The organism is Hansschlegelia sp., from assembly GCF_035538955.1.
GTDB lineage: Bacteria > Pseudomonadota > Alphaproteobacteria > Rhizobiales > Methylopilaceae > Methylopila.
The window spans coordinates 227,967-337,685 of sequence record NZ_DATLJK010000009.1; the positions used below are offsets into that span (position 1 = coordinate 227,967).

Below are 109,719 nucleotides of genomic sequence, written 5' to 3' on the forward strand. Positions count from 1 at the left end.
GAGCGGCCGCGCTCGCCGCGGCGGTCGGCGCGCCGCTCGTCGGCGCCGGGCCTCATCGGGCGTTCCGGCCGCTGCACGAGGGCGAGGCCAACCGGCTCGAAGCCGGAGTCGACGCCGCCTACCATCCCGACAAGGAGATGCGCGAGGGCGACGCCGTCACCGGGCCGGGCTGGTCGCTGGAGGCCGTCGCGACGCCCGGCCACACCGCGAACCATCTGGCCTTCGCCTTGCCGGAAGCCGGGCTGCTGCTCTCGGGCGATCACGTGATGGGCTGGTCGACCACCATCGTCGCGCCGCCCGACGGCGCGATGGCGGCCTATATGGCGTCGCTTGAGAAGCTGCTGGCGCGCGAGGAGGAGCTCTATTTGCCCGGCCACGGCCCCGTCGTGCGCAACGCGAGGGGGTTCGTGAGACAGCTCATCGGTCACCGCCGCATGCGCGAGGCGGCGATCCGCGCCCGGCTCGCGGAGGGCGCGCGAACCGTCCCGGAACTGGTCGCGGAACTCTACCGCGGGCTTGATCCGCAACTGAAGGGCGCGGCCGGTCTTTCGGTGTTCGCCCATCTCGAAGAGATGGTGGACAGGGGCGAGGCGCTCACCGACGGCCCGCCGCGGCTGACCGGGGTCTACCGCCCCGCCGGCTGACGCGTCAGGGCAGGGCGTTCGCGGCGGCGGCGAGGTCGGCCAAAAAGCCCTTGATGCGGGCGGCTTCGCCGCCGAAGTCGACGCCGCCGATCCGGGACGCGGAGCGCATGTCGACGCGAGCGCCGTCGCCCTCGGGCCGGACGCGGATAGCGACGTCGGACTGCAGCCCGAGAATTGGGGAGGCGGCCACCGCTTCGATGCGTCCCGTCGGCGGGCCGCCGCGCGGGAACGCGGTCGGCCCGAGGACGCGCCAGCCCCGGCTCTCCACGACGCCGATCGCCAGGCCCGTCACGTCATCCGGCGGCAGGGCGAGAAGCAGCGGCGCGAGATCCGGATAAGCGTCCCTCTGCCGCGCGGCCTGCTCGGCCGAGATCGCGGCGGGGGGCGCTGGGAGTTCGCCGGGCTTCCGCTCCCGCGCCGCGCGCTCGAAGCGCGGCGGGTCCGTGAGATCGGTTGAGACGTCGTCGAGCCGCGCCGGCCAGAGGCCGTGCCCGAAAGCCGCGTAGAGCGGACCGGCCAGAACCGCTCCCCCGAGCAGGACGGCGAAAAGCGCCCGGACGCCGCCGCGGCGGCCGCTCCGCCACACCGCGGCCATCGCGGCGAAGCCGACCAGGATGGCGAGCGCCGCGAGCGCGAGCCCGGAGACGAAGGCGGCGAATCCCGGCGCTGTCGCAACGGCGTGGGAGCGAAGCAGAAGCGTCGCATAGAGCGTGACGCAGATCGAGAAGCCGGCGAGCGTCAGGGCCGCGCCGGCAAGCCGCGACCGCCCCCGCGGCGCGAGCCGAAGATCGAGCGTCACGCCATGCTCCAGGCGCCGGACGCCCTTCGCCCGCAGGTTAGACGCCTAACGCTTCCGTACACTGAAACCACCCTTTCGGCGTGACGCCGATACGCGACTTCTTCCACATCGTCCGCGGCCGGGAAAGCGCGCCGCGACGCTCAGGCGGCCTGCCGCGCGCCTTCGGCCGCGGCCCAGACTTCGGCCCTGTCGAGCGCCCGTCCCAGCCGCTCGAACAGCTGGTCGATCTCCTCGCTGGTGATCACCAGCGGGGGACAGATCGACACCGCGTCGCCGATCGCACGCACGATAAGACCTTCCTCCTGCGCAAGCGCCACCACCTTCGCGGCCGCGAAGCGCTTCGGATCGAACGGCCGCTTGCTGGCCTTGTCGGCGACCACCTCCACCGCGCCCACGAGTCCCATGCCGCGGGCTTCGCCGACCATCGGGTGATCGGCGAAGGCGCGCAGCCGCTCCTGGAAATGCGGGATGATCCCGCGCACATGGCCGAGCACGTCGTCGCGCTCGAGGATCTCGAGCGTTTTGAGCGCGACCGCGGCGGCGACCGGGTGGCCCGAATAGGTGAAGCCGTGGCCGAACACGCCGATCTTCTCGCTTTGCCGGCTCAGAGCCTCGTCGATCCAGTCCGGAATGATGACGGCGGCGATCGGCAGATAGGATGACGACAGCTGCTTGGCGACGGACACCGTGTCCGGCTTCATGCCGAGCGCGGTCGAGCCGAACCATTCGCCGAGCCGGCCGAAGCCGCAGATCACCTCGTCGGCGATCAGCATGACGTCATGCTTCTCCAGCACCGGCTGGATCTTCTCGAAATAGGTTCTGGGCGGCACGATCACGCCGCCGGCGCCCATCACCGGCTCCGCGATGAAGGCTGCGACGGTCTCCGGACCCTCGGCCTCGATCATCGCGTCGAGTTCGGCGGCCAGTCGGCTGGCGAAATCCTCTTCGGTCTCGCCTGCGAGCGCGAAGCGGTAGTGATGAGGGCAGCCGGCATGCCGCACCTGCGGCAGCGGCAGATCGAAATCGATGTGGTTGTTCGGCAGCCCGGTCAGGCTCGCGCTTGCGATGGTGACGCCGTGATAGGCCTTGATCCGGGAGATGATCTTCTTCTTCTGCGGACGGCCAAGCGCATTGTTGACGTACCAGACGAGCTTCATCTGGGTGTCGTTGGCCTCCGAGCCCGAGTTGCAGAAGAACGCCTTAGCGGCGTTGCACGGCGCGAGCTCCTTCAGCTTCTCGGCGAGCGCGATCGCCGGGTCGTGGCTCTTGGCGGTGAAGAGGTGCGCGAAGGGCAGTTTGCGCATCTGCTCCGCCGCGGCCTCGACAAGCTCCTCCCGGCCGTGCCCCAGCGCGTTGCACCACAGCCCGGCCATGCCCTCGATGTAGGGCCGGCCCTCCACGTCATACACGAACACGCCGTCGCCCCGTTCGAGGATGAGCGAGCCTTGCTGCGGCAGCGTCGCGAGGTTCGTGTAGGGGTGGAGAACCGTGGCGGCGTCGCGGGCCTGAAGATTGCTGAGCATGAGGAGGTCCTTGCACCGTCGCCTTCGCCAGGCGCCCACTCAGGATAGCGCCCCGGCCGGACGTTCCGCGCGGCTTTTTTGCCGAAGCGCCGGGGTCGCAAAAGAATCTTCACGAGCGTCGACTTTAGTGGAACTATCTCTCCAGGTCGCCGTTTCCGCGGCGGCTGATCCTCTGACCACCGGTGGACACCCGATGCGCTTCGCCCTGTTCGGCGCAGCTGTGGCTGTGGCGGCGTTCGCCGCCTCCAGCCACGTCACCTATCTCAACACAGGCGGCTTTTCGGCCGAGTGGCCCGAGTATCGCCGGATCGACGTGGTGTCGGACGCGGAGTGCGCCGACATCCTCAGGCGCGCCGACCGCACGCTCGGCGCCGGCAACGGCATCCGTTGCGACGCGGTGCCGCTCTATCGGCACTGGCTGAACCTCGCCCGCGCCGGCTACGAGCAACGTGGCCTGATGACGATCGCTTCTTCGCTGCTCGGCGGCGAGGCGCTCGCGAGCGCCGCAAGCCCGGCTCCCTCCTCGCGCTGATCTCAGTCGGGCCGCCACTCGCACAGCCGCGAATGACTGCGGCGCGGCTGCAGGTCGATGTGAAGATGGTCCTCATGGTCCTCATCGGAGCCGGGCCCCAGCACCGTGTTGAACCGCGTGCAGGCCGCGCCCTTGACGACGACGCCGAGAAGCTCCGGCAGGTCCTTTGAGTAGACGCCGATCTCGCGCCCGTCCGAGAATCCGAAGCCGGAGATGTCGAGCGCATTGGCGCGGCCGTGTTCGCTGAGCTTCGCGCCCGAGACGTTGTTGCGGCCCCGGCAGGCGTAGGAGCCGGCGACTTGAACCGAGTCGAGCTTGGCGCCTGACGTCTCCGCCGCCAGCACGAGGTCGTCGCGCACATAGGCTGCGACCGCCCGCGCCATGGCGCAGCGCAACGTCGCCGCCGGCTTCATCTCGACCACGCCGCCATCCTTGCGGCGCACGCCCGACAGCTCGACCAGCGCGCCCGTATGGCAGATCTCCGGCTGATCACCGAGATCGGCAGGCTTGAAGATCGCGACGCCCTCTGAGGCGAGCTCGCGGCAATCCGGATCGTCCTCCCGCGAAGCTTCCGGAAGCGGCAGATCGGGCGGCGTCGGCCCGGCGGGCTTTTCCTCCGGCAGCGGCGCCTTCGGGATCAGCGCCGCAGTCTCGCGCTCGTCCTCTGGACGTTCCGGCGGCAGCGGAATCGCGGTCTCCGGGGCGGCGGAGGGCTTCGACGGAGCGTCGCCGCCGCCAGCTTCCGCGCGCGCCGTCTCGGCAGGCGGCGGCGCAGGCGGCTCTTCGCGCGGCCGCTCCGGCGGCAGCGGGACGGGGAGTGCCGCGGTCTCGGCGCGCGGTGGCGGGCTCGCCTCCTTGGCGACCGGCTTCGGCGTCGGCTTGCCGGGCGGCCGAGAGGCGGGCGCTCGCTTCCTCGCCGTCGCGGGCTTCTTGGCGCGGCGAGAGGAGGGGCGGGCGCTCTGCCAAGGCAGGCCGAGCTGCGACAGAAACGATCCGCCGCGCGCTTCGCGGGCGACGGCGGCGCTCTCCGGAAGCGCGGAGGCGGCGAAGGCGAGGCAAGCGAGCAGCACGGCGGCGCGACGGCCGGACACAGCAGACATAGCAGGCTAACTAGGTCACGCTCCCGCAAAGGCGCGGCTCAGCCGAATGGCGACGCCTCGCGCGCCCTGGCGGGGCATGTCGCGTTTGCGCGCCTCAGGCGGCTGGTGTAACGCTCCGAGGTTGCATTCTGAGGACGCCGTTCCGCCTGTGCCCCTGCCGACCACCCAGCCGGCGCTCGATTCGGTCCGCACGCCGGCCGACCTGCGGCGCCTCCCCGAAAGCCGCCTTCGCCAGCTCGCAGACGAGCTCCGCCAGGAGACCATCGAGGCCGTCTCGGTCACCGGCGGCCATCTCGGCGCGGGCCTCGGCGTGGTCGAGCTCACGGTCGCGCTGCATTACGTGTTCGACACGCCTGACGACCGGCTGATCTGGGACGTCGGCCACCAGTGCTATCCGCACAAGATTCTCACCGACCGGCGCGACCGCATCCGCACGCTGCGTCGCGGAGGCGGGCTTTCCGGCTTCACCAATCGCGCGGAGAGTGAATACGACCCGTTCGGCGCCGGCCACTCCTCGACCTCGATCTCCGCCGGTCTCGGCATGGCTGTCGCGCGCGACCTCAAGGGCGGCGACAATCACGTCGTCTGCGTGATCGGCGACGGCGCGATGTCGGCCGGCATGGCCTATGAGGCGATGAACAACGCCGGCGCGCTCGGCTCGCGCCTGATCGTCATCCTCAACGACAACGACATGTCGATTGCGCCGCCCACCGGCGCGATGTCGGCCTATCTCGCGCGCCTCGTTTCGAGCCGCACCTATCTTTCGCTGCGCGACATCGGCCGCGGGCTCGTCAAGAAGCTGCCGAAATTCGTCGAGCGCGGCGCGGCCAAGGCCGAGGAATACGCCCGCGGCCTCGCGATGGGCGGTACGCTGTTCGAGGAACTCGGCTTCTACTATGTCGGCCCGATCGACGGGCACAATCTCGATCACCTGCTGCCGGTGCTCAAGAACGTGCGGGACGCCGGCCACGGGCCGATCCTGGTCCATGTCGTCACCCAGAAGGGCAAGGGCTACGCGCCGGCGGAGGAATCCGCCGACAAGTATCACGGCGTCTCGGCCTTCGACGTGGTGTCGGGCGCGCAGGCGAAGCCCAAGGCCAACGCGCCGAGCTACACCAAGGTGTTCGCAGAGGCGCTGGTGCGGGAGGCGGAGGAGGACGACCGGGTGGTGGCGATCACCGCCGCGATGCCGGGCGGCACCGGCCTCGATCTCTTCGGCCGTGCGTTTCCGGCCAGGACCTTCGACGTCGGCATCGCCGAGCAGCATGCGGTGACGTTCGCGGCCGGGCTCGCGACGGAGGGCCTGAAGCCGTTCTGCGCGATATATTCGACCTTCCTGCAACGGGCCTACGACCAGGTGGTGCACGACGTCGCGATCCAGCGGCTGCCGGTGCGCTTCGCGCTCGACCGCGCCGGGCTGGTGGGCGCCGACGGCGCGACCCATGCGGGAGCCTACGACCTCGCTTATCTCGGCTGCCTGCCGGATTTCGTGCTGATGGCGCCGGCCGACGAGGCCGAACTCGTCCACATGGTGGCGACGGCGGCCGCGCATGACGACGGCCCCTCGGCGTTCCGCTATCCGCGCGGCGAAGGGGTGGGGGTCGAGTTGCCTGCGCGCGGCCAGATCCTGCCGATCGGCCGCGGCCGCCTGCTGCGTGAAGGCTCCACGGTCGCGCTGCTCTCGCTGGGCACGCGGCTCGCCGCCGTTCTGGACGCGGCGGAAGAGCTCGCGCTTCGCGGCGTCTCCGCGACGGTCGCCGACGCGCGCTTCGCCAAGCCGCTCGACCGCGACCTGATCCTGCGGCTCGCCCGCGAGCACGAGGTCCTTCTGACGGTCGAGGAAGGCTCGACTGGCGGCTTCGGCGCGGCCGTGCTGCAGTTGCTCGCCGCCGAAGGCGCGCTCGACCGTGGCCTGAAGATCCGCACGCTGGCGCTACCCGACCGCTTCATCGAGCACGACAAGCCGGAGAAGCAGGTGGCCGAGGCCGGGCTCGACGCCAAGGCGGTCGCAGCCGCCGCGCTGGCTGCGCTCGGGCGCGAGGCGCGGCCCGCGCTCAGGGCCTGAGCGGCGCCTCCGGCCGCATCGTCGCGCTGTCGAAGATGCGGAACGCGCCGCGGCCCGCGGCCTTTGCGGCGTAGAGCGCGACGTCGGCCTGCATGAACAGTTCCGACGGGGTGCGGCCGCCGGCGAACGCCGCGCCGACCGAGGCTCCGAAGCAGATCCGTCCGGCGCCGCGCTCGACCGGCGCGCCGAGCGCCTGGACGATGGCGCCCGCCAGCCGCTCCGTCTCAGCCCGCCCGACGCCGTCGCCGATCAGCGCCGCGAACTCGTCGCCGCCGATCCGGGCGACGAGCTCCGCGCCCCGGCACACCGCCCGCAGCCGCGCGGCCGCCTCGCGCAGACATTCGTCGCCGATCGCGTGGCCGAACGTGTCGTTGACGCCCTTGAAGCCGTCGAGATCGATCAGAAGCAGCGCGCCGGCGCGAGCTCCCGCGCACAGCGCGCCGAGCCGGGTCTCGAACAGCGCCCGGTTGGCGAGCCCGGTGACGGCGTCGATCTCAGCCAGACGCCGCGCGCGCTCCGCCGCGGTCTTCGCCTCGGTGATGTCCTGCTTCAGGCCGAACAGCTCGGCCGCCCCGCCGCTCCCCCGCACCACTGTTGCGGACAGCCTGATCCACCGGCTGCGGCCCTTCTGCGTGACGATCTCCGCATCCAGGGCAAAGCCTCCGCCGTTGCGGATCGCCCTGCTGCGCGCCTCTTCGAGCGCGGCGCGCGAGCGCGGCTCGTAGCACTCCAGAATGTGCTGCCGGCGCAGCGGCGCGCCGGGCCGAATTTCAAACAGGTCGTAGACCCCACCCGTCCAACTCAGGCGCTCGTCGCTCAGCCGGCAGCGCCACACGCCCGCCTGCGCCGCGGCGAGCGCGCCGCCGATGAGCCGGCGGGACTCGCGCAGGTAGGCCTCCTGCTCGCGCAGCTTCTTTCGGGCTGCGGCGAGCTCCGCCTTCAGCGCCGCGACGGTCTCGGCCTCCGCCGCGCCCGGATGCGCGGCCGGCGCTGTCCGGAGGTCCTCACCGCTATGGGCCGTCGCGATCATGAGCATGCAGGCGGCGGACTTTCTCGGGAACTCAGCGCCGATCCTGGCCCATAGGGATTTAAGCCTTCGTTCCTCGGCGCGCGCTCCGAGGTCACTCTCGATCGCCACGCAGGCTTGCGCGGGCGGCGATGGCGCTGCGGCGCAATCGGGAGTATGGAGGGGGCGATCCTTCAGCCGAACCGTGCGGTCACGCGGCGCGCCAGCGCGCCTCGGCTGTTATTCTCGCGCCACCGAAAGCAGCACGTGCTCCCCGATCCCAAAACGTCGCCCCTCATGCGCGCGCTGCTCCAGCGCGGCTACGCCGAACTGACCGCCGTCCAGAGCGAGGTTCTGGCGGCCGCCGGAGAGGGCCGCGACCTGCTGGTCTCGGCGCAAACCGGATCGGGCAAGACGGTCGCCTATGGCCTCGCCATCGGTGAGACGCTGCTCGGCGGCGCGGAAACCCTTGAGCGCCCGGGTCAGCCGCTCGCGCTCGTGGTGGCGCCGACGCGCGAACTCGCCATGCAGGTGGAACGCGAACTCGCCTGGCTGTTCGCTGGCGTCGGGGGCCGCATCGTGGCCTGCGTCGGCGGCATGGACCCACGCGCCGAGCGGCGAAGCCTCGAGCGCGGCGCCCATATCGTGGTCGGCACGCCCGGGCGGCTGCGCGACCATATCGACCGCGGCGCGCTCGACCTCTCGGCGCTGAAGGCGGTCGTGCTGGACGAGGCCGACGAGATGCTGGACCTCGGCTTCCGCGAGGACCTCGAGTTCATCCTGGAGGCGACGCCCGCGGAGCGCCGCACCCTGCTGTTTTCCGCCACGCTGCCGCCCGCCATCATCGCGATCGCGCGCCGCTTCCAGCGCGACGCGGCCCGCATCGAGACGCTCGGCGAGACCCGCGCGCACGCCGACATCGAGCACCGCGCAATCCGCGTGGCGCCGCGCGAGGTCGAGGCGGTCGTGGTCAATGTGCTGCGCCAGCAGGACGCTGCCGCCGCGATCGTGTTCTGCTCGACCCGCGAGGCGGTGCGGCGGCTGCACCAGCATCTGTCGACACGCGGCTTCTCGGCCGTGCTGCTGTCGGGCGAGCTCGGCCAGGCCGAGCGCAACCGCGCTCTCGAACAGGTGCGCGACGGCCGCGCCCGCGTCTGCGTCGCGACCGACGTCGCGGCGCGGGGCATCGACCTCGCCAATGTCGAGCTGGTGATCCACGCCGACCTGCCGCACGACGCCGAGGTTTTCCAGCACCGCAGCGGCCGCACGGGCCGCGCCGGCCGCAAGGGCGTCAGCGTTCTGCTCGCGCCCGCATCGCGCCGCCGCAAGGCTGAGCTGCTGATGACCGACGCCGGCCTGACGCCGGTCTGGAGCGGCCCGCCCTCCGCCGCCGAAATCCGCGCGCTCGACGAGCAGCGTCTGCAGGCCGACCTTGCGGCCGCGGCGCCTCCCGGCGAGGACGAACGCGCCCGCGCCGAGGCGTTGCTCGAGAGCGTCGGCGCCGAGCAGGTCGCGGTCGCGCTGCTGCGGCTCCACCGCCTGCAGCTGCCGGAGCCCGAATCCGTTGAGGATCCGGGCGAGTGGACGCGGCCGCGGGAGCGCGCCCGGGGCGGCGACGCGGGCCGGCCGGACGCTTCTCCGCCGCGCCGCCGTGAGGAGTTCGGCGACAGCGTGTGGTTCCGGCTGGGCGTCGGCCGCAAGCAGAACGCCGAGCCCAAATGGCTGCTGCCGCTCATCTGCCGCCGCGGCGGCGTCACCCGCAACGAGATCGGCGCGATCCGCATCTTCGAGACCGAGAGCAAGGTCGCGATCGCGGCCTCGGCCGCCGAGGCGTTCGCCGCGCAGGCTCTGGGCGCGGAGAAGGGCGACGTTCTGATCACCCGCGCCGACGCCCCCGAAGCGCGCGCCTATGATCCCGCGCCGCGGCGCGCCGAAAGCGGGCCGAGGCCCACTTACGCCAAGCCCGCTTACGCAAAGCCGGGACGCGCCAAGCCGGAACGCGAGACGCGAGCGCCCGCCGGCGCCTCGGAGCGAGGCGGCTGGACGGACGCGCCTGTCGTGAAGTCCTGGGGCGCCAAGCCGAAGCCGTCGAAGCCCAACGCCAAGCACGCCGCCGCCAAGCATGGAGCCGCCAAGCACGCCGCGGCGAAACCCGAGCGCGCCACGCCGCGCCGCAAGGCCGACGCCCGCCCGGCGGTCGCCGCGCGGGCCCGTCCGGCGCAGCGCGCCAAAGCCAAATAAAGCAGCGTCGGGGCGCCTGCTAAAACCCCAGCACGCGGGCGATCTCGTCCGCCGCCATGGTGGGAGCGGTTTCCCCTGAGGCGACGGCGCGTTCGAGTTCGGGGACGCGGGCCGCGAGACGCGGATCTTCGGCGAGGCGCTCGCGGAAGCGGGCCTCCACCATGGTCCACATCCAGCGCACCTGCTGGCGCTCTCGGCGCCTCTTGAGCTCGCCGGCCTTTTCGCGCGCGTCGCGGCAAGCCAGAACGCGCGACCAAAGCGTGTCGAGGTTTATGTCGTCCCGGCCCGAGATCGTCAGCACCTCCGGCTCCCAGGCGCCGGAACGGGCGTCGAGAATCCTCAGCGCGGCCTTGTATTCCGCCGCGGCCGCCCGGGCGCGCGCGGCGCCGTCGCCCTCGGCCTTGTTGACCGCGATGATGTCGGCGATCTCCAGCACGCCCTTCTTGATGCCCTGAAGCTCGTCGCCGGCGCCGGGCAGCATCAGCACGAGGAAGACGTCCGTCATGTCCGCGACCGCGACCTCGGACTGGCCGATGCCGACCGTCTCGACGAGGATCACGTCGAAACCGGCGGCCTCGGCCAACAGCATGGACTCGCGCGTCTTGGCCGCCACGCCGCCGAGCGTGCCGGCGGAGGGCGAGGGGCGCACATAGGCGTTGCGGTCGAGCGCGAGCCGGCTCATGCGCGTCTTGTCGCCGAGGATCGAGCCGCCGGTGCGGGTCGAGGACGGATCGACCGCAAGCACCGCGACGCGGTGGCCGGCCGCCGTGAGGCGCGAGCCGAGCGCGTCGATCGCGGTCGACTTGCCGACGCCGGGCACGCCCGTAATCCCGATCCGGACCGCCTTGCCGGTGTCGGGCAGCAGCCCCTGCACCAGTTCGCGCGCGGCCGCCTGATGGTCGGCCCGGCGGCTCTCGACCAGCGTGATCGCACGGGCGAGCGCGGCCCGGTCGCCGGCCCGGATGTGGGCGGCGTAATCGGCGACGTCGATGGCAGGCCTTTTGGGCGACACGCGGAAACCTTCGGGTGGAGGCGGGCGGCGAGGCTAACGCGGCCGGAGAGGCGCGATCACGCAAATTTCGTGAGCAGCTCTCCGAACCGTCATCAAGCGTTCAGCGTTCTCGAGGCATAAAGATGTTACAAAGTGTTTCAGCTCTCAGGGAGGGCGTCATGAACGCGGATCGCCTCGAAGGCCGGTATCGTCAGGTCAAGGGCCGGCTGCAGCAGATTTGGGGCCGGATGACCGGCGATCGCGCGCTGGTGCTGCGCGGACGGGCGACCGAGTTCGCCGGCGCGGCCCAGGCGAGCTTCGGGCGCGCAATGGGCGCACGGCCGTTCGGCCTGCGCCGCCGTCTTGGGGTGTGAAGCTGCACGGCTGAGCCGCCGCTATTGCGGCGCCTCGAGCAGCAGCTCATGCGCACGTTTGCGGTAGGCGTCGCGCGTCGCCTCGCTCGCGACCTCGAAACCATCGGTCGGGCGACCCGAGCTCTCGAACTGCTTCGTGTCCCACAGCAGCGAAGGCGGGTTTTCGGCGCGGAACAGCTGCTTCGCCAGCGCCTCGACCAGTTCGGGCGCCGGCTCTTCGGGCGTGTCGTCGAGATCGCTCATTCGGCCGCCTGCGCTTCCGTGTAGCCGAGCCGCTCGCTGAGCATCCGCATCAGATCCTTGGCGGCCTCGGCCACCACCGTGCCGGGCGGGAAGATCAGGCTCGCGCCGGCCTCCTTCAGCGCCGGGTAGTCGACCGGCGGAATGACGCCGCCGACCACGATCATGATGTCCTCGCGGCCCTCGGCGCGCAGCGCGTCCCGCAGCGCTGGCACCAGCGTCAGATGGCCGGCGGTCATGGTCGAGATGCCGACCACGTGCACGTCGTTCTCGATCGCCTGCCGCGCGGCTTCTTCGGGGGTGGCGAACAGCGGGCCGATGTCGACGTCGAAGCCGAGATCGGCGAAGGCGGAGGCGATGATCTTCTGGCCGCGGTCGTGGCCGTCCTGACCGACTTTCGCCACCAGGATGCGCGGCCGGCGGCCGTCGGCGCGCTCGAAGGCCGCGACCTGGGCCTGCACCTCGTCGATCGCCCCCATCGCGCGAGCCTCCCGCTTGTAGACGCCGGAGATCGAGCGGATTTCCGCCCGGTGCCGGCCGAAGACCTTCTCCATCGCCTCGGTGATCTCGCCGACCGTCGCCTTGGCCCGCGCCGCCTCGATCGAGAGCGCGAGCAGATTGCCGGTCCCGCGGGCGCCGTTTTCGAGCGCCGTCAGCGCCGCCTCGACCGCCTTCGGGTCGCGCTCCGCGCGCAGCCGCTCGAGCTTGGCCTGCTGGGCGGCGCGCACCTCGGCGTTCTTGATCTGCCGGACGTCGAGCGTCTCGTTCTTCAGCACCCGGTACTTGTTGACGCCGACCACGGTCTGCTCGCCGGAGTCGATCCGCGCCTGGGTCGTGGCGGCGGCCTCCTCGATGCGCAGCTTGGGCACGCCGGCCTCGATCGCCTTGGCCATGCCGCCGAGCCGGTCGATCTCGGCGATGTGCTGCAGCGCCTTGGTCGCCAAGTCGTGCGTCAGCCGCTCGACATAGGCCGAGCCGCCCCACGGGTCGATGAAGCGCGTCGTGCCGCTCTCCATCTGCAGCACCAACTGGGTGTTGCGGGCGATGCGCGCCGAGAAATCCGTCGGCAGCGCCAGCGCCTCGTCGAACGAATTGGTGTGCAGCGACTGGGTGCCGCCCTGGGTGGCGGCGATCGCCTCGAGCGTCGTGCGGATGACGTTGTTGTAGACGTCCTGCGCGGTCAGCGACCAGCCGCTGGTCTGACTGTGGGTCCGGAGCGGCAGCGACTTCGGGTTCTTGGCCCCGAGGTCCGTCATGAGCTTCGTCCAGATCAGGCGCGCGGCCCGCATCTTGGCGATCTCCATGAACACGTTCATGCCGATCGCCCAGAAGAACGACAGCCGCGGCGCGAACCGGTCGATGTCGAGGCCCGCCGCCATGCCGGCGCGGACATATTCGGCGCCGTCGGCGAGCGTGTAGGCGAGCTCGAGGTCGGCCGTCGCTCCCGCTTCCTGCATGTGGTAGCCGGAGATCGAGATCGAGTTGAATTTGGGCATGTGCTCGGACGTGTGCGCAAAGATGTCCGAGACGATCCGCATCGAGGGCTGCGGCGGATAGATGTAGGTGTTGCGGACCATGAACTCCTTCAGAATGTCGTTCTGAATGGTCCCGGCCAGCTTCTCCTGCGGCACGCCCTGTTCTTCGCCCGCCACGATGAACAGCGCGAGCACCGGCAACACGGCCCCGTTCATCGTCATCGACACGGTCATCTTCTCGAGCGGGATGCCGTCGAAAAGCGTGCGCATGTCGTAGATCGAGTCGATCGCGACGCCCGCCATGCCGACGTCGCCCGCGACGCGCGGATGGTCGCTGTCATAGCCGCGATGGGTCGCGAGATCAAAGGCGACCGAGACGCCGGTCTGCCCGGCCGCGAGGTTCGCGCGATAGAAGGCGTTGGAGTCCTCTGCGGTGGAGAAGCCGGCATATTGCCGGATCGTCCAGGGCTGCGAGGCGTACATGGTCGGGTACGGGCCGCGGATGAACGGCGCTAGGCCGGGCCACGTGTCGAGCCCTTCGAGGCCGGCAAGATCCGCCTCGCCATAGAGCGGCGCGACCGCGATGCCTTCGGGCGTCGTCCAGGGCTCGGCGCCCGTCGCGGGCGGGGCGAGATCCGGGCGCCGCCAGTCGATCGCGGCGAAATCGGGAAGCTTCGCGGTCATGATGCCTCTCCGGCGCGGGGTTCCACGACCGAGGCGAGCTTGGTCGCTTCGCGGAGCGCGTCAAGCGCATTGTCTCCGGCGGCCACGAAGCGGCCGACGCCGGCCTCTTCCAGCTCCGCGGCTCCAGCTTTCGGGCGGCCTGCGAGCCAGACCGTCCCGCCGGCCGCGCGCAACGCGGCGGCGAGAGCCGGTCCCTGCTCGGCGTAAAGGTCGTCGGCGCCGCAGATAATCGCAAGCCCGGCGCCGCTCTCGCGGAACGCCTGCGCGACCGCAGCGGCGTCGCCGCCGACCGGGCCGTCGATTGTGGCGATCCCGCCGGCGGTCAGCAGGTTGCGGATAAAGCCCGCGCGCGCCGCGTGGCGCGCAATCGGCCCGAGCAGCGCGAGGAAGGCGGTCGGGCGCTCGGGCGCGCTCTCATTCGCGGCGCGCAGCGCCTCGAAGGGCGACGCCAGCCGGTCGAGGTCGAGCGGCGTCGCCGAGGCCGTCGGGTTCGGGCGCGAGGCGAGCCGGATGTCAGCGACCGTCGCGCCGGCCGCGACGGCGGCCACGATGGCCCGGAAGCCCGCGGGGCTCTCCTCGAACTCCGCGTTGATCTTGCGGGTGGGGGAGGGCTCGCCCGACGCCGGGTGCGGAGCCAGCGACAGGAGAGCTTCGCCGCCTTGAGGGAATTCGGAAACGCCCACGACAGGCGCGCGTCGGGTCGCGACCGCCTCCGCGCGGGCCCCGCGGGTCTCGAGGATCCGCTCCTGCCAGAAGCCGGAGCACAGAGCCTCGAACAGGCCGCCCTGACGCTCGATGCCGCGGAACTGCTCCCACCCGGCTTCAGCAAGCTTGTCGGTCAGGCGCTCGATGGCGCCGGCCCCTGCCGCGGGGTCGGCCACCCGATAGGCGTTGCTCTCTTCGAGGATGATCGACTGCGCGTTGCGCGCCAGGCGGCGGCCGTCGGCGTCCGAAGCCGCGAAGGCGTGCGTATACGGGAGGACCGTGAGGGAATCCGCCCCGCCGACCCCCGCCGCGAAGGCCGCGATGGCGGTGCGGACCATGTTGGTGTGCGGGTCCCGCCGAGTCATCATGCGTCGCGAAGTCTCGGCGTGGATGTGGACGGGCCGCTGCGGCAGCCCGGCCTCCTCGCGCCAGCGCGCCCACATCAGCCGCGCGGCGCGAAGCTTGGCGATCGACGCGAACTGCTCGGCGTCGCACGCGAACGCAAAAGCGACCGCGTCGGCCGCGACCTCCAGGTCGACGCCGTTGTCTATCATCGTGCGGACATGCTCCGTGGCGGAGGCCAGCACGGTTGCGAGCTCCTGCGCGTCGCTTGCCCCGGCGCAGTGCGCCACGCGGGCGTCCGCCATCGCGATGGGGCTCGTGAAGCCTCGTTCGCGCAGCTCCGTGACCACGCCCGCGAAACGCCTGCGGATCTCCGGCCAAGCCTTCGGCAGGGCGCCGGTGCGGCTCAGGTCGCGCAGCAGGTCGATGCCGAACAGCACATTGACCGAACCCGGCGCAAAACCGCGCCGCTCGACGAGCGCAGCGAACATGGCTGCGAGGATTCGGCCCTCATAGGGCGCGACGTCGAGGTGGATCGGCGCGAGATCGAGCAGCACGCCGTCCAGCGTCGCCGCGAGGTCCGCCAGGCTCTCGACCCGAAGGCCGGGCCCGTCGCCCTGGCCCGCGAGAGCGAGCGACAGCCCGGTCGCGCCATTGTTGAGGTCCTCGAGCGCCTGAGCGTTCGCAGCCGCGGGATCGGCGAGGTCGATGCGGGTCATCGCGATCCAGGGCGTCCCGGCGGGCCGTCCGGCGATCGGACGAGGCGCCGCGCGCGGCGCAATGCCCTCAATCAAGAGGCCGTCGATCGTCCGATGCATAAGAACGGAGTCGAGCGGGCGCCCCTTCAGCGCCGTTTCGGCGGCGCGGCGCCACTCCGCCTCGCTGGCGGGGAATTCGGCGGCGAAGTTCGTCGCCGGCTTGATCGGTTCCATCGTCATTCGGTTCTCGGCCTGGAGCGCCGCGACCCTGCCACAGGGGCCTTGGTCCCGCCATTACCGACAATGGAACTAGAGCGGGCGCCGCGGCAGGCGCGCTGCGCATCCGCCCGCCCTTAGGCTAACCGCAGAAACGCTGTGCGCTGCAGCAAGATCACGGCTCCGCGAGCACGGCCCTCAGAAACTGACGCCGAGACGAGCGCGGCTGGAATGCGTCGCTATGTCGTCCCGCCGCCCATAGTCGTAGTTGACGCTCAGATTGACGCCCGGGGCCAGGTCCGCGCCAACCCCGAGGCCGCCGACGACGCCGCGCCCGTTCGGGCTGCCCACCGACGCCAGCCGCGCAGCGGCGCCGCTCGCGTCGGTGGAGGACAGCGCGTCGGCGTCGAACGCCACGGCTTCTTCGGCGCCGACGAAAGCCTGCAGGTCGAGCGCGGGGCCATGCGCCGGGCGGAGCTTGCGCGCGGCTGTCAGCCGAAAGGACCCGATCGCAGCGCGGGCGGTCCGAGCGTCGAAGGACTGCGGATTCTCGCCGCCGCATTCGCGGTAGCGGGTCAGCGTGTTGGAATAGGCCGCAAGCGCGAGCGTGGGCGTGATCTTGACGCGGTCGAATGTCAGGGTCGCGCCGATCTGGCTGCCGGCCCGAAAGCCATAGGCGAAGGCCGAGGCGCGGCTGCGTGCGTCTTCCGGGCCGCGGTCCACCGACCAGAAGTCGAACACCGATCCGCCAAACAACAGCTTGGCGAAAGACGTCCCGCGGTTGAGCCGGCCATAGATTTCGGCGTGCTGGGCGAAGGTCCTGGCGCTCAGGTCGCCGGAACTGACGTCGCCGAAGCCCGCGCTCGCGGAGGCGCCGACGATCGTTCCGGCGCCGATGTCGCGGTCGATCCCGAGCCGCATGACCGAGGTCGACCCGCCTGAGCCGAGCCGGCCCTCACGCTCCGCCTGCCCGAAGGAGGCGGAGCCGTTCTCCCAGTAGACCGCGGCCTTCGGGATCGGCCGCTTGTCTTCGGGCCGCGCCGCGTCGAGGCGCGCGAACGCCGCCTCGGTCTCGGCATGAGCAAGGAAGACGCCGCTTTCGGCCAGCGCCTGCGCGGAGCGGAGATCGTCTGCGCGCGCCGTCGCGACGCAGACAAGCGCCGCCATGCCGAGCGCAAGCCCGGCGCGGGATTTCAGCAAGTTCATTGTCGCCACTCAAAGGAGCGTGGCCGGCGGCCCGCACGGCGCCGGTCAGCGTTCTTCGCAGGCGCAGTATGAACGACTGTTCAGGATTCGCAGTTCACGCCGATTCACGATGGTGCGAGAGGTACATAGCCCTCACGCCGCGCGGTATTGGCAGGCGTCGGTCGAGTTTTTGTGGCGGCCTCGATCGCCGCGCGGGAGTCTCGCCACGATCAGCCGGCGAGCGCCGCGAGTATCCGGACCCAGGAACGCGTGCCTTTGCGGAAGCTCTCGAGATCGTATTTCTCGTTGGGCGAATGGATGCGGTCGTCATCCAGCGCGAAACCCACCAGCAGCGCGTCGAGCCCGAGCGTCCGCTTGAAGTCGCCGACCACCGGGATGGAGCCGCCGGAGCCGATCGTCACGGGCGGTGAGCCCCATTCGGCCTGCAATGCGTCGCGAGCCTTCGCGAGCGCCGGGCTGTCGAACGGCAGCTGGATCGCCCGCGAGCCCTTGTGGCCGGTGAACTCGACCTTGCAGTCGGCCGGCACGCGTTCGCGCACGAAGGCGCGGAACGCCTGCCGGATCGCCGCGGGATCCTGGTCGCCGACGAGACGGAACGAGATCTTGGCCTGCGCTTCGGCCGGGATCACGGTCTTGGCGCCGGCGCCGGTGTAGCCGCCCCACATGCCGTTGACGTCGCAGGTCGGGCGCGACTGGATTTGCTCGATCACCATGCGGTCCGTCTCGCCGGCCGGGACCGACAGGCCGATCGGGCCGAGGAAGGTCTCGGCGTCGAGGCCAAGGCCGCGCCACTGCTCGCGGACCTCCTCCGGGATAACCGGCACGCCGTCATAGAAGCCGGGGAGCGTGACGCGGCCCTGGTCGTCATGCAGGTCCGCCACCATGCGGGCCACCACGTGGAGCGGGTTACGGGCGGCGCCGCCATACATGCCGGAATGCAGGTCGCGGTCGGCCGCCCGGACGGTGATCTCCTCGTAGAGCAGGCCGCGCAGCGACGAGGTGATGGCGGGCGCGCCTTCGGCCCACATCGTGGTGTCGCAGACCAGCGCGACATCGGCGACAAGCTCCGCGCGCGCCTCCTCCAAGAAGCCCGGCAGATTCACGGAGCCGGACTCCTCCTCGCCCTCGATCACCATGGTGACGCCGCAGGGCAGCGAGCCGGTGGCCGCCTTCCAGGCGCGGCAGGCCTCGACGAAGGTCATCACCTGGCCTTTGTCGTCGCTCGCGCCGCGCGCCACGATGATCTGTTTGCCGGTCTTGGTCGTCGCGAGGCGCGGCTCGAAGGGCGGGGTCTCCCATTTCCCCAGCGGGTCGACCGGCTGGACGTCGTAATGCCCGTAAAACAGCACGTGGGGTCCGCCCGCCCTCGGCTGCCGGGCGAGCACGACCGGGTGGCCGGGCGTCTCGCGCAGCTCGGCCGAGAAGCCGAGCGTGGCGAGGTCGCGTCTCAGCCAGTCCGCGGCCTCGCGGCAGCCGTTGCGGTAGGCCGGATCGGTCGAGATCGACGGAATCCGCAGCAGCGCGAACAGCCGCTCCAGGCTCTTGTCGAGGCTGTCGTCCGCGGCGGCGAGTGCGCGGTCGAGGTCGGACATCGCTGTCGGCTCCTGTGCGAAAGGCGGACGTCGCGCGGTATGGACGAAACCGTCGCGGATGTGGAGCCTTTCGGCCCCCTAACGCCTGAGCAGGCCGCCGAGCACGCCGCGCACCACCGCGCGGCCGAGGGAACCGCCGATGCCGCCGGCGACAGACTTGCCGAGCGAGGCCGCAACGTCGCCGGCGGTGCGGTTCACGATCGTCCGCGTGACCTCGCGGGCGACCCGCTGGCCGGGTGTCAGCGTTCCCTTGCGGCCGGCTCCGGCGCCGAAGATCGTCTTGAACAACCCGCCAAGCACGTCGCCGCCGCCGGCGTCCGCCTGCGCGGCGGCCTGGTCGGCCGCGACCGTCGTCTGCGCCTTGCGGGCGAGCATCTCGTAGGCGGAGTCGCGGTCGATCGTAATGTCGTAGCGGCCGGCGACCGGCGAGGAGGCGACCAGCGCCTTGCGCTCGTCGGGCGTCACCGGTCCGATGCGGCCGGCCGGCGGCGCGATCAGCGTGCGCTGCACGACGGTGGGCGCGCCCTTGCCCTCGAGCGTCGAGACCAGCGCCTCGCCGACGCCGAGCTCGGTGATGACCTGGGCGGTGTTGAGCTCCGGGTTCGGCCGGAAGGTCTCAGCCGCGGCCCTGACCGCCTTCTGGTCGCGCGGCGTGTAGGCGCGCAGCGCGTGCTGCACGCGGCTGCCGAGCTGGCCCGCCACCGTCTCCGGCACGTCGATCGGGTTCTGCGTGACGAAATACACGCCGACCCCCTTGGAGCGGATCAGCCGGACCACCTGCTCGACCTTGTCGATCAGCGCTTTGGGGGCCTCGTCGAACAGCAGGTGAGCCTCGTCGAAGAAGAACACGAGCTTCGGCTTGTCCGGGTCGCCGACCTCGGGCAGCTCCTCGAACAGCTCCGACATCAGCCACAGCAGGAAGGTGGCGTAGAGCCGCGGGCTCGCCATCAGCTTGTCGGCGGCGAGGATGTTGATGACGCCGCGGCCGTCCGGCGCCGTGCGCATTAGGTCGGTCAGCGACAGCGCCGGCTCCCCGAAGAACTTTGCGCCGCCCTGTTGCTCCAGCACCAGCAGCTGGCGCTGGACCGCGCCGACGGTCGCCTTGGCGACGTTGCCGTAACGGGTGGTGAGGGTCGCGGCGTTCTCCGCCACGTAGCCGAGCAGCGCCTGCAGGTCCTTGAGGTCGAGCAGCAGCAGGCCCTGCTCGTCGGCCACGCGGAAGACGATGTTGAGCACGCCTTCCTGGGTGTCGTTGAGCCCCATCAGGCGCGACAGCAGCAGCGGCCCCATCTCGGACACCGTGGCGCGGATCGGATGGCCCTGCTCACCGAACAGGTCCCAGAGCACGACGGGGAAGGCGCTGTTCTGATAGGGCTCCAGCCCCACCTCATGCGCACGCTTGAGCAGGAAGTCCTTCGGCTCGCCGTTCTGCGAGACGCCCGAGAGGTCGCCCTTGATGTCGGCCGCGAAAACCGGCACGCCGGCTCGCGAAAAGCCCTCGGCCAGCACCTGCAGCGTGACCGTCTTGCCCGTGCCGGTCGCGCCGGTGACGAGGCCGTGGCGGTTCGCCAGCCGCAGCTCGAGCTGTTCGGCTTTCACTTTCTGGCCGCGCCGATCAAAGCTCGTCCCGATGAAGATCCTGCCGTCTTCGGCCATTCGGCTTGCCCCTCTGCGCTCCCGGGGCGCGAAAGTGGCACGGCGCACGGACCGAACCAAGCCGGCCTCGTTCCAAAGGGTCGCTTGTCAGCCGACGACCTGTCCCTAAACTGCGCCGCCGCCAACGGCTCGAGGGGGAGACAGGCATGGACGAATTGGTGACCCGGCTATCGACCGCCGCTCACATCGACCGCGCCAAGGCTGCGGCCGCGGTCAAGACCATCCTGGTGTTCCTCGACAGGGAGGCCCCGCCGGCGGCCGTGAAGGAGCTGGTGGACGCAATGCCCGGCGCCGCTCCGGTGCTCGACGAGGGCAGGGCGGAAGCCGCCGAATCCCCCGGCTATGCCGGCTTCGGCGCGATGGCCGCCTACCACGCGCTGACGGCTGCTGGCCTGTCAGGCGGCGAGGTCCAGGTCGTCACCCGCGAGTTGCTCGCCTATTCGCGGGAGAGGGTGGGGGAAGAGACCACGGGCCGGATCGTCGGCGCCGTGCCCGGGCTTGAAGCCTTCATCTGAGAAGCGCCGCCTCCGGCGGCGCTTGCGCGTGCGCGTTCGCATGGCCCGCGTAAGATTGGGCCGGGTCGGCCACGATGCTGCGCGGGGAGGCGACGCATGTCCTATCCAGTCTCCGGCGTCGGGAGCATCGGCCCGGAGGCTGTCGCAAAGCTGAAGGCGATCCGCGTCCGCACCACCGCGACCGTGCTGGAGCGGGCGAGCACCCCGAAGGGGCGCAAGACGCTGGCCGCCGAGGCGGGCCTGGACGAAACCGTCATTCTGAAGCTCGCCAACATCGCCGACCTGACGCGCGTGCCCGGCATAGCGCTGGACTACGCCGAGCTGCTCGAAGCCGCGGGCGTCGACACCGTCCCGGATTTGCGCAGCCGCAACCCCGCCAATCTCGCGCGCCTGGTCGCGCGGCTGAACCAGAACCACAAGATCGTGCAAGTGCCGCCGTCGGAGAAGATGCTGGCGAAGTGGATCGAGCGCGCCCGGGCGCTGCCGGTGAAGATGACCTACTGATCGCGCGCCGGGGTTTCTTCCCGAGGCGAAATCATGCTGATGGTCCGCTCGACCTCCACGCTTCCGGATCCACGCATGTCCGACGGCTCGTCCCAGCCCGCCTTCCGCTCCGCCCGCCTGTTTGAACGCACAGGCGGCCCGCGCATCATGGGCATCCTCAACGTGACGCCGGATTCGTTCTCCGACGGCGGTCGTTTCGCGGCCGTGGAGAACGCCGTGGCGCACGCCCGGGCCATGGCGGCGGAGGGCGCCGACGTCATCGATATCGGCGGCGAGTCGACCCGGCCGGGCTATCAGGCGGTCGACGCCGAGGAGGAGATCCGCCGCGTCGTGCCGGCCATCCGCGCCGTGAAGCAGGCGGTCGACGCGCCGATCTCGATCGACACCATGAAGGCCAAGGTGGCGGCCGCGGCGCTCGCGGCGGGCGCGCAAATCGTTAACGACGTCTGGGGGCTGCAGCGCGATCCGGACATCGCGCGCGTCGCCGCCGAACACGGCGCGCCGGTCGTGGTGATGCATCACCGCACCGAGGTCGATCCGGCGCTCGACATCGTCGAGGACATGAGGCGGTTTCTCGGTCGCTCGATCGAGATCGCTCAAAAAGCCGGAATTCCGGACGCCGCGATCGCGCTCGATCCCGGCGTCGGCTTCGGCAAGACGGTGCAGCAGAACCTGATCGCCATCCGTCGCGTCGACGCGCTCGCGGCCATGGGTTTTCCAGTGCTGCTCGGGACTTCGCGCAAGTCGCTGATCGGCCACATCATCGAGCGAAAGCCGGAGGAGCGCGTGTTCGGCACCGTCGCGACCTCGGTGCTCGGCTGGCGGCAGGGCGCGGTGATGTTCCGCGTCCACGACGTGCGCGCCAACCGCGACGCGCTGCTTGTCGCGCAGGCGATCCTCGACGCGTGAGCGGTATGGCCGCTTAGCGCGGGACCGCCTCAGGAACGAAAACGGGGCCCGAAGGCCCCGCCGTATCAATCGCTTGTGACGATCACCTCGCCTTGGAGTACAGCTCCTCGACATACTCCCAGTTCACCAGGTTCTCGATGAACGCCTTGAGGTAGTCGGGCCGGCGGTTGCGGTAGTCGATGTAGTAGGAGTGCTCCCACACGTCGACGCCGAGCAGCGGCGTCGCGCCGTGAACCAGCGGGTTCTCGCCGTTCGGGGTCTTCATCACCTCCAGCTTGCCGTTCTTGAGCGCGAGCCACGCCCAGCCGGAGCCGAACTGGCCCTTGCCGGCCTCGATGAAGTCCTCCTTGAACTTGTCGACGCCGCCGAGGTCCTCCTTGATCTTGGCTTCCAGCGAGCCCGGAACCGCGCCGCCGCCGTTCGGCTTCATCCATTTCCAGAAATGGATGTGGTTGAAGTGCTGCCCGGCATTGTTGAACAGCGCCTGATTCTTCCCGTAGGAGCCCGTCACCACCTCCTCGAGCGGCTTGCCCTCGAGGCCGGAGCCGGCGAGCAGCTTGTTGCCCGTCTCGACATAGGCGTTGTGGTGCTTGTCGTGATGGAACTCCAAGGTTTCCTTGGACATATAGGGCTGCAGAGCGTCATAGGCGTAAGGCAGGTCCGGAAGCTCGAAGGCCATCGAAAATCTCCACGGGAAAAGGATGGGGTATTCCGCTCGGCCGCGAGGCGTGACGAAGCTCCGCGTGCAGCGGCGGGTCGCCCGCGTTAGATAGGCCGGTCGGCTCCGCGGGACAACGCCGCCGCGAACCTCCAGGCTGCTTCATCGGTCGGTAACCATGGCCGGCCCAGAGACTTACGAGCCGACAACCCGCGAGGCGCCAGATCCATGTCCGTCGTCCTGTACCTGCTCGGAGCCGGCCTGTTGGCCTGGAGCGGCCTCATGCTGCTGCAGGGCGACGCCTTCGCGACGCTCGACATCGCGACGCGGCTCGCCGGGGCGGGCGTGCTGGCGATCGGGCTCGGCGCCATTACGGGCGCGATCCGGCGGCTCGGCCGAATCATCGCCGGAGCGGCGGGCGGCCTCCCGGCGGGTGACGCCGGCGAAGGCGGGCTGATGGGCGTGATGGCGCGCGGCCGGAAGGCAGGCGTCGCCAAGCCGGCGCCGCGGCCGCTGCCGAGAGCGCCCGCGCCGCCCCGCCCCGAATCCGCTCCTGCACCTGCACCTGCACCTGCTCCGGCGGCCGAGACGGAGCGGCCCGCCGCCCCGGTCGCGAAGCCGCCGCTGCGCGAGCCGGTTGCGCCCTCTGTCCCACGCCCTGCGGCCCCCGAGCCCCGCGTCGAGGCTCCGCGAGGCGCGAAGGATCGTCCGCCTGCCGCCACCCCGGTGTCCGCGGCGTTCGAGCCGCCGGTAGTGGTCGCGCCCATGCTGGGAGGCCTTGCCGCGCCCCAGCCGGCCCGGCCGGAGCCGCCGGCCGCGTCGGTCGTCCGCGAGCGCGACGACGCGCCGGAAGCGTCCGAGAAGATCGAGATCGAGGCAGCGTCCCCGCCTGCGCCGGAGCCACAGCCGGCTGCGGCGGTCGCAGAGACCGAGACTGAGACTGAGACTGAGACTGCGGCCAAGACCTCTCCGGCCGAGCCCAAGCTGGCGGAGACGTCGTCACCAGCGCCCGTCGAGGCTCCCGCGCAGGCGGAGCCTCCCGCGGGCGCAGTCGCCGGCGCAAAGCGCGCGTCCCCGCCCGAATGGCTGATCCGGGCCCGCGAACGGCGCGAAGCCAGGGCGCGTGCCGAACGGAAGGAGCCGAGGCTGGACGTTCCGCCGCCGCCGGAGCCGGAGGAGCCGGCGGCCGAACCCGAGACGGTCGCCCCGGCAGAGGAGGCCGCCGAAGCGGAGGCGGCCGCGGCTGGCCCGCGCCTCGTCCGGGAGGGCGAACTGAAGGGCGTCACCTACCGCTTCTTCGACGACGGGTCGGTGGAGGCGGAATCGCCGCATGGCCGCCGCCGCTTCGGCTCCGTCGAGGAGTTGCGCAAGACGGTGCTCGCCGCGCGTGGCGGCGTCTTCGATCCGGCCGACGAACCGGAAGGGATCGAGGAGACCGGCGAGTCGGTTGTGGCCCAGCCGGAGAACGACGACGACCGGCCGCGCTTCCGCAGCGCTCCCGAGGAGCCGCCGCCGCTCAGCGCCGGGCCGGCCGACCGCCTGTCGGAGGACCCGCTCGACGCCGCAATCGCGGAGCTCGAGCAGGGCGCGCCGCGGCTCAGGCGCTAGGCCCGGACTCAGTCTCGGCGCGGCCGACCGCCCAGAGCGCGAAGGCGTAGGACAGCGCGACCTCGTCGAGCCGGTCGAACCGACCCGCGGCCCCGCCATGGCCGGCGTCCATGTTGGTCTTGAGCAGGATCGGCCGCCCGGAGGTGGTCGCCTCGCGCAGCCGCGCCACCCATTTGGCGGGCTCCCAATAGGTCACCCGCGGGTCCGTGAGACCGGCGAGCGCGAAGATCGCCGGGTAGGGACGCGGCCCGACATTGTCGACCGGGCTGTAGCCGCGGATGCGCCGGAACGCCTCCGCGTCCTCGATCGGATTGCCCCATTCGGGCCATTCCGGCGGGGTCAGCGGCAGCGTGTCGTCGAGCATGGTGGTCAGCACGTCGACGAACGGCACGTCGGCGATGATCCCCGCGAACAGCTCCGGCCGCAGATTGGCGATCGCGCCCATCAGCATGCCGCCGGCAGAGCCGCCATGCGCCACGATGCGGCCGGCGGAGGTGAAGCCGGCTTCGGCGAGATGCTCGGCGACCGCGATGAAGTCCAAAAAGGTGTTCGGCTTGTTCTCGAGCTTGCCGTCGAGATACCAGCCCCATCCCTTCTCGGTCCCGCCGCGAACATGCGCGATGGCGTAGACGAAGCCGCGATCGACCAAGGACAGTCTGCCGCCGGAGAAGCTCGCCGGGATCGAGATGCCATAGGCGCCGTAGCCGTAGAGCAGGCAGGGCGCTGTCCCGTCGAGCGCGAGGCCGGCGCGATGCAGCACCGTGACCGGCACGTCGGCGCCGTCTGGCGCGGTCGCGGTCACGCGACGCACCACATAGGCCGCCGGATCATGGCCGGACGGGATCTCCTGGCGCTTGCGCAGCCGGCGTTCGCCGGTCGTCATGTCGTAGTCCCAGACCTCGGCGGGCGTCGCCAGCGAGGAATAGGTGAAGCGCGTGATTTCGGTGTCGAATTCCCGGCCGGCGTCGACCCCGAGCGAGTAGGCCTCTTCCGGGAAGGCGATCTGGTGCTCGCTCTCATCTGCAAGCGCGCGGATCACCAGCCGCGGCAGCGCGTCGACGCGTTCGAGCCGCACGAGGTGACGGGCCGTCGCCGCGTGGTCGAGGACGTAGATTCCAGGCCGGTGCGGCAGCAGTTCGCGGGCCTCGCCTGACGGATCGTCGGCCGGGACGGCGACCAGCTTGAAGTCGACCGCGCCGTCCGCGTTGGTACGCAGGATCAGGGTCGAGCGGCCGCCGAGCGACGGGTGGTGGTCGAGCTCGTAGCGCACGCCGGTCCGGCGCGGCCAGACCAGGCGCGGGGCGGTCTCGGGCGCGTCGCGCGGGATGAGATGCGCCTCGCTGGTGTCGTGGTCGGAGACGGTGATGACGCAGTAGGCGCCCGAGCGGGTCTCCTCGACGCCGACGAACCAGCCCGGATCCTGCTCCTTGAAGACGAGTTCGTCCTGATCGACAGGCGTCCCGAGCCGGTGGCGGTAGACCTCGAGCGCGCGGTGCCGCTCGTCGAGCCGGACATACCAGAAGCTCTTTCCGTCCGCGGCCCAGACCGTCGCGCCGGTGGCGCTGGAGACCTCATCGGCGAGATCCGCGCCGGTCGCGAGGTCGCGCACCCGGATGGTGTCGAACTCCGAGCCCTTGTCGTCGGCGCTCCAGGCCAGAAGCGCGTGGTCGGGCGAGACGCGCCAGTGACCGAGCTGGAAGAAGGCGCGCCCCTTCGCCAGCGCGTCGCCGTCGAGCAGGATCTGCTCAGCCTCCGCGTCAGCGCCGCGCGGCCGGCGCACGATCAGCGGGTGCTGGCCGCCCTCGCGGTAGCGAATGGCGTAGTCGTAAGGCCCCTCGGGCGTGGGCGGGGTCGAGTCGTCTTCCTTGATGCGGCCCCGCATCTCGGCGACGAGCTTCGTCTTGAGCGCGCCGAGCGGCCCGAGCAGAGCCGCCGCATAGGCGTTCTCGGCTTCCAGATGCGCGCGGATGTCGGCCGGCAGCACCTCCGGCCGGCGCATGGCCTCGGCCCAGTTCTCGGCCTTCAGCCAAGCGTAGGGATCCTCGAGCCGCACGCCATGAACCACGCGGGCGAAGGGCCGCCGCTCCGCCTCGGGCGGCGTGACGTCGCAGACCTCGGACGTCTGAACCGGAAGGGTCATGCCCGCCTTTCTTTCGCCGTTTGCTGGAGCGACTTGGCGTCGCAGAAGGCCGGGACCGTAGTTTTCGCAGGCCGCTTCCGCAAGAACAGGACCCCTCCGCCGGCCGGCGGCGAGCTGTGCGGCATTTCGCCGGCCGCGAAATCGGCCGATCGGCTGCTAGGAAGCGCCGGTAATCGCGACAGTCATCGTCGGCGGACATAAACAAAAGCGGTTGACGGCGACGCCGAGAACTTGCGCCCACCTGACTGATTGTCTATTGCACAATGAGCCTCGCGGGCCGAATCCATCAAGGCCGCGGTCGCCGCCATCCGCAAGGCCGCGCTGACATTTCCTCACGGGCTTGGCTGTTCGCTTCAGCCGACAGCTTTCAATGAAACTCACGGAACGGGATTTCCATGAGCGAAACCGCTACAACGTCCAACTATATCGAGCTCGCGGCAGACATCGTGTCGGCCTATGTCAGCAACAATTCGGTGTCGCCCACCGACTTGCCGGGGCTGATCAACGAGGTGCATTCGGCGCTCACCCGGGTTTCGACCGGGGCGGCGGAGCCGGCCGCCGAGGCGCTGAAGCCCGCGATCCCGGTCAAGAAGTCGGTGACGTCGGACTACATCGTCTGCCTTGAGGACGGTAAGAAGTTCAAGTCGCTCAAGCGGCACCTGCGGACGCAGTACAACATGTCTCCCGAGGAATACCGGGAGAAGTGGGGCCTGCCCTCCGACTACCCGATGGTCGCGCCGAACTATGCGGCCGCCCGCTCCGAACTCGCCAAGAAGATGGGCCTGGGCCAGCAGCGCGGCCGCCGCGGCCGCTGACACCAGCGCCATCGAGACTCAACGGCAAAGGCCGCTCCGGCTTTCGGGCGGCCTTTTCGCTGTCGACTCGAGGTTATGGGGCGGCGGATAAGCCAGCAGCGGCGGCGGCGAGCTCGGCGGTTGCGCGCGAGACCACGTCGTATTGCCCATCGAGCAGCGCCGGAAGTCCAAGAGGCGCTCACGGAGGATTTTCGCCTGTGACGCGACCGCGGCAGGGGCCAGTTCTCCATTGCGTTGCGGTCGATCGAATTCTGGCGAGTCCCACATGAAGAGGGTCTCCGCCAGCCGGGCGAGCCGCGCGGCGTGCAGAGCGAGAGCCGAGATCACGCCGAGCCGGGCTGCGGCGGAGTGGGGCCGCGACGGCGGCCGTCGGTCTCCGCCTGAAGCGCCTGGAGAAGGGCGATGTGGCGGTTGAGGTCGTAGGTCCAGTGGCCGGCGCGGCCGCGCCGCCGTTCGGCGCGCAGCGCCCGGGTGAGCCGCGCTACGATCCGGCGGCGAAGCTCGGGTCCGTCGCTCGAGAGTTCCCGAGGGTCGATAGCGATCAGGCGCGGCAAGGCAAGCGTGCGGTCGTAGCCCGCGGCGTCGCCGCAAATCGCCGCCGCCAGTCCGCGCTCCGCCGCCGCGTGGAGCGCCGTGGGCCGTTTCGCAGAGCTCCGCCGGCGCGGATCGTCTCCCACATTTCGCCCGCCATGTTCCGTCGCCGCCATCCGCTGTCCTCCCGGGCTGCATCGCAAGCATGCGGAACTTCATGCGGCTGGACAAGAAAAAAATCCTATGACAGTTTTCTGTCCTAGGCAGGGAGGCACAGGATGGCGGAGCGGATGGTGCGGTCGGGGGAAGGGGCGTCGATGGTCTCGGCCGCCGGAATGAGGCTGCTGGCGAGGGTCGCAGCGGCGGGGCGGGCGGGGCTGTCGCCGCCAGCATCGGCCGCCGCAGCGGAGCTCGAGAGCCGGGGCCTCGTCCGGCCCGATGCGAAGGGCGCGCTGGTCGCGACCGCGGAGGGCGCGGTGCGGCTCGCCCGCGCGCAGGGCGGCGAGGAGGGTTTTCTCGCGCAGCATCGCGCGCTGGGCCGGCGTCAGGTCCCGATGCAAGGCGGCAGGCTTGAGAGCGCGCTGGTCGATCTTGACGAGAGCCCGCTTGGCTGGCTCGCCCGACGCAAGGGGCGGGACGGAAAGCCGCTGCTCGCGCCCCACGAGGTGGCGGCCGGCGAGCGGCTGCGGGCCGATTTCACCCGCGGCCAGATGACGCCGCGGATCACGGCCAACTGGGAGGCGTCGGTCTCGCGCGGTAGACGCGGCGGGGCGGGGGCGGCGGCGGAACTCGCCGACTCAGCGATGGCGGCGCGCGAGCGGGTGCGTCGCGCCGTGGAGGCGGTCGGGCCGGAGCTTTCGGGCGCGCTGCTCGACGTCTGCTGCTTCCTGAAGGGCATGGAAGAGGTTGAGCGCGATCGCGGCTGGCCGGCGCGCGGCGCAAAGCTGGTGCTCGGTCTCGCGCTGTCGCGGCTCGCCCGGCACTACGGCTACGCGCCGGACGAGCATGCGCCGGACAGGCCCGGACGGATCGTCAGATGGGGAACGCCGGACAGCCGGCCGACGATCGACGGCGGCGAGCCGCCGGCGTGAGGCTCAGGAGGCAGCCGGGGCGGCTTCCGCGCCCGCGCCCGCGGCGGCGGCCGCTTCGCGCTTGATGCGCTCCACCATCGAGCGGAGACCGTTGGAGCGCTGCGGGGTGAGATGCTCGCGCAGCTGGATGCGGTCGAAAACCTCGCCCGCGTCGGTCTTCAGGATCTCGCGCGCCGTCCGGCCGGAATAGAGCGCGACCGTGATCGCCACCAGCCCCTTGACCAGATGGGCGTCGCTGTCGCCCCGGAAGGTCAGCACCGGATCGGCGCCTTCGCCGACCGTCGTCTCGAGCCAGACCTGACTGGCGCAGCCCTGCACCTTGTTGGCGGCGCTATGCGCCTCCGGGGGCAGCGGCTCGAGCTCCCGGCCGAGCTCGATAAGGTAGCGGATGCGCTCCTCCCAGTCGTCGATAAATTCAAAGCCGTCGAGAATTTCGTCGATCTTCATCACGCCCTCTCGTCCCGCCGGAGGTAGTGCGGATGCCGACGCTCTGCAAAGAAAAAGCGCCGCTCGAGGCGGCGCCGGAGGGCGAAGTCGCGATGGTCAGGCGGAGCGGCCGGGCGCGGGGCCGCGCCAGGCCGGCTTCCGGTCGGTCGCGGTGAGCGTGTCGCGCGCGCCGGCCGGCAGGGGGCTGGCCGCTTTCGGCGCGGTCGCGCCGTCGCCCAAATAGTCGGTGAGCATCTCGGCGCCGTCGCGGGCGCGTTCGCCCACCAGCTTGAGCGCCTGGGAGCCGACCGCGCAAGCGTCGGGCTGGCGCGCGCAGAACCCGCTGACGTCCGCGACCGTGGCTCCGGCGGCGGCGAGCGCCGACATGGCGTCGATCGAGGCCCGTTCCTTGTCGTTGGGCCCGTCGCCGCGCCCGCCGCCGATCGGCAGGAACACGGCGAGCACGCAGAGCCAGAACGCGACGCGCAACAGGAAGAACATGGCGGGCAGCCTCTTGTGACCACGGCGTCCGGCGGCGCTGGCCGGCCGACTTCCGAAAGCTAGCATGCTCGAACTAACTCGCGTTGAAGCGCTCCGCGGCAAATGTCGCGAATAGTTTCATGTTTTTGAAAGGAGCTGGAAAGGTCCCGTAAAGTCTTGCGGCGATCCGGCGGCGGCGCGCCAAGGTTGATCGTCGGCGCCTGCGAAATCCCGCATTTTAGCGTTCGCTTAAGCGACGGCTGCGAACGTGGCGGCGGAGGCGGAACCCGGATCAGCGCCGCCGCAGGGCGAAGCGGTTCCGGGGCGCCGACGCGTGGAGTGTGCGTGTTGCTTCAGTTCGCGGATCTGAGAGCATTCGCGGAGCAGGTCGCAACCAGGCTTCGCGTCGCCGCCGAGGCGGGCGTCGACGCCGGCTTCCGCCAGCGCGCCTTCGTGACGACACATCTCCTGCTCGGCGTGCTTCCGTTCGGCGTGCTGCCCGTGCTGCTCGCGCTCGGCCGCGGCCCCTCGGCGCTCGACCTCACCGCTTTCGCGCTGTCGGTGGCGCCGATCCTGATCGCCATCCAGCTGTCCCGCTCCGGCGATCTCGACCGCGCCTGCGGGCTGTCTGCGATCGCGTTTGCGTCGTTCACGACCTGCGTCGGCGCGGCGCAGGGCGGCCTCGCCTCCGCGGCTGCCGCCTGGCTCGCGCTGCCGCTGATCGAAGCCGCGCTGTCGGGCTCCCGCCGCGCCGTTGGGATCGCGACCGCAGCTGGCGCGGCCGCGCTCACGGCCCTCGCTCTGGTCAGCGCGGCCGGAGGCGCTCCGGTCCCGGGTGCGTCGGCGCTTGCGATCGCCGGCGTCCTGGTGGCGAGCGTCTATGGGGTCGCGCTCGCGGTGCGGGCGGCGCTCGCGTTCGGCGCGGCCGAGCACGCCCAGCGCGAGCGGGCCGCGCTCGCCGACCTGTTCGCCGGCTCGGTCGCCGATCTCGTGACGCGCCACGGGCCGAACGGCGCCGTGAGCTTCGCGTCGCCCGCCGCGCGGGCGCTGCTCGGCGTCGAGCCGCGCGAACTCCTCGACGGCGGCTTGCTGGCGCGCATTCACATCGCCGACCGGCCGGCCTTCCTGCAGGCGCTGTCGGCCGCCAAGGATTCGCTCGGGCCACGCGCCGTCGAGCTCCGGCTGCGCCGCGACTCCCCGAATGGCCGCCCGGGCGAGCCGAGCTTCGTCTGGACCGAGATGCGTCCGCTGCCGGCGAGCGTCTCCCAGGGCGCTGCGCTGGTCGCGGTGTTCCGCGACGTCTCCGAGCGCAAGGCGCATGAAGAGGCGCTGATCGCCGCGCGCGACGAGGCCGAGCAGGCCAATCTCGCCAAGACTCGCTTCCTCGCGCATATGAGCCACGAGCTCAGAACGCCGCTCAACGCCATCATCGGCTTCTCCGAAATCCTGTCCGATGACGAACTCTGCCGGCTCGCCCCGGAGCGGCGCGCAGACTATGCGGCCTTGATCCATCGTTCCGGCGCGCATCTGCTTGAGGTCGTGAACTCGATTCTCGACATGGCGCGGATTGAGAGCGGCGCCTTCGCGATCCTGCCGGAGCCGTGCGAGGTGGCGCCGATCGTGCGGCACTGCGTCAGCCTGATGGCGCTCAAGGCGCAGGCAGCGGGCGTGCGCCTCTCGGTCCATGTCGATCCCGACGCCGGGCAGATCCACGCGGACCAGCGGGCGTTGACGCAGATCCTGATCAACCTGCTCGCCAACGCGATCAAGTTCACGCCGCGCGACGGCGAGATCTGGGTCGAGGCGCGCGGCCGCGCGAACGGGCTGACGCTTTCGGTGCGCGACACCGGCGTCGGCATCGCGCCCGAGCATATCGGCCGGCTCGGCGAAGCCTTTTTCCAGGCGGACGCCGGCTATGCGCGACGCCACGAGGGGGCCGGCATCGGCCTCTCGGTGGTGCGCGGCCTGGTCGGCCTGCACGGCGGCGAGATGCAGGTCGAAAGCGCGCTCGGCCGCGGAACCCGGGTGACGATCCTGTTGCCGGCCGAGCCCGGATCTCGCGCTGCCGTGGTGGCTTCGCTGCCATGCGCCGACGCCGCTCGCCGCCCCGCGGCCGAACGGCAGGATTTGAGGACAAAACGACGTGCCTAGCGCCCGCCCCAACCGCTCCGAATTCCGTGGCTTCGACGACCCGCGCGGCGCCCGTTCCGGGCTGGCGGGCATGTTGCGGCGGCGGCCGCTCGACTGCTTGGCGGGAGCGCTCGCAGCGGCGTGCGTGGCGATGGTGTTCGTCAATGCGCTAGCGCTGCAGCCCGCGCGACCGCGCTCCGAGCCGCTCGCCTCCCTGACGAAACCGGACGCCCCCGCGCAGAAGCCGGATGAACTCGTCTCCCAGATCCAGTCGGCCCTGGCCGGCCTTGGCTACTATGATGGCCCGGTCGATGGCCTGATGGGCGCCCGCACCGCTACGGCGATCCGCGGCTTCCAGCAGGCGCAGCGGCTCGATCAGACCGGGACTCCGAGCGAGGGCCTGCTGGCGGCCGCTTTGGTCGCGCCGCAGCGCAAGGCCGAGGCAGCGCCGCCGGCGCCAGCCGTGCGCCCGGCCGCGACCACGGCGCCGGCGACCACCGGATCGACGGAGATCGCGGCGCCGAAGCTGATGGCGGTGCAGCGGGCGCTCGCTCGCATCGGATACGGGCCGGTGACGATCGACGGAAAGATGGGCGCTGAGACCCACAACGCGATCCGCAGCTTCGAGCGCGACCACAAGCTGCCCGAGACCGGCGAGCCGTCGCCGCAGGTGCTGCGGGCGCTGCAGGCGATGACGGGCGCGCAGCTCCAGTGACGCGCGGCGGCTGATGTCGTCCCGCCTCACCTCGGATTTCTGGGTCTCCGCCTATGTCCGGCGCTGCCACCTCGAAGGCGCCTTCGCGCTGGTGCGACGACGCGGAGCGAAGGAGGCCGGCGCGATCTTCCTCGTGATCGACCGGCTCGACGGCGGAAACGACCTTTACGCCCCGGCGCCGCAAAGCGAAGCCGAAGATCTGCGTGGTCGCGCGTTCGAGCGTGTGCTGGAAGCGGTCGACGGGCTGACGATCGAGGAGCGGCTCGCGCGCGAGTTGCGCTTCGATTCCGACATCTGGATCGTCGCAGTCGAGGACCGGCAGGGCCGGGCCTTCCTCGACGAGGACTGAGCGTCAGCCGCGCTGGCGCGTCGCGACGTCGCCTGCCCGCGAGAAGGTGCGGCGGGCGCGGGGCGCGGCGCGGACGGCGCCGGCGCGTTCCGGCGCGCCGGACGGATCGAGCAAGGGCTCATGCCGCGCCGGCGCGCGGGCCTGGGTTCTGGCCAGAGCCGCCACGATGTCGCCCGCCACCGCGCGCGAGGTGCTCTCGGCGACCTCGACGAGCTCGAAGAAGCGCGCCACCGAACCCGCGATCTCCGGTTGGGCGACAAGCAGCGCGCGGGCGACGGAATCGCTGTCGACCCCGGCCGCGCGCAGCATCATCACGAACGCCTCGCCGCTCGGTTCGGAGGCGAGCCAGGCGGCTTCCTCCGGCTTGAGGCCGAGCACCTCGCCGAGCGCTTCGACGATGACGTGGCTGCGCCCAGTTTCGGTGGCGGCCTCGACCAGCGCGGCGTCGACGGCGTCGGCGTTGCGGACAGGCCGGGCCGCGAAGGCCGGGCGGGTGGGGCGGCTCTCCAGCGCCTGCCGGATTTCGGCGCGGCGCTCGCGGCTCGCCTGCAGGTAGAGCGGGGCGAGCCCGGCGGCGTCGAAATCCTCACGCCTCAGCAACGCGGAGGCGAGCGGCGGCGCGGCGAGCGCGCGTGCGACCAGCGCCGCGAGCGAGGCCTCGCCCGGCCTCGCGGCGGGGTTCGAGACCAGGCTTTCAAGCACCAGGTCGTCCGGATGGTGTGAGAGGATGCGGATGATGTCGCTGTCGATGTCGGACCTGAGCGCGATGGCGCTCGCCTCGATCGCGCCGCCGTCCAGCGCGACGGTCAGGAGCACGTGACGCGGGACGTCGGCGCGCCGGGCCAGGATCGGCGCCGCCACGGCGGGCTCGTCCTGCAGCAGCCGGTCGATCAGCCGGCGAGGCGCGCGCGGCTCGTCGGAAAGCTTCCGCGCCACGATCGCGCGGGTGTGCGCGTCGACGCTCTCGATCAGTTGCAGCGCGAGCTCTTCATAGCGGGCCACCTCTTCGGGCGCGTGATGCGGCTTCTGGATGAACAGATCCGTCAGCACCCGCACCAGGATCGGCCGGACGTCGACGCCCTCCTGACGGCTCAGCCGGTCGAGCGTCTCTACGGGCAGCAGCTCGTCGCTCATCGTTCGTCCGTTTTCGGGAGGAAGACGCGGCCGTTTATGGGTCGTCCCATGATGGGACGCTACGGTCCTTATGGTTAGCATTCCGTAAACGGCAGCTTCAGGACTGCAGAGCTCGGCGCGGCGGTAACCCGCCGTTAACCATTCCAGCCGCTCAATCATGCGACGAGGGCCCGCATAGCCGTTTACCTCGGGCCCGAGCGAACCGAACCCCCTGACGGGGAGGAGCGACATGGGCCTGGTGCTCGCCTTCCAGACGCCGCGACCGGCGTCTCGCCCGCCGCAGCGGCGCACGAATTCTGCGCGCAGCGCGGACGTGCTGTTCTTCACCGGGGTCCGCTATGAGCGCGAGCCAGCGCCGGCGCGGCCGACGACTCCCGACCGGACCGCGGCTGAGCGCATCCCGCCCGCCTCGTGAGCGCCGCTCCTGCCCGGGCGGCCGCTCCGCCGCCCGGCGCGGGACCGCGCGCCGCGCGGGCCGCGCTGGCGGCTTGCCTGATCGCCTCGCTTGCCGGCTGCGGCCCCGCGACCGGCGACTTCGGCCGGCCAGCTCCGAGCGTCGTCCATGACGATCTGATGCCCGCGGTCGGCGACGCCTTGGCGCGGGCCCGCCGCGAGCCGGTCTCCTCCTATCCGCGCACCGACGACGAACGCCTGCTGCGCGACCTCGGCTGGGCGGTGGTGATGCCGCCGCTAGAGGCCCAGCGGCGCGAGCGCGCGATCGCAGAGCTGCGGCGGACGCGCATCCTGCCGGCCAACCGCCGGAGGTTCGACAAATCGTCCTACGTGAAGACGCTGCTGGCGGAGCCCTACCGCTCAAGCGAGGCTCGCTACGCCCGGCTCAAGGACGACGTCGTCGCCGACACGCTTCGGATCGACCCGTTCTTCCAGGTCGCCGCCCGCGTCGCGGCGGCCGATCGGGCGCGGGGCAGGGCGGTCGAGACCGTGCCGGAGGTGCAGCCGGGCGAGCGCGCCGACGCGCTGGCGCGCATCGAGGAGAACGGGCTGTTCATCGCCTGGGTCCGCGACTCGTTCGACGAGCGGCTCGTCTCCTATCGCTACGCGCTCGACAGGCTGATCCTCGCCACCCCCGACCGGTCTTCGATCGAGGTCGAGGGCGCGATCGACGCCTTCGAGGACGTGCTGGCGAGCCTCAGGCCGCTCGGGCCGCCGCGCGGCGTGTTCAAGGGCTGATCTGGCGCGTCGCGGCGCGCTCGCAACTCGCCTTGCCGGCCAGATGGCGGAGAGCCGGCCGGGCGCTGGGCCCGGAGGCGAACAGCCGCACCAGCACGAAGCCGGTTGGCGTAGGCGACACGATCCGCAGCGCTGGCCGCCCTTCGGGCGCATCCTCGACCTCCGCCGCCGCGACGTCGTCCCGGCTCAGCACGGTCACCTCGACCGCGCCGTTGGTCGCCGCCTTGTCGGTGAGCGCGTAGAAAGGCTGGCCGTAGCGGTTGTGGACCGTGACCGAGCCGTAGGTCGAGGGCAGGCTCGCGCGGATCGTGACTGGCCCGTCTGCGAGGTCGTAGCGGCAGGCCGCCATCACGAAGCTCGGATCGCGGAACGGCAATGTCTCCGCGCCTGCGTCCGGCAGCACGGCGAATCGGCCGACCGGCGTTGCTGCGGCGAGCCGGTCATAGGCCGATCCCGGCGCCATCAGCGGCACGGCGAACAGGGTCGCGATGTGCACCAGTCCGCCGAGCGTCAGCCCGAGCGCGAGCGCGTAAAGCAGCCGCATCATCGGCAGCCCTCCCGCCGGATCGCGAGCAGGACATCAGGATCGGCGCGGTCGAGCGGCGTGCCGATCGTGGTGTCGTAGAGGGTCAGCCGGAGGACGAAAGGCCCGGCGCCGCCGAGCTGCTGCCAGTTTCCTGGCCGGGCGTCGCGCGACAGAGCGATGCGCAGCGGCGCGTCGTCCGTCCGCACGACATTGGCGCTGTTCAGGCCGATCGGCTCGCCCTGGCTCTCGATCGGCTTTCCGGACGGCTGGAAGGCCGCAAGGCTCCACAAGCGGGCGTTAGGCAGCCGGCCCTCGAGCGCGTAGTCGCAGGCGAGGTCGAGCGGACGGCCGGAATCGTCGGTCTCGGCCGTGAAAGGCAGACCATCGCCATAGGCGAGCGGCGCCTCGCCGCGCCGCGCCGCGCCGGCCCGCTCATAGGGATCCGCCGCGAGCGTGCCGGCGTCCGGCTCGGCGCGCCACGGGCCGATCGCGAGGCGCGCAACCGGCAGCCCGTGCGCGACCGTCCACCAGGTCGCGCCCAGGCCGAGACCGGCGGCGAGTCCGAAGACGAGGATGACGGCGAGCATCAGGCGCATGGACGCATCCGCCTCAATGCGCCACGACGGCTGGCGCGGGCGCCGCGGGAAGTTCGAGCGAGGCCTTCTCGGGCTTTGGCGCGCCGGCGGCCTCGACGTCGGAGACGATCGCGTTGAGGATCCGCGCCGCCCCGTCCGTGAGATTGCGCGAGCGCGGCAGCCCCTCGTCGCCGCCTCCGGCGCCCGCCGCGGCGACCGCTGCGCCCTCGGGCAGCTTCAGCCCGGGGATCGGCCGCGGCGCGAGGCCCTGATGCGCGAAGGTCATGATCTCCTTCCAGGTCATGGCGGGCAGCGAGCCGCCCGTCATCTCCTTGGTGGCGGTGAAGTCGTCATTGCCGAACCACACCCCGCCGACGAGGGAGCCCGTGAAGCCGACGAACCACGCGTCGCGGTAAGACTGCGACGTGCCGGTCTTGCCGCACACCTGGTAGCCGTCGAGCCGCGCGCGCCCGCCGGTGCCGCCCTCGGTGACGGCCAGCATCATGCGCGTCATGTCGGCGACCACGTAAGGCGCAAGCACCTGCTGCGGGGGCTTGGCGTCGCGGTCATGGCGCCAGATCAGCTCGCCCTTGGAGTCCGCCACCTCGACCGCCGCGTAAGGCGGCGCCCGCCGTCCGCCATTGGCGATGGTGGAATAGGCCGAGGTGTGGTCGAGCACCGTCACCTCTTCGACGCCGAGCGCGAAGGCGCGGCCCGGATCGAGCTTGCTGCGCAGGCCCATGCGATGCGCGAGGTCGATGACCGGCTTCTGCCCGATCGCCAAGGCTAGACGTACAGGCACAGTATTGATAGACTTCGCGTAAGCAGTGATTAGTTGGACTCGGCCGGCGAAGCGCCTTCCGTAGTTGCGGGGGCACCAGTTGCCGATGCAGAACGGCGCGTCGACGATGTAGCTGTCGGGCGTGAACCTGCCGGACGAGAACGCCGCGGCGTACACATAGGTCTTGAACGACGAGCCGGGCTGCCTGAGCGCGTCGGTGGCGCGGTTGAACTGGCTCTGGCCGTAGTCGCGCCCGCCCACCATGGCCCGCACCGCGCCCTCCGGCTCCATCACCACCGCGGCCGCCTGGTCGACGTCGTACTGCTCGCCATACTGCCTGAGCGTCTGCTCGATCGCCGCCTCCGCGTGGCGCTGCAGCGCCGGGTCGAGCGCGGTCCTGACGGTGAGCACCCGCTGGCCCTTGAACGCGCCGTCGCGCGCCAGCCCCCGCACCTCCGCATAGGCCCAGTCGAGATAATAGTCCGGGCTCGTCGCCTGCGCGGTCAGCACCGGGCTTGCGGGGCTAAGCCGCGCCGGCTGCACCTGGCCCTCGGTCATGAAGCCGGCGTCGACCAGATTGTCGAGCACCTGGCTCGCCCGCGCGCGCGCCGCCGCGAGGTTGACGTGCGGCGCGAACTTGGTCGGCGCCTTGAACAGCCCGGCCAGCATCGCGCTCTCGGCGAGGTTCACGTCGCGCGCGCTCTTGCCGAAATAGAAATGCGCCGCCGCGTCCACCCCGAACGCGCCGCCGCCCATATAGGCGCGGTCGAGATAGAGCTTCAGGATCTCGTCCTTGGTCAGATGGTGCTCGAGCCACAGCGCCAGGAACGCCTCCCGGATCTTGCGCTCCAGCGTGCGCTCATTGGTCAGGAAGATGTTTTTGGCGAGCTGCTGGCTGATCGACGAGCCGCCCTGCCGCACGCCGTTCGCCTTGGCGTTGGTGACGAGCGCGCGCAGCGTGCCGGCGACGTCGATGCCGAAATGCTGGTAGAAGCGCCGGTCCTCGGTCGCGAGCGCGGCCTTGATCAGATGGTCGGGATATTCGGCGAGCGGGATGCCGTCATTCTGCATCACGCCGCGCTTGCCGATCTCGACGCCGTGGCGGTCCAGGAAGGTGACGGAGATGTCGCCGCGGTTCAGCCAGTCGCCGGTGGTGTCCTGGAAGGCGGGGGTGGCGAGCGCCAGCATCAGCACCGCGCCGGCGGCGCCCAGCGTCAGCCCCTCGCACAGGATCTCGACCGTCCAGCGCCGCCAGCCCCGCGCGCGAAACGCGTCGAAGGCGGCGCAGACGCCGTCCCACTGCCGCGAGAAGCCCGGCCAGATCCGCCAAAACGTGTCGTCGAGCCAGGAATCGAGCGCCAGCAGGAAGCGCTTGATGTCGAACTTTTTCCGGCGCCCGCCCGCAGCCGCAGTCCGGGCCGGCGCGCCGGCCTCGGCCTTCCGCAGGCGCGCGGCCGCGGCCCGCCGCTCCGTGGCCTCGGCGCGCTCCGCGCGCGCCGCGGCGCGCGCCGCGGTCTTTTCGGCGGCCGCCCGCTCGGACTCCGCCCACACCCGTTCGAGTTTTTCGCGGCCCATCCGCTGCCCGGCCTCCAGCGCGTCGAGCGCGCGCTCCGCCTGGGGCCGCAGCCGCGCGACAAGCGCCGTCCACGCCGCGCGGGCCTTTGCGCCGATCCCGTCCACTCGCAAACCCCCGATCGACCCCGGCCGTCCCGCTCCCGGACGGACTTGACGCCACGCCCCTTGCGCGCGCAAGAGCCATGCCGCGCGGTATTTTGGAACAGCCCGGCCCCCTTGACGCAAGCCACGACCCTAAAGCCCGCCCCCTTCTGGAGGGTGAAGCGGCTCGACGAGATGTCGTCACAAGAATGGGAGAGCCTGTGCGACGGCTGCGGCCGCTGCTGCCTGCTCAAGCTGCAGGACGAGGAGACCGAGCGGGTCTACTACACCGACGTCGCCTGCCGCCTGCTCGATTGCGACAGCTGCCGCTGCAAATCCTACCCCGACCGCAAGGCCCATGTGCCGGACTGCGTGCAGCTGACGCCGAAGACGGTCGAGGACATCGGCTGGCTCCCGCTCACCTGCGCCTACCGCCTGGTCGACGAAGGCCGCGACCTCCCCTGGTGGCACCCGCTGGTGTCAGGAAGTCCCGAAACGGTGCACGAGGCCGGCGTCAGCGTGCGGGGCCGGGTGTCCGGGACCGAGGACGAGGTCCCGCCGGAGGACCTTGAGGACCGGGTGGTGGACTGGCCGGTGCGGAAGGTGCGGGGGAAGCGGCAGGGGTAGTTGCCACGGGAACAAATGAAGCACATACTCGCCGCGCATGTGCGCGTCCGGCAGGAGGCCGGGGATGGAGCGGAGCAGGGATAAGTCTGGAGTTCAGCGGTACGGGTCGGCGGGAAGCCTGACGCTCGCGGACATCGGCGGGTCGAGCGCCGCGACGCGGAGCGTTCTCGATGAGGTGTCGAGCCGTTTCGTGGATTCGACGAAGCCGTGGGAGCGGTACGGGTCGGCGGGAAGCCTGACGCTCGTGGACATCGGCGGGTCGGGCGCCGCGACGCGGAGCGTTCTCGATGAGGTGTCGAGCCGTTTCGTGGATTCGACGAAGCCGTGGGAGCGGTACGGGTCGGCGGGAAGCCTGACGCTCGTCGACATCGGCGGGTCGAACAACCAGCCCGAAAGTGTTCTCGGCAGCCTCATCAAGCTTGGAGATGCCGTTCCTCAAGGTCATTTGCCGCTGAGGCCCGGCTCTTCGGGCCAGGTGGTCTTCAAGCGCCAGCCATCGGGAGCAGTGACTCGGGACGCGCCCCGGCATCATGACGATCGCATCTCGGGCTTAATCGCGGCTTACGGGAACCCGATCCAGCTGCCAGAGGGGCAGGAGGAATGGCGAGCCGTTGAACGCGATGTTACGGTCTACCGATGGTTTCGCGTTTTCGAGCCTAGGCTGCGCAGCTTTATTTCTGAAAAGATGGCGGCAGTCTTTGGTCCGGACTGGATGAAGAGCCAGCTACCAAACGGTATGCTGGATCAGTGGAGAGCGCGAGCGGCTCAAGCTGGACCTTGGGCTTCGAAGAACTTAATGAGCTACGCGGACTTCACCGACTACGCGCGGATCATCTGCAGGCGAGATAATTGGGGCCGTGTTTTCAAGATATTTTTCAAGAGAACGGAGTTCGTGCAGGAATCATTGTTCAGGCTAGGCGAGCCTAGAAACTGTACAATGCATTTCAGGGAGACGCCGGATGGTGACGAACTTCTGATCTTCGCCGAAATCAAGAGGTTTCAGAAGCTGCTCAACTAGTCCGTCAATTGCAGTGCATCCGACCATGGCCATACGGGTTGGAATCGGCAGCTTCCACCGACGACGAAGCGCGAGGTGCGTCCAATCTACGAGAACACGGCCACGCCGCGCGCCGCCGGTGCTGCTGCTCCGCTAGAACTCCCTGATCTTGCGGATCATCTCGCGTAGTGCGGGGTAGTTCTCGGTTCGCGCCAGCCCGTGGAGCGCGAAAGCGGCGATCGCCTCGCCCTGACGTCGGGCTTCTTCGGCGTCGGCGCCTGTTGCGGCGTTCGAGAAGCGCCAAACGGCGGCGAGATGGCCCTTGATCGATTTGGCCGCCGTGCAGGACTGGTTGCGCCCCGTAGGCGTCCGATCGCACACGATGCCTGTGGCGCCTGTGCTCAGATCCATCGTCTTGAGCTGATCAAACATCGTTTCGCGGCCGCCGAGTCCAAAATTCCGGAAGTTCTCGAGCCTACGGTCGTCGACCAGATAGAAGCTTCCAGACGGCGGCAGGGTCTGCGTGAGCAGGTTGGCCGGGTCGTCGCAGACGGACCTCGACCATTCGCGGGTCATCCGCGAGCATAGCGCATCTGATGGCGCGTTGATCTTCGAGCCATAGGCCCGGATCACGATCTTGAGCTGGTCGAAGCGGGGCGCCGTCTCCGGACCGGCGGAGGCTTTGCGGAACGCCTCGAAGCGCGGCAACTCGCCCTCGGGGCTGGGCGCCGGCTCGAAGGTGAAAGGCTCTATTCGGGGCCATGTTTCCGGCAACGCCGCGATCGGAGCCACAAGCGGCATGTCTCCGACAACCACATAGGCGTCGGAGCTCAGGATCTTCAGATACTCGTCGGTGCTCACTGACGGCGAGCACGCCGCCGCGGCAAGGGTGAGGCAGCCGGCGAGAGGCGAGATCGTGCGGCGGAGCGGCATGGCCGGATGATGCCTCAACGGATCTGATTTGGCGTTAGCGACACTGAAGAAGAGCGGGCGTTGTGAGCTACCCGATGATAGGAAAAAAAGCATAGATGCCGCGGCAGCGTCGTGCGATGATCGGCGGGTCGCCGCCTGGACCTCGCCCATGCCCGCCTTCCGCGCCCACACTCCCGACGAGATCGCCCACGCCAGGACCCTCTATGAGGAGACCGATCTCTCGCCGCATGACATCGCCAGAATTCTCGGGATCGGGACGAACACCTTCTACCGGCGGGTGAAGAGCTGGGGGTGGCGGCGGCGCAGGCTGCGGGTGGAGGAGGTTGAGGCTGCGGCGGTTCAGGCTGCGGGGTCGCGCGATAGGGCGCTCCAGAGGCTCGGCAAAAGGGTGCTGGACGAGCGGCGGGCGGCGATCGACCGGGCGGAGGACGCGATCGTCGGGCAGCTCGACGCGCTGGAGATGATGCAGGCGCGCGTCGCGGCGGCGGCCATGACGGTGCTGCAGGGCGAGAAGGCGGCGCGCACGCTGCGGCTTCTGACGCAGACGCTGGTCGAGGTCGGCCGCTACCGCAGCGAGGCGGCGGCGCTGACCGCCGGCAAGCGGCGGCGCGCGGAGCCGGAGGAGGTCGACCTCGAGGCGGCGCGCGAGGCGCTGCGCGGCAAGATCGCGGCGCTCTGCGCGCGCGAGCGCGGGGAGTGAAGGCGCCGCCGCGCCGAAAGAAGGCGCCGCCGCGCAACGAGAGGCGTCATCCTCGGGCTTGACCCGAGGATCCATCGGGCGCGGACGCGCCCGGTGTGATGGGCGCCCCTGTCAGGCCCGGGCATGACGGGGAGGCTTTTTCTGACGCGCCGGCGCGTCAGCGGCCCCGCTGGCGCGCGCGCGCCTTAGCGACGGCGTCGCGGAACTCGTCATAGCTCGGCGCGGCGGCGACCAGCAGCGGGCCGATCAGGTAGACGGGCGTGCCCATAAAACCCATGCCGCGGGCCTGGGCGTCGTTGCGCTTGAGCAGCGCGACCATTTCGGACTCATGCGCCGTGGCGTCGGCCTGCAGCCTGGCCATGTCGACGCCCGCGCTCGCGACCGCCGCCAGCATCTTGGCCTGGGGGACGTTGCCGCCCGGCAGGCTCATCAGCGCGCGGTGCGCGGTCTCGTATTTGCCCTGATACTTGGCCGCCAGCGCGATCTTGGCGCCGGCGACCGAGCTTTCGGCGAGGATCGGCCAGTCCTTGTAGACCAGCCGGATCTTTCCGTCGGTCCGGACCAGTTTTTCCAGCGCGGGCGCGGACCTTTTGCAGAAGCCGCAATTGTAATCGAGGTACGCGACGATCGTGACGTCGCCCTTCGGGTCGCCGCCGACCGGGGCGGCCGGATCGCCGACGATCATCTCGCGGCTGACGTCGCGCGGGTCGGCGGCGGGCGAGGCGGCGAACGCCGCAGCGGGCGCGAGCGCGGCGATAAGGGCGATCAGGCGAAGGACGGAGCGGCGGGGGCTGGGCATGGGGCTCACCCTGCCAGCGATCCGCGCCGCGGTCGAGCGCCCCACGGCGCGGCGCTTTTCCCGCCCGTAGCGAGGCCGCCCGGCAATATCTGCCGGGTCGTTTACGCCCCGTTAACCAAGCCCGCGTCAACTCAGGTCAACGCTTCCTTAACCACCTGAGTCCGGGACGCCGACCGTGCCGCCAGCCGCCGCCCTCCAGATCGTTCCCAACACGCCCGAACCGGAGGGCAAGCGCCGGCAGGTGCGCTTCCGCGGCCGCTCCTTCATGGCGCTGGTGCTGACGCCCGAACCGCCGACCGATGACTGGCTCGCAGAGCTCGACGCGCTCGCCGCCCGCTCGCCCGGCTTCTTCGGCGACCGGCCGGTGGTGCTCGACGTCTCCGCCATCAAGGCCTCGCCCAGAACGCTCGCGGCGCTGCTCGGCCAGCTCGAGAGCCGCGGCGTACGGCTGATCGGCGTCGAAGGCTGCGACCCGAAGTTTCTGGACGGCCCGAACGCCCGGCTCGCCATGCCGGTCGGCGGCCGCGCGGCCGGCGAACTCTCCGCGCCCGAGCCCGGCAGCGTCGCGACCGGCTCGCTGGTGGTGGAGCAGCCGGTCCGCTCCGGCCAGACCATCTCGTTCAACGGCGACGTCACGATCTGCGGCTCGGTCGCGTCCGGCGCCGAGGTGATCGCCTCCGGCTCGATCCACGTCTATGGCGCGCTGCGCGGCCGGGCGATCGCGGGCTCGGCCGGCAATTCCAAGGCGCGCATCTTCTGCCGCAAGCTCGACGCCGAGCTGCTCGCCATCGACGGCGTCTACATGACCACTGAACGGCTTGACGCGAAACTCAAGGGCAAGGCCGTAAAGGCCTGGCTCGACGGGGAAAACCTGCGCGTCGACGCGCTTGACTGACGTGACGCTCGAAACGTCCTTTACGGGGAGAATTCCAAATGGCTGAGGTTCTGGTCGTCACGTCGGGCAAGGGAGGCGTCGGCAAGACCACGTCGACCGCGGCGCTCGGCGCGGCTCTGGCGCAGACCGGGCAAAGCGTCGTGGTCATCGACTTCGACGTCGGTCTGCGCAATCTCGACCTCGTCATGGGGGCCGAGCGGCGGGTGGTGTACGACCTGATCAACGTGGTCCAGGGCGACGCCAACCTCAATCAGGCGCTGATCAAGGACAAGCGGGTGGATTCGCTCTCCCTGCTGCCCGCGAGCCAGACCCGCGACAAGGACGCGCTGACCGCCGAAGGCGTCGAGCGGGTCATCAACGAGCTCAAGGGCCGCTTCGACTGGATCATCTGCGACAGCCCCGCCGGCATCGAGCGCGGCGCCTATTTCGCGATGCGCCACGCGGATCTGGCGGTGATCGTCACCAATCCGGAAGTCTCCAGCGTCCGCGACTCCGACCGCATCATCGGCCTGCTGGACAGCAAGACCGAGAAGGCCGAGCGCGGCGAGACGATCGAGAAGCTGCTGCTTCTGACCCGCTACGATCCGGTGCGGGCCGAGCGCGGCGACATGCTCAAGGTCGACGACGTCCTGGAGATCCTGTCGATCCCGCTGCTCGGCATCATTCCCGAAAGCCCGGAAGTGCTGAAGGCGTCCAACCTCGGTTCGCCGGTCACGCTCGCCAACCCGGTCTCGGCGCCGTCCCGCGCCTATCTGGACGCCGCGCGGCGGCTCAGGGGCGAGACGATCGAGATGACGGTCCCGAGCGAGAAGAAGCGCCTCTTCGGCTCCCTGTTCGGCAGGAGGGCGGCATGAGCGTTCTGAAGTTCTTCTCCCGGCGCAGCTCTGCGCCGGCGGCGCGGGAGCGGCTGCAACTGCTGCTCGCGCATGAACGGGCGGTGTTCGGCCGCACCGATCTCGTCGCGCAGCTCAAGGACGAGATCCTGGCGGTGATCGCCAAGCACATCGCGATCGACCCCGAGAAGGTCCGGATCACGACCGACACGCGGGACACGCTCGCGACCCTCGAGGTCGACATTGAGATCAGGACGCCGAATGGCGGGCTGAAGCTCGCCGGCTGACGCGACGACCGCGCGATCCAGCTTCCCCGGTTCCGGGGAGGCGCTATGATCGCCCCGGGAGGGGCGCGCTTGCCGACGATCACGGATTCGCCGAGCCGATCGCTCGGCGCTCTCAAGAGCCTGTTCGGTCGTGCGCCGGATGAGGCCAAGCGCGGCGACGGGCCGGACTTCTTCTGCGTCGGTCTGCAGAAGGCGGGCACGCAATGGCTCTACGACCAGCTGCAGCTTCATCCCGACTTCTGGATGCCGCCCTTCAAGGAACTGCATTACTTCGACCGCGCCTTTCCAACCGGCAGGATCGCGCATGCGACCGAGCGCTTCCTCGCCGATCCGAAGCGCTATGCGCGCTCGCGCCGGCGGCGTGGCCTGAAACCGCTCGACGCGCGCGAGCAGGCGTTCTTCCACAAGGTGGCGGCGCTCGCCGGCAAGCCGAAAGATCTGGACGCCTATGCGGATCTGTTCGCCGACAAAGCGGATCAGATCGCCGGCGACATAACCCCCGGTTACTCGACGCTTGGCGAGCCAGTGATCAGGCGCCTCGCGCGGCGGTTTCCCTCCGCCAAGGTCGTGCTGCTGCTGCGCGATCCCGTCGAGCGGGTCTGGTCGGCCTGGCGCATGGCGCTGGAGGGCCAGGAGGACGCCGCGGAGCGCGAGCAGGACCTCGCCGCCTTCACGGCTTTTCTGGACCGGCCGGCCGTGATCCATCGCTCCTATCCGACGCGCATCGCCGCGAAGTGGCGCAAGCGTTTCGGGGACCGCTTCCGTTATTTCTTCCTCGACGACGTCGCCTCAAATCCGGAGGCCACGCGGGCCGAGATCCTCAGCTTCCTGGGCGCCGCGGCCGAAAAGCCTTCGGGCGTCGAGCCGGACTTCAACCGCAAAGCCAAGGCCGTCCCGCCGTATCGTTCGGAGCCTATACAGGCGCTGATGCAGGAGAGATTCGCGGAGGAACGCGCGCTCTGCGCGCGCGTCTTCGGCGGCCCGGCCCGGGACTGGCCGGCCTCCTCCTACTGACCGAGGCCCACGGCGCGCGGCTTCGACAGGCGCGGGGCGGTCTGATACCGCTCCCGCGGCGAATTGCGAATCAGGCCTCCTCTGATGCGGAGCGGCCAAGCAGGACCGGTGAGGGATATGTCCGACCTGGAGCTTGAAGCTGCGCTTGCGGGAATTCTGGCGCGCCTGTCCGAGAGCGACGATCCGGCGCTCGCCGACCGCATGATCGACATCCTGCTCAACCGCATCGGCGATGATCAGGCGGCCAGGATGGCGGCGATCAAGCGGCTGACGCGCGATCTTCTGGCGGATGTGGAAGTCGAGTCGGAGCCCCTGCGCGCGCGCAGCAAGGGCTGAGGCGCCGTTCAAGCGGCTACGAGGCTCTCCGTCATCGCGGCGCGGACGAAGCCGAACGCGGCCAGCGCGCCCGCCAGCACGGCATCCTCTTCGGCGGCCGGCGACGGCGCCGCGTCGAGCCGGCTCCGGAAAGTCCTCCAGCCCTCAGCGAGGCCTGCCGGGGGAGGCGCGAGATGGCGCGCCCCGAAAGCGGGGCCTAGGCCGAGACGCGCTGCCTCGACCGCGAGCACTGCGCCTCCGAGCCGCGATCCCTCCGCGACGTAGAGCCAGCCCAGCCCCTCTGCGGGGGCAGCCCTGAGTCGCGCGGCCTGTGTCCGGAAGGTGACATCAAGATCGGTGAGATCGGCCTCGACCGCCCGGAGCCGCGAGAGACGCGGGAGGCCGGGCAGCCACGCTCCCAAGACCAGGTCGCCATAAAGGTCTTCGACGTGGTGGAGAAAACGCTGCTGCGCCAACAGGAAGCCGGCGAACCGCGCGCGATCCCGGAACGGCTCCGCCGCCATCAGTTGGCGGTCCAGAGCGTCGTGAGAGGCGGCTGTCTCGCTGCGGAGCCGGGCGGCGCGGCCGGTATTCAGATAAGCGGGGAGCGTCAAATGAGGTTTCTCATATCAGAATACCATGCCATAGCTCGCGCCGGGGCGCTGACCAAGCCGGGGTACTGTCAGCTTTGAACAGTTTCGACCTGACCGTCTGCGACCAGGAGCCGATCCACGTTCCTGGCGCGATACAGCCCCATGGCCTGCTTCTCGTGCTCGACGGCGAATACAAGGTGATCGCGGGCGCTGGCGACATCGAGGGGGTGCTTGGAGCCGACGACTGGCTCGGCCGATCCGCGACGGAGCTCGTCGGCGCCGAAATAGCCGAGGCTCTGGCGGTCGAAACTTCGCATCGGTCAGGAGCGGTCTGCGTCGGCGTGTTGCGCGCGCCATCTGGGAAGCTGTTCGACGCCAGCGCGCAACGGTCCGACGCTCTCACGATGCTGGAGCTCGAACCCGCCGGTTCGGGGGGCGCCGCGCTGGGCGTCGTGCTCGGGGACCTGGAGGCCGCGGCCTCCGAATTCGAGCGCGCGTCGACGCTGGAGGAGCTCTGCGGACTGGCGGCCGTCGAGTTCAGGCGGCTCACCGGCTACGACCGGGTGATGATCTACCGCTTCCTCGACGACGATTCCGGTGCGGTGATCGGAGAGGACCGGCGGGACGATCTGAGGTCTTTCCTGCACCATCGTTTCCCCGCCTCGGACATTCCGCGGCAGGCGCGCGCGCTCTATCTCCGCAACCCGATCCGCGTGATCCCGGACGTCAATTACCAGCCGGCGCCGCTGCGGCCCGCGACGGTGGACGGGCAGCCGATCGACCTCAGCGACGCCGCGCTGCGCAGCGTCTCGCCGATCCATCTTCAGTATCTAAGGAACATGGGCGTCGGGGCGTCGGCCTCCGTTTCGATCGTCAAGGATGGCGTCCTGTGGGGGCTGGTCGCCTGCCACAACGAGACCCCGCTGCACATCCCGTTCGCCCGCCGCGCGGCGTGCCGCGCGCTCGCCGGCACGCTCGGCCGCCAGATCAGGGCCAAGGATGAGAGCGACGCGTTTCGCGAGCGCGTGCGGCTGCGCGGCTTCCAGGACGATCTCGTGGCGCTGCTGTCGCGCGAGGGCTCGCTCGACGAGGCGATCTCCAACCATGTCGGCGAGATCCGCCGCGCGCTCGGCGGGGACGGGGTCGCGATCCTGCGCGGCGGCGATCTGCTCTTCAACGGCCGCTGCCCGGACGAGGCGCAGACCCGCGCGCTCGCGGCCTGGGCGCTGAACCGCAGCGCCGACCAGGTGTTCAGCACGTCGCGGCTCGCCGAACTGCTGCCCGACGCGCGGCCCTATCAGGATGTCGCGAGCGGCCTGCTCGCGATCACGCTCTCGCTCACCGAGCCCTGGATCGTGATGTGGTTCCGCGCCGAGGAGGTCGAGATCGTCGAATGGGCCGGCAATCCGCACAAGGACGTCGCCGGCGCCGGTGACCAGGCGCTGACCCCGCGGGCTTCGTTCGAGAGCTGGCGCGAGACCGTGCGCGGCCGCGCCCGCCGCTGGACCGGACCAGAGATCGAGGCCGCCGGCCGGCTCCGCGCCGCGGTCATCGAGGTCTGGCAGGCGCGCCGGCTGCGCGACCTCAACCGCCGCCTGGTGTCGGCGCTCGACGAGAAGGACCTGCTGATACAGCAGAAGGATTTTCTGGTCGGCGAGGTCAATCACCGCGTCCAGAACAGCCTCCAGCTGGTGTCGAGCTTCCTCGCGCTGCAGGCGCGCGCCTCCGACCAGCCGGGGCTCGCGCCGGCGCTCGAAGAGGCCCGCCGCAGGCTGACGGCGGTCGCGCTCGTGCACCGCCGGCTCTATCGCGCCGACCAGGTGCGCTCGGTCGACGCCGCGCGTTACGTCGAGGAGCTGGTCCACGACATCTCGGCCTCGATCGGAGACGACTGGGCCCGCCAGATGTCGCTCGACGTCGCGCCTGTCCTGCTGCCGACGGACCGCGCGATTAGCCTCGGGCTGGTGCTCACCGAACTCGTGATCAACGCCACCAAATACGCCTATCGGGGCGCGGCCGGGCCGCTCGCGATTTCGCTGGTCGAGGACCGCGCGCGGCTCCGGCTGTCGGTCGCCGATCGCGGGGTCGGGGCGCAGGGTCAGCCGAAGAAGGGGTTCGGCTCGCGCATGATCGCCGCGCTGGTCCGCCAGCTCGAGGGCGAGCTCATCCACGAAGACAACCGCCCGGGCCTCCGGGTCACGTTGGTCGCCCCGGTGGCGGCCGAAGCCGTGATGGCGGCGCCCGGAGCCTGACGCGCCAGGGGCCCCTACGACGCGGCGGACCTCGTCAACCGGCGGCTCAGTCGGGCGCGCCGCCGTCCAGCACCGCGCGCACCCGCGCCGCCAGATTGGTGAAGGTGAAGGGCTTGGTGATTAGCTCCACCCCGGGGTCGAGGCGGCCGTGATGCACGATCGCGTCGCGCGCATAGCCGGAGGTGAACAGCACCCTTAGGTCCGGCCGTAGCGCCCGCGCGCGCTGCGCCAGCACGGCGCCGGTCATCCCGCCCGGAAGCACGACGTCGGTGAACAGCATGTCGACCGCGCCGCCGTCCTGCCGCTCCAGCAGCCGGAGCGCGGAGGGGCCGTCATGCGCCTCCAGCACATGATAGCCGAGCTCCCGCAGCACGCCGACCGAGTAGGCGCGGACATGATCGTCGTCCTCGCAGACCAGGATCGTCTCGTCGCTGCCGCGCTTCGGCTCGACCGGCTCCGGCTGCGGCTCCTCGATCTCGCAGCTGCCATCGCCGACGAGGCGCGGCAGATAAATCCGCATCGTCGCGCCGCGTCCCGGCTCGGAGAAAGCCTTAACGTGGCCGCCCGACTGGCGGACGAAGCCGTAGACCATGGAGAGGCCGAGCCCGGTGCCCTTGCCGACCTCCTTGGTGGTGAAGAACGGCTCGAACGCCCGCTCCAGCACCTCCGGCGACATCCCAACCCCGGTGTCGGCGACGCTGATCACGACATAGTCGCCGGGCGCGACGTCCCGCATACCGGCGCCGATCGTGGCGTTCGCGGTCTCGATCGTGAGCCTTCCGCCGTCCAGCATGGCGTCGCGGGCGTTGATCGCGAGGTTAAGGAGGGCGTTCTCTAGCTCGTTGGGGTCGACCTCGACCCGCCAGAGATCCGTGGCCGGCGCGACGGCCACCTCGATGATCTCGCCGAGCGTGCGGCTCAGAAGCTCGGACATGCCGGCGAGCAGCCGGTTCACGTCGGTGGGCTTGGGCTGCAGCGGCTGGCGGCGCGAGAACGCAAGCAGGCGCTGCGTCAGCACGGTCGCCCGCCGCGCGCCCGTCATGGCGTTCTCCGCCGCGCGTCGCAGCCGCGGCGAGTCTTCCGGCAGGTTGCGCTGCAGGATCTCGAGATTGCCGGTCACGATCTGCAGCAGATTGTTGAAGTCATGCGCCACGCCGCCGGTGAGCTGGCCGACCGTCTCCATTTTCTGGGCCTGTCGCAGCGCCTCCTCAGCCTCGCGCAACGCTTCCGCCGCCTCGATCTCGCGGGTGACGTCGCGCGCCACGCAGTAGAACAGCCCGTCCTCCGCCACCGCGGTCCAGGAGAAGCGGCAATAGTGGCCCGTTTTACCTCGAAAGCGGGTCTCGAGCCGCGGCGTCGTGTTCTCGCCGGCAGCAAGGCTTGCGAGCCAATCCCGCATGGTCGGCCGGTCGTCGGGGTGTTCCATCCATTCGGAGGTCCGGCCGAGCAGCTCTTGCGGCGTCCAGCCGAGCAGCTCGGTCCAGGCCGGGCTGACGCTCAGCCAGCGGCCGTCGCGGTCCGCGACCAGGAACGGGTCGCGCGACAGCCGCCAGATCCGGTCGCGCTCGCGCGTCCGCTCCGCCACTCTGGCCTCAAGGGTGCGGTTGAGCTTCTGCTCGGCCTGGAACAGGCGCGCATTGTCGATCGCGATCGCCGACTGGGCGGCGAGGCCGCTGATCAGCCGCTCGGTCCGCTCGTCGAACACCCCGACCTCGGGATGTCCGAAGAACAGCCCGCCGATCACTTCGCCGCCGCGAGAGATCACTGGAACCGCCAGGTAGCTCCGCACCCGCAGATGGCCGTCCGGCATCCCCTGGCGCGGCGCGTTCTGGCCGTAGCGCGGATCGGCGGTGACGTCGGCGCACCGCACGAGGCCCTCGCCGCGGAAGGTGGGCGCGAACAGCTTGGTGGCGCGCGGCATCGGGAATCCCGAAAAAGCCTCGGTCGGCGCGCCGGAGAGCGTGAACAGGGTGTAGCTGTCCCCGTCCTCGCTGAGCACATTGTAGAAGAAGGCGCCGTGTTCGGCGCCGGTGAGCTCGACGCCGGCGTCGACGATCGCCTGGACCAGCTTGTCGAGATCGAGCTCGGCTGCGATCCGCGCCGCCGTGCGGTTCAGGATTTCGAGTGCGTTGCTTTCCTCCCGCAGGGCTTTCTCCGAGGCGATGAGCGCCGCCTCCGCCTGCTTTCGGCCGCTGATGTCGATGACGGTGCCGACGAAGCGGCCGGCCGGGGAGCCGTCGGCGACCACCTTGCCGCGCGCCGCGAGCCAGCGTTCGACGCCGTCGTCGAGGCCTCTCGTGCGGTACTCGACGTCGAAGTCGGCCCTGTCGGACACGGTCTGCCGCACCGCCGCCTCGACCCGATCGCGGTCCTCGGGATGCAGGCCGGGAAGGAAGGCGTCCTCATAGGTGATCGGCCGGTCCGGCCATGCGCCGAACAGCTCCCGGCAGCGTCGATCCCAACGCAGCTCGCCGGTCCGCAGATTGTAATCCCAGGTTCCGATCGCCGCGGCTTCCGTGGCCAGGCGCAGCCGGTCCTCGCTTTGGCGCTGCGCCTCGACCGCGCGTATCTGCTCCGTGACGTCGGCGCCCTCGACGAAGATGCCGGTGACCCGTCCGCTGCGGTCCCTGATGGGCTGATAGATGAAATCAAGCGCGCGCTGCTCGGCCGACTCGCCCGGGGCGCGCCTCAGCGTCGTTGCCATGCCGCGGCCGGTGAATGGCTCGCCGGTGGCGTAGACGCGATCCAGCAGGTCCAGAAAGCCCTGTTCGGCGAACTCCGGGACCGCGTCCCGCACCGGCTTGCCGAGCACCTCGCGGTCGCCGATCAGCCTCTGATAGGCGGCGTTGGTGAGCGAGAAGACATGATCCGGACCCTCAAGCACGGCCATGAAGCCGGGCGCCTGCTTGAACATCTCGGCCAGTCGCTCGCGTTCGGCGATCGCCTTGCGCTGCGCCTGGATGCGGTCCGTGGTCTCGTTGACGATGCACAGCACGCCGCCGATCGAGCCGTCATCGTCGAACACGGGCGAATAGGAGATGTCGAAGAAGACCTCTTCGCCGAAGCCGCGCCGCTCGATGTAGAACGGGCGGTCGTGAGCGAAGACCGTCTCGCCGCCGTCACGCACCCGGCGAAGCAGCGGCTCCAGATCGTCCCAGAGCTCTCGCCAGTTCTCAACCGCCGGACGGCCGAAGGCGCGCGGATGCTTGTCGCCGATGGTCGGGGCGTAGGCGTCGTTGTAGAGCGCGACGAAATCCGGGCCCCAGAACAGCACGATCTGGACGCGCGCCGGCAGGATGGATGAGAGCACGTTCCGCAGGGCGGTCGACCAGCGGCTGACCGGACCGAGCGCCGAGTTCTCGTCGTCGACGCCGGCGGCGAGCCGGGCGCATCCATCGTCCACTAAGCCAAGCGGGGCGAAGCTCACCTTCGTCTGCGACCCGCCCGTCATGCCAGACCATCCTCCGCCGCCGACGCCAATGTCGGCTCTAGCTAACGCCCGGGGCGCGTTTCGGCTCCCTATTCTAGGGCGCCGCATGTCGCGTCAATTCCCCGTGAGCGCGCCCGGAACCCTTACCGGGCTTTGGAGGTTTGCTCATTGCTTAGGCGGCGTTTTGCGCCGCGGCCAGCCGGTACAGTCGGAGCCAAAACATGTCGACGATTCTGATCATCATTCTGGTGCTGCTCGTCATCGGCGCCCTGCCGACCTGGCCCTATTCGTCGGGCTTCGGATACGGGCCGAGCGGCATCCTCGGGATCATCCTGATCATCCTGATCATCTTGGCGCTCACCGGCCGGCTCTGATCGAGCCTGGCGCGCGCAAGCGGCCTCTCGCGCGTCAGCGCCAGAGGCCGTAGCGCTCCCAGTCCTTCTCGGGGATCGCGCCGCCGATCCTGTAGCTGAGCGACAGCACGCGCATGCGGTCCGTCGAGGCGCGGCAGCTGAAGGCGAGCCGGTACCACTTGCCGCCGCTGCGGATCGCCCCTCCGTCGCCCGACAGCGTGTCGCCAGCCTCGCTGGCAGGCCGGATCGCGTCAATCACCATCCGGTCCGGGCGGATCGCGCCGCGCTCCGCCTGAATGCGCTTCATGGTCTCGATGTCGCAGACCTGGTGAAACCGTGTCTCCGGCTCGAGCCGTTGGAGGGTTGCGGCGAGCCCGCGATCAGCGGCGGAGCAGGGAGCGGAGCAGAAGAAGAGCGCGAACGCGCAGGCAAGGCGACGCATGAACAAGAACCCTCGATTCGCGTGTCGAGGGTTCCGACTAGCACGCTGGATGGGGCAGGGAGGCGGCGCCCCCTGTCAGTCGACGCGCTTCAGCACCTGCGTCTTGCACAGCAATCCGCCGACCACGCAGCCGCGCAGCTTCAGCCGGTCGTTTCCGTCGGCCACGATCGTGCCCTGATAGCTGCGGCCGTCGTCGGGGTTGTAGAACCGGCCGGCCCAGCCCGCGCCATCCGGCTTCATGTCGGTCAGCAACGAGATTCCGATCACCGGTCGGTCGCGAAGCGCGCGGTCGGGGTTCCGCTTGTCGACCTTCGGCCGGCCGTTCTTGTCGTTGGGCTTCTTGAGGCCGACGAGGGTCGCGCACAGCGCTTCGCCGCACTCCGAGATCCGCACCGTCGCCTTGTCCTTCGGCATGCTCCACACGCCGACGGGCGCCGGCGAAGCCGCCGCCGCCGACGCGGCTACAAGCAGCCCTGCCGCAGCCAGGATCCCACGCATCATCCGCGCCTCCTCATCATCGAGACCATAAGCATCAGCCTACACGCACCGAATCGCCGCTCTCTGCGCGGCGGCGCGCCGCAACCGCCGCGCGTCGCGCGCCGGCGATGTCGCGGTAAACATCGGCGCCCCGCTCCAAATGTTCCAGCGCCGCCTAAAAATATTTCTAGCCTTTCGGTGAAACAGATCCTGCTGAGAACCGTATTCGTGATTACCGCCCTGCTTCAGGCGGCCATCGCCAACAGTCGTCAGGGCTTTTCAGCCTCGCCGGCGGTTGCGTGAACTGAGATCCCACAGTCGAAGACATAGCGGAGAAATTCATGATCATTCGCAACACAATCGCCGCCGGCGTCGCCGCGCTCGCGCTCGCCGCCGCTCCGACGCTCGCCATGGCGCAGGCCACCGCGACCGAGAACAACGCCACCGGCATGGGTCCCAACGCCGGGATGGAGCAGGGTCCGAGCGGCTCCAAGGCCAAGCCGGCCCAGCACAAGAAGACGACCAAGCACCAGAAGAAGAACATGAGCGGCTCGGCGAGCTCCAAGAGCGGCATGAAGGACGGCACGCCGACCTCGGCCGGAACGGCGGACGACCAGGCCAAGGATCTGCGCGGCCACAGCGAGACGCCCACCACCGGCAAATAACGGGCGCCGGCGCAAACGCCGGCTGCCGACGGGCGGCCGGCTGCGCGTCCCGCCGAGCCATATCAACGATAGGAAAAAAATCATTGACAGCGTGACGCTGCTCGGGTAGGGTTCAGCCATGCTCCGAAATCGCGTCCAGGACATGCCGGCGGCTTCCGCCGGCGACCGGAGAGCGACGGTTCGGCCGTCGGCCTCCGCCACCCACGTCACCGACAAATCGGCCGCCGAAGCCTGGCGTCTCTATGAGACGACCGATCTCACCCAGACCGAAATCGCGCGTCGGATCGGCGCGTCGCGGGCCACGATCGCGCGGCTTGCGAAGCGCAATGGCTGGACGCGACGCAGCGCCGACAGGGCGCGCGTCGTGAGCCGCATCCGAGCCGAAGTCGACAAGCAGATCAATGCCGTAGAGGCCGTGCTGGCGGGGCCGGGAGCTGGCGCCCCCGACGCGGCCGCGACCCACGCGAGAACGCTCGCGAGCCTGGTGCGCTCCCTGAGGGAGTTGCAGAAATACGAAGCCGGACAAACAGTCGACGCCGCGGAGGATGATGACGCGGATGGCGCTCCCGCCGATCTTGACGTCCTCCGCGACGCGCTTGCGGACCGCCTTGCTCGCCTGCGGGGCGAAGACGCATGACCGCCTGCTTGGCTCTCTCTCGCGTCATGAGATAGAATTCCTAGGCGTCGACTGGCCTGTCTGGTCGCGGGAGGACCAGAGGCCGCCGCCGGGCGACTGGACCACCTGGCTCGTGCTCGGCGGCCGCGGCGCCGGCAAGACCCGCGCCGGCGCCGAATGGGTGCGCGGGGTCGCGCTCGGAGCGACCGGCTTCGCGGAACGGCCCGCCGGGCGGATCGCGCTCGTGGCCGAAACCTACGCGGATTTGCGCGAGGTGATGATCGACGGGGTCTCCGGGCTGCTGGCGGTGCATCCGCGGTGGGACCGTCCGGCCTACGAGCCGAGCCGGCGCAGGCTGGTCTGGCGCAACGGGGCGATCGCGCAAGGGTTTTCGGCCGAGGATCCGGAGGCGCTGCGCGGACCGCAATTCGACGCCGCGTGGTGCGACGAGATCGCCAAATGGCGGCGCGCGGAGGAGGCCTGGGACATGCTGCAATTCGGCCTTCGCCTCGGGCGGCTGCCGCGGCAGATCGCGACCACCACGCCCCGCGCGGTTCCGCTGTTGAAGCGGCTGCTCGCCGACCCCGGCGCGGTGGTGACCCGCGCCGCGACCCGCGACAACGCCGCCAATCTCGCGCCCGGCTTCCTTCGGGCGGTGGTCGGCACCTATGCGGGCACCAGGCTTGGCCGGCAGGAGCTCGACGGCGAACTTCTGGAGGACCGCGACGACGGGCTTTGGACCGGCGAAGCGATCGAACGCAATCGCGTCTCCGCTGCGCCCGAACTCACCCGCATCGTGGTCGCGGTCGATCCGCCCGCCGGCGGCAAGAAGTCCGACGCGTGCGGGCTGGTCGCCGTCGGGCTCGGCGCCGATGGCCGCGGCTATGTGCTGGAGGACGCGACGCTTCGCGCCAGCCGCCCCGAGATCTGGGCGCTTCGGGCAGTTGCGCTGTGGCGACGGCTCGAGGCCGACGCGCTGGTGGCGGAGGTCAACCAGGGCGGCGACATGGTCCGCGCCGTGATCGCGCAAGCCGATCCGCAGGTCCCGGTGCTGGCGGTCCGCGCCACGCGCGGCAAATGGCTGAGGGCCGAGCCGGTCGCCGCGCTCTATGCGCAGGGTCGGGTGGTCCATGTGGGCGCCCACCCGGCGCTCGAAGACGAAATGACGGCGCTGGGCCTGGACGGCCTCGCGGACGGCCATTCGCCCGACCGGGTCGACGCCCTGGTCTGGGCGGTCACGCATCTGATGCTGAGCGCGCGGGGCAGGGGCCCGCGCGTGCTCGGCCTGTGACTATTGACGGTAGATCCCGGAATTGAGCGACGGATCGTCCGCCGCGCCTTCCGATGCGCCAACCCCGGTCCCGCCGGCCGACGCGCCCGAGCGGCCCGCCGCTGCGTCGCCGGCCCTCCCGGAGGAGCCGCGCGCAAGGCCGCCGTCCTGCGACGGCTGCGTGGCGGAACCCACGCTGCCGCCGCCGTCGATGCGGCTGTTGCGGGCGGTGTTTTGCTGACCGCCGTTGAAGCTGGGGTTGGAAAGCCCGCCCGTGCCGCCCGAGGGAATGCCGCCGGAGTTCGCCGGACCGCCATTCATGGCGCCGCCGGTCGCAGCCGATCCGGCGCCGACGCTGGAGCCTGTTCCGCCGGCAGCGCCGCCGGCGCTTGAACCGGCCGATGCGCCGCCGGCCGACCCGCCGCTCGATCCGCCTCCGGAGCCGCCGCTCTGGGCGAGCGCCGCGGCGGGCGCGGCGAGAAGCGCCGCTGCGAAGATCGGCGCGAGAAATCTGTTTGTCATGGTGGGATCCCTCCTGGTCACGAACGTCTCGTTCGTCTGGAGCGCATCCCGGAAAACGTGGGGTCGTCTAGCTTTGTTCCAACCGGGCCGCGGATGCGCTCCGCGGCCCGGCTGGATGTTGGTCAGCTCTCGATCACGTAGACGATCTCGTAGGTGTCCGGATCGACGATGACGATCACATCGTCATCGGTGATGAAGTAGCTGTACTCGGCGTATTCCGGGACGATCTCCACGATCTTCGGCGGCAGCCGATGGATCGTCACCGTCCGCGGCACGGATACGCCTACGCTGACGCTCACTCCGCCAAGGCTCGAACGCGACACTTTCGCGCCGCCGCCGGAGCTCACGATCGTCTGGCGGATCGTGGTCCGCTGCTCGCTCGAGATGTTCACCTTGGTCTTGGAGCTGCTGGTCTCCCGCGACGAGCCGCCGCTGCGCGTCTCGCTTTCGGTCGTCGAGCGGGACCCCGAGCGGTGATCAGAGCCGGACTTGTCGTCAGGCGAGGAGCTGGAACGATCCGAGTCCGAGCGATGGCCCGCGCGGTCCTTCATGGCGTCGTCCCGATCCGCAGAGCCGGACCCGGTGCGCGACTTCTCGGGATCCTTGCCCGAGTCCGACTGGTCGGAGCCGCTCTTCTCTTTCTCGCCCGAGCGGGTTTCGGACCGCGAGCCGCCGGACTTCTCGGAACGCGGGGACTCTCCCGCGGAAGACGAGCCGGAGCCCGAGCGGTCGCCGCCGCCACGCTCATCCGAAGCTGAACCGCCGGACGAGCCGGACATGCCCCGCTCGCTGGCCGAACCGCCTCGCGAGCCGGACTCGGAGCCGCCGGAAGACGACGTCCCGCCTGAGCTCATGCCGCCGCCGGCGGATGAGCCGGACGATGATGCGTCGCCGCCTGCGGAACCGGACGAGCCGGCTCCGCTCATGCCCGCGCCCCCGGAGGAGCCGGATGAGCCGGACGCGCCGGATGACGAGCTTCCCGCGCTGGACGGGCTCGACGAGGAGCCCTGGTCGGACTTCTGCGCGAACGCACCGACCGGCGCCGCGACGATAGCGATCGCCGCAGCCGTGCTAAGAAGAATATTCCTCATGAATAAAGCCCTCATACGCCGCGATTTCGTGCGGTTCATAAGTGCGCCCTCGGCCCCCGAACGTCGCCAAGTCAGAATTGTTCCAGAACTCCCGCGCTGAACTTTGCGTCGGAGCTGACCATCACGCTGCCATGCGGCAGGAGCGCCGCGTAGGGCCTACGAAGATCTCGTGTCCGCCGGGCGCGCGTCCAGTCGGTTCACCTTTAGTTCAGAATACCTGGAGGGCTCCATGGGCTTTGCTTTCCCGCGCCTGTTCCGCCGCGCGCCGCGGGCCAAGGGCGGCGGCTTCGCGGCCTTTGCGGCGCTGCATGGCGGCGGCCGCGCGATCTGGAGCGCCCGCGACCCTGCAAGCCTCGCCCGCGAGGGCTATCAGCGGAACCCGGTGGTGCACCGCGCCGTCCGGATGGTGGCGGAGGCCGCCGGCGGCGTGCCGCTGATCCTCACCGAGGGCGAGCGCGAGCTCGACGTTCACCCGCTGCTCGACCTGCTGGCCCGACCGAACCCGCGCCAAGGAAAAGCAGGGCTGATCGAGGCGCTGGTCTCGCACCTGCTGGTCTCCGGCAACGCCTATCTGGAAGCCGTCTCGCTAGACGGCGAGCCACGCGAACTGCACGTGCTGCGGCCGGACCGGATGCGCGTGCTGGCGGACCCGGAAGGCTGGCCCGAAGCCTATGAATACCGCGTCGGGGCCGAGGCCGCCCGCTATGACCAGCGCGCGGAGCCTGCGCCGCCGATCCTGCACCTGACGCTGTTTCATCCGCTCGACGATCATTACGGCCTGAGCCCGCTGGAGCCGGCCGCGCAGGCGCTCGACCTGCACAACGCCGCCTCCGCCTGGAACAAGGCGCTGCTCGACAACGCGGCCCGGCCGTCCGGCGCGCTGGTCTACAAGGGGCCGGAGGGGCAGGGGCTTTCGGACGACCAGGTCGAGCGGCTGAAGGCGGAGCTCGAGGCTCAGTTCTCCGGGGCCGCGAATGCCGGGCGGCCGCTGCTGCTCGACGGCGGGCTCGACTGGCGCCCGATGGCGCTCACCCCGCAGGAGATGGACTTCCTGCAGGCCAAGAACGCCGCCGCGCGCGACATCGCGCTCGCCTTCGGTGTGCCGCCGATGCTGCTCGGCATCCCGGGCGACGCCACTTACGCCAACTACAGCGAGGCGAACCGGGCGCTGTGGCGCCAGACGGCGCTGCCGCTGCTGTCGCGGATCGCCCAGTCGATCGCGGGATGGCTGGCGCCCGCCTGGGGCGCGGAGCTTGCGCTCAAGCCGGACCTCGACGCGGTCGAGGCGCTGGCGAGCGAGCGCGAGGCGCTGTGGCGCCGGGTCACCGCCGCGGCCTTCCTGGACGACGACGAGAAACGCGCCGCGGTGGGCTATCAGCCCCGAAGCGGCGCATGACCAGGCGTGACAGCGCTCAGGGCCGCGGCTCGCTGCCGGACTTCCCGGGCGTCGGCGGCTCCGGCGCGAAGTTCGCGCCGACATAGTTCGACCAGCCGCGCTCCACGGCTTTCTTCAACGGGCCGTCCGGACATTCCGTCCGCTGACCCGCGCGACGCGCGGCGTTGAGCCGTGACTTCTCCTTCACGGTGAGCTCGCCGAGTCCTGCGCTCAGCCGCTCGAACATCTCTGCGGCCTGCGCCTTGGTCGCAACCTTGCAGGCGACGACATAGCCGGCGAACAGCCCGAGATTGAGGATCTTCTCCTGCTGGATCTTCGGATCCGCGGCGCTCGCCGGGGTGTGCCCCCAGGCGAGCGCCGCCAATGCGATCGCGGCGGCTCTCCGCCTGCTGGTCGAAGCTGAGCTCATCGCCGCGTCATAGCGCTTCTGGAAAAACCGACCATGCCCCATCCGCTCGCCCGGACGCGTCTCGACTCGCCCGAACTGAAGCGTCTGCCTGTCGCGCCTGCGGTTTCCGCCGACGGACTCGTTGAGGGCTACGCCTCGCTGTTCGGCGTCGTCGATCTCGGCCGTGACCGGGTGGAGCGTGGGGTCTTCGCCAAATCGCTCGCCGCGAGAGGCCCGGGCGGCGTGCGTTTCCTGTTCCAGCACGATCCGGCGGAGCCGGCCCGCTCGACGCCGACGGCCGCTACGAAGAGCTGCTGTGCGAGGAGACCGCGCCGTGACGCAGCTCTCCTCCGCGCTCGCTCTGCGCAGCGCCGTGTTTCAGCGTCTCGCCGGCGACGCCGCGCTCTCGGCGCTGCTCGGCGGCCCCCGGATCTATGACGAGCCGCCGCGCGCCGCCTTGCCTCCTTACGTGGTGCTGGCGGAGATCGAAACGCGCGACCTCTCGGGCGACGTCGCGCCGGCCCATGAGCACGTCTTCGCGCTCGAGGTTTGGTCACTGCAGGGCGGCCTGTCGGAGGCGCTGAAGGCGGCCGAGCGGGTGGTCCGTCTCGTCGACGGGGCGGCGCTCGAGCTCGACGGCGTCCGGCTCGCGAACCTCGCCTGGATCTCGACCGAGGCCGAGCGGCTCGTCGGCCAGGACCTGCGCCGCGCCGCGATCCGCTTCCGCGCGGTGACCGAGCCCGCGGCCCTCTCCGACGCGCTCTAGACGAGGAACAAGATGGCCATTCAGAAGGGCAAGGACCTGCTCGTGAAGGCTCGGACGGGGCCGGCCGCTTCGTCACCGTGGCGGGGCTGAGGTCGCGCTCGCTGTCGTTCAACGCCGAGCCGGTCGACGTGACGCACTCAGAAAGCGCCGGCCGCTGGCGCGAACTGCTGGCCGGCGCGGGCGTCAAAAAGGCGAGCGTCGCCGGCGCCGGCGTGTTCCGCGACGAGGCCTCCGACGCGCTGGTGCGGGGGCTGGTATTCGACGGCGCGATCGCAGAATTCCAGATCGTGATCCCGGACTTCGGCGCCGTGCAGGGACCGTTCCAGGTCACCGGGCTCGAGTTCCGCGGCGACCACGCCGGCGAGGTCGCCTACGACCTCGCGCTGGAAAGCGCCGGCGCCCTGAGCTTCGCGGCCGTTTAGGCCTGGCGCTCGATCCTCCGGGGCGAGGCGCCTCGGTGAGTATTTCTGGCCCCACGCCGAAAGCCGCGGCCCGGCATCATAGCGCCTCCGGCCGCCCTCTACCGTAAGCCGCCAGGCAACCGACTGCGCGCCGGTTCATCTCCTTAAATTTCATCTTGAGTGAAGAAGTGGAACAAAAGTTATGACGAATGAAGCCGTGATCAACACGCCCCTGGCGCCGAAGTCGTTCAAGGATCTCGAGCTCTCTCGCGCCGAAAAGTCTCGTCCCGGAACTGGCAGCGACGCTGCTGCGACGGAAGCCGTCATGGAACAGTCCGTGCAGGCCGCCATGGCTTCCGGGGATCTCACCTTCGACAGCCGCGAAGACGCGGAGGCCACCGCCATACCGGCGGACGTGACGCGAATTGTCACAAAGCAATTCTACAGCACTCGGCGTGGCGGCGGCGCGGTCTATGTTCGTGGCGGCGCTTCCAGGCCCACGACCGTCGCCGAGCAGCGCGTGTCGCACATTACGAACCCGACATTCTCCACGCTGCAAGCGCGGCCTGAGATGAGCCTCACCGGCGAGTGGACACTGGGCCAGGGATGGACGATCGACGGGCTGCGCGCGGTCACGAAGATCCGCGGTCCGTTCGCTTTCCTGCAGAACCATGACAGCTTCACCTCCCTGAACTCGGATGAGCTGTACGCCTGCGCCGTCAACGCCGACGGCCAGCCGGTGGATCGAGACATCACGTTCAACTTCGGCGGCGCCGACTACACAATTCCCAGGGGAACTGTGTGGCGTCAGGACAACCTTGCGGGCACTTTCTACCTCGTGGCAGACCTTTCAGGAGCGTGGCCGGGAACGGCCGCGATGCGGATTGCCGTGGTACAAAAGACTGGCTCCACTTGGCAGTTCGACAATAATTCGGGTTGGGTGACGTTCACGCCGAACACGAACCACGTGATTGTCGGCGCGCTGACCGCGAGCAGCACCTCGATCGTGACGGTGACGGGTAATCCAACGCCCTCGGCTCTTACGGCCGGAAGTGCCATTCCAACGCTTTTCGCCGTGAGCGCTGGCGACGTGATTTTCGGGAACTCAGGTCTCGTGGCGGGCGCAGAGTATCAGCTGCGCTACAAGATGAAGTCGATCTACGACTCGCAAACCGTCGATACGCTCACACCGAGCGTGTCGTTCGGTGAGAGCGTTCATACGGGCGACCCTCAGAAGTGGGCGCCGGCCGACGGGTACTATACTGTGCCCTTCAGCGCGGACAATAATGGGAACTATACGGTAAAGTTTGCTGCGAGCACCAACTTCCAGGGATCGATCACGGAAGCGTGGATCGACCGCATCATTACGGAACCTGGCGCATTCCGAGATGCCGACGGCGCTTGGTGGCGACTCGACGTTCCGGTGGCGGACGTTCGTTGCTTCGGAGCGTTCGCCGGCGCTGACGCGACGACCAACAGGACAGCCATTCAGGATGCTCTCGTCTGGGCCGCGCAAATCGGCGAGCGCGTCGCCTTCGTACCGACCGGCACCTTCCAGGTCGACGGCGATCTTCGCATCATGGATGACACCACCGTCATTGGAGCGGGGCCTCGAGCGACTACAGTCAAGCTTGTGGCGCCCGCTGCTTCCACGCAAAACCTTTGGACCAACGACCGCAACTTCAAAACGCGCTACATGGCGGCGCCGAACCGCGGCATCCGCATGCGTCACATCGGCGGCCATGGCAATGTCCGCCGTTTGATGCTCGATCGGACCTCGTATGTCTTCTCGACTCCGCTGGAGCTCCAGCCGGGAAACTTCATCGAGCGGACGTTGACGCATGCTAACTATGGCACGGGAGACGACAACGGTCGCGTGCAGGGATACCTGGATCTGCCTGACGGGGACGAGATCGACGGGATCTCCATCCGGACTTATCGCGCGGCTGGCAGCTTCACCTGCCGCATCATCAACACGACCGACCTTCCCATCACCATACCGGCGGACTCGTCGCTCGTCGGCGGACGGTACAATTACAACGGTGGCGGCGCGAGTTCAGGCTGCGTGTTCGGCTTCGCGAACGTACAGTCGATCACCATTGAAGACTGCTGGGCAGGCTATGCCGCCAAGCACTGCAACGACGTCTCGGCGTCCCTGTTCGACATCGGCGACACTTCCGCAGGCGACGGCCCAGGCTCGGACCCGGTGATTCTAAACGGCGTCGACGACTACCCGCCCTATCCGAGCCGGTATGTTGTCATCCGCGACTGCCATGGCACCCAAGGCGGCGACGACATCCTGTCGACGCATGGCTCCGAGTGGGTGCTGATCGAGAACTTTCACGCCTACAATGGGGGCGGAACCTTAGTCTTGGACAATTCGAACGGCATCGAGATCGACGACAGCACTCGGTACGCGACGGTCATCAACTGCCTCTGCGTCAACACCCAGGCGGCGATCGAGATAAAGGGGCATGACAAGCACCCCGCCGCCAACCACGTCTGGGTGGAGGGGCTGCGCTGCTTATACACGCGCAGCGCCGCGATCGATCACCACCACATTGGCGGAACCCCGGGCGGCGGCTGGGTGATGTTCAGCAAGATCTATACGAAGAACTGCTGGCGCTCGACCTACCTTTATCACTACCACAACACCATCCTGGATGGCTTCCACTTCGAGGATACGGGATGGACCAACCAGGACAATAACACCTCAGGGAAGTGGTTCAGCACGAACAGCGAAGCTATCATCGATATTGAGAACGGCGCGAACCATGTCATCGTCCAGAATGGTCGCATGGATATTACGACAGCCGCGCGCGGAATTTACATTCAGGACGGCAACACAGATCGGGTGATTGTCCAGAACGTCATCGGCCATGGCGGCCTGCAGGCTGGAATCTACACTGGGTCTCAGACGTCGAACATGATCTTCGACAACATTATCCTGACGCGACCAGTAGCCGACACGCCGACCGAGCCGAGCAGCTATGGGTTTGACGCGTATAACGCCCCATCAAGTTACGTATTCGAGACCAGGGGCTGTCGTTTCCCTGGCTACAAATATGAGGCCAGGACGGGACGGGGCGGAGACCCGCTGATCTATCCGGCTGGCGGGGCCGTAGATTTCAAGGCGACCCGCGCCGATGAGATAACGTATTCAGGCACTGGTCGATTCCTCGGTTATGGCGGGCGGAACAGCAATGGGCAGATCGGCGGCTTTGGATGGGGCGCCGCCGCTCCGGCGATCTATTTCGATAAGTCGCTAAATGCCGGATTTCTCTTCGGAGCCTCAGATCCGACCGGAAACATCAGCGCCCTTCCAAATTCCCTGTACTATAGAACGTCGACCGGCGTGCTGTATCTCAAGGGGAGTGTGGCGACGGCGGGAATCGCCGATGCGACGGATTGGCGGGTCCTTGTGCGTTATGCTGCGCCCGACGCAGGTTGGACTGCCGGTACTGGGACGCCGAACAAGGGAGCGTTTGCGGCCAACACCGCAACGCTAGCCCAGACAGCGCAGCGGGTGCTCGCGCTGGAGAACGCCGTGCGGGCCGCCAACATCATCACCTGAGCCGCTGTCGATCGGCAAGCTGAGGCCGGGATGCCGCGCGGCGCCGATGCCATGCGGCGTCGCGCCCTTGCCGGTCGACGTCGAGCCGGTCAAGGCCTCGCGCTGGAAAGCGCCGGCGCGCTGAGCTTCGCGGCCGTTTAGCCCTGGCGCTCGGCGAGCTGCAGCCTGAGCTGGCGGACGTCGCGGCCGATCCGCAGGATCGCCTCGGACACGAGCGCGAGGCTCTCCGTCGTCAGCGCGGCGTCGCCCGCTTCGCCGGCGGCCGCCCGCTGCCTCAGGCGCCTGGCCTGCGCGTCCAGCCTCTGCATGACGCTTTCAAGTTCGACCGCCATGGCGGGTTCCCCTTTTCTGGTGATGTCGAAGAACAGCCTGCAGCCAATGCTCGCTGGCCGATAGCGAAAGCTTTCGTAAACCTTAATCCGCAGCTCGGCTTCCGGGCGTCACCGGCGGTCCAGCCGCCTAGCTGCGCGGAATCATGTGCAGGAGAACGCCATGCCCGTGAACCGACGCCGCGGCGAGACGGAAGCCACATTCGACGGCCGGCCGCGCCGGCTCGTGCTGACGCTTGGCGCGCTCGCGGAGCTGGAGCACGCGTTCGGCGTCCAAGACCTCGCGGCGCTCGCCGAGCGGTTCGAAAGCGGCCGGCTCTCGGCCGCCGACGCCCTGCGCATTCTCGGCGCAGGATTGCGCGGCGCCGGCGCCGAGATCACCGACGCCGAGGTCGCGCGGCTCACCCATGAGGACGGCGCGGCGGGCTTTGTGCGGGCTGTGGCGGAGCTTCTGGAAGCGACCTTCGGCGGCGCGGGGGAGTGCGCCGGCGCGGGCGCCCAAAACCCTTTCCCTGGGACGAGCTGACGGCTTTCGGGCTCGGCGTGCTGCGGCTTTCGCCGGAGGCGTTCTGGCGCGCGACGCCGCGCGAGATCGCAGCCGCCGCCGAGGGCCTTTTCGGCCGCCGGACGGCCGCGCCGCTCGGCCGCTCCGAACTCGCCGCGCTGATGGCGCGCTTCCCCGATCGGGAGACTACGCATGGCCGGGACTGATCCGATCGTCGTCAATGTCGACCTCAGCGCTTTCCGGCGCGAGGTGACGGACGCCGAGCGCCTGTCGCGCGGTTTTGGCCGCGCGCTCGGCGACGCGCTCGAAGGTGGGGTCGTGAAGGGCCGCTCGCTGACTGACGTGCTGCGCGGTCTCGGAACGCGCCTGTCGGCGCTCGCGCTCTCGGCCGCGCTGAGGCCCGTCGAGAACGCGCTCGGCGGCGTCTTCGCCAATCTGACGCGCGGCCTGCTCGGCGGGGTCACCCCGTTCGCGCAAGGCGGCGTGCTGAACGCGCCGACGGTGCTGTCCTCGGGCGGCGCTTCGCTCGCGCTCGCCGGCGAGGCTGGCCCGGAGGCCGTGCCGCCGCTGGCCCGCGGCGCCGACGGAAGGCTCGGCGTGGCCGCTGCCGGCGCCGGACACGGGCCGGTCACCGTCAACATCACGACGCCCGACGTCGAAAGCTTCCGCCGCTCCGAGACCCAGGTCGCCGCGGCCCTCGCGCGGGCCGTGGCGCGGGGCCGGCGGGGGCTGTGACGGCGACGCGTCATCCCGGACGGCCGTCAGTCCGGCGGGGCTGCGTCCAGCACGATCGCGCCGCCACCAGGTCGACAAGTTCACCGCCTCGGGGACTTGGATCAAGCCCGTCTGGGCGAACTGGGTGCGCGTCATGCTGTGCAGCGGCGGGGCGGGCGGCGGATCGGGAGCGACGGGGGCGGCGGGCGTGCAGACCGCAGGCGGCGGGGGCGGCGCGCCCGGAACCTGGGTAGAGACGGTGTTCTCGGCCGCGGATCTGCCGGCGACCGTCGTAGTCGGGATCGGGGCAGGCGGCGCCGGCGGGGCGGCGCAGAGCGCCGCGTCCTCGGCCGGCCTTTCAGGCGCGAGCGGCGGCCACACGACCTTCGGGACCCTGCTGCGGGCGTTTGCGAACGCCGCCTCGCCAGGCGGGGGCGGCGGCCTTGCGGCTGTCGGAGCCGCCGGCGTCGCCGCAGGCAGCCGCTTCGTGCCTCCGGCGAACGACATAACCGGCGGCGCCGGAGGCTATTCGGCCGCCGCCGTCGCCGGCGGGGTGGGGGCGGGCCGCTATTCGGGAGGCGCGGGCGGCGGCGGCCGCATCTCGACCGGCGACGTTCCGAGCGTCGGCCAGGCGAGCGGCGCCACTTCGTCGGGGCTCGGCTTCTATTCACAGACGGCGGCCGGCGGCGCAGCCGGGGCCGACGGCGGAGACGGCGCCGCGGGCCCCGCGCTGCCGGCCATGCTGGGCGGCGGCGTTTCGGGCGGTGGCGGCGGCGCCTCGGCGACCGGAAATGGCGGCCGCGGCGGCGACGGCGGGGCCCCGGGCGGCGCGGGCGGCGGGGGCGGCGCGGCCCGCAACGGCTTCTCCTCCGGCCGCGGCGGCAATGGGGCGCGCGGCGAAGCCTGGGTGATCGCCTACGCCTGACCAGGCCGGCCTCTCGGCCGGAAAGGCCTCGGGCCTAAAAGCCTCCCTCAGATCGGAGACTTCCCATGAACGTGCTGGACCTCCAGCGGCGGCTCTCTGCGCTCGGCTTCGATCCGGGGCCGCTCGACGGCGTCTGGGGCCGCCGCACCATCGCGGCGCTGACGGCGTTTCAGCGCACGCGCGACCTCGTTCCGGACGCGATCGTGGGTCCGAAGACGCTGGCGGCGCTCGGCGCCGCGTCCGGCGCCGTCGCGCTCGAGCCGCCGTGGCTGATCGAGGCGCGGCGCTGGATGGGGCTGACGGAGATCGCCGGCCCCCGCTCCAACGCCCGCATTCTCGCCTGGGGACAGGCGATCGCCGACTGGTACCGAGACGACGACGCGCCCTGGTGCGGCGCCTTCGTGCATGGCCAGATCGCCGCGACGCTGCCCGAGGAGCCGCTGCCGGCGAACGCGCTGCAGGCGCGCGCCTGGGCGAGCTTCGGCGTCGCGCTGTCGCGGCCGGCGCCAGGCGCGGTGCTGGTGTTCTCACGCACGGGCGGCGGCCATGTCGGCTTCTATGTCGGTGAGGACGCGAGCCGCTTCCGCGTGCTCGGCGGCAACCAGTCCAACGCGGTTAACGAGAGCTGGCTCGCCAAGTCCCGCCTGCTCGCGATCCGCTGGCCGAAAAGCTTCGCCGCGCCTGCCGCCGGCTCCGTTCTGGTCACGGCCGGCGGACCGACCAGCCGTGACGAGGCCTGAGCCCGAATTCATCCGTCCAGCGGAAGGAAAGGAAGCGCCATGTCGAAGGCGATCACGAAGTCGAAGCTGCAGAGCGTGGTGGCCGACGTCGCCGCAGGGGTCATCCGGGAGGCCGCGGTCGCCGGCGAGGCGACGCCCGGTAAGGCCATCGCCAAGGCCCGCAGGGTGGCCGACGAGGTGGTGGCCGATCCGCGCATCGCGCCGGCGCTCGATCCGGTGCCGCGGCTGAAAAGCCAGACGCTGCGCGGCATCCTGATCGCCGCCGGCGCGCCGCTGGTCGTGGCGCTCGCGCGGCTCGCCGGGGTGGAACTCGCCGAGGGCGACGCCGCGACCGCGGTGTCAACGCTCCTGTCGCTCGCCGGCGCTGCGTACGCCTGGTACGGCCGCGAGACCACCACCCGACCGCTCGCCTGACCATGAACCCGCCGACGCAGACGCCGCGGGGCGCGGCGCCCTATGTGCGGGGAGACGCCAAGCTCGCGGCGCTGGAGCAGCGGGTCTACGGGCTTGAGCGCGGGGTGCAGGACCTCAACCAGCTGTTCTCGGGGCGTATCGGCGATGTCTCGGCGCAGCTGTCGGCGCTTGCGGCCAAGCTCGATGAGCGCTCCCGCACGCCCTGGGCCACGATCGTCTCCGCGATGGGCGTCGTGCTCGCAATTGTGATCGCGGGCGGCCAGCTCGCCAAAACCCCCGTCGACGACGCCATCAGGCGGCTGGAGCGAGACGCCGCTGAGGCGACGCCGCTGACGACGTTCGGCGACTTCAAGGCGACCTACGAGAACAACCGGCTGGTCAACCGGCAGGACATGGACGCCCGCTTCGCGCGCGTCGACGGCATGCTCAAAGCCTTGGAAACGCAGGCCAGAGAGGCGCAGGCGGCGGTCGTGCCGCGGGGCGAGCATCAGGAGCGCTGGCGGTCGCAGGATCTCGCGCTGCAATCCGTCCAGCGCCAGATCGACGATCTCAAACAAGCGCTCGGATCTATTTACGGCGCGCGCGACGTGATCATCGATCTGCGCGAGCGGCTCGACCGTATTGAGCGCGCGCGCATGCCGCCGGGCTGACCCACTGGCCGGCGGCCCGCCGGGGCTTACCATCTTTGGCGTGGCGGCCGGACGAGCCCGCCCATTCATCGCGGGTTCAGCGCGGAGACTCAAGAAATAGCAGTCATGTTCCGGTCCTTTGCAGCAGCGTTGATCGCCGCTCTGGCGGTCTGCGGCACGCCGGTCGTCGCCGACGACGCGCCGCGGGTGGTCCGCGACGACGGCCCGCGCGAGCAACCGCGGGCGCCGGATGACCGCCGCGGCCCGGACGACGCGCGCCGTTCGGCTGATGACCGCGGGCGACCGCCGGACGATCGCCCGCGGCCGCCGGGGCGAGACTCGCGGGACAATGAGCGCGACATCGACCGCGCCCGCGCCGCCGCTCGCGCGAGCGAGACGCCCGGCGACGACCTCGACCGGGCGCGCGCCGCAGCCCGCGCGGCCAACCCTCGGTTTGAGGGCCTCGAGCGTTCCCGCGCCCTGGCCCGCGGCGGCGACCCAACCGGCGGCATCGACTGTCTGTCCGCCCGCGACGCGCGGCGCGCCATCATCGCCAAGCGCGCCGTGACGCTGGCGCAGGCCGTGCGCACGGCTCGGGATGCGTGGTCCGGCGAGGTGATCGACTACCGCCTGTGCACCTATGGCGGCAGCCTCGCCTATGAACTCACTCTGCTCAACCCGGACGGTAAGGTCGCGCGCGTCAGGATCGACGCAGCCGACGGCCATCTGGTCGGCGTCCGTTGACTATATGCGCGGCCGCTCTCATCGCCGTCTGCCGAGGCGCGCTATAACAAGCGGCTGAACCGCCGAGGTTTGATGCTCATGCGCCTGCTCGTCGTCGAGGACGATCCCGACCTCAACCGCCAGATCACCGCCGCGCTGGAGGAGGCCGGCTACGCGGTCGATCGGGCCTTCGACGGCGAGGAAGGGCATTTTCTGGGCGACACCGAGCCCTACGACGCCATCGTGCTCGACATCGGCCTGCCCAAGATGGACGGCATCAGCGTGCTCGAGCAGTGGCGGCGCGACGGCAAGACGACGCCGGTGCTGATCCTGACGGCGCGCGACCGCTGGTCCGACAAGGTTCAGGGCTTCGACGCCGGGGCAGACGACTACGTGCCGAAGCCGTTTCACATGGAGGAGATCCTCGCCCGCCTGCGCGCCCTGCTGCGGCGCGCGAGCGGTCATGCCTCGAGCGAGCTGCTGTGCGGCCCGGTCCGGCTCGACACCCGCGCCGGCCGCGTCACGATCGACGGCCATGCCGTCAAGCTGACGTCGCACGAGTACCGGCTGCTCGCCTATCTGATGCATCACCAGGGGCGGGTGGTGTCGCGCACCGAGCTGGTCGAGCATCTCTATGACCAGGATTTCGACCGAGACTCCAACACGATCGAGGTGTTCGTCGGCCGCCTGCGAAAGAAGCTGGGCGCGGACGTGATTCAGACGGTGCGCGGGCTCGGCTATGTTCTTGCGCCGCCCGAGGCCGCATGAGCGTCAGCGCCGAGGGTCCTGCCGAAGAGGGCCTTGCGGCCTCGGCCCCGTCTGCGCGCACGGACTCTCCTCCCGCCGCCGCTGATCCGTCCCGCCGACCCGCCTCCATCGCGGTCCGCCTGTTCCTGTCGGCCGCGCTGTGGACCGGCGCAGTCCTGCTGATCGTCGGCGTGACGCTGTCCTCCTATTATACCCGCTCCGTCGAGCGCGGCTTCGACCAGAGGCTGCACGTCTATCTGAAGACGCTGGTGGCGGCGGTCGCGGACGGCACTTTCAGCCGCGAGGACCCGGGCTCCTTCGGCGAGCCACGCTTCGATCTGCCGCTTTCGGGATGGTACTGGCAGATCACCCGGATCGACCGCGATCCGCCGGAATCCACGACCTCCAAATCGCTGTTCGAGGAGCAGCTGCCGCGTCCCGCCGCCCTCCGCGAGGGCGAGGCGCTCGTCGGCACGCGCGAAGGCTATGTGGAAGGTCCTGAGAACCAGCGCCTGCGCGTCGTCGAGCGCACGATCGATCTCGGCCAGGACGGCCGTTACCTAATCGCGATCGGCGCGGCCTCAGGCGAGATCGACAGGGACGTCGCGGATTTCAACTTCGCGCTCCTGGTCAGCTTTCTGGCCCTGGGACTTGGGCTGATGGCGACGACCTGGTTCCAGGTCGTGTTCGGGCTTCGTCCGCTCAGCCGGATGCGGACCCAGCTCTCCGAAATCCGGCGCGGCGGCCGCGCAGGGCTCGACGGCGATTTCCCAAAGGAAATCGCCCCCTTGGTCGGCGAGCTGAATGCGCTGCTGGAATCGAACCGGGAGATCGTCGAACGCGCGCGCACCCATGTCGGAAACCTCGCGCATGGCCTCAAGACGCCGCTCTCCGTCATCGCCAACGAGGCCCACGCCGGCGAGGGCGGCTTCGCCGAAAAGGTCCGCGAGCAGGCGCTCGTCATGCGCCGCCAGATCGACCATCACCTCGAACGCGCCCGGCTTTCGGCGGGCGTCGCCTTCACGGGCGAGACCGCGGAGGTGAAGCCGGCGCTCAATGCGCTCGCCCGCACCATGGAGAAGGTGCATCGCGACCGGACGCTCGTCGTTGAAGCCTCGGCGCCTGCCGAACTGCGCTTCCGTGGCGAGCGGCAGGATCTCGAGGAGATGGTCGGCAATCTGGTCGACAACGCCTGCAAATGGGCCGAAACGCGCGTCAGCCTCTCGGCCGAACCGTTGGTTGGGCGCAGGCGCCCGACCCTTCGGATCGTGATCGAGGATGACGGGCCGGGCCTCAGCGCCGACCAGCGGAAAGACGTGCTGCGGCGCGGACGCAGGCTTGACGAGACCAAGCCCGGCTCGGGGCTAGGCCTCGCGATCGTCAGCGATCTCGCCGCGATGTATGGCGGCGGCCTCCAGCTCGGCGCGTCCTCGTCCGGCGGTCTGCGTTGCGAGCTCGAACTGCCGGCCGCCTGACGCCGTCCGCGGTTTCGCCGGATTCTCCTTTTCTGATCACGCTCACGCCGAATCGGCTGGGGGCGGCCGCGGCGGTCAGGGGAGAATTCATGACGATTTCCAAGTTTGCCGCCTTCGCCGCCGCGGGCGCGCTGTCGCTGTCGCTTGCAGCCTGCGGACCGGGGCGAGAGGGCGAAGGATTCGGCACGGTGGCGGGCGCCGTGGGCGGCGGCCTGATCGGCAATGCGATCGGCGGACATGGCGGCAGCGGCGTCGCCGGAACGGTGATCGGCGCAGGCGTCGGCGCGCTGCTCGGCAACCGCATCGGCGCGGCGCTCGACGACGATGCGCGGGCGCGCGCGGAGGAGGCCGAATACGACGCGCTCGAGCGCGGCGACGAGGGCCGCCCCTATGAGTGGCGCTCGCGCGAATATTACGGCTCGGTCACCGTCGGCCCGACCTATGTCCGCAGCGATTACGAACGCTGCCGCTCCTTCGAGCGCCGGATCTATCGCCCCAACGGCAAGGTCATTGTCGAGCGTGGCCAGTCTTGCCGCGGCCCGCGCGGCCGCTGGGTCCCGATCGACTGATCGTTCAGGCGTTGCGGAGTCCGGCGCGCGCGGCGAGCAGCCCGAGCGTCGGGCGCCCGGGCGAGGGCGCCGGCGGCCTGCCGGCGCCGATCGTGGCGAACAGCCGCGCCGGCAGGTCGGCCGAGAGCCGGCCGCCGTCGAGCCCGCCGCCGAGCCCGAGCCGCCGCGCCAGCGCCTCCGGGCCCAAGGCGCCGGCTTCCGCGGCGGCGAACACGTCCGCCGCAGTGACGTCGGCCCCGATGTCGACGAAGGCGGCGTCCGCGAAAGCCGGGTCGAGCCGCTCCAGATAGCCGGCGACGCCGTCGTCCGGCTCGTCGCTTGTGGCGCTCACCTCCGGCGCCGCGGTGTTCACTTCGGCGCCGAGCCGGCTCGCGGCCGCGGTCCCGGCCGCCCAGCCTTCCGCCACGGCGCGGGCCGCGTCCGGGCCGGCGGCGACGAACACCCCCTGCGCCTCGCCCAGGCCGCAGCGCCGCGCCAGCTCATCGCGCGGCGTAAATCCACCCGAAACGATCAGCGCGTCCGCCGCCAGCGTCCGCGCGCCGGCCGAGACGCCCTCGCCGAACCGGTTTTGCGCCCGCACCCCGACGAGACCGCCGCGGGCGGGGTCGTGGTCGACGCCGGTGACGACGGAGAACAGGCTCAGCGGCAGGCCCTGCGCCTTGGCGAGATCGACCGCGGCCCCCTGCGGGTTTTCGCGCGCGTCGAGCACGAGCTCCACCGTGACGCCGGCCTGTTTGAGGTCGACTGCGGTGCGATAGCCGTCGTCCGAGGTGGTGGCGACCACCACCCGCTCGCCTGGCGCGATCGCCTGGCGGCGCAGCAGGGCGCGCGCGGCGCAGGACAACAGGACGCCCGGGCGGTCATTGTCGGCGAAGATCAGCGGACGCTCGCGAGAGCCGGTCGCGAGCACCACGGCGCCGGCCGAGATCACCCGCAGCGCGACCTCGCTTGGCCGGCTTGCGTCGGTTCGTTCGATCACCGTCACGGCGCCGTCCGCGCCGATCGCGATGGCGGTCGCATTGGCGACGAGCAAGTCGCCGAGCGCCGCGGCCTGGGCGTCAGCCCAAGCCTTGAGCGAGAGACCCTCGATCCGTCCGCCGAACAGATCCGCGACGCCGCCGGCGCGCCGCGAAGCCTCCACGACGCGCACGTCGAGACCCGCCGCGCGCGCGGCGGCGGCGGCCGCGAGGCCCGCGAGCCCCGCGCCGATGACCACGACGTCGCACGCGTCCCGCCGGGCTGGCGGCAGCGGCCGCGGCGGCGCGAGCCGCGGCGCAGGCAGCGGCAGGGAGCGCCGCAGCGTCTCGAGGAGCCGGCGCGCCGCGGGCAGAAGCGCGCGGCCGCCCGTCAGCGTCGCCGCGTCAGCGCCCGCCGGGGCGGCGCGCCGTGCGCTCATCGCCTCCCGCAGCACGATCTCGTCGGCGGCCGCCGCAGACCACGCGCCGGAATCGCCGCCAAGCGCGAGCAGCGCCGCGTCGTCGATTGCGAGGCCCATCAGGCCACGCGGCCGTCCGAGGCGCGGGCTCGCCGACCAGACGCTCACGCCGGCCGCAAGCAGACCGCTCGCCAGGGTGTCGCCGTAACAGCCGGTGTAGTTGCGCCCGCCGAACCGGAAGCTCGCCGGCTCCGCGCCGTCGAGGTCCACCCCGAAGCCCGCCGGGGGCGCCGCCAGGCGGCGCGGCCCGCTCATCGCACCAGCTCCCGGTCACGCACCGTCGGACGGCGCGTCGGCGCGAAGGGCTCGAAGGCGGGGTCTACCGGCCGGTCGAACAGCAGCCCCGCGATCTGCCGCGCCGCGGGCCCTGCCGCCGAAAGCGGGTCTCGGCCGAAGCCGAGCGCCAGCCAAAGCCCCGGAATGTCGGCCGCTCCCACCTGGGCGCGGCCGTCGACGCCCGTCCACACCGTCACCGGCTCCTCGGACGCGACCGGGGTCGCGGAGAGCGACGGCGCCAGCGCGACGAGCCGCTCCGCCAGTGCGTCGTCTGCAGCAGGGCCGGAGGCGGTGATGACGCCGGCGGGGTCGCGGGACAGCGTCACGTCGTCGGCCACGATCGCGGGCCCGATATAGGGCGTCCCCGCCTCGGTCGTCAGGAACAGCCGTTCCTCCCGCTTCAGCGACAGCCTGCCCTTGCCCTCGCGGATCAGGCGGATCGCGGCGAAATCGTCGGCCAGCACGACAGCGCTGGTCCCGACCAGCCGATCGCCGAGATCCACGCCCCGCACTGCGCCACCCTCGCGCTCCAGCGTCGCCACCGGCGAAAACGGGAACAGGCCGACGCCCGCGTCGGCCGCCGCCGCGGCGAGCGCAAGGGCGAGGGCGTCCACGTCGACCGTCACCGCCCGCTGCTCGTGTAGCGCGGGCGCGAGGCCCCGACCGGCGGCGAGCGGCGGGCTGAGCGCCGCGACCTCACGCGCCGGCACCATCCAGGCGTCGACGCGGACAGCCTTGGCCTGCGCCGCCACCGCCGTGAGGGCCTCGACGCCGTCGGCGCTCCCGGACAACGTGAGGCACCCGGTCACCTGCCGAGGAACCGACAGCGGCAATCGCGAGATCGCGCGCAGCACCCGCTTCGGCGCGCGCGCTTCCACCGCGAGGCGCTGGCGGTCGCGGTGGGCGGAGCGCACCACCGGCCATGCGCGCTCGTCGGGGGCCGCCGCGATTTCGCCGGGCGCAAACAGCGCGACGCTCGCATTGTTGGCGGCGCAGAGCCGGGCGATCGCCAGCGCGCGGACGCCGCCGCCGACCACGATTACGTCATAAGCGTCGCGAAGCGCCGGGCGCGGCCTCGCGGCATCGACCGGGCGGCGCATCAGGCGCGGAAATGACAGCGTGGCGAGAGCGCTTCGAATCAAGGGCGGTCGGGGAGAGAGTGGTGGAGGGCTCCCCACCCTATAGTGCGGCGCGGCCGCCGATTCAGCCCGTGAGCGGCGATTTTGCCGCGATGCGGCCTCTGCGCGACGGCGTGTCCCTTCACCCGGAGGCGCGCGCCCGCTATGTCACGCCGCGGGAAGGAACGGTCCAATGACGGCTCTCTGGCTGGCGGTCGCGCTGATGACCGGCGCGGCGGTCTTCGTCGTGCTCGGCTCGCTCGCGCGTCGTCGCGAGGTTTCCGCCGACTCCGCCGAGGCGGACGTCGCGGTGTATCGCGATCAGATCGACGAGATCGCCCGCGATCGCGCCCGCGGGCTGATCGACGACCGCGACGCCGACAGCGCGCGCGTCGAGGTGGCGCGGAGGTTGATCGCCGCCTCCGACCGCAGCGGTGCGGACGCCGGAGTCGGTCAGAGCGTGCGCCGCCGGCGCATCGCGGCCGTGATCGCGCTGGTGGGCCTGCCGCTGGTCTCGCTCGGCGGCTATGCGGTTCTCGGCAGCCCGGGCGTGCCGGACCAGCCGCTCGCGGCCCGTCAAAAGCAGCCGCCGGACGCCAGCCGCATCGCGGATCTGGTCGCGCGCGTCGAGGCGGCGCTCGCCAAGAACCCGAATGACGGCCGCGGCTGGGAGGTGATCGCGCCGATCTATCTCGGGACCGGACGGGCCGACGACGCCGTCGGCGCCTATCGCAACGTTATCCGGTTGCTCGGCTCCACCCCCGACCGTCAGGCCAATCTGGGCGAGGCGCTGTTCGCGGCCGCCGACGGCGTGGTGACCGAAGACGCGCGCGCCGCCTTCGAGCGCTCGGTCGAAGGCGACGCGCCGTCGATCAAGGGGTCGCTCTACCTTGCGCGGGCGGCCCAGCAGGACGGCGACACGGCCGGCGCGCTCGGCAGGCTGAAGGCGCTGCTGGATCGCTCTCCGCAGGACGCGCCCTATCTTGGCGCGCTCAGGGAAGAATTGCAGCGGCTCGCCGACGTCCCGACGCTGCCGATGCCGACCGGCGCCGAGGCGGAGGCGCTGAAGACCCCGGAGCAGCGCATGGCGAAGATCCGCGCGATGGTCGACGGGCTGGCCGAAAGGCTGGCGGGGCAGGGCGGCGATCTCGGCGAGTGGCTGAAGCTCGTGAAGGCGCGCGCGACGCTCGGCGACACGGAAAAGGCCAGAGCGGCGCTTAGCGAAGCGAGGGCCAAGTTCTCCGGGGACGGACGCGCCGGCGCGCGGCTGGAAGCGCTGGCGCTGGGGCTTGGTCTCGAGGGCAGAGGCGCGTAGAGGGTACAGAGATGACGATCGACGCCGCCTCTTCCTTCCCGTCTCCGCGGCGGCGCGCCAGCGCCCGCAAGCGGCGGAGGCTCGCGCTGCTCGGCGTCGTCGGCCTTGTGCTCGCGGCCGCGACCGCCCTGATCCTGAACGCCTTCAGCGATACGCTGGTGTTCTTCCGCACGCCGAGCGAGATCGCGGCGCGCAGCGAGACGCCCGGCGCCCGGCTCAGGCTCGGCGGCCTCGTCAAGCAGGGCTCTGTCGTCCACCAAGGCGCGACCGTGCGGTTCGTCGTGACCGACATGAAGAGCGAGCTTCCGGTCACCTATACGGGCCTGCTTCCCGACCTGTTCCGGGAGGGGCAGGGCGTCGTGGCCGAGGGCCAGATGGACGATCGCGGCGTGTTCCGAGCCGACGGCGTGCTCGCCAAGCATGACGAAAACTACATGCCGAAGGACGTCGCCGACCGCCTCAAGGCTCAGGGCGAATGGCGGCCCGAAGCCGGCGGAGCAGCGCCCAAATGATCGCCGAAGCTGGACATTACGCGCTCGTCCTGGCGCTCGCCCTCGCCCTGCTGCAGGCGAGCCTGCCGCTGTGGGGAGCGCGGACGCGCGACGCGGCCCTGATGGGGCTCGCGAGCCCGCTCGCGGTCGCCCAGTTTGTGCTGGTGGCGGCGGCCTTCGCGGCGCTCACCCACGCTTATGTGACGTCGGACTTCTCGCTGCTCAACGTCGTCGAGAACTCGCACTCCGCCAAGCCGCTGATCTACAAGATCTCCGGCGTGTGGGGGAACCATGAGGGCTCCCTGCTGCTGTGGGTGCTGATCCTGGTTCTGTTCGGCGCGCTGGTCGCGCTGTTCGGGCGCAATCTCCCGATGCGGCTCAAGGCGGACGTGCTCGCCGCGCAGGCGATGGTCTCGGTCGCCTTCCTGCTGTTCGTGCTGGTCACCTCGAACCCGTTCCGCCGGCTTCTGCCGGCCCCGCTCGAGGGGCAGGACCTCAACCCGCTGCTGCAGGACCCTGGCCTCGCGATCCATCCGCCGCTGCTCTATGTCGGCTATGTCGGCTTCTCGATGGCCTTCTCCTTCGCGGTGGCGGCGCTGCTCGAGGGGCGTGTCGATGCCGCCTGGGCGCGCTGGGTGCGGCCCTGGACGCTAATGGCCTGGTGCTTCCTCACTCTCGGCATCGCGATGGGTTCCTACTGGGCCTACTACGAGCTCGGCTGGGGCGGCTTCTGGTTCTGGGATCCGGTCGAGAACGCCTCGCTGATGCCCTGGCTCTCCGGCACCGCGCTGCTGCATTCGGCGGTGGTGATGGAGAAGCGCGAGGCGCTCAAGGTCTGGACGATCCTGCTCGCGCTGCTGACCTTCGCGCTGTCGCTGCTCGGCACCTTCCTGGTGCGTTCGGGCGTGCTGACCTCGGTGCACGCCTTCGCGGTCGATCCGGCGCGCGGGGTGGCGATCCTGATCATCCTCAGCGTCTTCGTCGGCGGCAGCCTGACGCTCTACGCCTTCCGGGCGCCCGTCCTGAAGCAGGGCGGCCTGTTCGCTCCGGTGAGCCGCGAGGGCGCGCTGGTGATGAACAACATCTTCCTCACCGCGGCGTGCGCGGCGGTGTTCATCGGCACGCTCTACCCGCTCGCGCTCGAGGCCTTCACGGGCGAGAAAATCTCGGTCGGGCCGCCCTTCTTCAACATGACCTTCGGCCCGATCATGCTGCCGGTGCTGATGGTCATGCCGTTCGCGCCGCTGCTCGCCTGGAAGCGCGGCGACGCGCTGCGGGCCGCCCAGGGCCTGACGCTTGCTTTCGGCGTGGCGATCCTTGGCACTGCCCTGGTCGCCGGCCTCCTGCGCGGCGGACCGACGCTCGCGCCGCTCGGCGTCGGGCTCGCGCTGTTCGCGATCGTGGGCGCCTTCGCCGAAATTCAGGAACGCACAAAGCTGTTCCGGGCGCCGCTAGGAGAAAGCTTCCGGCGCGCGCGCGGCCTGCCGAGCTCCGCCTGGGGCGGGGCGTTCGCTCACGCGGGCCTCGGCGTGACCCTGCTCGGCGTCGTCGCCGCCACGGCCTGGTCGAGCGAGTCGATCGTCGCGCTCAAGCCGGGCGACACGGCGAAGCTCGCGGGAATGGAGCTGACCTTCGAAGGACTCTCGGAGCGGGACGGGCCGAACTACCGCTCCACCATCGCCGCTCTCAAGGTGCGCGAGGACGGTAAGGAGATCGCCACGCTCGAGCCGGGTCGCAGGCTCTATACCGCCCGCAAGATGGATCTGTCGGAGTCGAGCATCGCGACCTTCGGCTTCTCCCAGCTCTACGCCTCGATGGCGGAGGCGCGCGATGACGGCGAGACCGGGCTGCGGCTGCACTACAAGCCGCTGGTCGTCCTGATCTGGCTTGGCGCGGTCATCATGGGATTTGGCGGCGTGCTGTCGCTGGCCGACCGTCGCCTGCGCGTGGGCGCCCCCCGCAAGGCCGCCCGGCCGTCGCCGGCGCTGCAGCCGGCCGAATGACGCCGCGCGGGCGCCGAGTTCGGGTCTCCGCTGCGGTCGTCTTAGCGTTGGCGCTGTCCGCCGGCGGCGCCTTCGCGGTGAATCCTGGCGAGCAGCTTCCCGACCCCGCCCAGGAGGCGCGGGCGCGGGAGATCAGCGCCGAGCTGCGCTGCATGGTTTGTCAGAACCAGTCGATCGACGACTCTGACGCTCCGCTCGCAAAAGATTTACGTCTGCTCGTGCGCGAGCGCATCAAGGCAGGCGACAGCGACCGACAGGTCCTGAGCTTCCTGACCGACCGCTATGGCGAGTTCGTTCTGCTCAGGCCGCGGCTGCGCGGCGAAACGCTGCTGCTCTGGGGCTTTGCGCCCGCAATCCTCGTCCTGGGGCTCGCCGGCTACGCGTTTTGGGCTTTTCGCGTCCGCCGCCGAAGCGCAGCCGCGCAGGGTCTGACGGAAGAGGAGCGTGCAAGGGTCGAGGCGCTTCTCGATCGCGACGTCGAACCGGGCCGGCCGGGCTGACGTACAAGTCCCGAGCCTTAACGAAATTTCACGCCGTCGACAGCAGGCCGTAAGGCCGACTACGTGAATCTCCGCATCGCACGCCCATATGGGGCTCAGGACCTTTCCGCCCGGAGACCACTCGCATGACGATTGAACCCAAGAGGCCGTCGGCTCCCGACAGCGGCTTTCTCGCCCGTCGCCGCAAGACGGTCATCGCCTCGGCGCTTGCGCTCGGCGTCGCGGGCGCGCTTGGCGGCCAGGCGCTCACATCTTATGTCGCGCCCGCCCGCGCCGACACCCCGTCGGCCATCCAGCCGCAGGCCGGACCGGCGCTGCCGAGCTTCGCCGACGTCGTTGACCGCGTGAAGCCGGCGGTCGTGAGCGTCCGCGTCAAGAACATCGCGACCGACGATGAGGAGGCCGGCGGCGGGGGCATGCCCGGCATGCCCGGACTCGACCAGCTTCCGGACGACCACCCGCTGAAGAAGTTCTTCAAGGAGTTCGGCCAGAACGGCGGCCCAGGCGCCAAGCCGAAGCCGCATCGCGGCATGGCGCAGGGCTCCGGCTTCTTCATTTCCGCCGACGGCTATGTGGTGACCAACAACCACGTGGTGCAGGGCGCTAAGGAAGTCGAGCTCAAGCCGGACGACGACACCACCTACAAGGCCAAAGTGGTCGGCACCGATCCGCGAACCGACCTCGCGCTGCTGAAGGTCGATGGCGACAAGAAGGACTTCCCCTACGTCAAGTTCGCCGGGAAGGAAGGGCCGCGCGTCGGCGACTGGGTGATCGCGGTCGGCAATCCGTTCGGCCTCGGCGGCTCGGTGACCGCCGGCATCGTCTCGGCCCGCGGCCGTGACATCGGCGCAGGCCCCTATGACGACTTCCTGCAGATCGACGCGGCGGTGAACCGCGGCAACTCCGGCGGCCCGACCTTCAACCTCCGTGGCGAGGTCGTCGGCGTGAACACGGCGATCTATTCGCCGTCCGGCGGCAATGTCGGCATCGCGTTCTCGATCCCGGCGGAGGTCGCCACCGACATCGTCGAGAAGCTCAAGAACGGTGGTTCGATCGCGCGGGGCTATATCGGCGTGCAGATCCAGCCGGTCACGGACGAGATCGCCGAAAGCCTCGGGCTGCCGAAGCCGCAGGGCGCGCTTGTCGCGGAGGCCCAGAAGGGCACCCCCGGCGAGAAGGCTGGGCTCAAGTCCGGCGACACCATCCTCAAGGTCAACGGGGAGGAGATCGACAATGCGCGCGACCTGTCGCGCAAGATCGCCTCGATGGATCCCGGCAAGGAGGTGACGCTCACGATCTGGCGCGACGGCAAGGAAGAGACCAAGTCGCTCAAGCTCGGCACGCTGCCGGAAGAACCCAAGCAGGCTTCGCTCAACCAGGGCGATGACGAAGACGCCGGATCGTCCAAGGTCAAGCTCGGCATCGAAGTCACGCCCGCCAGCAAGATGGCCGGTGCGGGCGATCAGGGTCTCGTGGTGACCAATGTCGACGAAGACGGCGCCGCGGCCGGCAAGCTCGAGTCCGGCGACGTGATCCTGCGGGTCGGCGGCAAGACGGTCTCGAGCGTCTCCGACGTCACCTCCCAGCTCGACGCCGCGCAGAAGGACGGCAAGAAGTCCGTCCTCCTGCTCGTCAAGCGCAACGACGCGACGCGCTTCGTCGCGATCGAGATCGGCCAGGGCTGAAGCCCGGCCGAGGGATCCCGACCGGCCGACCCCCCGCGGCCGCCGGGATCTGACTGCGAGCGGCGGACGGACTTCCCCCGCCCGTCCGCCGCTTCGCATTCGCGCCTCGGGCGGGCCTCTCCCTCGCCCGTCCGGGGCCGCGCATTCCCGCAGCGTCGCGCTTGCAGCCGGATCGCCTCCGCGCCATGACCAACGCCATGAAGCTCCTGATCGTTGAGGACGACCGCGAAGCGGCCGCCTATGTCGTCAAGGCGATGACCGAGGCCGGTCACGTCGCGGACCATGCCGCCGACGGCCTGGACGGCTATGCGCTCGCCATGCAGTCGAACTACGACGTGCTCGTGGTCGACCGGATGTTGCCGAAGCTCGACGGCCTGTCGCTGATCGGGCGGCTCAGGGCCGAGGGGCTGAAGACGCCGGTTCTGATCCTCTCGGCGCTGGGACAGGTCGACGACCGGGTCCAGGGCCTGCGGGCCGGCGGCGACGATTATCTGACCAAGCCCTACGCCTTCGCCGAACTGCTCGCCCGCGTCGAGGCGCTGTCGCGCCGCGGCGGACCGGCGGCGGCCGAGACCGTCTACCGGATCGCCGATCTCGAGCTCGACCGGCTGTCCCACACCGTCACCCGCGGCGGCCAGGACATCCCGCTCCAGCCGCGGGAATTCCGGCTGCTCGAATATCTCATGCGCAACGCGGGCCAGGTGGTCACGCGCACGATGCTGTTGGAGAATGTCTGGGACTATCATTTCGACCCCCAGACCAACGTGATCGACGTCCATGTGTCCCGCCTGCGTTCGAAGATCGACAAGGGCTTCGACAAGCAGCTGCTGCACACCGTGCGCGGCGCGGGATACATGATCCGTGACGGCGCTCGGTAAGCTCCTCCGCACCACCGCCTTCCGGCTGGCGCTCGCCTATCTGCTGGTGTTCGCCACGCTGTCCACGGTCGTGCTCGCCTATGTGGCCTGGCACGCCAACGCGCTGATCGCCGGCCAGCTCAACGCCACGGTCGATGCCGAGATCACCGGCCTCGCCGAGCAGTACCGACAGGGCGGCATCCGCAAGCTGGTGGCTGTCGTCGATGAGCGCTCAAACCGCTCCTCCCAGGGCTCGCTCTATCTGCTGACGACGTTCCAGGGAGATGTCCTGGCCGGCAATCTGCAGGCGATCCCCGGCGCGTCGCTGGCCGAGGCCGGCGAGCGTGAGATCCCCTATCAGCGCGTCGGCGAGAACGAGGTCGCGCCGTATCCAGCGGTGGTGCGCGTGTTCGTGCTGCCGGGCGGCTACCGCCTGCTGGTCGGCCGCGACACCGAGGAGCGCGAGCGGCTCTCCGCCGTCATCGCGAACGCCGTGCAGTGGTCGCTCGGCCTCGTGGTGGTGCTCGGCCTCGCTGGCGGCGTGTTCGTCGCGCGTCGCGTGCTGAAGCGGCTCGACGCCATGACGGAGACGAGCCGCACCATCATGGCGGGCGACCTGTCGGGCCGGCTCGCCGTGACGGGATCCGACGACGAGTTCGACCGGCTGGCGCAGGCCACCAACGCGATGCTCGACCGCATCAACGAGCTGATGGCGGGGCTCAAGGAGGTCTCGGACAACATCGCGCACGACCTCAAGACGCCGCTGACGCGCCTGCGCAATCGCGCCGAGGCGGCGCTGCGCACGGCGCATGGCGACGATGAGTGGCAGGCGGCGATGGAGCAGATCATCGCCGAATCCGAGGGCATGATCCGGATCTTCGACGCGCTGCTGCTGATCGCCCGCGCCGAATCCGGCGGCGCGCGCGGCCAGATCGGCGAGGTCGACGCCGCGGAGGTCGCGCGCGGCGTCGCCGAGCTCTACGAGCCGCTCGCCGAGGAGCGCGGCGCGAGCCTCACGGTGGACGCGCCGGGCAGCATCCGCGTGCTCGGCAACCGGGAGCTCATCGGCCAGGTGGTCGCGAACCTCGTGGAGAACGCGCTGAACTATGGCGCGTCCGAGGGACGGCCGGGCGAGGTGACGGTCTCGGCCTCGGCAAGCGAGACGGACGCGCGCATCGTGGTCGCCGATCGCGGGCCGGGCATCCCGGCGCAGGATCGGCCGCGCGCAATGGAGCGTTTCGTCCGGCTCGACACCAGCCGGTCTCGTCCGGGCTCGGGCCTCGGGCTTGCGCTTGCGGCCGCCGTGGCGCGCCTGCATGGCGGAACTCTGACGCTCGAAGACAACGCGCCGGGGCTTCGAGCCGTGCTGAGCCTGCCGCGCGCCGCCCACGCCGTGCTTGCGCCGGCGGAGACCGCGAAGCTGCCAGCGCCGGCCGCCGCCGAATAGAGCCATGCGCCGGGCTTGCCTCGGCGCCCGGCCCATGGCAAGCCCGACCCCACGTCCAGACGGGCAGGCGCTCGCCGCCCCCGCTGGCTCCCCCCGCCCCAAGGAGGCAAGCTTGGAGAAACGCGAGCTCGAGCGCGTGCAGAGTTACATGCGCAAGCTGTTCCAGAACCAGACGGTCCGGGTCGTCGCCCGGCCGCGCAAGGACGATTCCGCCGAGGTCTATCTCGGCGAGGAGTTCGTCGGCGTGCTGTTCCGCGACGATGAGGACGGCGACCTGTCCTACAATTTCCAGATGGCGATCCTCGAGACCGACCTCGAGTAACGCCGCCGCTTACTGTCCCGCAACGGGACGGCCCGCGTCTTGCCGTAAGGCCGGCGACGACGACGCCGACGCGGAGAGTGTCCCATGTCCTTCCTGACCGCAGCCCTGACGCTGGCGCTCGGCTTTGCGATATCGGGCGCCGCGGCGTCCGCTTTCGAGGCGGTGACCGAGCGGCGGGCGAGTTTCGGCCTGCTGCGGGAGCCCGACGTGATCGCGGCCGCCGCGGTCCCGGTGGTCACGATCGGCGCATCCTATATCCTGGCCCGCAACCTGTTGTTCGGCGCGCGCCGGCCCGCATGGGCGGTGTGCGCCGGCACGGTTCTGCTCGGCGGCTGGAGCCTGGTCCTCGGCGCGGCCGCGCTTGCGGCCTTCGTGGGCTAGACAGAAAGATCGGAGATCCAAGGTGGCGCTTTACTCGCTCGGCGGCGTGAGCCCCAGAACGCCCGCCAATGGCCGCTTCTTCGTGGCGGAAAACGCCATCGTGGTCGGCGACGTCATCCTTGAGGAAGACGCCAGCGTCTGGTTCGGCTCGGTGCTGCGCGGCGACAACGAGCCGATCACGATCGGCGCGCGCTCCAACGTGCAGGACGGCTGCGTGCTGCACACCGATCCCGGCTTTCCGCTGGTGATCGGGGAGGATTGCTCCCTCGGCCACGGCGCCATCGTGCATGGCTGCACCGTCGGGGACTGCAGCCTGATCGGCATGGGGGCGACCGTGCTGAACGGCGCCAAGATCGGACGCTACTGCCTGGTCGGGGCAGGGGCCCTGGTGACCGAGGGCAAGGAGTTCCCGGATTTCTCGATGATCATCGGGTCGCCCGCCCGCGCGGTGAAGACGCTCGGGCCCGAGTTCGAGGTGCGCCAGCTGGGTTCGGCGGCGCGCTACGTCGCCAATGGCCGGCGCTTCCGCGAAGGCATGGCGCGCGTCGGCTGACGGTTCATCTCAGCTGAAAAAGGCGAGGCCGGCTCTCGGGCGGAGAGCCGGCCTCTGGCTTGCGGCCTGTCGGGCGGGAGTTGGGGACGTGACAGGCTGCGAGCGTTCCTTGCGGCTGCGGCTTACGGGGCGGTGGCGACGCCCACCGGGCCGATGCCGTCGCCGAGCAGCACCCACACGTTCGGGTCGATCTGCGACTGGCGCTTGATGTAGGTGTAGCCGGTCTCGAACCACGGCTTGACGTCGTCGGCCTGGTTGTCGAGCGCATAGTCGCCGCGGTCGGTGACGACCGTCAGCACCGCATGGCCATCGCCCTTGAGGTCCCGCACGACCGTGATCAGCAGCGCCTGGCGCGGCCAGCCGGCGTCCATCAGCATGCGGCGCTTGAGCAGGACGTAATCCTCGCAGTCGCCCTTATCGACCGGATACGTCCACTTCTCCTCGACGCCGTAGAGCTCCTGGTCCGTCACCGGGGCGATCGTCGTGTTGACCTTGCGGTTGATGGCGTCGAGCTCCTTGAAGCGCGCCTCGGTGAGATGCACGCGGGCGGGCCGCGCGGCCTTCACGTCGCAATCGGCCGAGTGCGTCTTGCAGAAGTCGATCCAGCCGATCGGCGACTTCGCCGATCCCTCGACCTGCATCGGCGTCGCCAGAGCGACCGTGATGGCGCCCGCGGCCTGCGCGCCGGAGATGGTGAATCCGCCCGCAACCAGTCCAAACAAGAAGTAAATCGACTTAATCTTGCCCCGGATAAGCATTTCGAACTCCCGTCCTGTCCCGGGAGCAAAAGTCTCACATCCGATTTGCTGTCGATCTAAGTCGAAGTTCTGTGTTTTAGGAACGAGATTTGTACTTTGGCAACGATTGAGAAATGAGTTGTTTATAGATGCATAGGAGACTTTGTTTACCAACAGGCAAGACGTCAAGAAGATGAGGCGTCGACTTGGCGACCGAAAAGTTAACGCGCGGCCGGTTTCGGCAGGGTCGTTTTACGTCTCGTAAACCATGATCGTGAATGGCCGTTCAGGCGCGCGCTGTCTTCGAGCCCGCGGCGGCGACTCGGGCGACGCGAAAACGAAAAACGCCGCCCCGAAGGGCGGCGTTTTGAAAGAGCGCGGAATGGAAGAGCGGCTTTAGCCGAACTCCTCCTGCAGAGCTTCCAGGTTCTGGGTCCGGGTGAACTCGACCGCAAGGCCGCGCTCGAAGTGGCGCACGACCCGGGCGGCGGTGCGGCCGAGCGTGACCGGGGTCCCGATGGGCAGATCGAGGTTGATGTTGATCGCTGCGCCGGACAGCGAGACGTCGATCACCCGGCATTCGTGCTCCGCACCGTCCTCGGTGATGAGCACCGAGCGCGCGTTGCGCGGCACCAGGCGTTCGTGGCGGCGATCCTCGGGCAGGCCCAGGATGCTGCGGTTGGCGAGCCAGGTGAGCTGGGCGGCGAGCTTGTCGCGCTTGCGGATCGTCGCCGTGACCGTCATCGCGAAGCCGTTGGCGATCGGCCGCACCATGACGCCTTCGATGCGTCCGATGTGATCCAGATAGGCGACCACGCGCTCGCCGGGCTGCGCCGGCACCGGGGCGATCAGCGCCAGGCCTCCCGGCGACATGTCGAGCGTCTGGCACGGATATTCGCGCCGGGACGTGAGCATGTATCGCCCGAGCAGCGCGACCTTGACCCGCTGATGGCGGCGACGCTCGTCGGAGAGCGGCATCTTCAACGAAAACATCGAAGGGCCTTCGAGGATGGGTGACGCCGGCCAGAGCCAGCCGCCTTCCTCGAATCTAAAGGAACGCCGTTAACGCGGCGTAACTCGCCCGCTCACCTGCCGCCGTCGAAGACCAGAAAGCGGCCGATCCGGCGACCAAGCCCGGCGAGCGCATGCGGCGCAGGAGTGACGGGCTCCGGCGAGGGGTCTGAGAAGGAGCGATTCCGGCCGCTTGGCCAGATCATCCGGAGAGAGCTCAGATCGAACCGCGTGACTGGGCAGGCCCCGAGCCAGTAGGGCGTCTCGACCGGGGCGAGCGAGCCCAGGATGCGCGCATGGGTGCGGCCGCGGTGGCGAAGCGGCAGCAGCGCGAGCTCGAGATCCACCCGCCGGCCAAGATCGGTCGTCCCCTGCGCGCCCAGCACCGCCACGGCGGCGTCGTCCGACACCGTCTCGAGGGCGCCGAGCAGGGTGGCGCGATCCGGTCCACGCCACAGCGACAGGAAATGCTCGCCGCGCATCTCGTGTCCCGTGATGGCGCAGATCCGCGATCCGGACAGCCGGAACGGGTATCCGGCGGCGCCGTTGGCCTCGAGGATGAAGGTGTCGCCGAGGATCGAGCGGATCTCGCCCGGGTCGACGTCAGAACGCTCCGGCGCCGCCCGGGCGCCGCGCAGACGGTTCCAGTACCCGAACAGCTCCTTCGTCGTGATGGCCTTCATGGTGACGCTCTCACACGGTCTGATCTGCGTCGCCTGTCCCGCTTCGGCACGAGCCGGGCGGCGACAAGCGGTTAACAGACCGTTGAGCAGGAGCCGTGCCATTCTTCGCTGGCCTCCGTGAGCCTCGCCTTGCAATCGCCCGAACTTCGGGCGAGCACTTGCGTGTGGCGCGTCCGAGACGGGACCGGCCCGATCTCGAGAGACCGACCCCAGCCCTTGCCCCGCGACCATCAGCCGGCCTTCAACGCTCCGCGCGTGATCACCGTGACGCTCGCCGTTTTGGCGGCGATCCATCTCGTCCGCTTCTTTCTGAGCGACGACGCGGACCTTGCGGTGCTGCTCCGCTTCGCCTTCATCCCGGGCCGGTACGATCCCTCCTTTCCATACGCCGATGAGCTGCTCGGGGGGGAGGGGGCGAAGGTCTGGACCTTCGTGACCTATGCCTTTCTCCACGGGAATCTCACCCACCTTGTGGTCAACGGTGTATGGCTGCTGGCTTTCGGCAGCGCTTTGGCCTGGCGGTTCGGCACCGCGCGGTTTCTCGCATTTTCGGCCTTGACGGCGGCGGCGGGCGCGGCCACGCACTTGGCCTTCCACTTCGGGCAGGCCGTGCCGGTCGTCGGCGCCTCAGCCGCGATCTCCGGCCATATGGCGGCCGCGATGCGCTTCATGTTCGAAGCCGGCGGACCGCTCGACGTGTTCCGCCGCGGCGGGCGAGAGGCGTTCAGGGTTCCGGCCGAGCCCTTGCGGGTCACGCTGCGCCGCCCGCAGGCGGTCGTCTTCCTGCTCGTCTGGTTCGGGGCCAATGCGCTGTTCGGCCTCGGCTCGGTCACGCTGGGCCTCGGCGACGCCACCGTCGCCTGGCAGGCCCATATTGGCGGTTTCATCGCGGGACTCCTGCTGTTCCCGCTGTTCGATCCGGCGCCGAGCGGCATCCGCCCTTCGTCGCAAGAGACTTTTGAAGCCTTGCCACCCTCGCGAGACGCCCCTCATGATGACGGGACTGGGGCTGCAGGCCGGCCATAAGGATAAAGAACAACCGCCGTCCGACATCCGGCCCTAGAACACCGCGTCGTCCGCCCGGCGGGCGGCGAGCAGGGAGGACAGGACATGCGCGTCAAGGCCATTCTCGCGACCAAGGGAAGCAGCGTCGTCACCGTGTCGCCCAAGGCCCTCGTTTCCGACGTGATCCGCACGCTCGCTGAGAAGAGCATCGGCGCCGTCGTCGTCGATGACGGGGCGGACGGGCTCTCCGGCATTCTCACGGAACGGGACGTGGTCCGCGCGCTCGCCGCGCATGGCTGCGACGCGCTCGACCGCCCGGCCTCCGACTTCATGACCCGCGACGTCGTCACCGGTCATTTCGAGAACACGGTCGACGAGCTGATGGACCGCATGACCCACGGTAAGTTCCGCCACGTCCCGATCATGGACGGAAACCGGCTTGCCGGCATGATCTCGATCGGCGACGTGGTGAAGCACCGCATGGACCAGATCGAGGCCGAGGCCTCGGCGATGCGGGACTACATCGCGACGGCGTAAGGCCGAGCGCCTGAGGCGCCGGATTGGACGAAATAGTCCAGTTTGTGCTGGCTTGGCCGGACTACTGGACCGCGCGCATCGTCCTGCCGATCATGACGATCGGCCGCGTCGCGGCGGCACGGCGAGACGAGAAGCGCTCGGCGATCAATGCGATCGGGATGGGCCGCCGGGCGGACGGAACCATCCTCATTGGCCATGACCTCGCTGTGTTGGTCGGCCTCTTGATCTGGGCGCTTCTGATCGTCGTGGGGGTTCTGCTGAGCTGACAACAGCGGGCGCTGGAGCCCGTGAAGCTCACAGGTCCAGCAACTCCTCCGCCGTCTCCGGCAGCCGCCCCTCGGGCGCATGCTCCGCCTGGCGCTCGAGCCGCTCGCGCCGGACGTCCGGCGGGGTCGCCTCGGCGGTGAGGCTCGCGACGCACTCGTCGAGCGACATCGGCGTCTGGTTCTGCGAGCCGAGGCGGCGGATCGAGACGTGGCGCGTCTCGGCCTCCTTGCGGCCGACCACGACCAGCACCGGCGTTTTCGCCAGCGAGTGCTCGCGGACCTTGTAGTTGATTTTCTCGTTCCTCAGGTCGAGGTCGACCCGCAGCCCGGCCTTCCGGAGCTCCGCCGCAACTTCCGCCGCGTATCCGTCCGCCTCCGAAGTGATCGTCGTCACCACCGCCTGCACGGGCGCGAGCCAGAGCGGGAAGTGACCCGCGAAATGCTCGATCAGGATGCCGGTGAAGCGCTCGAGCGAGCCGAAGATCGCGCGGTGGATCATCACCGGCGCGTGCTTCTCGCCATCGGCGCCGATGTAGAAGGCCCCGAAACGGTCGGGCAGGTTGAAATCGACCTGGATGGTGCCGCACTGCCAGTCGCGGCCGATCGCGTCGCGCAGCACATACTCGAACTTCGGACCGTAAAACGCCCCTTCGCCGGGATTGACGGCGGTCGTGACCCGGTTGCCGTAGCGCGACGAGATCTCCTTGAGTGCGTCGCCCATCACCTGCTCGGCGCGATCCCACAGCGCGTCCGAACCGACGCGCTTTTCCGGCCGCGTCGAGAGCTTCAGGACGATCCGGTCGAAGCCGAAATCGGAATACATCGACAGGATCAGCTCGTTCAGCGCGAGCGTCTCGGCCATGAACTGCTCGTCGGTGCAGAAGATGTGCGCGTCGTCCTGCGTGAAGGCGCGCACCCGCATCATGCCGTGCAGCGCGCCGGACGGCTCGTAACGGTGCACGATCCCGAATTCGCCCATGCGGATGGGCAGTTCGCGATAGCTCCTCAGGCCGTGCTTGAAGATCTGCACATGGCCCGGGCAGTTCATCGGCTTGATCGCGAAGACGCGCTCGTCCTCGGTCTCCGTGACGAACATGTTCTCGCGATACCAGTCCCAGTGGCCGGAGGTCTGCCACAGCGACGCGTCGAGGATCTGCGGGGTGTTGACCTCGACGAAGCCCGAGCCCGCCGTGCGGCGGCGCGAATAGTCCATCAGGGTGCGGAACAGCGTCCACCCCTTGGGGTGCCAGAACACCGCGCCGGGGCCTTCCTCCTGGAAGTGGAACAGGTCCATCTCGCGACCAAGGCGGCGATGGTCGCGCTTCTCCGCCTCCTCGAGCATGTGCAGGTAAGCGTCGAGCGCGGCGCGGTCCGGGAAGGCCGTGCCATAGATGCGCTGGAGCATCGGATTGTTCGAGTCGCCGCGCCAATAGGCGCCCGCGACCTTCATCAGCTTGAAGGCGTCGCCGACCTTGCCGGTGGACGTCATGTGCGGGCCGCGGCAGAGGTCCATCCACTCGCCCTGCGCGTACATCTTGATCGTCTGGTCCGCCGGAATGGCGTCGACCAGCTCGACCTTGAAGGTCTCGCCCTTGGCGGCGAACCAGTCCTTGGCCCGATCGCGGCTCCAGACGTCCTTCGTGAACGGCCGGTCGCGGGCGATGATCCGGCGCATCTCGGCCTCGATCGCCGCGAGGTCGTCCGTGGAGAAGGGCTCGTCGCGGGCGAAATCGTAATAGAACCCATTCTCGATCACCGGGCCGATCGTGACTTGGGTCTCCGGCCACAGCGTCTGGACCGCCTCGGCCAGCACATGCGCGCAGTCGTGCCGGATGAGCTCCAGGGCGCGCGGATCGTTGCGGTCGAGGAATTCGATGCGCACGTCGCGCTCGATCGGGTCGGCGAGGTCCACGACCTGGCCGTCGAGCGCCATCGCGACGGTGCGCTTCAGCAGCGACTTCGAGATCTCGCCGGCGATCTGCGCGCCGGTGACGCCGGCCTCATAGGATTTCTGGGCGCCGTCCGGAAAGGTGACGAGGGGCATATGCGTTCTCCGCTCACTCGCTGCCTACGAATGCAGGTAAGCGCTTCAGGTGGTGGTCAGGCAGTCTGCCGGCCGTCGCCGGCGGCTTCGCAACGGGGGCTTTTTACCCCCGCCGCATAGCGCCACGGCCTAGACCAGCGGGCGCCTGGAGGCAATTCCCGCGGCACGGGATCGTAGCCCGATCCGCCCCAGGGATGGCAGCGGCAGACGCGACCCGCGGCGATCCAGCCGCCTGCCCAGGCGCCGTGCAGGGCGATCGCCTCGTCGGCGAATTCGGAGCAGGTGGGCAGATAACGGCAGCGCCGGCCGATCAGCATGGAAAGCGAGTACCGATAGGCGAGGATCGGCAGGCGCAGCGCGTAGCGCGGCGCGCGCCGCAGCCATCTGGTTCGCGCCTCGCTCACGCCGCGCGCTTGGCCTCGATCTGGTCGAGCGCATCCACGACGGCGTCGAACGTCAGCAGAGTCGAGGCATGCCGGGCCTTGTAGTCGCGCACCGGCTCCAGGACCTTCAGATCCTCCCAGACGCCGGCCGGCGCGGGGCCGTTCTCCTTCAGCATCTTGCGCACCGCCTCGCGGACGTCGCGCAACTCCTGCGCGGTGCGGCCGACCACGGTCCGGGCCATGATGGAGGACGACGCCTGGCCGAGCGCGCAGGCCCGCACCTCATGGGCGAAGTCCGTGACCCTTTCGCCGTCGAAGGCGAGGTCCACGGTGACGGTCGAGCCGCACAGCCGGGAGTGCTGGGTCGAGCTCGCGTCCGGCGCGGGGAGCCGGCCGAGCCGCGGAATCTCGGCGGCGAGCTCAAGAATTCTGCGATTGTAGATGTCGTCAATCATGGCGATCCCGGCGGTGAGCCGATGGCGTTTTGGCCGCCGGATCGATTGTTCGGCGGCGCGGGTCCATTATATAAGCTGCGTCGGCGGGCCTCGCCATGTTCTGTCGGAGCCCTCGTTCCGGGAGTTCAGGTTGAGATCCGCCGGTGGCGTTGAGGGGGCTGAAAGCCCTCCGAAGAGGAAGCCCATGGACGCTGTCGTACAGCACCCGTTCGCACGCGTGCCGATCCCGGCCCCCAAGGGTCATCAGACGTTCCGCAAGCCGACCCGCGAAGAGGCGGAGGCGGCGGTCCGCACGCTGATCGCCTGGGCCGGCGACAACCCCACGCGCGAAGGCCTGATCGACACGCCGAAGCGGGTCGTCAACGCGTATGCGGAGCTGTTCGGCGGCTACGCCCAGGACGCCGCCAAGGATCTCGAGCGGGTGTTCGAGGACGTGCAGGGCTACGACGACATGGTCGTGCTGCGCGACATCCCGTATTTCTCGCATTGCGAGCACCACATGGTGCCGTTCTACGGAAAGGCCCATGTGGCCTATTACCCGGCCAACGGCGTGGTCGGCCTCTCCAAGATCGCCCGGGTGATCGACACCTACGCCAAGCGCCTGCAGACGCAGGAGGCGCTTACGGCGCAGATCGTGGCCGCGATCGACGAGCACCTGCAGCCGCGCGGCGTCGCCGTGATGCTCGAAGGCGAGCACATGTGCATGTCGATGCGGGGCATTCAGAAGGAAGGCGTGTCGACCGTCACCACCCAGTTCACCGGCGTCTTCCAGGATGATCCCGCCGAGCAGGTGCGGTTCATCACGCTGGTTCGCGCCGCCCACTCGTCCCGCTGACGCGCACGCGCGCGGCGCTCCTCGTTCCTCTTTCAGCCGCGCCCCGATGACTTCAGCCTTCCCGCCCCCCGGTTCCCATGAGGAGCTGGAGGAGGGCTTCTGCCTGACGCCGCGGTTTGACCGCGACGGCCTCGTGGCGGCGATCGTCACCGACGCCCGCGCCGGCGGCGTGCTGATGTTCGCGCATATGAACGCCGAGGCGCTCCAGGCCACGATCGAGAGCGGCGTCGCGCATTTTTGGTCTCGGTCGCGCGGCAAGCTCTGGCGCAAGGGCGAGGAGAGCGGCCACCAGATGAAGGTGGTCGAGCTTCGCGTCGACTGCGATCAGGACGCGCTGTGGCTGTCGGTCGAGGTGGCCGGGACCGGCGCGGCCTGCCACACCGGCCGGAAATCCTGCTTCTACCGTAAGGTCGCCGTCGGCCCTGACGAGTCAGGCGCGCTGACCCTGGTCGAGGGCGAGCGGCTGTTCGAGCCCGGCGCGGTCTACAAGACGCCGAAAGCCTAGCCGCCCTCGGTGGTGAGCTGCACCGCCGCGGCGACGCCGGCTTTCACGGCGAAGCTCTGCTGGTACATGCGGCCGTCATGCCGGGCGATCGCCGTATAGTCGCCTTCGGCGAGCAGGATGCGCGGCAGCGCGCCGATCGAATCCCGGATCACGTCGCCGCCCGGCGTCAGGATCGTCCAGGAGGTGTTGCCGAGCTCCCGTCCGCCTGGCCGGTCGACCAGCTTGAGGGTCACCGGCGCTGCCCTGTGGTGGACCTGCGCGTTCACCAGCTTGCCCGAGGGCACCTGCAGGTCGACCTCCACGATCGCGTTGGCGTCGCCATAGTTCGAAACGACGTGATAGGCGCCGGCGGGCAGGCGCAGCAGCGTGCCCGGCCGAACGTGATCCGCCACTTTCTGGGCGAGGCCCCCTTCATCGCGCGACAGGGTGAAGGTGACGTCGCCATCGGGCGGCTTGGAGTCGCCCACATAGGCGGACAGCCTTACGCCGCCGGCCTTCAGGATCATGCGCTGGGTCGAGGGCTGACTCGCCCGGACGGTGACGAACTTGGCGGCGCTCACCAGCCCATACACCGCGTGCACGATGTAGTTGCCGGGGTCGAGATCGAAGCGAGGCTCGGCTTCGCTCGATTCCGCGACCAGAAGGTGTTCGCCGTTGGCGTCCGGCTGATCGGTGAACACGCGCCATTTGACCCCGCCCGGGATCTTCGCGCCGCTCTCGTCGAAGGCGGCCGACAGGAACAGCGGCTCCTTGACGATCGGCGCCGCAGGCGGCAGCGCGACTTCCTTGGAAGCCGGCGCGGTCGCCGGCGCCGCGGGATGGACGGGCGTGAGCGGACCTGTCGGGTCGAGTTTCGGCAGCCGGACGCCGTCGACGATCGCGGGATCGACCTTGTCGAGCCGCTCCGGCAGAAACATCGAGGGCGGCGCTACGCGGTCTGCCGGCTGCAGTTCGCGCTGACGCGGATCGGCGGGGCCGGGGCCGATCAGGTTCATCCGGCCGGAGATCGTGCCGCCGATCAGGCCGCCGCCGGTCTCCCGCCCGGGCAGCACGGGCGCCGGGGCGCGGTTGGCCGCAGGCGCGCCGGGCGGCCCGCGATCCTGGGCCGAGGCAGGCGCCTGGACGCTGGCCGCCAGCAGCGCGGACGCCAAGACGCGATGCAGGATGCGGCTCATGCATGGAGCGATGCCACCGGCCGTGACGCCTGGCAAGTTCGACCCTCGATCGATCACGCAGGCTTTTCCGCGACCAGCATCAGCGAGGCGCCTTCGTCGGCGCCCTGCGGCGGGGTCGGGCGGACTGTCCAGGCGACGTAGCCGGCGAGGAAGCTGACGGCGCTCGCGAGATGCCAGGACCAGGCGTGCCGGTAGTGGCGATCTTGGCATTTGATCGGCGACAGGCGCGCCATCCAGTAGACGAGCCCGTCGACCGCCGTCCACGGAACGCGCTGCACGGCCGGGTTGACGAGGCCCGCCTTCCGGGCCGCGACGTCGAGCGCGTCGCTCGTCCACCAGGTGAGGTGATGCGGGATGCAGCCGATCAGGTAGTTCGGAATCCGCGTGTGCGCCGAGGGCACGTGCGGAACCGCCACGATCACCCGGCCTCCGGGCCTGACCGCGCGCGACATCTGCTTCAGCATGCCGAGCGGATCTTCGACGTGCTCCAGCACCTGAAAGCCGCAGACGACGTCATAGGCGCCCTCATGGCTCTCGAGATGCCGCTCGAGCGTCTCGCCGCGAAACCATCCGGCGTGCGGTTCCCCCTCCACGTGCGGATCGAGCCCTGTGTAGTCCGCCCGCGGGATCGCATGGCGAAAAGCCCCGAAGCCGCAGCCGACGTCGAGCACCCTGTCACCGTCGCGAACATGAGCGGCCGCGAGCGCGAACTCGCCGCGCGGGCGCTTCGCGCTCGGGAACCGGCGGCGCCCGAGTCGCCCATAAAGCGCGCGGTAGAACGCCGCGTCGCCCGCGCGCGGCGGGTGGAAAAACTGGAGTCCGGTCGGAGATTCCCACAGACCGATGCGCGGCGCGCCGCGAAAGCTGGGGCGTGCGTCGACGCGTAGCATGATGCGCCAGAGGTCGATCAGCAGATCGGCGCTGATCCACTGCACCAGGCGAGCCGCGGGACGGCCCGTGATCGGACAGCGCGGTCGTGGGAGATGCGGAATGGTTCGGGCCCTGCGGAGGGAGCAACGCGCTCGCGGCCGAAGCCGGAGCGAGCCTGATGTACACGCCGCGACGCGGGATGAGAAGGCGAGGCCTGCGCCTGCCTGCGTTGGCGCGGCCGCCGAACATGGCTAAAGGCTTGGTCCCCGCAGCGCCCCGCCGGCCTCAATCGGCGGCGTCTCCTCAGGAGAGGTCATGAACGAGACCCTGGACCTGCTCGGCTCGCGCCGGTCCGTGCCCGCGAACGCGCTCGCCGAGCCCGGGCCTTCGACAGACGAACTGGACCGCATGCTGACGATCGCCGCGCGCGTCCCGGACCATGGCAAGCTCGCCCCGTGGCGTTTCATCCTGATCGAGGGAGACGCCCGCGCGGCGCTTGGGGCGCGGCTCGCCGCGCTGCTGAAGGAGCTCGACCCGGAGGTTCCCGACAGCCGCGTGCAGCAGCAGGCTAACGCGTTTTCCCAGTCCGCGCTGGTGGTCGCGGTGGTGAGCCGCGCCGCGCCGCATGTGAAGATTCCGGAATGGGAGCAGGTGCTTTCCGCCGGCGCCGTCTGCATGAACCTCTCGGTCGCCGCCAACGCGCTCGGCTACGGGACACAGTGGGTCACGGGCTGGGCCGCCTATGAACCGCGCGCGCTGGCGATCCTCGGCCTGGAGCCGAACGAGAAGCTCGCCGGCTTCATTCATATCGGCACGCCCACCGAGCGCTTGCCGGACCGGCCGCGCCCCGCGCTTTCGGAGATCGTCGCCCGCTGGAGCGCGTGACGATGTTCTACGAACCCGGGAGCGGCCACGGCCTGCCGCATGATCCGTTCAAGGCGATCGTCGCGCCGCGCCCGATCGGATGGATATCGACCGTCGACGCCGAGGGGCGGCCGAATTTGGCGCCCTACAGCTTCTTCAACGGCGTCTGCGACGACCCGCCGATCGTGATGTTCTCCTCCGCGGGCTGGAAGGACTCGGTCGCGAACGCTCAGGCGACGGGCGAGTTCGTCTGCAATTTCGTGAGCTTCGCCCTGAAGGACGCGATGAACGCGAGCTCGGCACCGCTCGCCGCTGGCGAGAGCGAGTTCGAGCGCGCCGGCCTCGAGGCTGCGCCCTGCCGGCTGGTGAAGCCGCCGCGCGTCGCCCTCAGCCCCGCGGCGCTCGAGTGCAAGGTGCTGAGCGTCACGGAGCTCAGCGACCTGACCGGGCGCTCCGTCGGGCGGTTCGTCGTGACCGGGCAGGTGGTCGGCGTCCATATCGACGACGCTGCGCTGACCGACGGCCTGTTCGATACGGCGCGTGAAGGCGCCGTGGCGCGCTGTGGCTATCTCGACTATGCGGCTGTGTTCGAGATGTTCGCAATGAAGCGGCCCCGCTGACGCGGTTCAGGCGGAGATCGCGAACACGGCCTGCAACGCGGCGAGCTGAGCTGCGTCACACGCGACTTTGCCCCTGAACCCGTCCCGCCGCCCCGCCTCCGCCTCGCGGCGGAAGGGGTCGCCGGCGCCGCCGCTGAAGCGCGCGTCGATCGCCGGCACGCCCGCAGCCGCCGCAGCCGCCAGGACGAGCCCGCGCGCAGTCGAACAGCACCCCGTCCAGCGTCCGTCCGGATCGCGCGCGGCTTCCGCTCCGACGTCCCGGGCGAGCGATTCGCCGTCCCACAGCAAAGCCTCCAGGCGGGAACTGGCGCCTGGCAGAGACGCGAGCCGCAGCAGGCCGGCCCCGCTGTCTAGGCATGGCAGGACCGTCAGAGCCCCGTCGGCGAGGCCGGCCCGGGCCTCCGCGACCGCCAGCAGCGCGCCCAGGCGCTGGATTTCGGCGCCCGACGCCGCGCCGGCCGGCACCAGGCCGCTCAGGCGCGCCTCAGCGGCGGCCGCAATGTCCGCCTCCATCTCCACCTCCCCGTCAGGGTCGAGCCGTGCGTAAAGCGGAACTGCGGCCGTCCGGGCGATTTGCGCCAGCCGCGCCCGGGCGTGCCCCCGCGTCAGCCTGGTCCCCGGAAGATCGAGGATGAGCGCCTCGGCCCCGGCCCGGAGAGCCGCCTCCGAGACCTCCTCCGGAGGCAGGATGAGCCAGCGGCGCAAAGCGAGAGGCGGGCGGGCGGCGACGGCCATGTTGCCAAGGTCTCACAGGCGCTTGAGAGGCGTGTTAACGGCCGGTTTACCATAACGGCCGCATCGTTCCCGGACGTCGCCCGGAGGCGGCGCAAGGGCGCGGAACGCGCCGGTCGGCGAGCACAGGCGAATGCAGCTCATCACCCCGGCGGACGCTGCGGGAGGCGTGGCGGCCGCGCTTCGGAAAGCCGCGCAGGCGACCGGCGCAAGCTTCGATTATCTGCTGCAGACGGCGAAGCGCGAGTCCTCGCTGGATCCGGCCGCCAAGGCGCCGACGTCCTCGGCCCGCGGGCTGTTCCAGTTCATCGATCAGACCTGGCTGCAAGTCCTCAAGGAGGACGGCCCTAGCCTCGGCCTCTCCGACGAAGCCGCTGATGTCTCCCGCACAGCTTCCGGGCGCTACGTCGTCAGCGACCCCGCGCGCCGCGCCGAACTGCTCGCCCTGCGCGATGATCCGACCGCCTCGGCGCTGCTCGCCGGCGCCTTCACCCGTCGCAACGCCGACACGCTGAGCTCCGCCCTCGGCCGACCGGCGACCGGCGGCGAACTCTACGCCGCGCATTTCCTTGGCGCGCAGGGCGCGATCCAGCTGGTCAACCTCGCGACCAACGTCCCGACGGCGTCGGCCGCCGACGCCTTCCCGACGCAGGCTTCCGCCAACCGCGCGATCTTCTTCGACAAGGGCCGGCCCCGCACCGTGTCCGAGGTCTACGCCCGCATCACCGCCGCCCATGGCGAGGTTCCGAGTGCGACGCCCGCGGCGCCGGCGGCGCTGGCGCTCCAGGAAGCCAGCCAGGACGACCGCTACGGTCCCTTCAACGGCGGCGTGGAGGATGACGCCGCTCCCTTCCACTCGCTGTTCAAGACCGGGCGGCGGTCGCCGGTTTCCGCCTATGTGGCGCAGGCCTGGTCGTCCTTTGGCGCTGCTGGCCTGGTCTCCGATGCCGCGCCCGTCGCGCAGGCCGGCGCCGGCTCCGCCGGAACCGCGTCGGCCAGCCGCCGGCGCGCCTCGGCTTCGGAGGAGGCGCAGCAGACGAGCGTCGCCCAGGCGGCCGTTCTCCCAGCCGCCGCTGCGCAGGCGGAGCCCTCCTCACGCAGCGCGGCCTCTCCGGCCGATGCGCCGTCATTCCTGAAAATCCACCTCGCCGCGCCGTCCGCCTCTTCTCCCGCGCCGCAACGGATCGCCCGCAGATGATCGTCGAACGCTATCTCGAATGGGCCGCAGCCGCTCCGGCCCATCTGCGCGCCGAGGCTGCCGGAGCGCTCGCGCGCTCCTGGCTGCATGGCGATCTCGAGCCGCAGGTGCGCGACGAAGTGGAGGCGGTTCTCACCCGCAGCCTCGACGATCCGAACATCGCGGTCCGGTGCGCGATCGCCGAAGCTCTGGCGGCCTCTCCCGAGGCGCCGCATGCGCTCATGCTCTCGCTTGCGCAGGACGCGGCCGACGTGGCCCAGCCGGTGCTCGCGCGCTCGCCGGTCCTCACTGACATCGAGCTCGTCGATCTGGTGGCGCTTGGCGAGCTCCGCGCGCAGATCGCCATCGCCGGTCGTCGCGTGGTCTCGGGTCCGCTTGCGGCCGCGATCGCGGAGGTCGGCTCCGCGCGCGCCTGCGAGACCCTGCTGCGCAACCCGGGCGCGCGGCTGACGCGCTCCGCCGCCGCCCGCATGGCGGAGCGGCATGGCGGCGACGGCGCCGTGCGGGACGCGCTGCTGGCCCATGACGAGGTCGGCGTCGAGCTGCGGCAGATTCTGATGCGGTCCGTCGCGCAGGCGCTGTCGGCGTTCGTGGCGGAGTGCGGCTGGCTCCGGCCGGATCGGGCGCGCCGTGCGGCCGATGAGGCTTGCGACCGGGGCGCGCTCGCGATCGCGGCGCAATCGGACGACGCCGGCCGCTTCGTGCGGCACCTCTCCGAGCGCGGCGAGTTTTCGCCCAGTCTCGCGCTGCGGGCGCTGCTCTCGGGCAATCTCGCGCTGTTCGAAGCCTCGCTCGCGACGCTGAGCGGGCAGCCGGCGCGCCGCGTGGCGGGCTTCGTGCGCGATTTCGAAGGCCGCGGCTTCGAGGCGCTGTACCGCGCGGCGGGATTTCCGATCTCGGCGTTGCCGATCTTCCGGGCCGCGCTCGCGGCGGCGCGTGAGGCCGGATTCGTCGGCTCGGCGCTCGGAGGCGCGGCGCTGTCCCGCCGCATGGTCGAACGCGCGCTGAGCGCGTGCGAGGGCGCGGACGCCGACGTCGAGGCGATGCGCGCTCTGCTTCGTCGCTTCGCTGCCGAAGCCGCCCGCGAGGAGTCGCGTCGCGGCTTCGAGCCGTCCCACGTCGCCCGGGCGGCCTGACGGCTGCGGGTCCTAGGCGGTCTGCCCTGCCGCCGCGTACTGGTCGCGCAACTGGGCGAGCCGGCGCGTGAGCATCGCGCCGAGCGGATCATCCCGGCCGTGCACCTCCTGCCGCACGATCGCGCGGATCGACTCGACGTGGCGGTCCACCAGCGGCTGCGGCGGTGGCGCCCCCTCTAGCCGCTCGATGAAGACGCACAGCCCCTCCGCGATCTCGCCCGCGAGCGGATAGCCAAGCGTCGCCGCCTGGCCGCGCAGGTCGTGGGCGACCCGGTAGAGCCCGTCGACCGCCTCGAGCGACGGCTGCTCCGAAAGCGCCTTGCGCGCCGTCTCGAGGCGCTCGATCTCTGTGTCCATCCAGGAGCCGAACTCTTGCGACAGCATGCCGAGCGCGCGTTCGGCGCGATGGATCGCCTCGGCCTCGCCGCGATCGCGGGGCCCGACGAGTTGCGTCGCCCGATCCTTCAGGCGGTTCGGCGGGTGCAGCACGGTGTGGTCGGAGAAAACTTCGGCGTCCACCTTACGCCATTCCACGTCGAGCGGTGGATCGAGGGGCGTCTGCGGCATCTGGGTTTCGCCTCAGGACAAAGCGCTGTCGCGCAGCCGCTTGGCCGCCGGGTCGGCGACCATGGCGTCGTTCGACGCGCGACGCTCGGGACCGCTGTACACGCCCGAGATGTTTCGGCGCCGATCCGGGCCGAAATAGTCGCGAGTCTTGATGAAGGGCCGGGGGTTCAGCACGCAGTTGAGCAGCCGCTGGTGCAGCGACTTGGCCGAGATCGGCTTGCAGAGGAACTCGGTCACGCCGGCGTCGCGGGCCCGCATCACCTTGCTCTTCTCGGAATGGCCGGTGAGCATGATGATCGGCACGTAAGGGTTCACCGCGCTGTCCGGGCGGCGGATCATGTTGGTGAGCTCGATGCCGTCGAAGATCGGCATCGACCAGTCCACGATGATGATGTCCGGCAGATGGGTGGTGAACATCTCGAGCCCGGACGCGCCGTCCTCGGCCTCATAGACCTCGCGCGAGCCGAATCCGTGCAGCAGCGTCCGGACGATGCGGCGCATATGCGCGTTGTCGTCGACGACGAGGATGCGAAGCTTGGTGAAATCGACGCGGACCATCTCAGCTGGAGATGATCGCCGAACGTCGTTAACGAGCGGTTTGCGGTCTCACCAGCCGAACTGCTCGGCCAGTATCCGTTCGTCGAGCCCGTGGCCGGGATCGTGCAGCATCGTTAGGCTGGTCTTGCGGTCGAGCGCGATCTCGACCCGCCGGACGTGACGGAACTCGCTGTTGTCCGCCACCGCCGCCACCGGCCGTTTCTCGTGCTCGAGAACCTCGATCGCGACGGCCGCCCGGTCCGGCAGCAGCGCGCCCCGCCACCGCCGCGGACGGAACGGCGAGATCGGCGTCATCGCGAGCAGCGGACTCGCAAGCGGCAGCAGGGGGCCGTGGGCCGAAAGGTTGTACGCCGTCGACCCGGTCGGGGTCGCGACCAGGATGCCGTCACAGGTCAGTTCGGCGAGCCGCACCGTGCCGTCGACCTCGATGCGGAGCTTGGCGGCCTGGTAGGTCTGCCGCCACAACTGGACTTCATTGATCGCCTTGGCGACGTGAACCCGGCCCTCGCAGTCGCGCGCCCGCATCGTCAGCGGGTGGATCACGGCCCGCTCGGCGGCGGCGATCCGCTCCGGCAGGCGGTCCTCCGAGTATTCGTTCATCAGGAAGCCGACTGAGCCGCGATTCATGCCGTAGATCGGCAGGCCGCGTCCCATAACCTCATGCAGCGTCAGCAGCATCTGCCCGTCGCCGCCGAGCGCGACCACCACTTCGGCCTCGTCGAGCGGGACTTCGCCATAGCGGGCGGCGAGGGCGGCGCGCGCCGCCTGCGCGTCTTCCGCGGCGCTCGCCGTGAAGGCGATGCGTTCAACCGGGCGGTTCGCAGTCATGGGGATCGGGATGGGCTCGAGAGGGCTTCGGGCCGGCCGTGCTTACACGGCGCCGGCGGCGTTCGTCCATCGGCGGCGTCGGTTGCGGCGGTCAGAGCGCCGGGTTCCACATTTCGGGAACGAACTCGTAATTCGTGCCGCGCCGGGCGATGTGGCCGACGGCCGGGAATGGAAAGTGATAGCCCGCGACCGGCAGCCGGTCCGCCGCCACGAGGTCCAACATCCGCCGGCGCGTCGCCTCGGCAAGTTCTGCGTCCATATCGAACACGGCGTGCCAGCCCGGATTGCGGACGAACAGGGCAGGGTGGTTGGTCACGTCCGACCAGATGATCAGGTCCGCGCCGTCGGAGCTCAGGCGGAAAGCGGTGTGGCCCGGCGTGTGTCCGGGCGCCGGCAGCGCCGTGATGCCGGAGGTCGGCTCAGCGTCGCGCTCGAATTTGCGGACCTCCTTGGTCATCGGCTCGAACACCCGCCGGACCATCTTGAACGCCGGCTGCAATGCGGCGTGCGCGCGGCTCATCTGGCCGTCGTCCATCCAGAACGCCCACTCGGCCTCTGGAACCATCACTTCGGCGTTCGGGAAGGCCGCCGTTCCGTCCTTGAGCCTCAGGCCGGCGATGTGGTCGGGGTGGAAATGCGAGATCAGGACGACGTCGATCGCCTTCGGGTCGACGCCGGCGGCCGCCATGTTCTCGTAGAGCTGACCTGCGGTGGGGGCCAGGAAGCCGCCCGTGCCGGCGTCGATCAGCACGAGCCTGCCGCCGGTGTTGACCACCACGCAGGTGAAGGGAATCGGCACCTTCTCGGTTCCGAGGAACGCCTGCTCCAGCGCCTCTTTGACGTCTTCGACGGGCGCGTTGCGGACGAAGGACCCATCGAGCGGCCGGCGGGCGACGCCGTCGGTCAGCGCCGTCACCTCGAACGAGCCGACATTGTAGCGGTAGACGCCGGGCGCCTGCCGGCCGGCGGCGGGCGCGGCCGCCTTCGCGCTTCCGGCCACGGCCCCGGAGGCCGCCGAGGCGGCGGCGGCCGCCAGAATCGTTCTGCGCGACATGGCGGTCATCTCGTCACTCTCCCGCGTTCGCGGACGGCCGGGCCGTCGGTTCTGCGCAACTCGGGATAATCAGGGCTCCCGGCCGGCACAATCGGCCTTCCGGCGCGGAGCGTCACTCTTGCGTGACGCGGCTCCGCCGCGAGAGCTGCCAGATAGGCCCTTCCGTCGGAGCCTCAACCTTGGCGCGGCCTTTACGCGACGCGCGCGTCCGCGAGTTCCCGCGCGTAGGTGCGGATGATGTCCCCCGCCACTTCCTCCGCGTGCCGTCCCACCTCCGGCAGTCCCATCAGCTCGCCGAACGCGCCCCGCGCAAGAGGCCCGGCGATCCAAAGCGTCGGTTGCGCATGGCCGTCGCGGCCGAGCGCGTGGCTTCGTCCGTCGACTGCGAACGCCAGCCCGACCTCGTCGAGCGTTATCAGGCCGTTTCTGTACAGGTCGGAGAACAATGGGTCGGTATCGATCAGGCTGCGGTGCGCCGGGCCTGTCGCAAGCGCCACGGCGTCGAATTCGGCCATCTCGAGCCGACCGCCCCGAAGGCGGATCGTCACCTCTATCGCGGCGTCCTTCGCTTTCGCCTCGACTATCCGAGCGGCGTCCACCCGGAGGCCGCCGTCGCGAAGTCGGCGCTGCAGCACGGCATTCGTTTGCGGCGCGATGCGGAAGCGATGGACGTCCCAGAACGGCCGCAGCCGCCGCACGAACCGACGCCGCTCGGAGGACGGCAGCGCCGCCCATATCGCGCGCCCCTGAGCCCGACAGGCGTCGATGACGTGCTGCCAGGGACGTCCTTCGGCTTCAGCCAGGCGGATCGTCTTTCGGACGTGGCCCAGAAGAGCCAGGGCCGTGCGGCTGGGGGCTTTGGCGAACGCGCCAAACTCGCCCGGCGCCTCGGCGTGCGGACGCGGCAGAAGACCTCGTCGCGAGATCGCGCGGATCGGGCCGCAATGTCCGCGCGCGTCCAGCGAAGCCACGATGTCCGCCATCGTGAGCCCGCAGCCGACGATCAGCAGCCGAGCGTTGGGTCGCAGCCGGTCCAGCGCCTCGCCGGTCAGGGGGTCCTGGATCAACCGCGGATCGCCGGCGAAATGCGCGAGCGGCGGCGGGGCGGCCGGCGCAGGATGGCCGGCCGCAAGAGCTACGAAATCCGCCTCCACGGCGCCGCCTCCGGCCAACTCGACCCGATAGCCTTCACCGGTCTCACGCACAGCCGTCGCTCGGTCGCAGAGATGTTCGATCTCCCCGCTCAGGAGGAACGGCTCGATCGTTTCGGAGGCGTAGCGGCCGAATACGCTTCGTTGCGGAAAGGCGCGGCCGTCCGGCAGCGTCGCGTCGGGATCGTCCCGCAGCGCCGCGTCCGCCTTCAGCCAGCGGTCGAAGTGGCAGGGGTCGGACTGGAGGAAGGTCATGCGCGACGCCGGAACGTTGGTCCGGTGCGCCGGGTCCCCGGTCGAATAGGCGAGGCCGCCGCCGAGCTGCGGCCTTGGCTCGACGACAACGATCCGGAAGACGTCCGGCGCCCGTCGGGCCAGTTGATAGGCCAGGGCGGCGCCCGCGAAGCCGCCGCCGATCACCGCGACCAGCGGCCGCTCGCGCGACGGTCCTGGGCGAGGTTGGGTCCCGCTCACGACTCGGCGACCCGCAATTCTGGCCGCGCATCGTTCGCGATCGTTTCGCCGAACGGGCCCATATTGATCGGAACGCGCTGGCTGCGCGCCTCGGTCGCGAGCGGCAGCAGCGGGAACACCAGCTCCGCGACCCGATAGGCCTCCTCGAGGTGCGGGTAGCCGGAGAGGATGAAGGTGTCGACGCCCGCCGCCATGTACTCCTTCATGCGCGCCGCGACGGTCTGGGGATCGCCGACCAGCGCGGTTCCGGCGCCGCCGCGCACGAGGCCGACGCCCGCCCACAAATTGGGGCTGACCTCGAGCTTGTCCCGGCGTCCGCCATGCAGCGCAGCCATCCGCTGCTGGCCGACCGAATCCATCCGGGCGTAGACCTTCTGGGCCGCCGCGATCGTCTGGTCGTCGACCTGGCTGATCAGCCTGTCGGCGGCGTCCCACGCCTCGGCGTTGGTCTCGCGCACGATCACGTGCAGGCGGATGCCGAAGGTGACCTTCCGGCCGATGCGGTCCGCAAGCATCCGCACGCCTGCGATCTTCTCCGCGACCTGCGCCGGGGGCTCGCCCCAGGTCAGGTACTTGTCCACGAGAGCGGCCGCCACATTGGTGGCCGCGGGGGACGAGCCGCCGAAGTAGAGCGGCGGGCCGTCTTTCTGGTGCGGCTCGAACAGCAGCTTGCCGCCTTCGATCTTCAGGTGTTCGCCGTCAAAATTCACGGTCCTGCCGCGCAGCAGGTCGCGATAGATCTCGAGGAACTCGTTCGTCACCTCGTAGCGCTCGTCATGGTCGAGGAAGACGCCGTCGCCGGCGTTCTCGACCGGGTCGCCGCCGGTGACGACGTTGATCAGCAGCCGGCCGTTGGAGATCCGGTCGAGGGTGGCGGTCATACGCGCCGCCAGCGTGGGCGACTGCAGGCCGGGCCGCACCGCCACGAGGAAGCGGAGGTTTTGCGTCAGCGGCGCGAGCGCCGAGGCGACGACCCAGCTGTCTTCGCAGGATTTGCCGGTGGGCAGCAGGACTCCGAAATAGCCGAGACGGTCGGCGGCCTGCGCGACCTGCGTGAGATAGCCGAGGTCGACGGCGCGGCCGCCTTTCGCCGAGCCGAGATAGCGGCCGTCGCCATGGGTCGGCAGGAACCACAGCACGTTGGCCTGATGTGCGGCGTGGCGGCTCATTTTGCGATCTCCGCGGTCTTGAGCTTCAGGACGGCGTCCTCGACGACGATCGGCTTCGGCAGGAGCTTCAGCTTGAGGAAGGTGTCGGCGATGCGCTGCTGGGCGGCGGCGACCTCGGGCGTGACCGGCTGGACGCCCAATCCTTGGCGGGAGATTGCGGCGGCGAGCAGCGGCGCCGGGATGCCGACAAGCGGCGCGAGTTCGGCCGCGGCCGCCTGCGGATCCTTCGCGACCCACTCCTCCACCGAACGCAACTCGGAGAGCACGGCGCGCAGCACGTCCTCATTGTCCTTCGCGTAGTCGCGCGAGGTCAGGAAGAACTGGTGGTTTTCGACGATGCCGGTCCCGTCGGCGAGGACCCGCGCGCCCGCCGCCTCGGCGGCCGCGTAGTAGGGGTCCCACACCGACCAGGCGTCGACCGATCCGCGCGTGAAGGCCGAGCGCGCGTCGGCCGGAGCAAGCCAGGAGAGCGTCACGTCGGAATAGGGGACGCCGCCCTTCTCGAGAGCCTTCACCAGCAGGTAGTGGCTGTTCGAACCCTTCGCGACCGCGATGTTCTTGCCCTTGAGGTCGGCCAACGTCCGGATCGGGCTGTCCTTCGGGACGAGGATCGCCTCGCCCCGGGGCGAGGCCGGGTCGTTCGCCACATAGGCCAGCTTGTCGCTCGCCGCCTGGGCGAAGATCGGCGGCGCCTCGCCGGTCGTGCCGAAGTCGATCGCGCCGGCGTTGACGGCCTCCAGCAGAGGCGGGCCGAACTGGAACTCGGCCCATTTGACCGTCACGCCGAGCGGCTTGAGCTTCTCTTCGAGCGTGCCTTTGCCCTTCAGCAGGATCAGGGTGCCGTATTTCTGGTAGCCGATCCGCAGGACGCGGTCGGCCGCGGAAGCGCCCGGAACCCCTGCGGCGGCGGCGAGCAGCGTCGCCGCGAGGGAGAGGCGGATGAGGCGGGAAAGCTTCGTCATCTGGTGGATTCCTGAAGACGGCGCATGAGCCGTTCTGTGCTTGATGATCAGGCGGGGGCGGCGGCCTCGGCCGCCGCGGGAAGGCGCCCGCTACATCGGCGCCGGTTCCCGGCCGGGGCGCTGGCCGCGCGGCCGTCGCGGCTCACGCGACCGCCTCCTGCGGCGCGCCCGCCGCGACCCGCTCGACGGGCGCCGGCTTGCCGAACAGGCGATCGAGGATCTCGCCCTCGAGCCGCGCCATCTCGAGCGACCCTCTGCGCCGCGGGCGGGGAAGCGAGACGGCCAGGTCAAGCGCCAGCCGGCCCTCCTCGATCAGAATGACGCGGTCGGCGAGCGCGAGCGCCTCCGAGACGTCATGCGTGACCAGGACGGCGGTGAAACGCTGGCGCCGCCAGACGCTTTCGAGCAGGTTCTGCATCTCGATCCGCGTCAGCGCGTCGAGCGCGCCGAGCGGCTCGTCGAGCGCCAGCAACGCCGGCCGGCTGACCAGCGCGCGGGCGAGCGCCACGCGCTGCTTCTGGCCGCCGGAAAGCACCGAGGGCCACTCGCCGGCCCGGTCGCCAAGACCGACCTGTTCGAGCGCCGCCTGCGCGGCCGCGCGCCCGGCCGCCTTGCCGCCGCCTCGCGGCGCGCCCACCCGGACATTGTCCAGCACGCGCGCCCAGGGAAGCAGGCGCGGCTCCTGGAACATGATCCGGCTCGATCCGGCGCGGCCGTCGCCGACCGCCACGGCGCCGGAGGTCGGCGCGTCGAGGCCGAGCAGGATGCGCAGCAGCGTGCTCTTGCCGCAGCCGCTGCGGCCGACGATCGCGAGGAACTGACCGGCCGGCACATGCAGGTCGACGTGCCGCAGCACCTGCTTGTCGCCGAAGCTGCGGCTCAACCCGCGCAGATCGATCGCGGCGGCTTCCAGGGGGGCCGGTCGAGGCGCCGTGAGCGCGAGGCGCGTCGGCTCGAAGCCCGCGGCGGGATCGTTTGCTGTCATCATTCGCCTCAGGCGGGAAGGTAAGCGGGGTGCCAGGAGAGCGTCGCGCGCTCGAGCAGCCTGGCGAGCGAGTCCGCGAGCTTGCCGAGCGCCGCGTAGATGAGGATCGACAGCACGACGACGTCGACCATCATGAATTCGCGGGCATTCATGGCCATGTAGCCGAGCCCGGTGGAGGCCGAGATCGTCTCCGCCACGATCAGCGTCAGCCACATGATGCCAAGCGCGTAGCGCAGGCCGACGAAGATCGACGGCAGGGCGCCCGGCAGCACGACGCGCGCGAACAACTCCCAGGCCGACATGCCGTAGGCGCGGCCCATCTCGACAAGCTGCGCGTCGACCGTGCGGATGCCGTGCAGCGTGTTCAGGTAGACGGGGAAGAACACGCCGAGCGCGACCAGGAAGATCTTGGCGGTCTCGTCGATGCCGAACCACAGGATGACGAGCGGGATCATCGCGAGGTGCGGGATGGTCCGGATCATCTGCAGGGTGGGGTCGGTCAGCCGCTCCGAGAGCCGCGACAGGCCGTTGGCGAGGCCGAAGGCGAAGCCGACGCCGCCGCCGATGACCAGGCCGATCACCGCGCGCCAGGCGCTGATCGTGACGTTGCTCCAAAGCTCGCCGGTCCAGGCGAGCCGCCATCCGGCAGCCGCCACAGCGGTCGGAGCCGGCAACACGGACTCAGGAATCTCGCCGAGGCTTGAGAGCGCCTGCCAGCTCAGCAGCAGGGCCGCGGGGATGATGAAGGCCAGCAGGGCCTTTCCGTCGAACCTCATGGAGCCTCCAGGAAGAGTCTGGTCTTCGCCGCCCGCCGCGGGGGTCGAGCCGAGCCGCGGCGAAGCGACGAAGTTCAGGAATATCGACACAGTCTATAGAAATAGTCAACTAATGACGTCGGCGGGTGCGGGATGGGCCGCGGCTGGCTAAGCCGGGCCGAATCCGCCACCACTCGGGTGCAGAAGCGATCGCTTTGGCTTCAGGAGCCGCTGTGTCCGAACCCACGCAGATTCCGGCCGCCGCGCCTGTGACGTTGCGCCCGATGCTCGCCAAACGGCTCGCCAGCGGCGTGCTCGGCTATGCGTCCGGGCTGCCGTTGCTGCTGGTCGGCGGCACCTTCGCGTTCTGGATGCGGGAGGCGGGCGTCAGCCTGCAGGTGATCGGGCTGCTGTCCTGGGCGAGCATCGCCTACAGCCTGAAGTTCCTGATCGCGCCGGTGATGGACGCTTACGCGCTCGGTCCGCTCGGGCGGATCTTCGGCCGCCGGCGGGCGTGGATTCTGTTCGCCCAGCTCGGCGTCACCGCCGGCCTCGCCGCCATGGCGTTCGGCGATCCCGCGGCCAACCTGCCGCTCGCGGCCGCAGCGTGCTTCGCGACCGCCATCGCCTCGGCGTCGCAGGACGCGGCGGTCGACGGGTGGCGCGTCGAACTGGCGCCGACGGAGGAGCAGGGGCTGCTCGTCGCCGCCTACCAGCTGGGATATCGGCTCGCGATGCTCACCGCGGGCGCAGGCGCGCTCTATCTCGCGGAAGGCCTCGACTGGGTCGGCGCCTATGCGGCGATGGCGGGGATCATGGCGCTGACCGCGATCGTGACCGCGACCCTCATCCCACGCACCCCGAGAGACGCCGAGCCGCGCGACCCCGCCGCCAAAGGCCTGGCGCTCGCCGCTCCGCTAAAAGATCTCGTGGCGCTGGTTGCGGCGACGCCGCTGACCACGCTCGCCTTGATCGGGCTCTACCGCGTGCCGGACCAGCTCGCCAACGTCATGTCCTCGCCGCTCTACAAGGACCTCGGCTTCACCAATATCGAGATCGCCAACGTCACCAAGGTGTTCGGGGTCGTTCTCGGGATCTTTGGCGCCTTTGTGGGCGGCTTCCTGCTGACCCGGCTTTCGCTGCGCACGGTGCTGATCATTGGCATCGTGGCGTCCGCGGCGACGAACCTGTTCTACAGCGCGCTCGCCGTGACCGGGCACAGCGTGACGATGCTCGCCGCCACGATCAGCTTCGACAATGTCGCCTCAGCGATCGCCGGCACCGCGCTGATCGCGTTCATGTCGAAGCTCGCCGCCTCGGAATTCTCCGCCACCCGCTACGCCGTGCTGAGCTCGATCTACGCGCTGCCCGGCCACCTGCTGGCGGGCGGCTCCGGCTTCGTCGCCAGCGCTGCGGGCTTCCCGGTCTATTTCGCGCTGACTTTCGTGTCCGGACTCCCGGCGCTGCTGCTGGTCCTGGCGATCCGGGAGCCGAAGCCGGCGCAGACAGAAGGCGTCGAGCCTAGCCCCGCCGTCTGAGCGCAGCCGC

115 protein-coding genes and 2 pseudogenes (2 of these 117 running past the window's edge) are annotated in these 109,719 nt (G+C 70.2%); 66 read left to right on the plus strand and 51 right to left on the minus strand.

The genetic code is table 11. The features are described 5' to 3' along the window. Positions 1-644, plus strand: the 3' portion of a protein-coding gene (locus VM780_RS05610; protein ID WP_325445977.1) for an MBL fold metallo-hydrolase. The gene continues 271 nt to the left of window position 1, outside the view; 644 of the gene's 915 nt are visible here — the last part of the coding sequence; its start codon lies off the left edge, out of view; it ends in the stop codon at positions 642-644. Between the two features lie 4 nt (positions 645-648). Here the strand turns inward: VM780_RS05610 and VM780_RS05615 are convergent, their stop codons facing one another. Continuing rightward, complete coding sequence (locus tag VM780_RS05615; protein ID WP_325445979.1) at positions 649-1,443, minus strand: DUF1499 domain-containing protein; 795 nt, start codon at positions 1,441-1,443, stop codon at positions 649-651. 140 nt (positions 1,444-1,583) lie between these two features. Further along, complete coding sequence (locus VM780_RS05620) at positions 1,584-2,966, minus strand: aspartate aminotransferase family protein (protein WP_325445981.1); 1,383 nt, start codon at positions 2,964-2,966, stop codon at positions 1,584-1,586. 193 nt (positions 2,967-3,159) lie between these two features. Here VM780_RS05620 and VM780_RS05625 point away from each other — a divergent pair, with 193 nt between their 5' ends. Continuing rightward, positions 3,160-3,498, plus strand: coding sequence for a hypothetical protein (locus VM780_RS05625; RefSeq protein WP_325445983.1), 339 nt, complete (start codon positions 3,160-3,162; stop codon positions 3,496-3,498). Positions 3,499-3,500: 2 nt separating this feature from the next. On the opposite strand, the gene VM780_RS05630 is transcribed toward VM780_RS05625, so the two are convergent. Continuing rightward, positions 3,501-4,598, minus strand: coding sequence for an extensin family protein (locus tag VM780_RS05630; RefSeq protein ID WP_325445985.1), 1,098 nt, complete (start codon positions 4,596-4,598; stop codon positions 3,501-3,503). Between the two features lie 148 nt (positions 4,599-4,746). Between VM780_RS05630 and dxs the strand changes: the two genes are divergently transcribed. Then, positions 4,747-6,663 carry a 1-deoxy-D-xylulose-5-phosphate synthase gene (dxs, locus tag VM780_RS05635; protein ID WP_325445987.1) on the plus strand — a complete coding sequence of 639 codons (1,917 nt, stop codon included), beginning with the start codon at positions 4,747-4,749 and terminating at the stop codon, positions 6,661-6,663. On the opposite strand, the gene VM780_RS05640 is transcribed toward dxs, so the two are convergent. Next, positions 6,653-7,699 (minus strand): GGDEF domain-containing protein, encoded by a 1,047-nt coding sequence (locus tag VM780_RS05640; RefSeq protein ID WP_325445989.1) that lies wholly within the window; start codon positions 7,697-7,699, stop codon positions 6,653-6,655. The two genes, dxs and VM780_RS05640, sit on opposite strands and share 11 nt — an antisense overlap. 267 nt (positions 7,700-7,966) lie before the next feature. Between VM780_RS05640 and VM780_RS05645 the strand changes: the two genes are divergently transcribed. Continuing rightward, entirely contained in the window at positions 7,967-9,910 is a 1,944-nt protein-coding gene (locus VM780_RS05645; RefSeq protein ID WP_325445992.1) for a DEAD/DEAH box helicase, read from the plus strand. A gap of 19 nt (positions 9,911-9,929) precedes the next feature. Here VM780_RS05645 and meaB read toward each other — a convergent pair whose 3' ends face one another. Then, entirely contained in the window at positions 9,930-10,922 is a 993-nt protein-coding gene (meaB, locus tag VM780_RS05650; protein ID WP_325445994.1) for a methylmalonyl Co-A mutase-associated GTPase MeaB, read from the minus strand. A 158-nt stretch (positions 10,923-11,080) separates the two neighbouring features. Here meaB and VM780_RS05655 point away from each other — a divergent pair, with 158 nt between their 5' ends. After that, positions 11,081-11,275, plus strand: coding sequence for a CsbD family protein (locus VM780_RS05655; protein ID WP_325445996.1), 195 nt, complete (start codon positions 11,081-11,083; stop codon positions 11,273-11,275). Between the two features lie 21 nt (positions 11,276-11,296). On the opposite strand, the gene VM780_RS05660 is transcribed toward VM780_RS05655, so the two are convergent. The 6 genes from VM780_RS05660 to VM780_RS05685 form a co-directional block, all read right to left on the minus strand. Then, the gene (locus VM780_RS05660) at positions 11,297-11,518 is read right to left on the minus strand and encodes a hypothetical protein (RefSeq protein ID WP_325445998.1); all 222 of its coding nucleotides are present in this window, start codon (positions 11,516-11,518) and stop codon (positions 11,297-11,299) included. After that, positions 11,515-13,674 (minus strand): methylmalonyl-CoA mutase, encoded by a 2,160-nt coding sequence (gene scpA, locus VM780_RS05665; RefSeq protein ID WP_325446000.1) that lies wholly within the window; start codon positions 13,672-13,674, stop codon positions 11,515-11,517. The genes VM780_RS05660 and scpA overlap by 4 nt, the downstream gene beginning before the upstream one ends. Next, positions 13,671-15,659, minus strand: a complete 1,989-nt coding sequence (locus VM780_RS05670; protein WP_325446002.1) for a methylmalonyl-CoA mutase family protein — start codon at positions 15,657-15,659, stop codon at positions 13,671-13,673. The genes scpA and VM780_RS05670 overlap by 4 nt, the downstream gene beginning before the upstream one ends. Before the next feature lie 174 nt (positions 15,660-15,833). Beyond that, complete coding sequence (locus VM780_RS05675) at positions 15,834-16,841, minus strand: autotransporter domain-containing protein (RefSeq protein ID WP_325446004.1); 1,008 nt, start codon at positions 16,839-16,841, stop codon at positions 15,834-15,836. Between the two features lie 209 nt (positions 16,842-17,050). Then, positions 17,051-18,433 carry a dipeptidase gene (locus VM780_RS05680; RefSeq protein ID WP_325446006.1) on the minus strand — a complete coding sequence of 461 codons (1,383 nt, stop codon included), beginning with the start codon at positions 18,431-18,433 and terminating at the stop codon, positions 17,051-17,053. Between the two features lie 78 nt (positions 18,434-18,511). Beyond that, positions 18,512-20,089, minus strand: a complete 1,578-nt coding sequence (locus VM780_RS05685; RefSeq protein ID WP_325446008.1) for a helicase HerA-like domain-containing protein — start codon at positions 20,087-20,089, stop codon at positions 18,512-18,514. A gap of 146 nt (positions 20,090-20,235) precedes the next feature. On the opposite strand from VM780_RS05685, the gene VM780_RS05690 reads away from it, so the two are divergent. From VM780_RS05690 to folP, 3 genes are all read left to right on the plus strand, one after another. Then, complete coding sequence (locus VM780_RS05690) at positions 20,236-20,604, plus strand: hypothetical protein (protein WP_325446010.1); 369 nt, start codon at positions 20,236-20,238, stop codon at positions 20,602-20,604. Between the two features lie 96 nt (positions 20,605-20,700). Beyond that, complete coding sequence (locus VM780_RS05695; RefSeq protein ID WP_325446012.1) at positions 20,701-21,108, plus strand: DUF4332 domain-containing protein; 408 nt, start codon at positions 20,701-20,703, stop codon at positions 21,106-21,108. Between the two features lie 75 nt (positions 21,109-21,183). Continuing rightward, entirely contained in the window at positions 21,184-22,017 is an 834-nt protein-coding gene (gene folP, locus VM780_RS05700; protein WP_414652798.1) for a dihydropteroate synthase, read from the plus strand. Between the two features lie 82 nt (positions 22,018-22,099). Here the strand turns inward: folP and VM780_RS05705 are convergent, their stop codons facing one another. After that, the gene (locus tag VM780_RS05705; RefSeq protein ID WP_325446014.1) at positions 22,100-22,696 is read right to left on the minus strand and encodes a superoxide dismutase; all 597 of its coding nucleotides are present in this window, start codon (positions 22,694-22,696) and stop codon (positions 22,100-22,102) included. 207 nt (positions 22,697-22,903) lie between these two features. Between VM780_RS05705 and VM780_RS05710 the strand changes: the two genes are divergently transcribed. Further along, a complete protein-coding gene (locus tag VM780_RS05710; RefSeq protein ID WP_325446016.1) occupies positions 22,904-24,283 on the plus strand; it encodes a hypothetical protein in 1,380 nt (459 codons plus the stop codon). Here the strand turns inward: VM780_RS05710 and VM780_RS05715 are convergent. After that, complete coding sequence (locus VM780_RS05715) at positions 24,273-26,423, minus strand: S9 family peptidase (protein ID WP_325446018.1); 2,151 nt, start codon at positions 26,421-26,423, stop codon at positions 24,273-24,275. The two genes, VM780_RS05710 and VM780_RS05715, sit on opposite strands and share 11 nt — an antisense overlap. A gap of 395 nt (positions 26,424-26,818) precedes the next feature. Between VM780_RS05715 and VM780_RS05720 the strand changes: the two genes are divergently transcribed. Next, positions 26,819-27,238 (plus strand): MucR family transcriptional regulator, encoded by a 420-nt coding sequence (locus VM780_RS05720; RefSeq protein WP_325446020.1) that lies wholly within the window; start codon positions 26,819-26,821, stop codon positions 27,236-27,238. Between the two features lie 323 nt (positions 27,239-27,561). Here the strand turns inward: VM780_RS05720 and VM780_RS05725 are convergent, their stop codons facing one another. After that, complete coding sequence (locus tag VM780_RS05725) at positions 27,562-27,945, minus strand: hypothetical protein (protein WP_325446022.1); 384 nt, start codon at positions 27,943-27,945, stop codon at positions 27,562-27,564. Positions 27,946-28,047: 102 nt separating this feature from the next. On the opposite strand from VM780_RS05725, the gene VM780_RS05730 reads away from it, so the two are divergent. Further along, positions 28,048-28,860 (plus strand): DUF6456 domain-containing protein, encoded by an 813-nt coding sequence (locus VM780_RS05730; RefSeq protein ID WP_325446024.1) that lies wholly within the window; start codon positions 28,048-28,050, stop codon positions 28,858-28,860. Positions 28,861-28,863: 3 nt separating this feature from the next. Here the strand turns inward: VM780_RS05730 and VM780_RS05735 are convergent, their stop codons facing one another. Together VM780_RS05735 and VM780_RS05740 are read right to left on the minus strand one after the other, a co-directional pair. After that, positions 28,864-29,307 (minus strand): SufE family protein, encoded by a 444-nt coding sequence (locus VM780_RS05735; RefSeq protein ID WP_325446026.1) that lies wholly within the window; start codon positions 29,305-29,307, stop codon positions 28,864-28,866. A gap of 96 nt (positions 29,308-29,403) precedes the next feature. Further along, positions 29,404-29,787 (minus strand): DUF5330 domain-containing protein, encoded by a 384-nt coding sequence (locus VM780_RS05740; RefSeq protein WP_325446028.1) that lies wholly within the window; start codon positions 29,785-29,787, stop codon positions 29,404-29,406. A 327-nt stretch (positions 29,788-30,114) separates the two neighbouring features. Between VM780_RS05740 and VM780_RS05745 the strand changes: the two genes are divergently transcribed. From VM780_RS05745 to VM780_RS05755, 3 genes are read left to right on the plus strand one after another with little or no spacing between them, the layout of a single operon-like run. Further along, positions 30,115-31,917: a PAS domain-containing sensor histidine kinase gene (locus VM780_RS05745; protein ID WP_325446030.1), complete on the plus strand. Its 1,803-nt coding sequence runs from the start codon at positions 30,115-30,117 to the stop codon at positions 31,915-31,917. Further along, the gene (locus VM780_RS05750) at positions 31,910-32,611 is read left to right on the plus strand and encodes a peptidoglycan-binding domain-containing protein (protein WP_325446032.1); all 702 of its coding nucleotides are present in this window, start codon (positions 31,910-31,912) and stop codon (positions 32,609-32,611) included. The genes VM780_RS05745 and VM780_RS05750 overlap by 8 nt, the downstream gene beginning before the upstream one ends. A gap of 13 nt (positions 32,612-32,624) precedes the next feature. Continuing rightward, entirely contained in the window at positions 32,625-32,960 is a 336-nt protein-coding gene (locus tag VM780_RS05755) for a DUF1491 family protein (protein ID WP_325446034.1), read from the plus strand. 3 nt (positions 32,961-32,963) lie between these two features. Here the strand turns inward: VM780_RS05755 and VM780_RS05760 are convergent, their stop codons facing one another. Next, a complete protein-coding gene (locus VM780_RS05760; RefSeq protein WP_325446036.1) occupies positions 32,964-34,094 on the minus strand; it encodes a DUF2336 domain-containing protein in 1,131 nt (376 codons plus the stop codon). A 229-nt stretch (positions 34,095-34,323) separates the two neighbouring features. Between VM780_RS05760 and VM780_RS05765 the strand changes: the two genes are divergently transcribed. Next, on the plus strand, positions 34,324-34,509 hold the full coding sequence (locus VM780_RS05765; RefSeq protein ID WP_325446038.1) for a hypothetical protein: 186 nt from the start codon (positions 34,324-34,326) through the stop codon (positions 34,507-34,509). After that, positions 34,506-35,285 (plus strand): hypothetical protein, encoded by a 780-nt coding sequence (locus VM780_RS05770; RefSeq protein ID WP_325446040.1) that lies wholly within the window; start codon positions 34,506-34,508, stop codon positions 35,283-35,285. Before VM780_RS05765 ends, VM780_RS05770 begins: the two co-directional genes overlap by 4 nt. Here the strand turns inward: VM780_RS05770 and VM780_RS05775 are convergent. The 3 genes from VM780_RS05775 to VM780_RS05785 are packed head-to-tail and all read right to left on the minus strand — an operon-like array spanning position 35,275 to position 38,847. Then, a complete protein-coding gene (locus tag VM780_RS05775; RefSeq protein WP_325446042.1) occupies positions 35,275-35,832 on the minus strand; it encodes a DUF1254 domain-containing protein in 558 nt (185 codons plus the stop codon). The two genes, VM780_RS05770 and VM780_RS05775, sit on opposite strands and share 11 nt — an antisense overlap. Further along, positions 35,829-36,407, minus strand: a complete 579-nt coding sequence (locus VM780_RS05780) for a DUF1214 domain-containing protein (RefSeq protein ID WP_325446044.1) — start codon at positions 36,405-36,407, stop codon at positions 35,829-35,831. Before VM780_RS05780 ends, VM780_RS05775 begins: the two co-directional genes overlap by 4 nt. A gap of 13 nt (positions 36,408-36,420) precedes the next feature. Beyond that, positions 36,421-38,847 carry a PBP1A family penicillin-binding protein gene (locus VM780_RS05785; protein ID WP_325446046.1) on the minus strand — a complete coding sequence of 809 codons (2,427 nt, stop codon included), beginning with the start codon at positions 38,845-38,847 and terminating at the stop codon, positions 36,421-36,423. Between the two features lie 111 nt (positions 38,848-38,958). Between VM780_RS05785 and VM780_RS05790 the strand changes: the two genes are divergently transcribed. Beyond that, the gene (locus tag VM780_RS05790; protein ID WP_325446048.1) at positions 38,959-39,450 is read left to right on the plus strand and encodes a YcgN family cysteine cluster protein; all 492 of its coding nucleotides are present in this window, start codon (positions 38,959-38,961) and stop codon (positions 39,448-39,450) included. 64 nt (positions 39,451-39,514) lie between these two features. Further along, on the plus strand, positions 39,515-40,468 hold the full coding sequence (locus tag VM780_RS05795; RefSeq protein ID WP_325446050.1) for a hypothetical protein: 954 nt from the start codon (positions 39,515-39,517) through the stop codon (positions 40,466-40,468). Between the two features lie 132 nt (positions 40,469-40,600). Here the strand turns inward: VM780_RS05795 and VM780_RS05800 are convergent, their stop codons facing one another. Then, positions 40,601-41,380, minus strand: a complete 780-nt coding sequence (locus VM780_RS05800; RefSeq protein WP_325446052.1) for a hypothetical protein — start codon at positions 41,378-41,380, stop codon at positions 40,601-40,603. A gap of 148 nt (positions 41,381-41,528) precedes the next feature. Between VM780_RS05800 and VM780_RS05805 the strand changes: the two genes are divergently transcribed. Then, positions 41,529-42,080: a hypothetical protein gene (locus VM780_RS05805; protein ID WP_325446054.1), complete on the plus strand. Its 552-nt coding sequence runs from the start codon at positions 41,529-41,531 to the stop codon at positions 42,078-42,080. A 157-nt stretch (positions 42,081-42,237) separates the two neighbouring features. Here VM780_RS05805 and VM780_RS05810 read toward each other — a convergent pair whose 3' ends face one another. Further along, positions 42,238-42,879 carry a DsbA family protein gene (locus tag VM780_RS05810; protein ID WP_325446056.1) on the minus strand — a complete coding sequence of 214 codons (642 nt, stop codon included), beginning with the start codon at positions 42,877-42,879 and terminating at the stop codon, positions 42,238-42,240. Between the two features lie 175 nt (positions 42,880-43,054). Here VM780_RS05810 and minC point away from each other — a divergent pair, with 175 nt between their 5' ends. The 5 genes from minC (at position 43,055) to VM780_RS05835 (ending at position 46,244) form a co-directional block, all read left to right on the plus strand. Next, positions 43,055-43,774 (plus strand): septum site-determining protein MinC, encoded by a 720-nt coding sequence (gene minC, locus VM780_RS05815; protein WP_325446058.1) that lies wholly within the window; start codon positions 43,055-43,057, stop codon positions 43,772-43,774. A gap of 38 nt (positions 43,775-43,812) precedes the next feature. Then, positions 43,813-44,628, plus strand: a complete 816-nt coding sequence (gene minD, locus VM780_RS05820; protein ID WP_325446060.1) for a septum site-determining protein MinD — start codon at positions 43,813-43,815, stop codon at positions 44,626-44,628. Next, positions 44,625-44,894 (plus strand): cell division topological specificity factor MinE, encoded by a 270-nt coding sequence (gene minE, locus VM780_RS05825; protein WP_325446062.1) that lies wholly within the window; start codon positions 44,625-44,627, stop codon positions 44,892-44,894. The genes minD and minE overlap by 4 nt, the downstream gene beginning before the upstream one ends. 69 nt (positions 44,895-44,963) lie before the next feature. Continuing rightward, positions 44,964-45,908: a sulfotransferase gene (locus VM780_RS05830; protein ID WP_325446064.1), complete on the plus strand. Its 945-nt coding sequence runs from the start codon at positions 44,964-44,966 to the stop codon at positions 45,906-45,908. Positions 45,909-46,025: 117 nt separating this feature from the next. Next, entirely contained in the window at positions 46,026-46,244 is a 219-nt protein-coding gene (locus tag VM780_RS05835; protein ID WP_325446067.1) for a hypothetical protein, read from the plus strand. 8 nt (positions 46,245-46,252) lie between these two features. Here VM780_RS05835 and VM780_RS05840 read toward each other — a convergent pair whose 3' ends face one another. After that, on the minus strand, positions 46,253-46,837 hold the full coding sequence (locus VM780_RS05840) for a biliverdin-producing heme oxygenase (RefSeq protein WP_325446069.1): 585 nt from the start codon (positions 46,835-46,837) through the stop codon (positions 46,253-46,255). 74 nt (positions 46,838-46,911) lie between these two features. Between VM780_RS05840 and VM780_RS05845 the strand changes: the two genes are divergently transcribed. Next, positions 46,912-49,068, plus strand: a complete 2,157-nt coding sequence (locus tag VM780_RS05845; RefSeq protein ID WP_325446071.1) for a histidine kinase dimerization/phosphoacceptor domain -containing protein — start codon at positions 46,912-46,914, stop codon at positions 49,066-49,068. Positions 49,069-49,114: 46 nt separating this feature from the next. Here the strand turns inward: VM780_RS05845 and VM780_RS05850 are convergent, their stop codons facing one another. Further along, positions 49,115-52,519, minus strand: a complete 3,405-nt coding sequence (locus VM780_RS05850; protein WP_325446073.1) for a PAS domain-containing protein — start codon at positions 52,517-52,519, stop codon at positions 49,115-49,117. A 200-nt stretch (positions 52,520-52,719) separates the two neighbouring features. On the opposite strand from VM780_RS05850, the gene VM780_RS05855 reads away from it, so the two are divergent. After that, positions 52,720-52,872 carry a DUF3309 family protein gene (locus VM780_RS05855; RefSeq protein WP_325446075.1) on the plus strand — a complete coding sequence of 51 codons (153 nt, stop codon included), beginning with the start codon at positions 52,720-52,722 and terminating at the stop codon, positions 52,870-52,872. A 34-nt stretch (positions 52,873-52,906) separates the two neighbouring features. Here the strand turns inward: VM780_RS05855 and VM780_RS05860 are convergent, their stop codons facing one another. Both VM780_RS05860 and VM780_RS05865 read right to left on the minus strand, forming a co-directional pair. Next, positions 52,907-53,293, minus strand: a complete 387-nt coding sequence (locus tag VM780_RS05860; RefSeq protein WP_325446077.1) for a DUF930 domain-containing protein — start codon at positions 53,291-53,293, stop codon at positions 52,907-52,909. 75 nt (positions 53,294-53,368) lie between these two features. Continuing rightward, entirely contained in the window at positions 53,369-53,794 is a 426-nt protein-coding gene (locus VM780_RS05865) for a DUF2147 domain-containing protein (protein ID WP_325446079.1), read from the minus strand. Between the two features lie 317 nt (positions 53,795-54,111). Here VM780_RS05865 and VM780_RS05870 point away from each other — a divergent pair, with 317 nt between their 5' ends. The 3 genes from VM780_RS05870 to VM780_RS05880 all read left to right on the plus strand — a co-directional run bounded on the left by VM780_RS05870 (position 54,112) and on the right by VM780_RS05880 (position 56,342). Beyond that, a complete protein-coding gene (locus tag VM780_RS05870; protein ID WP_325446081.1) occupies positions 54,112-54,435 on the plus strand; it encodes a hypothetical protein in 324 nt (107 codons plus the stop codon). Between the two features lie 118 nt (positions 54,436-54,553). Beyond that, positions 54,554-55,072, plus strand: coding sequence for a hypothetical protein (locus VM780_RS05875; protein ID WP_325446083.1), 519 nt, complete (start codon positions 54,554-54,556; stop codon positions 55,070-55,072). After that, entirely contained in the window at positions 55,032-56,342 is a 1,311-nt protein-coding gene (locus VM780_RS05880; protein WP_325446085.1) for a DNA-packaging protein, read from the plus strand. The genes VM780_RS05875 and VM780_RS05880 overlap by 41 nt, the downstream gene beginning before the upstream one ends. Here the strand turns inward: VM780_RS05880 and VM780_RS05885 are convergent, their stop codons facing one another. Together VM780_RS05885 and VM780_RS05890 are read right to left on the minus strand one after the other, a co-directional pair. After that, a complete protein-coding gene (locus VM780_RS05885) occupies positions 56,343-56,843 on the minus strand; it encodes a hypothetical protein (RefSeq protein ID WP_325446087.1) in 501 nt (166 codons plus the stop codon). 122 nt (positions 56,844-56,965) lie between these two features. Next, the gene (locus tag VM780_RS05890; protein WP_325446089.1) at positions 56,966-57,622 is read right to left on the minus strand and encodes a DUF1236 domain-containing protein; all 657 of its coding nucleotides are present in this window, start codon (positions 57,620-57,622) and stop codon (positions 56,966-56,968) included. Here VM780_RS05890 and VM780_RS05895 point away from each other — a divergent pair. Both VM780_RS05895 and VM780_RS05900 read left to right on the plus strand, forming a co-directional pair. Next, the gene (locus VM780_RS05895) at positions 57,621-58,034 is read left to right on the plus strand and encodes a hypothetical protein (RefSeq protein ID WP_325446091.1); all 414 of its coding nucleotides are present in this window, start codon (positions 57,621-57,623) and stop codon (positions 58,032-58,034) included. The genes VM780_RS05890 and VM780_RS05895 overlap by 2 nt on opposite strands. A 129-nt stretch (positions 58,035-58,163) precedes the next feature. Next, entirely contained in the window at positions 58,164-59,330 is a 1,167-nt protein-coding gene (locus VM780_RS05900) for a phage portal protein (RefSeq protein WP_325446093.1), read from the plus strand. Between the two features lie 16 nt (positions 59,331-59,346). Here VM780_RS05900 and VM780_RS05905 read toward each other — a convergent pair whose 3' ends face one another. Continuing rightward, positions 59,347-59,739, minus strand: a complete 393-nt coding sequence (locus tag VM780_RS05905; RefSeq protein WP_325446095.1) for a hypothetical protein — start codon at positions 59,737-59,739, stop codon at positions 59,347-59,349. Positions 59,740-59,823: 84 nt separating this feature from the next. Between VM780_RS05905 and VM780_RS05910 the strand changes: the two are divergent. From VM780_RS05910 to VM780_RS05925, 4 genes and pseudogenes are all read left to right on the plus strand, one after another. Further along, a pseudogene (locus tag VM780_RS05910) lies at positions 59,824-59,997 on the plus strand (HK97 family phage prohead protease); the annotation flags it as partial. Positions 59,998-60,052: 55 nt separating this feature from the next. Then, positions 60,053-60,484 (plus strand): DUF3168 domain-containing protein, encoded by a 432-nt coding sequence (locus tag VM780_RS05915; protein WP_325446097.1) that lies wholly within the window; start codon positions 60,053-60,055, stop codon positions 60,482-60,484. Positions 60,485-60,496: 12 nt separating this feature from the next. Next, positions 60,497-60,906 (plus strand): annotated as a pseudogene (locus VM780_RS05920) (phage major tail protein, TP901-1 family). 181 nt (positions 60,907-61,087) lie between these two features. Further along, positions 61,088-64,459: a hypothetical protein gene (locus VM780_RS05925; RefSeq protein WP_325446099.1), complete on the plus strand. Its 3,372-nt coding sequence runs from the start codon at positions 61,088-61,090 to the stop codon at positions 64,457-64,459. A 137-nt stretch (positions 64,460-64,596) separates the two neighbouring features. Here VM780_RS05925 and VM780_RS05930 read toward each other — a convergent pair whose 3' ends face one another. Then, positions 64,597-64,791, minus strand: a complete 195-nt coding sequence (locus VM780_RS05930) for a hypothetical protein (protein WP_325446101.1) — start codon at positions 64,789-64,791, stop codon at positions 64,597-64,599. 160 nt (positions 64,792-64,951) lie between these two features. Between VM780_RS05930 and VM780_RS05935 the strand changes: the two genes are divergently transcribed. The 11 genes from VM780_RS05935 (at position 64,952) to VM780_RS05985 (ending at position 72,229) form a co-directional block, all read left to right on the plus strand. Further along, a complete protein-coding gene (locus tag VM780_RS05935) occupies positions 64,952-65,314 on the plus strand; it encodes a gene transfer agent family protein (RefSeq protein ID WP_325446103.1) in 363 nt (120 codons plus the stop codon). Positions 65,315-65,331: 17 nt separating this feature from the next. Then, positions 65,332-65,499 carry a phage tail assembly chaperone gene (locus VM780_RS05940; protein WP_325446105.1) on the plus strand — a complete coding sequence of 56 codons (168 nt, stop codon included), beginning with the start codon at positions 65,332-65,334 and terminating at the stop codon, positions 65,497-65,499. Beyond that, a complete protein-coding gene (locus VM780_RS05945; protein ID WP_325446107.1) occupies positions 65,486-66,028 on the plus strand; it encodes a phage tail tape measure protein in 543 nt (180 codons plus the stop codon). Before VM780_RS05940 ends, VM780_RS05945 begins: the two co-directional genes overlap by 14 nt. 124 nt (positions 66,029-66,152) lie before the next feature. Then, a complete protein-coding gene (locus VM780_RS05950) occupies positions 66,153-66,932 on the plus strand; it encodes a hypothetical protein (protein ID WP_325446109.1) in 780 nt (259 codons plus the stop codon). A 65-nt stretch (positions 66,933-66,997) separates the two neighbouring features. Then, complete coding sequence (locus VM780_RS05955) at positions 66,998-67,672, plus strand: TIGR02594 family protein (protein ID WP_325446111.1); 675 nt, start codon at positions 66,998-67,000, stop codon at positions 67,670-67,672. 39 nt (positions 67,673-67,711) lie between these two features. Next, on the plus strand, positions 67,712-68,086 hold the full coding sequence (locus VM780_RS05960) for a hypothetical protein (RefSeq protein ID WP_325446113.1): 375 nt from the start codon (positions 67,712-67,714) through the stop codon (positions 68,084-68,086). A 2-nt stretch (positions 68,087-68,088) separates the two neighbouring features. Next, positions 68,089-68,736, plus strand: coding sequence for a hypothetical protein (locus VM780_RS05965; protein ID WP_325446115.1), 648 nt, complete (start codon positions 68,089-68,091; stop codon positions 68,734-68,736). Positions 68,737-68,841: 105 nt separating this feature from the next. Further along, positions 68,842-69,459: a PepSY domain-containing protein gene (locus VM780_RS05970; protein ID WP_325446117.1), complete on the plus strand. Its 618-nt coding sequence runs from the start codon at positions 68,842-68,844 to the stop codon at positions 69,457-69,459. Between the two features lie 78 nt (positions 69,460-69,537). After that, positions 69,538-70,206, plus strand: a complete 669-nt coding sequence (locus VM780_RS05975; RefSeq protein ID WP_325446245.1) for a response regulator transcription factor — start codon at positions 69,538-69,540, stop codon at positions 70,204-70,206. After that, positions 70,203-71,660 carry an ATP-binding protein gene (locus VM780_RS05980; RefSeq protein WP_325446119.1) on the plus strand — a complete coding sequence of 486 codons (1,458 nt, stop codon included), beginning with the start codon at positions 70,203-70,205 and terminating at the stop codon, positions 71,658-71,660. The genes VM780_RS05975 and VM780_RS05980 overlap by 4 nt, the downstream gene beginning before the upstream one ends. Before the next feature lie 89 nt (positions 71,661-71,749). After that, complete coding sequence (locus tag VM780_RS05985) at positions 71,750-72,229, plus strand: glycine zipper 2TM domain-containing protein (RefSeq protein WP_325446121.1); 480 nt, start codon at positions 71,750-71,752, stop codon at positions 72,227-72,229. A gap of 4 nt (positions 72,230-72,233) precedes the next feature. On the opposite strand, the gene VM780_RS05990 is transcribed toward VM780_RS05985, so the two are convergent. Both VM780_RS05990 and VM780_RS05995 read right to left on the minus strand, forming a co-directional pair. Then, positions 72,234-73,919, minus strand: coding sequence for an FAD-dependent oxidoreductase (locus VM780_RS05990; protein WP_325446123.1), 1,686 nt, complete (start codon positions 73,917-73,919; stop codon positions 72,234-72,236). Further along, the gene (locus VM780_RS05995; RefSeq protein ID WP_325446125.1) at positions 73,916-75,082 is read right to left on the minus strand and encodes an NAD(P)/FAD-dependent oxidoreductase; all 1,167 of its coding nucleotides are present in this window, start codon (positions 75,080-75,082) and stop codon (positions 73,916-73,918) included. Before VM780_RS05995 ends, VM780_RS05990 begins: the two co-directional genes overlap by 4 nt. A gap of 169 nt (positions 75,083-75,251) precedes the next feature. On the opposite strand from VM780_RS05995, the gene ccmI reads away from it, so the two are divergent. The 10 genes from ccmI to VM780_RS06045 all read left to right on the plus strand — a co-directional run bounded on the left by ccmI (position 75,252) and on the right by VM780_RS06045 (position 84,612). Next, positions 75,252-76,373, plus strand: a complete 1,122-nt coding sequence (gene ccmI / locus VM780_RS06000) for a c-type cytochrome biogenesis protein CcmI (RefSeq protein ID WP_325446127.1) — start codon at positions 75,252-75,254, stop codon at positions 76,371-76,373. A gap of 11 nt (positions 76,374-76,384) precedes the next feature. Next, positions 76,385-76,885 (plus strand): cytochrome c maturation protein CcmE, encoded by a 501-nt coding sequence (gene ccmE / locus VM780_RS06005; RefSeq protein ID WP_325446129.1) that lies wholly within the window; start codon positions 76,385-76,387, stop codon positions 76,883-76,885. Next, on the plus strand, positions 76,882-78,867 hold the full coding sequence (locus VM780_RS06010; protein WP_325446131.1) for a heme lyase CcmF/NrfE family subunit: 1,986 nt from the start codon (positions 76,882-76,884) through the stop codon (positions 78,865-78,867). Before ccmE ends, VM780_RS06010 begins: the two co-directional genes overlap by 4 nt. Then, a complete protein-coding gene (locus tag VM780_RS06015; protein ID WP_325446133.1) occupies positions 78,864-79,367 on the plus strand; it encodes a cytochrome c-type biogenesis protein in 504 nt (167 codons plus the stop codon). The genes VM780_RS06010 and VM780_RS06015 overlap by 4 nt, the downstream gene beginning before the upstream one ends. A 125-nt stretch (positions 79,368-79,492) precedes the next feature. After that, complete coding sequence (locus tag VM780_RS06020; RefSeq protein ID WP_325446135.1) at positions 79,493-81,052, plus strand: Do family serine endopeptidase; 1,560 nt, start codon at positions 79,493-79,495, stop codon at positions 81,050-81,052. 185 nt (positions 81,053-81,237) lie between these two features. Further along, the gene (locus tag VM780_RS06025; protein WP_325446137.1) at positions 81,238-81,930 is read left to right on the plus strand and encodes a response regulator transcription factor; all 693 of its coding nucleotides are present in this window, start codon (positions 81,238-81,240) and stop codon (positions 81,928-81,930) included. After that, a complete protein-coding gene (locus tag VM780_RS06030; protein ID WP_325446139.1) occupies positions 81,914-83,356 on the plus strand; it encodes an ATP-binding protein in 1,443 nt (480 codons plus the stop codon). Before VM780_RS06025 ends, VM780_RS06030 begins: the two co-directional genes overlap by 17 nt. A gap of 112 nt (positions 83,357-83,468) precedes the next feature. Beyond that, a complete protein-coding gene (locus VM780_RS06035; protein ID WP_325446141.1) occupies positions 83,469-83,678 on the plus strand; it encodes a DUF3126 family protein in 210 nt (69 codons plus the stop codon). 84 nt (positions 83,679-83,762) lie between these two features. Then, positions 83,763-84,059, plus strand: coding sequence for a DUF6949 family protein (locus VM780_RS06040; protein WP_325446143.1), 297 nt, complete (start codon positions 83,763-83,765; stop codon positions 84,057-84,059). Between the two features lie 22 nt (positions 84,060-84,081). Further along, positions 84,082-84,612 carry a gamma carbonic anhydrase family protein gene (locus tag VM780_RS06045; protein ID WP_325446145.1) on the plus strand — a complete coding sequence of 177 codons (531 nt, stop codon included), beginning with the start codon at positions 84,082-84,084 and terminating at the stop codon, positions 84,610-84,612. Between the two features lie 122 nt (positions 84,613-84,734). Here the strand turns inward: VM780_RS06045 and VM780_RS06050 are convergent, their stop codons facing one another. The 3 genes from VM780_RS06050 to VM780_RS06060 form a co-directional block, all read right to left on the minus strand. Then, complete coding sequence (locus VM780_RS06050; protein WP_325446147.1) at positions 84,735-85,370, minus strand: transglutaminase-like cysteine peptidase; 636 nt, start codon at positions 85,368-85,370, stop codon at positions 84,735-84,737. Between the two features lie 375 nt (positions 85,371-85,745). Then, complete coding sequence (locus VM780_RS06055) at positions 85,746-86,342, minus strand: PilZ domain-containing protein (protein WP_325446149.1); 597 nt, start codon at positions 86,340-86,342, stop codon at positions 85,746-85,748. Between the two features lie 92 nt (positions 86,343-86,434). Beyond that, entirely contained in the window at positions 86,435-87,043 is a 609-nt protein-coding gene (locus tag VM780_RS06060) for a PAS domain-containing protein (RefSeq protein WP_325446151.1), read from the minus strand. Between the two features lie 216 nt (positions 87,044-87,259). On the opposite strand from VM780_RS06060, the gene VM780_RS06065 reads away from it, so the two are divergent. The 3 genes from VM780_RS06065 (at position 87,260) to VM780_RS06075 (ending at position 88,851) form a co-directional block, all read left to right on the plus strand. Beyond that, positions 87,260-88,069 (plus strand): rhomboid family intramembrane serine protease, encoded by an 810-nt coding sequence (locus VM780_RS06065; protein WP_325446153.1) that lies wholly within the window; start codon positions 87,260-87,262, stop codon positions 88,067-88,069. An 84-nt stretch (positions 88,070-88,153) separates the two neighbouring features. After that, entirely contained in the window at positions 88,154-88,585 is a 432-nt protein-coding gene (locus tag VM780_RS06070) for a CBS domain-containing protein (protein WP_325446156.1), read from the plus strand. 23 nt (positions 88,586-88,608) lie between these two features. Then, positions 88,609-88,851, plus strand: a complete 243-nt coding sequence (locus VM780_RS06075; protein WP_325446158.1) for a hypothetical protein — start codon at positions 88,609-88,611, stop codon at positions 88,849-88,851. A gap of 28 nt (positions 88,852-88,879) precedes the next feature. Here the strand turns inward: VM780_RS06075 and thrS are convergent, their stop codons facing one another. The 3 genes from thrS to VM780_RS06090 are packed head-to-tail and all read right to left on the minus strand — an operon-like array spanning position 88,880 to position 91,733. Beyond that, positions 88,880-90,895, minus strand: coding sequence for a threonine--tRNA ligase (gene thrS, locus VM780_RS06080; protein ID WP_325446160.1), 2,016 nt, complete (start codon positions 90,893-90,895; stop codon positions 88,880-88,882). 56 nt (positions 90,896-90,951) lie between these two features. Further along, on the minus strand, positions 90,952-91,299 hold the full coding sequence (yidD, locus tag VM780_RS06085) for a membrane protein insertion efficiency factor YidD (RefSeq protein ID WP_325446162.1): 348 nt from the start codon (positions 91,297-91,299) through the stop codon (positions 90,952-90,954). Then, positions 91,296-91,733 (minus strand): iron-sulfur cluster assembly scaffold protein, encoded by a 438-nt coding sequence (locus VM780_RS06090; RefSeq protein WP_325446164.1) that lies wholly within the window; start codon positions 91,731-91,733, stop codon positions 91,296-91,298. Before VM780_RS06090 ends, yidD begins: the two co-directional genes overlap by 4 nt. 184 nt (positions 91,734-91,917) lie before the next feature. Here VM780_RS06090 and folE point away from each other — a divergent pair, with 184 nt between their 5' ends. Continuing rightward, positions 91,918-92,568, plus strand: a complete 651-nt coding sequence (gene folE / locus VM780_RS06095; protein WP_325446166.1) for a GTP cyclohydrolase I FolE — start codon at positions 91,918-91,920, stop codon at positions 92,566-92,568. Between the two features lie 46 nt (positions 92,569-92,614). Then, positions 92,615-93,073: a phosphoribosyl-AMP cyclohydrolase gene (hisI, locus tag VM780_RS06100; RefSeq protein ID WP_325446168.1), complete on the plus strand. Its 459-nt coding sequence runs from the start codon at positions 92,615-92,617 to the stop codon at positions 93,071-93,073. Here the strand turns inward: hisI and VM780_RS06105 are convergent. Both VM780_RS06105 and VM780_RS06110 read right to left on the minus strand, forming a co-directional pair. Beyond that, positions 93,070-94,248, minus strand: a complete 1,179-nt coding sequence (locus tag VM780_RS06105) for a hypothetical protein (RefSeq protein WP_325446170.1) — start codon at positions 94,246-94,248, stop codon at positions 93,070-93,072. The genes hisI and VM780_RS06105 overlap by 4 nt on opposite strands. A 53-nt stretch (positions 94,249-94,301) precedes the next feature. Continuing rightward, positions 94,302-95,183, minus strand: a complete 882-nt coding sequence (locus VM780_RS06110; protein ID WP_325446172.1) for a class I SAM-dependent methyltransferase — start codon at positions 95,181-95,183, stop codon at positions 94,302-94,304. Positions 95,184-95,433: 250 nt separating this feature from the next. Between VM780_RS06110 and VM780_RS06115 the strand changes: the two genes are divergently transcribed. Next, positions 95,434-96,003: a nitroreductase gene (locus VM780_RS06115; protein WP_325446174.1), complete on the plus strand. Its 570-nt coding sequence runs from the start codon at positions 95,434-95,436 to the stop codon at positions 96,001-96,003. A 2-nt stretch (positions 96,004-96,005) separates the two neighbouring features. Beyond that, positions 96,006-96,602, plus strand: coding sequence for a flavin reductase family protein (locus VM780_RS06120; protein WP_325446175.1), 597 nt, complete (start codon positions 96,006-96,008; stop codon positions 96,600-96,602). Between the two features lie 6 nt (positions 96,603-96,608). Here VM780_RS06120 and VM780_RS06125 read toward each other — a convergent pair whose 3' ends face one another. Continuing rightward, on the minus strand, positions 96,609-97,337 hold the full coding sequence (locus tag VM780_RS06125; protein WP_325446176.1) for an aldolase: 729 nt from the start codon (positions 97,335-97,337) through the stop codon (positions 96,609-96,611). Between the two features lie 130 nt (positions 97,338-97,467). Here VM780_RS06125 and VM780_RS06130 point away from each other — a divergent pair, with 130 nt between their 5' ends. Then, on the plus strand, positions 97,468-98,532 hold the full coding sequence (locus tag VM780_RS06130) for a lytic transglycosylase domain-containing protein (protein ID WP_325446178.1): 1,065 nt from the start codon (positions 97,468-97,470) through the stop codon (positions 98,530-98,532). Continuing rightward, a complete protein-coding gene (locus VM780_RS06135; RefSeq protein WP_325446180.1) occupies positions 98,529-99,668 on the plus strand; it encodes a DUF2336 domain-containing protein in 1,140 nt (379 codons plus the stop codon). The genes VM780_RS06130 and VM780_RS06135 overlap by 4 nt, the downstream gene beginning before the upstream one ends. A gap of 12 nt (positions 99,669-99,680) precedes the next feature. Here VM780_RS06135 and VM780_RS06140 read toward each other — a convergent pair whose 3' ends face one another. The 9 genes from VM780_RS06140 to VM780_RS06180 all read right to left on the minus strand — a co-directional run bounded on the left by VM780_RS06140 (position 99,681) and on the right by VM780_RS06180 (position 108,192). Further along, entirely contained in the window at positions 99,681-100,235 is a 555-nt protein-coding gene (locus VM780_RS06140; RefSeq protein ID WP_325446182.1) for an Hpt domain-containing protein, read from the minus strand. Positions 100,236-100,247: 12 nt separating this feature from the next. After that, positions 100,248-100,793 (minus strand): response regulator, encoded by a 546-nt coding sequence (locus VM780_RS06145; RefSeq protein ID WP_325446184.1) that lies wholly within the window; start codon positions 100,791-100,793, stop codon positions 100,248-100,250. Between the two features lie 48 nt (positions 100,794-100,841). After that, positions 100,842-101,621 carry an NAD kinase gene (locus VM780_RS06150; protein WP_325446186.1) on the minus strand — a complete coding sequence of 260 codons (780 nt, stop codon included), beginning with the start codon at positions 101,619-101,621 and terminating at the stop codon, positions 100,842-100,844. Between the two features lie 91 nt (positions 101,622-101,712). Next, entirely contained in the window at positions 101,713-102,675 is a 963-nt protein-coding gene (locus VM780_RS06155) for an MBL fold metallo-hydrolase (RefSeq protein ID WP_325446188.1), read from the minus strand. A 191-nt stretch (positions 102,676-102,866) separates the two neighbouring features. Further along, the gene (locus VM780_RS06160; RefSeq protein ID WP_325446190.1) at positions 102,867-104,300 is read right to left on the minus strand and encodes an FAD/NAD(P)-binding protein; all 1,434 of its coding nucleotides are present in this window, start codon (positions 104,298-104,300) and stop codon (positions 102,867-102,869) included. Next, positions 104,297-105,469: an FMNH2-dependent alkanesulfonate monooxygenase gene (gene ssuD, locus VM780_RS06165; RefSeq protein WP_325446192.1), complete on the minus strand. Its 1,173-nt coding sequence runs from the start codon at positions 105,467-105,469 to the stop codon at positions 104,297-104,299. The genes VM780_RS06160 and ssuD overlap by 4 nt, the downstream gene beginning before the upstream one ends. Further along, on the minus strand, positions 105,466-106,431 hold the full coding sequence (locus tag VM780_RS06170) for a sulfonate ABC transporter substrate-binding protein (RefSeq protein ID WP_325446194.1): 966 nt from the start codon (positions 106,429-106,431) through the stop codon (positions 105,466-105,468). Before VM780_RS06170 ends, ssuD begins: the two co-directional genes overlap by 4 nt. Positions 106,432-106,573: 142 nt before the next feature. Next, positions 106,574-107,419, minus strand: coding sequence for an ATP-binding cassette domain-containing protein (locus VM780_RS06175; RefSeq protein ID WP_414652794.1), 846 nt, complete (start codon positions 107,417-107,419; stop codon positions 106,574-106,576). A 5-nt stretch (positions 107,420-107,424) separates the two neighbouring features. Beyond that, entirely contained in the window at positions 107,425-108,192 is a 768-nt protein-coding gene (locus tag VM780_RS06180; protein WP_325446196.1) for an ABC transporter permease subunit, read from the minus strand. Positions 108,193-108,404: 212 nt separating this feature from the next. On the opposite strand from VM780_RS06180, the gene VM780_RS06185 reads away from it, so the two are divergent. Continuing rightward, on the plus strand, positions 108,405-109,709 hold the full coding sequence (locus VM780_RS06185; RefSeq protein WP_325446198.1) for an AmpG family muropeptide MFS transporter: 1,305 nt from the start codon (positions 108,405-108,407) through the stop codon (positions 109,707-109,709). Here the strand turns inward: VM780_RS06185 and VM780_RS06190 are convergent. Beyond that, a protein-coding gene (locus VM780_RS06190; RefSeq protein ID WP_325446200.1) for a DUF423 domain-containing protein crosses the window boundary here: on the minus strand, positions 109,693-109,719 show its 3' end. Its footprint extends 345 nt past the window's final position; 27 of the gene's 372 nt are visible here — the last part of the coding sequence; its start codon lies beyond the right edge, outside the window; it ends in the stop codon at positions 109,693-109,695. The genes VM780_RS06185 and VM780_RS06190 overlap by 17 nt on opposite strands.

What these genes read in the sequence shown, in the direction of transcription:
- VM780_RS05620 (WP_325445981.1), bottom strand. Translation starts at nt 2,966, where the DNA reads ATGCTCAGCAATCTTCAGGCCCGCGACGCCGCCACGGTTCTCCACCCC.
- VM780_RS05955 (WP_325446111.1), top strand. Translation starts at nt 66,998, where the DNA reads ATGAACGTGCTGGACCTCCAGCGGCGGCTCTCTGCGCTCGGCTTCGAT.
- VM780_RS05690 (WP_325446010.1), top strand. Translation starts at nt 20,236, where the DNA reads ATGGACGAATTGGTGACCCGGCTATCGACCGCCGCTCACATCGACCGC.
- VM780_RS05875 (WP_325446083.1), top strand. Translation starts at nt 54,554, where the DNA reads ATGCTCCGAAATCGCGTCCAGGACATGCCGGCGGCTTCCGCCGGCGAC.
- VM780_RS05660 (WP_325445998.1), bottom strand. Translation starts at nt 11,518, where the DNA reads ATGAGCGATCTCGACGACACGCCCGAAGAGCCGGCGCCCGAACTGGTC.
- folP (WP_414652798.1), top strand. Translation starts at nt 21,184, where the DNA reads ATGTCCGACGGCTCGTCCCAGCCCGCCTTCCGCTCCGCCCGCCTGTTT.
- VM780_RS06010 (WP_325446131.1), top strand. Translation starts at nt 76,882, where the DNA reads ATGATCGCCGAAGCTGGACATTACGCGCTCGTCCTGGCGCTCGCCCTC.
- VM780_RS06175 (WP_414652794.1), bottom strand. Translation starts at nt 107,419, where the DNA reads ATGATGACAGCAAACGATCCCGCCGCGGGCTTCGAGCCGACGCGCCTC.
- VM780_RS06070 (WP_325446156.1), top strand. Translation starts at nt 88,154, where the DNA reads ATGCGCGTCAAGGCCATTCTCGCGACCAAGGGAAGCAGCGTCGTCACC.
- VM780_RS05985 (WP_325446121.1), top strand. Translation starts at nt 71,750, where the DNA reads ATGACGATTTCCAAGTTTGCCGCCTTCGCCGCCGCGGGCGCGCTGTCG.
- VM780_RS05695 (WP_325446012.1), top strand. Translation starts at nt 20,701, where the DNA reads ATGTCCTATCCAGTCTCCGGCGTCGGGAGCATCGGCCCGGAGGCTGTC.
- VM780_RS05810 (WP_325446056.1), bottom strand. Translation starts at nt 42,879, where the DNA reads ATGCCCAGCCCCCGCCGCTCCGTCCTTCGCCTGATCGCCCTTATCGCC.
- VM780_RS05775 (WP_325446042.1), bottom strand. Translation starts at nt 35,832, where the DNA reads ATGATGCGGCTGCTTTACGCGCTCGCGCTCGGGCTGACGCTCGGCGGA.
- VM780_RS05870 (WP_325446081.1), top strand. Translation starts at nt 54,112, where the DNA reads ATGATCATTCGCAACACAATCGCCGCCGGCGTCGCCGCGCTCGCGCTC.
- VM780_RS05945 (WP_325446107.1), top strand. Translation starts at nt 65,486, where the DNA reads ATGGCCGGGACTGATCCGATCGTCGTCAATGTCGACCTCAGCGCTTTC.
- VM780_RS05885 (WP_325446087.1), bottom strand. Translation starts at nt 56,843, where the DNA reads ATGACAAACAGATTTCTCGCGCCGATCTTCGCAGCGGCGCTTCTCGCC.
- VM780_RS05655 (WP_325445996.1), top strand. Translation starts at nt 11,081, where the DNA reads ATGAACGCGGATCGCCTCGAAGGCCGGTATCGTCAGGTCAAGGGCCGG.
- VM780_RS05685 (WP_325446008.1), bottom strand. Translation starts at nt 20,089, where the DNA reads ATGGCCGAAGACGGCAGGATCTTCATCGGGACGAGCTTTGATCGGCGC.
- VM780_RS05710 (WP_325446016.1), top strand. Translation starts at nt 22,904, where the DNA reads ATGTCCGTCGTCCTGTACCTGCTCGGAGCCGGCCTGTTGGCCTGGAGC.
- VM780_RS05725 (WP_325446022.1), bottom strand. Translation starts at nt 27,945, where the DNA reads ATGGCGGCGACGGAACATGGCGGGCGAAATGTGGGAGACGATCCGCGC.
- VM780_RS05795 (WP_325446050.1), top strand. Translation starts at nt 39,515, where the DNA reads ATGGAGCGGAGCAGGGATAAGTCTGGAGTTCAGCGGTACGGGTCGGCG.
- VM780_RS05895 (WP_325446091.1), top strand. Translation starts at nt 57,621, where the DNA reads ATGCCCCGCTCGCTGGCCGAACCGCCTCGCGAGCCGGACTCGGAGCCG.
- VM780_RS06060 (WP_325446151.1), bottom strand. Translation starts at nt 87,043, where the DNA reads ATGAAGGCCATCACGACGAAGGAGCTGTTCGGGTACTGGAACCGTCTG.
- VM780_RS05850 (WP_325446073.1), bottom strand. Translation starts at nt 52,519, where the DNA reads ATGACGGGCGGGTCGCAGACGAAGGTGAGCTTCGCCCCGCTTGGCTTA.
- VM780_RS05890 (WP_325446089.1), bottom strand. Translation starts at nt 57,622, where the DNA reads ATGTCCGGCTCGTCCGGCGGTTCAGCTTCGGATGAGCGTGGCGGCGGC.
- VM780_RS05735 (WP_325446026.1), bottom strand. Translation starts at nt 29,307, where the DNA reads ATGAAGATCGACGAAATTCTCGACGGCTTTGAATTTATCGACGACTGG.
- VM780_RS05990 (WP_325446123.1), bottom strand. Translation starts at nt 73,919, where the DNA reads ATGAGCGGGCCGCGCCGCCTGGCGGCGCCCCCGGCGGGCTTCGGGGTG.
- VM780_RS06090 (WP_325446164.1), bottom strand. Translation starts at nt 91,733, where the DNA reads ATGATTGACGACATCTACAATCGCAGAATTCTTGAGCTCGCCGCCGAG.
- ssuD (WP_325446192.1), bottom strand. Translation starts at nt 105,469, where the DNA reads ATGAGCCGCCACGCCGCACATCAGGCCAACGTGCTGTGGTTCCTGCCG.
- VM780_RS05755 (WP_325446034.1), top strand. Translation starts at nt 32,625, where the DNA reads ATGTCGTCCCGCCTCACCTCGGATTTCTGGGTCTCCGCCTATGTCCGG.
- VM780_RS05855 (WP_325446075.1), top strand. Translation starts at nt 52,720, where the DNA reads ATGTCGACGATTCTGATCATCATTCTGGTGCTGCTCGTCATCGGCGCC.
- VM780_RS05730 (WP_325446024.1), top strand. Translation starts at nt 28,048, where the DNA reads ATGGCGGAGCGGATGGTGCGGTCGGGGGAAGGGGCGTCGATGGTCTCG.
- VM780_RS06150 (WP_325446186.1), bottom strand. Translation starts at nt 101,621, where the DNA reads ATGACTGCGAACCGCCCGGTTGAACGCATCGCCTTCACGGCGAGCGCC.
- VM780_RS05805 (WP_325446054.1), top strand. Translation starts at nt 41,529, where the DNA reads ATGCCCGCCTTCCGCGCCCACACTCCCGACGAGATCGCCCACGCCAGG.
- ccmE (WP_325446129.1), top strand. Translation starts at nt 76,385, where the DNA reads ATGACGATCGACGCCGCCTCTTCCTTCCCGTCTCCGCGGCGGCGCGCC.
- VM780_RS06115 (WP_325446174.1), top strand. Translation starts at nt 95,434, where the DNA reads ATGAACGAGACCCTGGACCTGCTCGGCTCGCGCCGGTCCGTGCCCGCG.
- VM780_RS05965 (WP_325446115.1), top strand. Translation starts at nt 68,089, where the DNA reads ATGAACCCGCCGACGCAGACGCCGCGGGGCGCGGCGCCCTATGTGCGG.
- VM780_RS05645 (WP_325445992.1), top strand. Translation starts at nt 7,967, where the DNA reads ATGCGCGCGCTGCTCCAGCGCGGCTACGCCGAACTGACCGCCGTCCAG.
- VM780_RS05760 (WP_325446036.1), bottom strand. Translation starts at nt 34,094, where the DNA reads ATGAGCGACGAGCTGCTGCCCGTAGAGACGCTCGACCGGCTGAGCCGT.
- VM780_RS06105 (WP_325446170.1), bottom strand. Translation starts at nt 94,248, where the DNA reads ATGAGCCGCATCCTGCATCGCGTCTTGGCGTCCGCGCTGCTGGCGGCC.
- VM780_RS05765 (WP_325446038.1), top strand. Translation starts at nt 34,324, where the DNA reads ATGGGCCTGGTGCTCGCCTTCCAGACGCCGCGACCGGCGTCTCGCCCG.
- VM780_RS06170 (WP_325446194.1), bottom strand. Translation starts at nt 106,431, where the DNA reads ATGACGAAGCTTTCCCGCCTCATCCGCCTCTCCCTCGCGGCGACGCTG.
- VM780_RS06145 (WP_325446184.1), bottom strand. Translation starts at nt 100,793, where the DNA reads ATGGTCCGCGTCGATTTCACCAAGCTTCGCATCCTCGTCGTCGACGAC.
- VM780_RS06130 (WP_325446178.1), top strand. Translation starts at nt 97,468, where the DNA reads ATGCAGCTCATCACCCCGGCGGACGCTGCGGGAGGCGTGGCGGCCGCG.
- VM780_RS06025 (WP_325446137.1), top strand. Translation starts at nt 81,238, where the DNA reads ATGACCAACGCCATGAAGCTCCTGATCGTTGAGGACGACCGCGAAGCG.
- VM780_RS05960 (WP_325446113.1), top strand. Translation starts at nt 67,712, where the DNA reads ATGTCGAAGGCGATCACGAAGTCGAAGCTGCAGAGCGTGGTGGCCGAC.
- VM780_RS05975 (WP_325446245.1), top strand. Translation starts at nt 69,538, where the DNA reads ATGCGCCTGCTCGTCGTCGAGGACGATCCCGACCTCAACCGCCAGATC.
- VM780_RS05720 (WP_325446020.1), top strand. Translation starts at nt 26,819, where the DNA reads ATGAGCGAAACCGCTACAACGTCCAACTATATCGAGCTCGCGGCAGAC.
- VM780_RS06020 (WP_325446135.1), top strand. Translation starts at nt 79,493, where the DNA reads ATGACGATTGAACCCAAGAGGCCGTCGGCTCCCGACAGCGGCTTTCTC.
- VM780_RS05715 (WP_325446018.1), bottom strand. Translation starts at nt 26,423, where the DNA reads ATGACCCTTCCGGTTCAGACGTCCGAGGTCTGCGACGTCACGCCGCCC.
- VM780_RS06135 (WP_325446180.1), top strand. Translation starts at nt 98,529, where the DNA reads ATGATCGTCGAACGCTATCTCGAATGGGCCGCAGCCGCTCCGGCCCAT.
- VM780_RS06140 (WP_325446182.1), bottom strand. Translation starts at nt 100,235, where the DNA reads ATGCCGCAGACGCCCCTCGATCCACCGCTCGACGTGGAATGGCGTAAG.
- VM780_RS06120 (WP_325446175.1), top strand. Translation starts at nt 96,006, where the DNA reads ATGTTCTACGAACCCGGGAGCGGCCACGGCCTGCCGCATGATCCGTTC.
- VM780_RS05935 (WP_325446103.1), top strand. Translation starts at nt 64,952, where the DNA reads ATGCCCGTGAACCGACGCCGCGGCGAGACGGAAGCCACATTCGACGGC.
- VM780_RS05860 (WP_325446077.1), bottom strand. Translation starts at nt 53,293, where the DNA reads ATGCGTCGCCTTGCCTGCGCGTTCGCGCTCTTCTTCTGCTCCGCTCCC.
- minD (WP_325446060.1), top strand. Translation starts at nt 43,813, where the DNA reads ATGGCTGAGGTTCTGGTCGTCACGTCGGGCAAGGGAGGCGTCGGCAAG.
- VM780_RS05780 (WP_325446044.1), bottom strand. Translation starts at nt 36,407, where the DNA reads ATGCGCCTGATGCTCGCCGTCATCCTCGTCTTCGGACTCGCCGCCGGT.
- scpA (WP_325446000.1), bottom strand. Translation starts at nt 13,674, where the DNA reads ATGACCGCGAAGCTTCCCGATTTCGCCGCGATCGACTGGCGGCGCCCG.
- ccmI (WP_325446127.1), top strand. Translation starts at nt 75,252, where the DNA reads ATGACGGCTCTCTGGCTGGCGGTCGCGCTGATGACCGGCGCGGCGGTC.
- VM780_RS05630 (WP_325445985.1), bottom strand. Translation starts at nt 4,598, where the DNA reads ATGTCTGCTGTGTCCGGCCGTCGCGCCGCCGTGCTGCTCGCTTGCCTC.
- VM780_RS05930 (WP_325446101.1), bottom strand. Translation starts at nt 64,791, where the DNA reads ATGGCGGTCGAACTTGAAAGCGTCATGCAGAGGCTGGACGCGCAGGCC.
- minE (WP_325446062.1), top strand. Translation starts at nt 44,625, where the DNA reads ATGAGCGTTCTGAAGTTCTTCTCCCGGCGCAGCTCTGCGCCGGCGGCG.
- VM780_RS05970 (WP_325446117.1), top strand. Translation starts at nt 68,842, where the DNA reads ATGTTCCGGTCCTTTGCAGCAGCGTTGATCGCCGCTCTGGCGGTCTGC.
- VM780_RS06155 (WP_325446188.1), bottom strand. Translation starts at nt 102,675, where the DNA reads ATGTCGCGCAGAACGATTCTGGCGGCCGCCGCCGCCTCGGCGGCCTCC.
- VM780_RS06050 (WP_325446147.1), bottom strand. Translation starts at nt 85,370, where the DNA reads ATGCTTATCCGGGGCAAGATTAAGTCGATTTACTTCTTGTTTGGACTG.
- VM780_RS05675 (WP_325446004.1), bottom strand. Translation starts at nt 16,841, where the DNA reads ATGAACTTGCTGAAATCCCGCGCCGGGCTTGCGCTCGGCATGGCGGCG.
- folE (WP_325446166.1), top strand. Translation starts at nt 91,918, where the DNA reads ATGGACGCTGTCGTACAGCACCCGTTCGCACGCGTGCCGATCCCGGCC.
- VM780_RS05925 (WP_325446099.1), top strand. Translation starts at nt 61,088, where the DNA reads ATGACGAATGAAGCCGTGATCAACACGCCCCTGGCGCCGAAGTCGTTC.
- VM780_RS05835 (WP_325446067.1), top strand. Translation starts at nt 46,026, where the DNA reads ATGTCCGACCTGGAGCTTGAAGCTGCGCTTGCGGGAATTCTGGCGCGC.
- VM780_RS06125 (WP_325446176.1), bottom strand. Translation starts at nt 97,337, where the DNA reads ATGGCCGTCGCCGCCCGCCCGCCTCTCGCTTTGCGCCGCTGGCTCATC.
- VM780_RS05900 (WP_325446093.1), top strand. Translation starts at nt 58,164, where the DNA reads ATGGGCTTTGCTTTCCCGCGCCTGTTCCGCCGCGCGCCGCGGGCCAAG.
- thrS (WP_325446160.1), bottom strand. Translation starts at nt 90,895, where the DNA reads ATGCCCCTCGTCACCTTTCCGGACGGCGCCCAGAAATCCTATGAGGCC.
- VM780_RS05670 (WP_325446002.1), bottom strand. Translation starts at nt 15,659, where the DNA reads ATGACGATGGAACCGATCAAGCCGGCGACGAACTTCGCCGCCGAATTC.
- VM780_RS05625 (WP_325445983.1), top strand. Translation starts at nt 3,160, where the DNA reads ATGCGCTTCGCCCTGTTCGGCGCAGCTGTGGCTGTGGCGGCGTTCGCC.
- VM780_RS05640 (WP_325445989.1), bottom strand. Translation starts at nt 7,699, where the DNA reads ATGCTCATGATCGCGACGGCCCATAGCGGTGAGGACCTCCGGACAGCG.
- VM780_RS06180 (WP_325446196.1), bottom strand. Translation starts at nt 108,192, where the DNA reads ATGAGGTTCGACGGAAAGGCCCTGCTGGCCTTCATCATCCCCGCGGCC.
- VM780_RS06055 (WP_325446149.1), bottom strand. Translation starts at nt 86,342, where the DNA reads ATGTTTTCGTTGAAGATGCCGCTCTCCGACGAGCGTCGCCGCCATCAG.
- VM780_RS06040 (WP_325446143.1), top strand. Translation starts at nt 83,763, where the DNA reads ATGTCCTTCCTGACCGCAGCCCTGACGCTGGCGCTCGGCTTTGCGATA.
- VM780_RS05680 (WP_325446006.1), bottom strand. Translation starts at nt 18,433, where the DNA reads ATGTCCGACCTCGACCGCGCACTCGCCGCCGCGGACGACAGCCTCGAC.
- VM780_RS05705 (WP_325446014.1), bottom strand. Translation starts at nt 22,696, where the DNA reads ATGGCCTTCGAGCTTCCGGACCTGCCTTACGCCTATGACGCTCTGCAG.
- VM780_RS05905 (WP_325446095.1), bottom strand. Translation starts at nt 59,739, where the DNA reads ATGAGCTCAGCTTCGACCAGCAGGCGGAGAGCCGCCGCGATCGCATTG.
- VM780_RS05980 (WP_325446119.1), top strand. Translation starts at nt 70,203, where the DNA reads ATGAGCGTCAGCGCCGAGGGTCCTGCCGAAGAGGGCCTTGCGGCCTCG.
- VM780_RS05865 (WP_325446079.1), bottom strand. Translation starts at nt 53,794, where the DNA reads ATGATGCGTGGGATCCTGGCTGCGGCAGGGCTGCTTGTAGCCGCGTCG.
- hisI (WP_325446168.1), top strand. Translation starts at nt 92,615, where the DNA reads ATGACTTCAGCCTTCCCGCCCCCCGGTTCCCATGAGGAGCTGGAGGAG.
- VM780_RS05800 (WP_325446052.1), bottom strand. Translation starts at nt 41,380, where the DNA reads ATGCCGCTCCGCCGCACGATCTCGCCTCTCGCCGGCTGCCTCACCCTT.
- VM780_RS05740 (WP_325446028.1), bottom strand. Translation starts at nt 29,787, where the DNA reads ATGTTCTTCCTGTTGCGCGTCGCGTTCTGGCTCTGCGTGCTCGCCGTG.
- VM780_RS06015 (WP_325446133.1), top strand. Translation starts at nt 78,864, where the DNA reads ATGACGCCGCGCGGGCGCCGAGTTCGGGTCTCCGCTGCGGTCGTCTTA.